Origin of the sequence: secondary endosymbiont of Heteropsylla cubana, assembly GCF_000287355.1 — a bacterium.
Classification (GTDB): domain Bacteria; phylum Pseudomonadota; class Gammaproteobacteria; order Enterobacterales; family Enterobacteriaceae.
This window is the reverse complement of sequence record NC_018420.1, coordinates 922,740-1,038,082: the sequence shown is the minus strand read 5'-3', so window position 1 is coordinate 1,038,082 and position 115,343 is coordinate 922,740. Positions and strand designations below refer to the sequence as shown.

Sequence of the window (115,343 nt, the reverse complement as noted above, 5' to 3'; positions counted from 1 at the left end):
TTGTAAAATCATTTGTTTGAGTTGCATCCGTAGAATAGACTCTTTGATAAAAGAGTGGATTCCAATAATAAGAACACCACCGTTAGCTTGATGCATTAGGTCCAGTTGTAATTTAATAGTATTAGGGTAGCAACTTACATCAAACAGATGTTTAAATTTTATACAGGATTGCCATAAGCAAGTTTCGCGAGCAGCAAAGTTATCCTCTAGTTGTTTTGCAAGGTGTTGATGTATACTTAAATCAATTACAGCATAGAGACTTTCTATAGATTTCTTGGGCGTAAGTGAAATATTTTTAACTATTTCGGTTGTCATCTCGCAGTAATGTTTTTTCTCTTTTTCCATTAGAATCGTAAAGCGAATAGGCGCGTATGGATGATACAAGTATGACAATTTATTCATAAGACGAACCTATATGGCTATTAAAGGAGAGGCTAAAGTTACATCAGGAGCGTCAAATACTTCTATGAACTTGGTTATACCTGGTAGTAAATAATTTGATTGTAATTTTTTGCCATAAAGAGAAATAGCTTTTGTTTCATATAATGCTCATTATACAAGAAAACATTGATTTTATAACACAAGAATGCTTATTGTATGGTTTGTAGCATTATTTAATTATTTTTTTTAACAAATTGGCTTGTAACTTGACATAAAGTTTTATAAAGATTTAATTGTTCACAGAAACATTAATATATAAAATATAGGTTTTTAACCTTTACGAATTTATAGAAAATATTTTTTAATATTATCGTTTCTGGCGTGTTGAGGTATATTGTTAATAACCTAATTTCTTTAGAAATTTTACTGTAATTGTAACCTTAAAATTGTTTTTTTTGATCTTTAAATTCAAAAAAAATAACAGTATTATAAATATATAACAACTTACAAGTATAATGCTTATGAAATAGTGTTTTTAATCGAATTTTTGATCTTTCTTGTTTCTTAGATTTTCTATACAGTAAAATTGTTGAAGATTTATTATATACATTTATAGTAATATTGTACGTTAATGTTTTTTATATAAAATAAAAAATTAAAATAATATATAGGTTTGTCTTGTGAATATAATGTTTCATAAAAAATAAATGTTCATCAGATATCTTATTTAAGTAGTTAAATGATTAATATACTTTTAATATTTTTTAAGTTTAGAATTTTTTATTCTAAATTATAGAGTTAGAAAAAAACTTTAAATAAAGCATGAATCTAAATTAATTGAATTTATGAGTGGCATAATGTGAATATAAATTATTAAAGATATATTTATACTTTAAAATAATAGATTTATTTTTGATTTATATAAAGTTTATTATTTCGAATCTTTTTTATTATTAATAGGTTTTTGATTTAAGTTGCTTAATTAATATGAATCTAATTTCTTCTTCATACTAATTTCTTAAGATGTACATAGAATATCATAAGATTTTTCAAGCATAAAGATAGCTTTTTTCTTTAATTATTACATATATCTTTTTTTATTGTCTTATTAAAAGATTTAAAGATACGGTAGTCACCATACTATTTCTTTTACCTATATTTTAATAATTTTGAATTTATTAGAGTAAATAAAAAGTTATATCTAATTATAGTTAAAACTTTAAAAGTTTTATCATTTTTTTTTTAAATTTAGTGTTAATCATATTGATGTAGTATTCTTTTATTTTTTAGAAAATCTTTTTCTTATGCGTTAGGAGCACAGAATACTAATATTAGTAAGAATCGATGTTTAATATTGATTTAAGATATTTTTTTATCTATTAATCGTCGATTAATTTTAATATAGGAGTGGCATTTACATTAAATTAAAAATACAAGTAACGGTTTTTATTAAATATAAAAAAATGTTTATTGTTAAAACAAAAATTATTACAGGATCTGTATTTAAATAGTAAAATTTATAAACTAGGTGTTTTATATATTTTCATAATATAAAGATGGTTTATTTATCTTTTTTATTAAAACAAAGATTAATTAAGAAATGTATTATAGATAAATTTTTTTTGTTTATTTAGAGTATTGATTCTAATGAAATTGTAAATTAATCAGCGTTATTTGACGAGTATCGCAGGAAGGTAAAACTATTTAATAAGTTTATATGAAAAATTCAATATCCTGTAAATTAATATGCTTAAAATCCATAAAGTTATAAAAATGTTTAAGTGAAATAAGGATTTGATAGTCTTATATAATGTGATAAAAATCAATTTTCTTCAATGATTAGTTAAAAACTCAAAATTAGACGACAAGTTTTTAATTTCTAAAGAAGTAATGGATCTGATAAATAAACAAAAGACTCTTAATTAGAATTTTTAGTAAAAAAAATTACGTTTTCATTAAATATCATTAACTATTATAATGTTATATTAACTAATATTAATATATAAAATAAATATAATAGAGAAAAGTTTAGGCGGTCGAGTGCCGCCTAGGCGATTTATTTACTGAGAGCTAGCTTGAATAAAATCAATTGCTGCCTGTACGGTAGTAATTTTTTCAGCTGCTTCGTCGGGAATTTCGGTGTCGAACTCCTCTTCCAGCGCCATAACCAGTTCAACAGTGTCAAGAGAATCAGCGCCGAGGTCGTCAACAAACGAAGCATTGTTAACAACTTCTTCTTTTTTTACACCTAATTGCTCAGCGATGATTGCCTTAACGCGTTCTTCGATAGTGCTCATACTCTTAAATTTCCTGTCAAAACTCGCTTACGCGATGGTTTTCATAGTGTATAAATTTGGATCGAAAGGGAACTTACTTCCGGTTAGTTAAACCACATTTTTCTATTTTGAGGTTTTTACTAAAAACAATGTAAATGATTGTTTTCGCTGTTCAGAGCATGTACATTCCACCATTGACATGTATTGTTTCGCCAGTGATATATCCTGCCTCTTCAGAGGATAGAAAAGCGACAGCATAAGCGATTTCTTTTGAGTAACCAAAACGGTTTGCTGGAATCTGTGACAAGATGTCGGCGCGGTACTCATCTGTCAATGTTTGAGTCATCTCGGTTGATATAAATCCAGGCGCTATTACATTTACTGTAATACATCGAGAAGCAACTTCTCGGGCTAGCGATTTACTAAATCCAACTATACCTGCTTTTGCAGCAGCATAATTTACTTGCCCGGCATTACCACTAGCACCAATAACAGAACCTATAGTAATAATTCTACCATATCGTTTTTTAATCATCGCCCTCATTACTGCTTTTGACATATAGAATAGAGAAGTCAAATTAGTATTAAGAATAGAATGCCACTCATCTTTTGTCATTCGCATAAGTAGATTATCGCTTCTAATACCTGCATTATTAACCAATATATCTGTATCGCCAAATTCTGCAAGCATTTTTTTAAAAAAAATATCAATTGCAATATCATTAGATATATCTAAATGCATTCCTGTGCCACTTTTTCCTAAATAGCTATTAATAGTAGTAATACCTGACTGACTAGTAGCTGTTCCAATTACTGTTGCTCCTCGCGAAGCTAGAGTTTCTGCGATTGCGCGTCCGATCCCGCGACTAGCCCCGGTTACTAATGCTATTTTACCTTTTAAGCTCATTTGTGCCTCAAATTTATCGTTTTATTGCTATAGCCAGTGAGGTGGGGTCATTGACCGCTGCACTCAGAATATTCATGTCACTTCGTCTTATAAGTCCAGTCAACACCTTCCCTGGTCCGATTTCTAACAACATTTCTACACCTTGGCTAACTAGATACTGGATACTTTCTGTCCAGCGTACTGGATTATATAATTGACGTACTAGAGCTTGACGGATAGCAGTTGGTTCGTTTTCTATTCGCACATCCACATTATTGATGACCGAGATTTTAGGCGTGAGAAATGTAACTTCTTTTAGTATTTTGGCTAATTTTTGTGCAGCGGGTTTCATTAATATACAATGAGATGGCACGCTAACTGATAGAGGAAGTACATATTTTGCTCCCGCTTTCTTGCAAACTAAACTAGCACGTTCTACTGCTTTTTTATGACCTCCGATAACCACCTGACCTGGTGAATTGAAATTAACCGGTGACACTACCTGTCCTTGAGCTGCTTCTTTGCAAGCAGAAGAAACAATATCGCTATTTAGACCGATAATAGCCGCCATGGAACCTATACCGGTTGGTACAGCGGTTTGCATTAATTTACCCCTAATTCCGACGAGGGTAATTGCCTCCTTAAATTCTAGACAACCAGAGCAGACTAGAGCTGAATATTCTCCAAGACTGTGTCCAGACATTATCGATGGAGGCTGTCCTCCTTGTTGTTGCCAAAGTCTCCAGATAGCGACTGATGAAGTTAATAATGCTTGCTGAGTTATCCAGGTTTTATTGAGCTCTTCCGAGGGTCCTTTCTGTATTCGCTTCCATAAATCATACTTAATGATATCAGAGGCTTCCGAAAATGTTGCTTTAATTATTTTGTGATGTGTTGCCAATTCTGTCAACATACCTACTTCTTGAGAACCTTGCCCTGGAAACACCATACCGAAAATCTTCATATTTTTTCTTTTTTATTAAAATCGTAAGAGTGCTGAACCCCATGTAAATCCTCCACCAAATGCTTCTAGTAGAATTAGATGTCCAGGTTTAATTCGTTGATCCCGGATTCCTATATCTAGCGCGAGGGGAATGGACGCGGCAGATGTATTACCGTGTCGATCGAGAGTGATAATTATTTTTTTCATGCTAATCCCTAGGCGTTTTGCTATAGCAGTAATAATTCGTAGATTAGCTTGGTGGGGTACTAGCCAATCAATTTCATCTTGTTTGATTTGGTTGGCTAACAGAGTTTCTTTGACGACTAAGGCAAGTTCAGTAACGGCTATTTTAAATACTTCACTACCCGACATAGTCAAATAAGCAGATTTAGATGGATTAAGACGGTCATGATAAGGAAGTGTCAGTAAGTCACCATAGCGTCCATTAGCATGAAGGTGGGTGGAAATGATGCCTGGTTCAGAAGAAGGACCTAGTACTACTGCACCAGCACCATCGCCAAAGAGAATGAGCGTTTCGCGATCTTTGGGGTTTAAAGTATGACTTAAAATATCAGATCCTATTACTAGCAAATATTTAACAGAACCGTTTTTAATATAATTATCAGCTATGCTTAGCGCATAAATAAAACCGGCACATGCTGCCGCTAAGTCAAAGGCGATACAGTCACGAATACCAAGATCGCGTTGAATTTGGCATGCGGAACTTGGAAAAGCATGATTTGATGATGTTGTGGCTGCGATAATCATTCCAACTTTTTCTGCAGGAATACCTGCCATAGTTAATGCTTTTTCAGCAGCGTTGTATCCCATTGAAGAGACAGTTTCATCAATTCTAGCAATACGGCGTTCACGAATACCAGCGCGTGTGAGAATCCACTCATCCGATGTATCTACCATTTTTTCTAAATCGGCATTAGATCGGATGTCTTCTGGAAGATAGCTTCCAGTACCGAGAATTTTTGTAAACATAAATACTTAATCACTCTTTGGGTAGTACCTCATCTAAGCGTGCAGCTATCCGTTGTGAAATCTGATGTTCCACTGTTTGTATTGCTTTTTCTATAGCAGAAGTGAACGCATGTTGGTTAGCTGCACCATGACTTTTAATAACGACACCATGTAAACCAATTAGGCAAGCGCCATTATATTGATCAGGATGCAGTTGATCAAATTGATGAACAAGATAACGTTGTATCCATTGCATACTTAATTGGGTTAGGAAACTTTGTTTTTTGTTATCTCTAGAGGGTTTAATGCATGATGCAAATACTCTTATTATTCCTTCCATTGTCTTTAATGTAACGTTGCCAACAAAACCGTCAACAACTAAGACATCGGTTTTTCCTGTTAATAATTCATTAGGTTCTAGATATCCTATATAATTAACGACAGGAGTATTTCGTAAGAATGCTGATGCATGTTGAATGGGACTAAGGCCCTTATTTTCTTCTACACCGATATTCAATAAGGCCACGCGCGGGTATGGGATTTTCATGAGATGTTCGGATATAACCGAACCCATAATTGCAAATTGCACTAGTGATGCGCTGTCGCAGGAAATATTAGCTCCGACATCTAATAGGAGTGTTTTTCCTTGTTTTTTGTTAGGTAAGGTTACCATTAATGCAGGTCGTCTAATACCATTAATATGTTTAAGTATAATATTTGCTAGTCCAATTAGAACACCAGTATTTCCGGCACTGATGCATGCTTGGGCTTGACCTTCTTTAAGAAGCTCTAGTGAAATACGCATAGAAGTTCCGCGACTTGTTCTGATAGCGCTAGAAGGCTTAGCATCGTTAGCAATTACCGATTCAGCAGCAATAACAGTTATCCGTTTACGTAATATGGAATTAGTTTTTTTTAGTAGTAGATGTATTTTGGTGGGATTTCCAACAAGTAATAGTTCAAGTTTAGGATATAAAAGTAGAGCCTTCAAAGCTGAAGGCACTGTTACCTTAGGTCCGTAATCGCCGCCCATAACATCTAGAGAAAGAATTAAACGTCTCAATGTATTTATTGTTTTAAAAAAAAATTATTAGGAAACTACTTTTTTGCCACAGTAAAAACCATCATTTGTGATATGGTGGCGTAGATGCGTTTCTCCAGATACTTTATCTATTGACAAAGTAGAAGTAGTTAAAGTATCGTGAGATCGACGCATGCCTCGTTTAGAGCGAGTAGGTTTCTTTTTTTGCACAGCCATTGCCTTGTTCCTTAATCACAGTATGGTGATGCTAGATGTTTTCTACCAAAGGAGAGAATTATAGTTTTTAAAGATGGACTTCTCTGAAAACAATTTAGGAATTAATCATCTCAATGAAGTAGGTTAACGCAATAAACATATAAATATTATTATATTTATATGTTATCATGTTAATAGCATGTTTTTTCTTAATATTGTAAAGTCTTTTACAGTATATATATTAGAGATTTTAAATAAAATGTCGCTATTAAGTAGATTTTTTTTGATAAGTTGTTTTTTTATAGTTTAAAATCTCATTTATTTCCGAAAGCTTTATAAAGCTTAAGGATATTAAACTGAAAAATATTTTGTGCTTGTTTTATAGTAAAAAATAAGCTTGTAATAACTATTTTTTTACTTTTGTATTGTGTTGATTTAAGTATTGACGAAAAAATATCACTAAAATTTAAAAAAAGTTAATGATGTGCATGATTAGTGCAATAAAAGTTGGCTTTAGTGTTATAGTGTAAATTATTACAGGTAATCACTTACTAGATAATCCCATTATTTTATACTTTCCGCTCTTATATATAAAGTGTATATTATATTTTCATATGCAAAAATATGCTTTTTCGTATTTTAATAAAAAATCAGTTTTATGAATTAATAATTAAACTATATTTTTTAACTTAAACAAGTTACTATTATGCATAATTGCATTATTATAATTAAATGAATTAATAAATAAGTTAGATGTTTGTATAAAATCTTTTTAATATATTGTTTAAAAAATTTATATGTTAATTTTTTTTAAGGGTGGAAGAAATAACCAAAAAAATATTTTTTTGATAAAATATTCGGTGATATGTTCAGTTATTAAAAGGTCAGTAATATTGTTTTATCTTTTTTAATTTATATAAAAAATTATTGACCTATCAAGTAAAACCTACTTATTAATTGATAATTAGTTTATTAAATGCACTGTGTTTATATGAACTTTATATTTCTTGCGTTAAAGGTAAATTTTTAGAGTTGTAGTTGCATCACGGAAAAAGTATTTATTTAAAATATATAATTTACGTAATAATTTTTTAGTTTAATGTTAACTATGTCAAGATATTAAGATTGCTAATACGCCAAATAGTATAGAAACTTAACTTTATTGAGATAATCATAGGTAAAGCTAAATTTAGTTTTTATGATTAACAGTTGTAAAATATATTAAGATTTAGGCGTAAGACTACATTACAAAACAGTATAAAAAAAACAACTATTGTTGCTTCTGATTAGTATATTGTAGAGCAGGAATGAGGGGGATATCTTCTTCTTTACAAGGGTGATACAAAGTTTTCTATTGAAAATGATAATTAACTTTAAAAAAAATTATATATTCAATAACAATTAGCTATCATTAATTTAAACAATAAACATTACTATCTTCGTTCTTTAATTTAAATTTATCATCTTTTTTAGATAATAACTGAATGTTGTGATTAAAATATATTTGTTAATATATTGATTTAATTTAGTATCTATTTTAGATAAAACAGTATAGTAACAGGTGTTATTAATTAATTTATTTTAATATGGTTTAATGATCTTTTTTGTCATAGCAAAATACTTATTGTTCTTTTCTGTGAAAAGTATTTTATCAACGTAGATCATCATCTATAAGAGTTATCTGATGTTATATTTAGTTTCTTTAAAACTTTACACGTCGATAATATTTGTTGTCGTAAATTTAATCGAACACTTTTAAAATATTCTACATAATAAAAAAAGACTTATAAATATAATTTATTTGCGCAATAAGTTTTTTTGTTTAACCTTCCGATTCGGGTTTTTTTGATGGATAGAGCGTTGTTTGAATTTTAAGGTAGCATATTTAAAAAATCTATCATGAAATACATGACATTGACTAAGTCATATTTTACAAATATTTTCAATTATTATTGTAGTAATAGAGATTTATCAACTTACATGACTGCAGTCTGTATTATGCTAGTACAGTGTGAAGAAGTTAAGTTGATTGTTTATAACTTTTTCATTAGTTTATTATTTTAATTTAAATGTTTAATTTTAAAAAAAATTGTTTGTTTAGAAAAAAAATCTAATGGATAAATTTTTATTTTTTTTAGATTGATGTTTTTATCAATTTAAGATAAATGCCTAACTAAAGGTTTGAAAAAGAATAAATAAGCTTATTGTAACAAAATAGCAGGTGTGATAATTCTAAGTGAAATTTTAAATTCTGAAAATAATAGGTCTATGTTCTACAACACTCATATTCGGTGATTTTTTTAATAAATTATTGTTCGAAGATGAAATTATCTAGACATGCATTTAAACAAAAATTATTGCTATAATATTCAAAAACATCATTATCTCATAACTTATGAGATCTTAAATATTTTAAGAATATTGTTCTACAAATCTACTTTTTAAAAATTTATTTATTAAATAAATATTTTATATCCTTTAGATAGCCAATTCTGAAGTATACATGACTCAGAAAACTATATTACAGATTTATATAAAAGATAATGAATTAGAATGATTAATTTTTTTGTAGAAAGGATATTTTTTATTAAAGATTAAAATTTAATTCTGCTCTTGTTTTTGTAGTTTTTTAATATATTTATTGAAGCTTGTGTATATAAAGAAAAAAAATAATATTTTATATTACATCTATTTACATCTAATCCTTAACAGGATTAAATGTAAAGAAAATACAAGAATTGTGTCCAGATGACAGTGGTGTCATCGAAACAAATAAGAAAAATAATAATGATGCTTTCCATACTGTGACTAAACTTTTCAGTATGAGTAAAGAGGTTTACTAAAAGTGTTATAGGATATACACTGCTTTTTTCTTACAAATAACGCATATTTAAAATTTTATTACTTAAATAATATGTTTCCGAATAACATACAATCAAAAATCATTGGTTTTTATTCTTTTAGAGTTAAAACGCTAAATTTTTTAAAATTTTTTTCTATAGCGTGGATAGTATTTTGGTAGAATGCCGGTATCATTGAAATATAATTATATTTATACTAATATAAAGTCTCATGTAATTTTTTTATTATTATTGTTTAAACTTTTTAGTATTGAGATTGATGTTTATTAGCATACTTTATGCGCATTTCTCAAAATTAAAATAAATGATCTAAATCAACACAAGATAATAAACAATTGGGTTATTAGTCAGTTTAGGCGATTTTATCTTCGTTGGTTTAATCTTGATTTAGCTTTTTTTAACAAAAATCATTCTCGTGATTTTAAATATTGTTGATTGTTAGTAAAGTGTTTTATTTGCTTTATGTTATTCTGTTTTCAAACTAAAAAGACAAATGTGCTAATTGAACTAAAAAATCGAAAAAGCAGATCTAGTATCATGGAATAACGTAGTAAAGATAAAGATGCTTAAATTATTTTTTTATATCATTGATAAAGTTAAATAAATCTGTTTTATTTTTAATAGTCTTAAATTTGCTATCGAATAAAGATTCGAAGAAATTGTTTTTTCTAATGACTATTTACTGAGTTTAGATTTGACTAAAAGTTTTAATGCACATTATGATATCTTAAATTTTGACATTATAATTAAGATGAAGCCAAGATACTATAAACTATGTTGAGATATCGATATTAATTAGCAATTAACATCTATGAAATGTTAGTAGTAAATGTTTATTTTGGATAAAGATAAACTCTGTTATCTACAAAAAAAAAGTAATCTAAATAGGGACTATTTGTATCTATAATATTGCTGAACGAACATTCGCGATGCTAAAAGTCGTATTTTTATGGATTCGGATAATGTGCTAGGTAAATAATGATTACTGAATAACAAAGTTAACGTCATCTGGAAGATTAGTTGAAAAAAAAGAGAACTATTAGTTTTTTTGAGTTTTTTTAATCGAGTATGTTGATTAAATAAATAAACTTATAGTGGTGAGTTTATAATACTGAATTTTTACAAAAAAAATTAACATGGATTAAAATAAAGTTAAAGATACTATCTTCTCTCCATTTAGTAAGAAGATAATATCGTTATTTATGAATAAGCTTATATCTTTGACTGATAGAGCTTAAACTCCTGAAAATAATCGATGGCAGAAAATCGGAGTTTTCTATTTTTAAGGTTTCTATTATAGTTTTAATTGAGAACTTTAAGAGAGAATCACAGAAATTAAACAATGAACAATGGAAAGTATTTATGTGCATTCATGAGACAATAAGGCTAATGTTTTTAATTGGATTTATATTATTTTCAAGATTACTTCTTTCTAGTGAACCACTTTTATAGATTTTTTTTAATGATAGGATGATGGTTTAAACGGTTAAAAATATTGATCGTATTTTTTACTGCACAAGTTAATTAGTTAGGTTATGTTTAGTTGATTTAATGTTTGTGTTATTGTTCAGATTTCGTTATTAACGGTAGGATTATGGTGAGAAATAAATGGTTAATGAGCTACCTTTTTTAAAGAGTTGTATAAAAATGACTCTTATTAAGCTATGTTTATGATGAGACAATGTGTCTAAAATACTATTTCTTAAACTCGATTTAATATCCATTTCAAAAATTTTTTCTTAATTACTGAAAACAGCATTTAAATAAGATATTATCTTAATATCATCATGCTCTTAATTCAAGCTAAATGAAGGAATAGTGAAAAATTTAAAGACAATTCATCTTTTTTTTGTATGTATTCATGCTTTGATTTACTACCAAAGTCGAAAATATAAAATTCTTTAACTCAATTATTAATTAATTGGAACTAATTATTTGATTATAATGATTCCGATCGACAATATATAAAAAATAGGCATGAAGCAATTTGATGCTATTAAATAACTTAAAAGAAACACTAACAATTTAAAATAGATAGATTCTTATGTCTGTACAATATTAAAATTGCACTGTATTTATAAAACACCTTCTTTATCGAATTTTCTGTTAGAAAAAGCATAACTATTTTGGAGTTAAAAGAATATAAAAGTATTTTAATGATTCCAAATAAAAAAAATTTATTAGAATATTAATTTTTATAAACTATAAACAGGTAAGACAATTATAGCTAGTTAGATTGAGATGTTTATGTGAATTTATATTTATACTGTTTTAAGTATTACATGTTGATTAAAGGTTAACTTTAAGTGTCTTTTCTAATCAACTATAATTGTTGGATGTTATCTTACTATTTAATAATTGCATTTTTTTGATTCGTTAATTTATAACGACAAGCGAGTCTGTTTATTAACTTTAACTAACTTTATTTGTAAACTTGGATTTGTCTTATTTAGCATTTAGAAAATTAATTTTTATTAAATTTCTTTTAATATTATAGATAAATTAACATAATTTGTTATATTTAATTACTCTTGCTAAAAACAAAATTAATGAAGGAAAACAAACTCTACTTATAAAAAGCTTTTTTTTTGCACTTAGATCTAGTTTATATTATATACTCTGCACTAGGAGAGTGCTAGTGATTTTGTGTTTTTTCTATAATTTTTTAATTTTCATTAATACCGTACTTGATTTAATAAATCAGAAATTGTTTAAAGCAATTGCTTTATGATGAGATCGATGATCATAAAGATGATATAGTTATTAACTACTTACTTATTGCATAATGATTTTTATAACTGATTTTTAGTTTGTTAAGTGTACTAAAAAAACAAAGAATATTAATTTATTATTATACCGACAAATAAAAATATATTTTATCTAAAAATATTTTATATATAAACAGTTTAAGAGTTATTTGTTTTGACGTTGCATGATGACAGTAAAAATAAATCGAAAAAATATCTTATGTGTAAATAACGATGATAGCTCGTCAATGCTTTAAGTAAGATTCATCTCTAGTTTAATTTTTTTAACCCAGTTAGTAATACGATCTGTTGTTAGTTCTGGTTGACGATCTTCATCAATAGCCAGACCAACAAAATGATGGTTATCAAAAAGTCCTTTAGACTCCTCGAAATGATAGCCGGTTGTTGGCCAATAACCTACCATTTTAGCACCCTTGGGTTCAATTATTTTCCATAGAATCCCCAATGCATCACAAAAATATTCTGCGTAATCTTCTTGATCTCCACAACCAAATAGTCCAACAATCTTTCCTTTAAAATCCATCTTTTCTAAAGTAGGAAAAAACTCGTCCCAATCACACTGGGCTTCTCCATAATACCAAGTTGGGATTCCGAACAGAAGAGAATCGTAGCGTTCTAAGTCTTCTTCAGTACTTTTAGCTATATCAAAAATATCAGTGTTTTCATAACCAAGTTGTTTTCGAATTATTTGAGCAATATTTTCAGTATTTCCCGTATCACTACCAAAAAAAATACCTACAGTTTTCATACAATAAAAACCTCATAAATATTAAAATATATTTAACTTAATTTCACAAAATTAGTATAATAATGCTTTAAGCAGGTACTGTTTAAACAGTGTTGTATTTCTTTTGTTTGATATTTACATCTTTATTGTTGACTAAAAATTTTATAGTTAAGTTATTTAATAAACGATCATTTAAGGAGCTTATAATTATTGTAAATTTTTTCAATCTCTAAAAACTAATATGTTTATAACTTAATTAAATAACAACTGAATGGAAAAATATATAACTAATTATATTCGTTTATCATTTCGTTTATCATATTAATTAAATAGCTTGTTTTATCCGTTCATTCGTGTTTTTCTGAATTAGGTAGAAATTATGTTTTCATTTTAGTGGAGATAAAGTTATATAGATTGCAATGCATTAAAAATACATTTTAATATGAAGATAGAGAGTAATCACTTATAACTTGCAAATTAATTAACACCATAATTAGATTTATTATCTGCATATTTTTATTAAAATTATCATAATGATAATAATTAGATACAATATACTACATTTAACTTGGATGTATTATTTAATTTATTGGATATTTCAATTTTAAATTCCAACGAAATCGTTTTTTCATTTGATCATTTCAAAGATTACAAGTGTTTTAATATAAGTATTTTTATTTATAATTTAACGTCAAATAATTTTACATTTTCACAGTAATTTGAAGGTTAAATTTAAAGTATGTACTAATGCTTTAGTTATTTTTTCATAATGTTGTTTCTATTTCAATAATTATTTCTTGAGTAAGAGTTTTAAAGCTATATAGATATATTTTATACATTTAAATGCTAAAAAGTTGATGTATAACAATATATCTTGACAAGATGGTTATTAATTAATAAACTTTAAGAAGTTAAATTAATCTTTATTTATAATTTCTTACAACATATGCAAATAAAGTTTCGGTATATATTTTCCTCTACAATTTACAGATAACATGTAGATTTTATTGTTTTTTTTTGATAAAGCTTAATTAAGCTACTTATTTTTTTTGATTGAGACAGAAAAAAAAGATTTTAAAAAAAATTAAAACAGAGATTTATATAATTAGATAATATTGTTGTTATAGTTATTAACTAAATGAAACAAAGCGAAAAAGATTTTACCAACAATTCAGTCATAATTATATAGTGTTAACGCAAGTTAACATGCAGTTTCTAACTAGCATGAAGTGTTTAGGTAATTATTTTTTTACGCTGCTTATTTTAGTTGTTATTATATTAATAAATAGCACCAAACTTAGATATATTAAAAACAATTTAACCATTCAAAAACATTTATTATGCTGATAGTTATTTCGAATTCCTTCAATGATTATTGATAAATAAACTTAATTGGGCTTCTAAAGAAATTTAAGAACTCAAGGTTGATAAAAATAATTATTAAGCATCTTTTCTTAATTAAGAATCACTAGTATTTTATCATAAATAAAAACTCATTAATTAAAGCAGGGTGTTTATGAGTTGATGTGATTAACTCTACTAAAATTATTAAGTAGATTTAATTAAAATTTTCTATTGTATTCTAGCTCTAGATATTATCTTCCCTGTTTTGTTGAGATTAATAGATCATATTTTTTTGTTTAATAATTTAATTATTAATTATTAGATTAATCTCAGAAAGTTGGTTAATATACGTGATTTATTTTATCAACATTGCTTCATGCGGTTATCGGAAATTTAAAATCCATTACTTATTTTGCTCTTAGGACATAGTTTTTATTAGATATTTGAATTACTGGAAAGTGATTATTTTACAAAGAATTATAATCTAAAACAGAAAACATAAATTACTACAGAACAAGCTCAGTATGATTATGTGTAAATATAAATATAGTGTTCACTACATGTCATTGTCTATGAATTTATAATAATATTTTGTGTAGCTACTATCATTTTTAGCTAATGAATTTAAGTTTCTATTGTTTTAACAAGAAAATGACTGTCTTTATTAAATTAACGAGAGAAGCGTATAATTATGTGTTTCATTGGTTTTGTCATTTAGATTGATACCTATATTTAAATAGTGAAGCATACACATAATATTTTTAGGTCTGCTACCTTGTTTTTTTTATTGAATGCAAGTACATACTTCATGAGTATATTTTTAAGACCTAATATTTTTTAAGATTCAGGCATTTAAGTAGAACAATTTATTTTTCTATTTTTTTTGTAACTTTATGAAAAATATATTTTTTTTTAAATGAGCGTAGTATTTATATTAAAAAATTACGCATAATCTAAAACTTTTAGAGAAAAGAAATCCATGTAACCTAATCATTTAGGAAAATATATTCTTCAGAGTTAAAAATATAGAGTTTTGAAATATCTATCCTAGTAATTAATTTATTAGGATAGATTATAAAAGCTATATTTTCATATTGTGATTTTAATATAAGGCAAGATTCAATGTCGAAAAACGCAGAATTAACTGCTAATATGAATACAAATATTGGCAGGAAGTCGTGATGTCAAGTTCTTATAACTCTTCAAGCATCAAAGTACTTAAGGGGCTAGATGCAGTACGTAAACGTCCAGGGATGTATATTGGCGATACTGATGATGGAACTGGTCTTCATCATATGGTTTTTGAGATTGTAGATAATGCAATTGATGAAGCTCTCGTTGGTTACTGTAAAGAGATCGTGGTACAGATACATAAAGATAATTCTGTTTCTGTTAAAGACGATGGTCGAGGAATTCCGACCGGGATTCATGAGGAAGAAGGTATATCTGCGGCTGAAGTTATCATGACTGTACTACATGCAGGAGGGAAGTTTGATGACAACTCGTATAAAGTCTCTGGAGGGTTGCATGGTGTTGGGGTATCAGTGGTAAATGCCTTATCAGAAAAACTTGATCTTGTAATAAAGCGTGAAGGTAAAATACATCAACAAACTTATCATTTTGGTGTTCCACAATCACCGCTAACAGTTGTCGGAAAAACTGACCAAGTTGGCACTACTCTGCGTTTTTGGCCAAGCTATGCTATCTTTACTAATAACATTGAATTTCAATATGAAATTTTAGCAAAACGTTTACGTGAACTATCTTTCTTAAACTCTGGGGTGTCTATCCGTCTATATGATAGACGATATGATAAAGAAGATCATTTTCAATATAAAGGTGGAATAAAGGCTTTTGTAGAGTATTTAAATATCAACAAAAAACCGATTCATCCAAATATTTTTTATTTTTTTTCTTCAGATGCACCTGTGAGTGTAGAAGTTGCTTTACAATGGAACGACGGTTTTCAGGAAAATATTTACTGTTTTACAAATAATATCCCTCAACGCGATGGTGGCTCTCATTTAGCTGGTTTTCGTGCTGCTATGACTCGTACGATGAATTCCTATATGGATAAAGAAGGGTATAGTAAGAAAGCTAAGGTTAGCACAACCGGAGATGATGCACGGGAAGGACTGATAGCCGTTGTTTCTGTTAAACTCTCCGATCCGAAGTTTTCATCTCAAACGAAAGATAAATTGGTTTCTTCTGAAGTTAAATCGGTAGTAGAGTCGATGATGAATGAAAGACTACTAGAATTTCTTCTAGAAAATCCTAATGATGCTAAAATCGTAGTAGGTAAAATCATCAATGCCGCCAGAGTACGTGAAGCTGCTCGCAAAGCTCGTGAAATTACGCGTCGTAAAGGAGCGTTAGACTTAGCTGGTTTACCCGGTAAACTAGCAGATTGTCAGGAACGCGATCCCACGAGATCGGAGCTTTATTTGGTAGAAGGCGATTCCGCTGGAGGTTCAGCTAAGCAAGGTCGTAATCGTAAAAATCAGGCAATATTGCCATTAAAAGGAAAAATTCTTAATGTTGAAAAAGCACGTTTTGACAGAATGCTTGCTTCTCAAGAACTCGCTACGTTAATTACAGCTCTCGGTTGTGGTATTGGGAGTCAAGAATATAACCCAGATAAGCTTCGATATCATAATATTATTATTATGACAGATGCTGATATCGATGGTGCGCATATACGTACTCTTCTCTTAACTTTTTTTTATCGTCAAATGCCTGAAATTGTTGAACGTGGACATGTGTTTATTGCTCAACCACCACTTTATAAAGTTAAGAAGGGTACACAGGAGCAATATATAAAAAACGATGAGGCTATGGAGCAATATCAGATCAAGGTAGCAACAGAAGGGGCTACACTTTACCTTAACAAACATACTCCTGCGTTATCTGGAAAGCTCTTCGAAAATCTGTTGACTGAGTATTATTCAATACAAAAGATGATAAGTTGCATGAATCTTCGTTTTCCTGCATCTCTCCTTAACCAGTTAATTTACCACCCAATTTTAACTAAGAGTCAGCTTAGTCAGGAAGAGGAGGTTAGAACTTGGATAGCTTCTCTGGTAACGTTACTAAATCGTAATGAAAAGCAAGGAAATAATTATACCTATAAAGTAAATAAAAATAGTCAATATCAAATTTTTGAGCCGATACTGACAGTTCTTGCGCACGGTATTCATACAGATTATTTATTAGATTATAGTTTTTTTCATAAACAAGAATATTGCAAGTTAACAAGATTGGGAAAAAAGTTAATTAACTTTATTAAAGTAAATGCTTATATTGAACGGTATGGTTCTCGTCATATAATCGCTAATTTTGAGCAAGCAATAGAATGGTTAGAAAAAGAATCGCGTCATGGCCTTACTATTCAACGATATAAGGGTCTCGGTGAAATGAATCCAGAACAACTGTGGAAAACTACTATGGACCCCAATAGTCGTCATATGTTACGTGTAACTGTAAAAGATGCTATTGCAGCTGATCAACTATTTACTACACTGATGGGAGATGCAGTAGAGCCGCGTCGTATGTTTATCGTAGAAAATGCATTAAAAGCTGCAAATCTTGACATTTAAATACTTTTTTCATTTTAATGAATATTAAAAGAGACCTTCTCGGTAATATTGAAGCTTAAGTAGTTGATGTTTAAATAATACAACTATAGTTATAAATGGTTTATTTAAAGACTCTGTTCTTAGATAATACATCGAACAAAAGAAATTAGATCTTCCTCTCAACAAGATAAAATATAAATATGTTTAAGATTATATACAAAACGCTTCTTTTCAATTAAAAAATATTTTTTTTTGAAACAACGTAAGTATTTTAGAAATAAATAATATCTAGAATAGATTATTCCAGTCTTAAAAAAGATAAGATTTACTATTGAATTAGTGAATGAGAAAACTATTACTGCACATATAGAACATTTTCTAGCTAGACTATCTCAAAGATACCACTGATAGCAAGAGTTTCTCTGTTATTTAAGTTGGGCTTACTAAGAAAAATCGTTGACTCCCCGTCTGAAATTATGATCGAGTTTTTTTTTGGTTAAGAACCGGTCGATTGATGTATAAAATACATAATTGCTTTATTTTTTTTATTTGATGGATATTTTTAATTAGATCGATTTTATCACTATAATGAAGATGACAATCTTAGCATGATGGGAGGTGTTTTTCTAAAAAAGTCAATAGTTATTAACTGCATCAGTATTTTTTCATTTTCTATAAAATTTTTCTATAAAATTATAACTTAACTTACTTGTGTTTCAATTTTATTTTTCCATATGATTTCAAGAAGGATACTGTAAATAATATAACCATTTAAAATTTTAATTCATCAGGTTTTTTTTAAAAAAAATCCTAATTTTTATAGATAGCGAAAAATATAATACCTTGTATTTTGTAGAGAAAAGTCTATTCTTTTACGTGATTATAGTTAGATTTGTTATTCCTATGGATAAAATCAGATTATGGTCTTAATTAATCTAAAAAAAATAATTTATTATTATACTGGTAATGGTGTTGCGATAGTGTCGTTTCTTAAAATAATTAATGAGATTATTACTTTTATTAAAAAATAGTGAAGTAATATAGTGATGTAAATTTTAAGTATAATTGATAGATTAATTTTAAAATATTGCGGGTATTGGTATAAATGCCACTTTTCAAGTATATCATTTAATCGAAGATCTCATAATAGCGGAATCTTATGATTTCTAAAAATTAGGTCATCTTTTAGTCAATCTACTAATCAGTCTACTCAGAAACGGTTATTGGGATATTGCCCGAAAATAGCAATTTATCTAAAATATTCTACGATATATCATATTGTATCGGTTATGTTATAACATAACCTAACTTGTTGTTCGACTAGAAGAGATAAAGAATATTATCGATATTAAAAAAAACTATAGAGAACATAAAGTGTGTCAAGCAAATACCAGAATTGGTTCAGAATAATTTTAATGTTAAATTGTTATGATGCAAACGCATTAAAGTTTATGGCTCTAAGAGGAAAAAGTATGACATATGCAATAAAAATATAATTATAAAAGAAAATGTGTAGATTTTTTTATTTACACCTCGAAATAAGTATACGCGTGCGAATGATCTTAAAAAAACATTAATATTTTGCTGTATTTAAGCTATACTATGTAAAACTAATTTTATATGGCGTAATGCATTTGTAAAACATTAAATTTAATAATAATTAACACTATTGTTGTTTAACAACACTTTCGATAACCACGATGGGGGTATATTCTTAGTTAGAATCTAATAGGTTCTAATTATTTATACTTTATTAGGAGACTAAGTGATTGGTTTGATGAAAAAATTACATCTAGTAAAATTCGTTAGTATTTTATTTATTATATTGCTTTCTGCTTGTAATATGCACCTGAATGACAAATTCCATAGAGCTGGAAAAGAATTTTACTTAAACAGCCCTCCACTTTATAAGCTTAATAGCTTGCCAAATATAACGTTTCCAAAAGAGAATGATGATTACAAAATTCCGCCTGTACCTCTAAAAGGAGATGTAGGCAAAGATTTAGATATTCGTCCTCCGCATCACAGTAGTCGTTAGTGTTCTTAGGTAATTTATTTTTGTAAAATTAGAACAATATTATTGTTAATACATTCTGTAATAAAAATAATAGTTGTGATTAATAATGATTTTATGAAGATATTGCTAGATACTAGTCATCGTGATGATGAAACGTATAGTGATAGCGAGGAGATAAGAGTAGCTTTTTAAAAGCTAAAAACTGTTAGGCTATTTAATTACTATTATGTTTTTCTCAATTAACTCATTTTATAGAAAATCTACTATAATTAGAAGATCTGTAAGTTAAAGCTTTTTTCATAAAAAAAGATATTTTAATATAAACGAGTATTATTAACATAACATATATATAATGGAAGCGATGATGTTAAAATTGAAAGTTCTTTCTAATAAAGAAGAGCTATTATTTTTTTATAAGTTAAGTTAATGTTTATCAAAAAAACATTTTCGATTGTTTTATCACGAGAATAGTGTTTGTTAGTTTCGAATAATATTCATGAATATTGTGATTATGATTTAAAAAATATCGAGGAATACACAATAGTTTTATGTCATCCGCTTGATTACTGATAAATTAATTTATTAAAGGTTGTCATTCTATTTGAGATATTGATTATCAAACACTGATCTTTAATGATGATTCTAATCTAAAAAAAGATCACTTTATTTAAATTTCATTAAGTTGTTTTTTTTGAAGATTCGATTTATGTGGAGTTTATCTGAAGATTAAACTATCTTTTTATTGAGGTTTTAATTTTTAAGAGGTTTAAAAGATTGTTGTTGATAATAATTTTTTAGAATCTTCTTTTTAAGAATTGTGAATTAAGCAAATTACACACAAAATGACAAGATAGTTATCTACTTATAGGACAACTTAGTAGCATCAATGCATTTGTGCAATCACACAACACAAGAAGTCATTATTTAATAATAAATTGTTATTTTGTACATTAGATTTACATCTAATAAATTAAATCAGTTGATCATGTCGTTTGGAGATTTTACTGAGCCACATATTTAACACAGAACAACTTTTTAAGGTATATCATTAAAACTTAATAGTAATTAAAAGTTTTTTTTATAAGTAGAATGTCTTTAATTTAAATATTTTATTACTTGCAGTTATATAGTATGTTTAAAATTTAAATATTATATTACATTAATATATTTTTGTAATTTATGTGTTGACGATTTTCTATAATATGGTTAATATCATAACTCTTTTTATTCCTCTGTAGTTCAGTTAGGTAGAACGGCGGACTGTTAATCCGTATGTCACTGGTTCGAGTCCAGTCAGGGGAGCCAAGTATATCGTTCAGAATTTTTCACATATTTTTAAAAAAAATTTATATAAAATGTGTGGTAGTAAATTATAAAAATATTTGAAAAAGGTTTAACCAATTTGTTTATCTAAAAAAATAGCCGATTTACTGTCTCACAGATCAAGAATCTATTATAGTATAAACATACTTACTGTGATTAAAATATTTAAATTTAAAAATTTTTCATTTATTTATTAAATGATATATTTTTTTTAAAATGTTCTTTTAAATTTTTGACAGATTCTTTTATTGACATTTTAATTAATTTAGTTAATTTTTTACCTTACCTAAAAATAAGTAGATAAAGTTAGCAAAGACAATTTTTTTAATTTTACGTTACATACTTATAAGTTATAGTATCTATACTTTATAACAATAAAGCTGCGTTTTTTATTTTTTCATAAAAAATATTTGTTAATAGTGTAAATAATTAAATATTTTTCTATCAACAACCTATTTTATGTAATTTTTTTTATTTTTTAGGGTTTAAATTTAAATATACTTATAGCATTTTTTTTGTATTAATTGGCAATTTTATAGCTAGAGCGTTGAAATATTTTTCTCCATAAATATAAGGGGGGGGTATCTAATTTATCATTATTAACAAATCCAATTATTTAAGTATTCTTTTATTATGGATTATTTTTATGATTTAAAATAGTAGATAACTTGCAATTAAAATATATTCTAGAATGTTCTTAACGAAAAATCAATTATCTTAAGGATGATGTTAATCAGGATTAAGTCGCTTAATGAAATTAGGTGGTTAAATCCAAAGAATTGCTCTATAGATAGATGTTAATTTGTTTATACGCTATAATAGTTAACAGTATTTGTGACCTCATCACCATTAAAAAAAAGAGATAGCGCATCTTTATTTTATTTTAACAATCAGCAAATTTGCTTTGATGATGATCATTTTTTAATGATATTTCAATATTTCGATTTTTATAAAATATTAAACTTTAAAATAATTCTTTTTTTTTGATTAAGAATTATTATAAAATGTTGTTTTTGTTATTTAATTGTTCATTAACATACTTCTTTAAGTAGACTAACTTAATAGTTGGCTATCTTTTCTATAATGTGATTATAGATAATATATAAGATATTAAAAAGCGTATTAAATTGATTCAATTACTTACTATATAGAAGCTTTATTGTTTAATAATGCTTATAACTAAGCTTTTTTAAATTAAAAACATATTATAAGTATTACTTAATGCGCCGTTTAGTGGTTAAAAGTCAAGTATAATTTTCATACTATGATAAAATTTATGATATAAGTAAAAGTAATTGTTATGTTAATAGACACTAATTCTAAAGAGTAGAAACCTTAAAAGCTGATCTTAATTAAATTTTTCAAATTGAATCCATTTTCATTGAAAAAGATAACTTTTCTAGAAAATTCTTTTCTTTCAGTTTAGCAAAAGATGGAGTCAGGTTTTATAGCAATTGCTTGAATTGCGAGAGCATCTAAAGTTTAAGTGATTCAAAATTCACTATTAGTGAGTGTCATAAAATTAACATTAGAAATGATTTAATAGGACAATTTCCTTTAAAAATATCCACAACATTTGGTTTAAATAAAGATAAATTTGATAATCGGGTAGTTATTAACCATTTCATATAAGCGGTACATTTTATTTTATTAAATTCAACTATTATCGAATAATTATTTTTTTGATAAAATACTCTATAATCATTTCTTAAATATTTTATAAAATTAATACAATTAGAAAAAAATAAGAGCAGTTGATTATCTAATTTTAATACATATTAATTTTTAAGGTACAGTAAGAGAATATCTTCTTTATGTTTATGAAAGTGCAGTCTTTCATTATCTATTAGACTGGAGTTTATGAAATATGAGGGACAAGCTACGTGTAGCTATTAACTGTATCATGACAAAAACTATTTTAGGATTTATTATTGTTACATTAACTTTAAATGGATTTGGATATTATCTAAGAGATAATAACTGCAATTATGCAGCTATGGTAAATGGAAAGAAAATCAGTTACACACAATTAGAACAAGCGGTTCAGCAGACATGTCACCATCAGAGAGAATTGAGTAATGCTCGGTTATTTCATTTAAGAGATAATGAAAGCGATATACGAAAGAAAGTACTTACATGTTTGATTGATGAAATTCTTTTAGAAGAATATGCAGATAAGCTTAGATTGACCATTAGTGATGATAGAATAAAAAAGGTTATTGTCGAGATTCCATCTTTCCTTACAGAAAGGAAGTTTGATAATAGTAAATTTCAATTGATATTAAAAAATCTTGGGTTATCCCCGAAGCAATATGCTGATTTAATACGTAAAAAACTACTTACACAACAAGTGATAGAAAATATTAGTAATAGTAACTTTTTGTTGCCAGAAGAAATTAATAGACTACTAACAATACCATTACAAATTCGAGAAGCGCGTTTGGCGACATTTCATGTCGATTCTTTATCTGAGCAACAAACTGTAAGCAATAATGAAATTGAAATAAAATATCATGCGAATAAAAAAAACTATTTTTTACCAGAAGCTTTTAAAGTGATTTATATTCCCATCGATTTTAAATCGATAAAGAAAAAAATTACTGTTGATGAACGCGAACTTCAAGTTTGGTATGATGAAAATTATAAGCAATTTATCATACCTTCGCGTAAACGCTATAGTATTATTCAGACTAATAATGAAAACGATGCTTATCTTTGTCTAAAACAACTGAAACAAGGTGCCAATTTTTCTGATTTAGCTAAAATTTATTCTACTGATCTTGTGTCTTCGAAAAATGGTGGAGATATTGGTTGGATTAGTCATGATAATCACAATTATGAAGAGATTAACCAGATTCCCTTAAGTAAAAAAGGGCAAATGTCGAGTGTAGTTAAATCGTCGGTAGGTTTTTTAATTATTCGTTTAGATGATATGGAATCTGAGACAATTTATCCACTAAGGTTGGTATATAACCAAGTGGTCGAAAGAGTAAAAAAAGAGAAAGCTATTCATATTTACAATGAATTAAAAAAAATAGTCAACGATACAGGTCGTAACGGTAATGATCTACTGATATTTAAAAAAATTTCTCCTAGTCTTGAAATCAACAAGACCGACTGGTTTGGTTATAATAATGTTCCAGACATACTTGATTATGACGAAGTAAAAGAGTTTATTTTTCAAAAAACAATTCTTGGAGCTACATCAGAATTTATTACGATAAACGAAAATCTTTCATTTTTTATTCGTATTATTGATTATCGGCCTAAATGTCTTCAGACTTTGGAGCGTGCACGTATAAAGGTAGAGCAAGATGTTAAGCGAGAAAAAAGTCTTATTCAAGCGCGTTTAAAAGCTGAAAAAACACTGCTTTCTCTCCAGAATTCTGAAGAAAAAACAGTGCTGAAAGCAAATGGAATTACTTTTAGCGCAGGTCAGCAATTCGACTTCATTAATTACGATAATCAATTAGTAAAAGCGGTTTTTAGTTTACCAATTCCGGTTAATGGAAAAAGTACTTACTGTATTACTCGTAATTCTGAAGGAGATTACGTCATAGTTGCATTAGATAAAGTTATATTACGTAAATTAGACGAAAATCAAAAAAAATATTTTATGGAAGATTTAAATAAGAAAATAATTCATGCATCTTTTAATGCAATTTTAGAAAGTTTGCGATCAGAAGCAAAAATTACGATAGGTTATTCTCTTATAGAGGAAAATGAAAAGTATGAAGCATTGTTACAATAACAGCAATTAAGGTATTAGAAAAGTTTTAAATGCATTTAAACTTATGTCATTTTTAACTGAAGATGAGATGTCTTGTTTTACCTTAATTTTTATAAAATATTATTTTTCTCTTAAGAATGTACTTAAATTTTTTTATTTACTTAGTAGATGATAAATCCGATAAATTTATAAAATTCAATTTTTAAAAGAGAATCTGAAATTTCATTGTTAATTTATGTCAACAACTAATCATGTTAGAATTTTAAAATTTTTCTTATAATAACGATATAAAAACAATTTTAATATATTCTTATTATTTACAACAATATATTGGTAATGTTAGATTTATGTAGTACAATAATTTTTATTATATTAAAATTTTTTTCAAGTTATTGATTATGCAATCGTTATAATTAAATTGTTGTATTAATTTTATTATAAAAGTTAATTTTATTAACTTACTATATTATCAGCAATAGTCGTTATATCGTAAGATTATAGATAAGTAATACAAAGAAATACTTAAAAAATAATAAATTTAATTTTTTTATATATAAAATATGTAATTTCTGTGTCTTATTTAAGATATTGGTTAATAGATTACCTCTATTTTGTTAATTTAAAACTAGATAAAGAAAATATTATTATTTTTGTAATATTTAGATAAAACTCAATGTAAGTTTTATAATAAAATATATTTTCTTACGACTTTGTAATATTTTTCTTTTCTTTATTTTTAGAAGAAACATTTATTTTATAAAGTAATATAAAATTATTTTTATTAAAAATTGAGCTTTAAAGTTAAAAAAACCAAAAATTCAATATTCTTATATTTATCTGATAAATTAATGAAGATTAAAAATTTTCAACAATCGGATAAAAAGTCATAAATATAGCACTTCTAAGTAAACTAGTATAGTTCAATTAACGTATAAACGTAGAAGCAAAAAGAATAATGGATTTTTTTATTTAAGTGATTTCCTCTAGAGAGAGGATGAATACTAATGTTTAATATAGTTTTAAAGATAAAAGTTACATAAAATATATTATTTTCTATAAAATCTACCGTTTGTAGGTGATTGAAATGGTTATGAATATTTTCGACTATAAAAGGATAAAGAGTTAAACTTTTAAGATGAAGCGTATAATTTTAGTTAAATTATTTTTTTTGATAAAATATCATTTAAATTTAATCAATACTAAAATCAACTATATAAATCAAGAGTTGTATATGTTAATATTTTTATAGATATACCTTATTGTTTTAAATCTTTATTTTTATATATGTTATAAACGCAAATTTGCTTAAAATATATTAATTAATATCAAAAGAATTAAAATAATTTATTTAAAATAAAATTATTAAGAATATTTTATTTAATTTATTTTTTTATAAAAACAAATTCAATAATAAGAATTTACTAATTTTATCAATATTTTATCATAGGTTTATATTCTAAAAAACTCAGTTTCTTTTTTTAAAGAAAACGCTTCTTTCTAAGAGGTGAGATAAATTAGATTACAAAGAAACAATAACATGAATAGTTATCTGCTACCATGATACTCGTAGTATAATTTTTAATTTTTCAGAATTTGATAAGTAGTAAGGTATTAAAAACCGTGCATTTTTAAAATTAAACGATGGTGAATATTTGTTAATTGAAAATATTGTGTGATCTCTGGAAGGAGGTTGTTTAAATAGAACCGTTTGTTGAGTTCGATTCAGTATTTTTCAATACAAATTATAAGCAATATATTTTTCTGATGTTAATAGCTATGTAATTAATTCTTTTTAATGTCATTAAAGAGAGTCCTATTGATGTTATACGAGATGTTCGAACTTTATTTTTATCTAATTCTAATTTTCTGAAGTTTATTACTTTTTAGGACAATGGTTTAATGATCGTTTATATACGCATTGTCGAGCAACGTTTTTTTTATAATTCAATCATCATTTTTATAATGATTTATGTCGATATAATTTAAATAGTAAACTCAATGCTCTTTTTTTTGAGATCATAAAAAGATTTATTTTTTAAAGTGGAAGATTTATAAATGTTTAAAAAAGGCCGGGAAAGCAATATTTTTTTCAGGCATTACCAAAAAACGTTATCTTATTCCGAACCAAGTTTAGTATGATACTGTTGATTCAACCTATGTTTCATTTTTTAAATACTGCAAAATTTATAACGTATCATTCTAAAAATTTAATTTAATAGAAAAAATTTAACCAGTTTTATCAGTATTTTAGTTCGTGAAAATCGAATATCAGTGTTAATCGTAAATTACGATACTGTATTAACTCTGCAATGGTATCACAAGTCGATATTGCATCATATAATGGGATATTGAAGTATTCGTAAAAATCTTTTTTTTCAAAATCAACATCAATGAGTTACTAATTTTTTCATCTTTAAATTAAAAGGTCCATATATTATAATAGACTCATTGTAAATAAAGGATTAATAAATGACTAACTATTTAATATCCTCTTCTATCTTGTCTGCAAATTTTGCTCAATTAGGTGAAGATACTAAGCAAGTAATAGCTGCTGGGGCAGATACAGTGCATTTTGATGTAATGGACAATCATTATGTTCCGAATCTAACTATGGGACCAATGATTTTAAAAGCACTTCGCGATTATGGTATCACAGTTCCTATTGACGTGCACTTGATGGTAAAACCAGTTGATGCTCTTATTAAGAGTTTTGCTGATGCTGGTGCATCATATATTACATTTCATCCAGAAGCAACACAGCACGTTGATCGTTCTCTTCAGTTAATTAAGCAGCTTGGGTGTAAAAGTGGGCTTGCCTTAAATCCTACTACTCAACTAAATTATCTTGATTATGTAATGGATAAAATTGATATCGTTTTGATCATGTCAGTTAATCCTGGGTTTGGTGGTCAGTCTTTTCTAGATTCAACCTTTAAAAAATTAAATCAGGCGCGTCGAAGAATCAATAATAGTGGTAAAAATATTAGGCTTGGAGTAGATGGAGGAGTGACAGTTGATAATATCGCTGATATCGCTACTGCTGGTGCTGATATGTTTGTTTCTGGTTCTGCTATTTTCGGTCATTCAAATTACTGGTCTGTTCTCCACGCAATGCGTCAAGCACTTACTGTAATAAGTGGTTACGGGTAAAGAAAGCTTGTGTTATCTAACACTCTAGACAATATTTAAACTAAATAGCTTATAACTAAAAAGTATAAATATTGCATTCGGTTTAATTAAAGCAGAAAAGCTGTTATTTTTAATGTAAAGTTATAAAATTAACTTATAATAATGTTATCAATTATAGCTATATGGGTATTATAAATAACCTTTTACCTAAAAATGTCTTTTGTAAGGTTTGTTTATTACATTTTTATTCGACAAAAATTATTACTTTTTTAATGAAAACAAGGTATTAATATTAAAATTAAGATTGATAAATTTACGTAATTAGTAATACTAATCATAAAATTATTAAATGTATCACGCTATAAATTATCTATATTTGTATAAATAAAAAATGTATAAATAAGATTAAATTTTTTCTAATTAAGAGCACTGTTGAAGAATTACAATATTACCGTCGTGTTCTAAAAAAAAGTATTTATTTTCAAGTTTAGTTAGCTTTAACAGAGTTTTTTGCTTTAGTTTCATGTAAAGAAATCTTTAATAACTTACTCTAACTTTCTTTCTACTCAAAGAAAAAAAATAAAAACAGTGTTAATTATTATTAATATATAGTTTTATAGATAAGTTGTGTATTTTTTATTAAAAGTAAAGTTAAGAAATTAGATCTTAAAATTAAGTTATAAAAATTTGTCTGTATACCATTATAACATATATAAATTTATTTTATTCAGTTATTATAATCAAATGTTTAATATTGTTATTGTAATGATAAATTTTTAACAAAATAATGTGGCTAAGAGTAAAAAATGGTATTTTAATGTGATCGTGTAGCGATTTTTTTTGAATTTTACTAGTTTTGTGCGTTAAGTTGTTTAGGTTTATATGAGAAAATATTTAACCAAAATTTAATTGTTGTTATTATAGAGAGATTAATAATAAAAAAAACATGATCACTTGGAGAGATGTGCTTTCAGGAGAAAAAAGTTTACCTTATTTTAAAAAGATAATGATGCTTCTCGATAGAGAACGAGCCAATGGAATAACTATTTATCCTCCTGCTAAAGATATATTTAATGCTTTTTATTTTACTGAATTAAATAAAGTAAAAGTGGTAATTCTTGGGCAGGATCCTTATCATGGATTTAATCAAGCCCACGGCCTTGCTTTTTCAGTGAAACCAGGATTACCAATTCCTCTATCACTAAGAAATATTTATAAAGAGCTATCAAGCGATATACCTAGCTTTATTCTGCCGAATCATGGTTGTCTTCAAAGTTGGGCAGAACAGGGTGTTATGTTGCTCAATTCTGTATTAACAGTGCAAGCTGGTAAAGCACATTCTCATGCTAATTTAGGTTGGGATGTTTTTACTGATAAGGTAATTCAAGTAATTAACGAAAAAAAGTCCGGTATTGTTTTTTTATTTTGGGGTTATCATGCAAAAAAAAAAGTATGATGATTAATCAAAAACATCATTATGTTCTTAAAGCTTCTCACCCCTCACCTTTATCTGTTTATCATAGTTTTTTTGGGTGCCGTCATTTTTCTAAGACTAATATGTTGTTAGAAAATCAAGGCAAAACGCCTATTATTTGGACGCCAAAAGTGTCAAGTGTCTACTCTCCCATAAACCTAAAAAAAATTAAACCTGAAATTTAGATCGTTTTATATAAATAAAATGATATTATTTTTTTTAAGTATAGTAATTTATAGAAAAATTGACATTAAAAATCTACATTTATTATTATTTATAATAAATTTGTATTTTGTTACGATGTGGCATAATAATTAAAAAATTTTCTAAACGCATAGTAGTTTTGTTTAAATATAAGCCAATACTTTCAAAGTAATTGTTTATTACCATCAACTAAATTATGTAGATATAAATTTAATGATTTTATTCCTATTGATGTCATTGTTATATTATAATTGTCTATAACTGTGTTATTCAATTAGGTTAATCTTATTATTACTTATAAAAGAACCATAATTAAAAGACGAACCGTTTTTAGATAATTTTTATTATCTGCAATTTTTTAATTGCTTGCAGCTCCACTTAAATAGATAAGAGTTTTATTAGTTTTTATCTAATAAAATCAAAATAATTTAATACTGTTTATTATTTTGAAAGATTTCTATGACAGTAGAGTCTAGATTAAATATTAGACGATAACAATGCTCTTATTTTGGGGTGATCTTAATTTATTAGAATAAAAAATAGTTTAACGTTACTTGTATACATAGTATATTAATGGTTTTTTATCTATTTAAAACATTTATTTTGTTTGCTATAGAGTGGATACGAAAATATATCACTACACTATCTGTTAGATAGAGATTCTTAGCAGAATTCTTGTTTTTTTATCAAAAATAGATCAGATATAAACTTTATTAGTTATATTGACATTAATATATATATTTTATTAAATATAGTGATTATATTTTATAAATATATTTTTATTCATTACATGATAGTGATATAATTGCATCTTATACAAAGATGATGAATCTAGATTTCTTTAAAAGTTTTTTCGAGTAATGAAATAATTCATTTTAATCTTAAATTAAAAGTTCAATTGTTAAAAACAAAGATAGTCTTTGACTAGATTATTTTTTTTGAATGTTAACTTAAATAACAGTATAAATCATTTAACAAGTGTTAATATATTATAAATGTTAAGAAGTGTTTAAATTTTTAATAATATATTTTATTAGAGTACATGGTAGTTACTTTTATAATTATAATATCAAGAATTTTTTTATAATAAGGAAAGATTGATGTCAGATAAAAATGTCAATCAAAAAAATATCGTTAATAATATTAAACAGACTCTACAAGTTTATTTTTTATAAAAACACATCAATATTTTTTCTATTATTGAATTTTTATAGATAAATTTTTAGGGAGAAACAGTTTTGTTTTTCTAATTTTTATAAATTATTTTAAAATGAATGCAGGAATAAGTCTGTTGTGTCTTTTTTTTGTCGCATCTACCACCAGTAGAACTTGATTCCTATTACAACATAATAAAAATGTTTATTTTTTTGAAGTAGGTTATGAAAATAGTATTTCTTCATATTTTTTAAAATCTTGTTTTATAAAGTATGTAGTTTTTTTAGAAAAGACGAAAAAACCTTTTTATATCTAAGTTAGTAATTTTTTTATTTAATTAATTAAGTTTAAATTTTTGTTCTTACGATCTCTTTTACTAGTTTAGTTCTACCATATAGAACAATAAAAAATATAAGACATGAATATTTTAACATCTTTTTAATTATACATTTTTTACATAAATACGTATTAACTTGCACATCAAAGATGTCATATTCGACTAATAGTAAAAAATTATTCAAGCGAAACCAACCACTACTAAATTTAAGTATTAAACCAGTGAAGATTCATTTTAATTTTATATTATTTATATATAGACAATGAATAATATTTATTTTTTCAATTAACCTTTTTATTTTACTGGTCATATCATCCTCTAAGATAAATATTTTATAAAAACAGAAGAATTCACAAAAAATATTAAAGTTAACTTGAGTGTTAAATTGCATACAACTAGAAATATTTTTAATATAATGAAATTAGATAGTATAAGTATATTATTTAATCTGACACGGGTTGCTTATTTCATGTGATTTTTTTTAAAAAATAGCAGATAGAACAGTCATGTATTTGTTTAAGTTGTTTTTAACAAATTATTCTGATATTCATGAAAAATGATGCGTCAGTTATGACGAAGATGAAATTTATAAAACTAGTTAATATAATCATCTATTAAAAACAAGATAGTGATTTAGATGAAGGAATTGATATTGAACAAGAAAGTTACTTTCTAATTAAAAATAACATATATTTTATTATAGTATTAAATTTATAAATATATCTATTTTAATTATTTAATTATTTAAGTTCTTTAAATGATTTTGATTCAAAGAATATTTAATTTTTATTTATAAAAAAAAGAGTAAGCTCTTGTTGTTAATGAGTGCATTTAATTTCTTGTCGAAGAATAGTGTTAGTTGAAGTTTTTTACTATCTTATTAAGTCTTATTTATTATTTTATCTAAAATTTTTAAAAGTCGTTTGTTTTTGGAAAAATATTTTTAATATAAATTATTTTGTTGTGGTATTCTGGTGATGCAACTAGGTTGTTTATTTTGGTTTAAATATAAAAAAGATCTAATCTTGTCAGATCTAGGTATTGTAAGAATAGTTATAAACTGTTTTTTTATGTGTTTTTTTATTTTAAGAAATTATAGATATTTTTGTAAGAATCTTATTTAGATGATTTTTTTATTTCAGATAAGTTACAACTAAATAATAAAATTAACAGAAAAAATATTTCAGTTGTTTTTTTTTAACTATCTAGTCATTTCTTGTTTAAGTAGTTCACATTATTCATGACTCTTTTAATTCATATTAACATCATAAGTAATAAAACAATTTTTATAAAAAATTTTATTAATTTAAGTATTGATACAATCTTTAATATGATTAATATCAAAATATTATATATGTTGTATTGCATAAGTAATCTTGTTGTAAAAAAAAGTAGTTTTAAATTGTCATAAAACAGCATTAAAAAATTACTACTAAGACTATTCGTATAAATAGAAAAAATTTATCTCAGTATCTATATAAACAAACAAATAACCTTGTAGTGACAGGTTATAATAAAATATTTGCATATCTTCATTGAGGCATGAACAATGACAGTACTTTCCGGTAAACAGATTATACTTGGAGTGGGAGGTGGCATAGCTGCCTATAAAGCTCCAGAAATCGTTCGACGTTTACGCGAAAAGGGTGCTAGAGTGCATGTGGTTATGACGGAAGTGGCAAAGAGGTTTATTACCCCTCTAAGCTTGGAAGCAGTTTTGGATCATTCGGTAATAGATAATATATTAGATCCATTTGCTAATAACGCAATGATGCATATTAAATTAGCAAAGTGGGCAGATCTTGTGTTATTAGCGCCGGCAACTGCGGATCTATTAGCTCGATTAGCAGCGGGATTAGCTAACGATCTACTTAGCACGCTGTGTTTAGCGACAACGGCTCCTGTGGTAGCAGCACCATCTATGAATCAACAAATGTATTTGGCAGCAGCTACACAAGCTAATCTGACTACACTTTTGAATAGGGGTATGCTTTTCTGGGGTCCAGATAGCGGAAAACAGGTCTGCGGTGATTTTGGTCTTGGTCGGATGCCAGACCCACTAACTCTTTTAGATAATTTAGAGCAACACTTTATTCAACAAAAATCTCTTAGTCACTTAAATATCATGTTAACCGCAGGTCCAACGCAGGAATCATTAGATCCTGTACGTTTTTTTACCAATAAGAGCTCGGGGAAAATGGGGTTTGCTATTGCTCGTGCTGCTGCTAATAAGGGTGCAAAAGTTACATTAATTTCAGGTCCAGTTGTTTTATTGACACCTATTGGTGTTGTTCGTATAGATGTAAATACTGCTCTTGAAATGCAGGCTACTGTGATGCGTATGATATCAGAGCAGCATATTTTTATTGGTTGTGCAGCAGTTGCTGATTATCGTCCTAGTATTGCTTCACCGAAAAAAATTAAAAAACAAGGAGATAAGCTGATTATTACTTTGATTAAAAATCCTGACATTATAGCAGATGTTGGTGCATTAACGGAAGCTCGTCCTTATGTTGTCGGATTTGCTGCCGAAACAGAAAACATAGAAGCATACGCACGACAAAAGCGTATTAATAAAAATATAGATTTAATTTGTGCAAACAATGTTTCCTTTTCTAATCAAGGATTTAATAACGAGAATAACTCCTTACATCTATTTTGGGAAGACGGGGAATTGCAATTACCTATGAGCAACAAATTAGTGCTTGCTGAACAACTAATTGATGAGGTTGTTAACCGTTATGATGAAAAAAATCGACGTTAAGATTTTAGATACTCGCATTGGCGATCTTTTTCCCCTTCCTGCTTATAGTACAAGCGGGTCTGCTGCTCTTGATATACGTGCTTGTATTGATAAGCCAGTGGTATTAAAGGGAGGGGGGCAAGCCTTAATTTCTAGTGGGTTAGCTATTCATATTGATGATGTTAATTTAGCAGGTATAATTTTACCGCGTTCTGGGTTGGGTTATAGGCATGGTATTGTTTTAGGTAATTTAATTGGATTAATTGATTCTGACTACCAAGGTCCTCTAATCGTACCAATTTGGAATCGTAGTCAAGATATATTCACTATCCAACCTGGAGAGAGAATAGCGCAAATAGCCTTTATACCCATTGTTCAAGTAACATTTAATTTAGTGTTATCTTTCGATAGCAGCGAAAGGGGTATAGGGGGTTTGGGGCACTCCGGGAGACAATAATTGGTTAGGATTTAGACTCACTAAATTCCTTAAAATAAATTAACACAATTACTCCACGTAATGAGGATGATACCCTATATTTCACTATCATTGATACTGATGAGAGTTAGGGACTAATTTAATATGATAGAAAAAGAGAAGACGAAACGCAACCGCTGTGAGGAGATTTTGCAGGCATTAGTGAAGATGCTTAAATCAAGCAATGGTAGTCAGCGAATTACTACCGCAAAATTAGCAGCAAATGTCGGCGTTTCTGAGTCTGCTCTTTACTGTCATTTTCCTAATAAAAGTAGGATGTTTGATATTCTAATTGAGTTTATTGAAGAAAGCTTAATTACAAGAATTAACCTTATTCTTCAAGATGAAAAAGACACCCAGCATCGCTTACGTCGAATACTTTTATTACTTCTTGCCTTTGCAGAGCGTAATCCCGATCTTACTCGAATTATGGTGGTCATGCGCTTATGTTTGAACAAGAAGATAGACTTCAAAATCGGATTAATCATCTTTTTGAGCGTATTGAAGTACAATTACGTCAAGTATTCCGCGAGCAGAAACTACGTAAAAGTAGAACTCTAAATTTAGATGAGTCATTACTTGCTAGTCAGTTTTTAGTTTTTTTTTAAAGGAATGTTATTACGTTTTGTAAGGAGTGAGTTTAAATATCGTCCTACTCATGAATTTAAACTACGTTGGTCGCTTTTTTAGCGCAAATATATTAAGCGCTTGTAATTTATTAGGCAGTTTTTAGTACTTTTTTATATGTCAAAAACACTCATCATTTAATGATGATCTAATCATGTTTGTTTTTATAAAAAAAAGAAATTTATATTATTTCTAATATTTTTTTGATTTACACATCGCTTAAACTATCTTTGATTTAAACATGGTTTCCTAAATATATTTTTTTTAATTAATAATTCTCGTTTTTAATATATTGGTTTTCATAAAACTGCATGTAAAAATTTTAAATTTCTTAGAAACTTTAATCTTTAAAGTGGAGATGTTTGCTACAGTGAAGGGTCTAATTGATTATTTTTATATTAAAAAAATATAAATATAATTTGTAAAAACAAGCATTATATCTCTATTTAATTGTTTCTTTAATTATTTAGATTTATTAAAAAATAATAAGATTATCGGTGTAATTTACATTTTAGTAAAAATGAAAAAGTGAACTTAGTTTATTAAAATTTAAGGTTGAATTTAAACTTTTTTAAAAAACTGATTTTTAAAACAACCTGACATTGCTTTAAATATATGAGAAATTAATTCTATATAGTTAAACTTATACATTTATTTTATTGAAAAATGTTCAATCATGTCAAGACATAATTGATGAGTAGATAAAATCGTTTTATTTTTGCTTCGCGATATCGAAGAAAAATCTTGATAAGATGGATCAATAACGTTATTAACGTAAATAAAAATATCAATAGTTAAGATATTAGAGAAGGTGATTGGAAGGGGTAATTTTTATAAAAAAAAATATTAGCATTTAATTGTTAAAAATACAGTTGATTTAAAATCTTAATAAAAATAAGAGAGATACTCTGCATGACTATGATATAAATAGATTAATTCTTAAATTAAGAGTAAAAGTTTTTTTAAAGTACATATTATTTTATTAGAAATATCAAATGGAGTTCTTTTTTTTAAAGATAGTCTTATAGACTAATACTCATCATTATTTCGTTGAATTTTTTATTCGTCGATAAAGATATTTATCGTAATTTTAATAACCTTATTCATTAAATTACTAAGTAGTCGAAGATAAATAAGAAAGTTTTAATATTAAGAATTTATAAAGCAATATCTTTATAATACAATGTCTTAGATTTTAGAGAAAAAACGCAACAATCATGAACAGTCGAATAAAACGTTAACAGGACACTTTTAATATTGATGTCCTGTTTTCATGTTTAGCGCAACAATAGGTAAATATCTGCCTCTCCCCGTATAATGTTTAGTACCATGACTGAAGGTTTAGTTTCTAATACTTTTCGTAGTTGCTTGACGTTTTGTATCCGTTCGCGATTTAGACTGATTATAAAATCACCTTTTTGAAGACCCATTGCGGAAGCAGAAGACTCTTTTACAACCTCTTCTACCTGAACACCCTTTTTACCATTTTTTAGTTGACCATTGCTGAGGGAAGCGCCTTGTAGCGCAGGGATGAGGATTTCTTCACTGCTTGTAACAGATGCGCTGTCATCTAGAATTACTGAGAGCGTGTGTGCTTTTCCATTGCGCAAAAGACCAACTTTGACGGTTTTACCCGGTATTGTAGTTCCGACTTTGACTCGTAATTCAGCGAGACTCTGAATAGGTTTACCTTCTACTGCAACAATTATATCACCAGCTTTGATACCCGCTTTAAAAGCAGCTGAATTTAACAAAACTTCACTCACAAAAGCACCACGTTGAGCATCAACATTAAAGGCTTTTGCAAGATCAGCAGTTAGCTCAGTACCTTTTATACCTAATTGACCACGTTTAACTTCTCCATATTCAATTAATTGTTGGCTTAAATTTTTAAAAATATTACTTGGAATAGCAAAACCAATTCCTATATTACCACCTCCTGGTGCTAAAATAGCGGTATTAATACCAATTAACTCTCCGTTAAGATTCACAAGGGCCCCACCAGAGTTTCCTCGGTTAATAGATGCATCCGTTTGAATAAAGTTTTCTAGACCCTCTAGATTAAGGCCGCTGCGACCAAGCGCTGAAATAATACCAGATGTAGCGGTCTGTCCAAGACCAAAGGGGTTTCCAACCGCAACTGCAAAATCACCGACTTTAAGAGTATCGGAATCCGCGATGGTTATTTCACTTAGATTTTTTGGCGAAGGTAATTGTAATAACGCTAGATCAGTTTTTTCATCATGTCCAAGTAGTTTAGCATGAAATTCACGCCCGTCATTTAGTTGTATTTTAATTTTATCTGCACCGTGAACCACGTGATTATTAGTGATTATATAACCTTTTTTAGCATTAATAATAACCCCTGACCCTAAACCTTCAAATGGGCGAGAATCATTGTGATTTCCTGGAGCGTCAGGCCAAAAAAAGTATTTGAATTCTTTTGGTAGAGCCAGACGTCTAACAGGTCGAGAGCCTTCAACGTGCACGCTAACTACTGCTGGAAGTACTTTTGTAAGCATTGGCGCTAGACTAGGAATAGACTGCCCAGTCATTTCAGCGGGTAATGCAGCCTGTAATGCAGAAAAAGGCATTAGGCTTAGCCCTATGAGGAGCGTCAGTATGCTGAAGAGTGGTGTTTTTTTCATTATAATTTTAAACTCGCTATTTTTTATATCAGATATATTAATTAAGTCGACTGATTATGGTAATAATAGATCATTATTATTACACTGATTAGTGTGAAACTTTTTAAGTTCTAAGAGGTTTTATATACATAAAATTTACCGCGCGGAGGATTACTACATCTCATCTCTAAAGTGTTATTAGGGATTCTTATATAGAATTATTTTCTTTTCATGAATAATTTTTATTATGATTATGGTTGTAATTATTTTTATATATCTATTCAGAGAAAATTTCTTAGCATTTTATTTTTTTCCTGATTAAAGATTAAGTAATTAACTTGTCATAATAGTATGGATAAAATAAATATATTAAGTTTTTAATGCATATACTTTATTATTAAGAAATAAATCAACGATATTGAATGCGACAAGCTAATCTTTTTTTCGTATTTAATTGCTTTTTTAATGCAGTTTACCTTGCGTTGCCTGGCTTATAGCAGGATGTTATCGTATTTTTTTTAATAGTTTCTTAAGAATTTTTATTATTATAGTGTACATAATACAGGTTATAACTTAACAATAGGTGAATATTTTTTATATACCAATTAATAATTGTTTATGTTCTTTTTTTTGATAGTAAGCCAGATATATTTGGTAGATATTTAATCGGATTAAAAAAAGTACATACACATCTTCAAGACCTTCGAAAAAAAATGATTAATTTTCTGTATTATTAATGTTTTTAAGAAATTTAATAGTTGTATATGTGACATATAAAATTATCAAACGAATTTGTTTAATTTTTTTTTGTTTAGACCAAATTAAAAAGTGTTTTTATTTAACATAGCATGATGAGAGTTGATTGATCGATGTAAATTTCTTGATCTTAAACTTCGTTTAATTGTTAAGAGTAGTTTTTAGATAAAAGTGTTTTGTGTTTTATTAACTTTAATTAGGTATGATCGCCTAACATGTTAATATCTGACTAACTTTATCAACACATAATTATGTGTATGTCTGTTTTATTTAAGACAAAATTGATTATTTTTTTCATAAATATATTTAAAACTAATTAGTAATATTAATATTAAAGTGAAATTATTTATATTAACAATTAAAAAGTTTTTAACTATTATTTTAGAACTTGCTAGATTATAAAAGTTAGTAATATTTTAATTTTTAAAGTTGTATTTCCCTTGGAAGTTTTATTATTAGATGACCTGATTTAATCAACAGTTTTGTAATTAGCAAAGAGACATTATTAAATATGCTATTTTTAGCAAGACATCCTATTTGTCTTGATAGACCATTAAACTTTATAGTTTTGTTGTGATAGAGCTAAAAATAATCGCCAGAGATCGTATTTAATAATGTTGAACTATAAATTATATACATAGTATATTCAGATATATAAAACACTAGATCAGTTTTTTCGTTGTATCATTAGATTCTGTTCTAGTTTATGGTTCGTCATATTCATAACAAGTTCATTAACAATATTTTTACTAGAAAATCCAATTAATGCATATGTTCACTTCATGATGACTCCTTGCTTCTATTAAGGTTTTTTCTCCAAAGATACATATAGTTATCAGTATAAATTTTTTATTATTTATGATTTTACCTAGAGAAGTTATTTATATATAAAATCTTAGCTCCTTTTTTTTTCCTTTGGTTTATGTATTTTTTTTGAAGATCAGAAAAATGTTTATTTAAATCTTTTGTTAATAAAATTTTATTTGTAAACTATTAATATAAAATGATTTTTATAAAAAACAGTGATATCAAAAAATTTTGATGATAAGAAAGCATTTTTATAATTTTAAAAATTACAGTTCATTAATATTAGTACAGAATTATTACTAATATGATGAAGAGTAAGTGGGGAACCTGTGCATCAAGTATCTTGTAATTATTTTAACAATTTTAAGTTGAGTCAACATTTACTAAATACTTTTTTCAAAAAAAAGCACACTTTATAGAAGATAAGGTTGTTCTTTTTCTTAAAAGAAATATTAAATAATTTTTTATGGGTTAATTTTGAATTTTTAGCTATAGTGAACAACTCGAAAAAATAGTTTATTTATAATAGTTTTCTTTAAAAATAAATATTTATCAATCGTTCTTTATCCTAAAACTACACACAATATAATTGTGGGAGTTCGCAATGATTCCAGATATCTCTGTTGCGCTTGCTTGGTTGAAAGTTAATTCTCAAACTCTTAATGGGATTTGTCGAGGCGTAGAGCGAGAAGCTTTACGCATTAATGTTAATGGGAGATTGGCAAAAACCTCTCATCCTAAAATATTAGGTTCGTCATTAACTCATAAATGGATTACTACTGATTTTGCCGAATCGTTATTAGAGTTTATTACACCGATTGACAATAATATCGATTCTATGCTAACCACGCTACGTGATATCCATCGTTATGTTTCTCGTCGTCTGGGTAATGAGCGCCTCTGGCCAATGAGTATGCCTTGTTGTATTGACAACCCTCGACTTATTAAAATTGCTCAATATGGTAATTCTAATATAGGAAAGATGAAAACTTTGTATCGTAAGGGATTAAAAAATCGTTATAGCGAATTAATGCAAGTTATAGCTGGTGTACATTATAACTTCTCTTTTCCTATTAAATTCTGGCAATCTTATAAAGATATTCGAGATGATACAAGTGGTAAAGAGGTTATCTCAGCTGGTTATCTACAATTAATCCGGAATTATTATCGGTTTGGTTGGATTATCCCTTATCTTTTTGGTGCTTCACCGGGTATGTCTACATCGTTTTTTATAGGTAAAGCAATCGATCTACCCTTTAAAAAAAAAGGATCAGAGTTTGTTTATTTACCTTATGCAACTTCGCTTCGTTTGAGCGATTTAGGGTATATTAACCAGACTCAAAGTCAGTTAAACATTACTTTTAATCATCTAGAAGAATATATCCGTGGTTTGAAGGAAGCCCTCAACACACCCTCTATCAAATACGATCGTTTTGTAGGTAAACAAGATGGTCATTACCTACAATTAAACAATAATGTGTTGCAAATCGAAAATGAACTCTATGCACCAATACGTCCAAAACGCGCAATGAAAGATAATGAATCGTTATGTGAAGCGCTCATACGCGGTGGTATTGAATACGTTGAAGTCCGTGCTCTTGATGTCAACCCTTTTTCTCCAGTTGGGGTAGACGAAGAACAGATATTGTTTTTAGACCTATTTCTCATTTGGTGTACTTTGGCTACATCGCCAGAAATAAGAAAAGAAGAATTAATTTTAATGCGGAGTAATTGGGATCGAGTTGTTTTAGAAGGGCGTAGACCTGGACTGATGTTACGCGTTAACTCTGGCGGTAAAGAAGAATCATTGAAGACTCTAGGTAAATTATTACTTATCGATCTTATGCGATTAGCAGAAATCCTCGATAAGAATAATGGAAATACTAACTACAAGAAGGTTGGAAATAACCTCATAGATAGATTTGATAATCCTTCATTTACACTTTCTGGTCGTTTTTTAGAACAATTAAAAGAGCATGGTTTTGAGAATTTAGGGTTAATTTTGTCTAATCATTATCACCGGACGTTGTGTGATGAATCTCTAGAGTTGTTAAATCAGAGTAAACTTGATACAGAATCTTTGAATTCTTGGCACAAGCAGCGTGATCTAGAACGAAAAGATTATTTAATTTTTGACGAGTTTTTGGAATCATATAATAATAAACAAAAAAATTAGGATTAATGAGAAATGTTTTTGTATTTTTTGAATAGATAGGAATATTAACTTTATTAAAAAAATAGAAAATGTTTTTTTTAGATAGTCTATTAAATAATAAAGATAATAATAATATATAGTGAAAGATTATATGTTTTATCTTTGAATGTTTATTATTATCCTTGATAATTCATTTTATTTTATTGAAATTATTAAGGTTGTAATGGATTCTGTTACTAACAAGTCGTAAAAAATACATTATAAACCTTTAATTCTGTATAGGTATAAAATATTGGAATAATATTCTATTCATATTTAGTGGTAACAATTCTATCTAATTTTTAGCTTTCCTTGATCTTAGCGGTAAAATGATAATAAAAGTGTAGGTCTTGAAAAGATCGGATCTACTGTCTGTGCACATAGTTCATATAAGTTTTTAGATATCAATATATTGAGAAAACCTCTTTTTAAAAAGAATAATAAAAAGAGAGTAATATTCTCTAATTTCTGATATTATAGAGTGTATATTATTGAAAGAAACTTTGAAGTTTATTCTTTTTTTTCCTTATTTTTTTTGATGCTACAATTAATAAATAATTTATTTAAAAAATAAATAATTTATTCTCAATATGATTTTTTTAAAAAAAAAGGGTACTTTAATAAAATAATTAAATTAAAGAATCATATATTTTTTATACAAGATATATATAAAATATTAAAATGCAAAATATATAAATATAAATATAAAAAGTTAATTTAAACATGACATAAATTATATAAAATAAATGATTTTGTAGTACAGGGTTTAGTGTTGAAGTCAAAGAAGTAAAGTTGCTAGGTAATTTATACTTTAATATTTTTAATAGTTATTCCGTCTATTCGGTTGTACAGGAATAGAAGGTTGTATTTCACTTAAAAACAGTGTTAAAATTATAAGTTAATGAAACTAGTTTTCTATCTATAATAAAAGCAATATGGAGAAAAGCTTCTCTAATATGCTTAGATGCGTTATTAAACGAAAATTTAAGAAATAAATATCAATCGCTTTAATAACAAATAAGTTTATCAACTATTTATAGTATAATTTGCCTGCATTATAGGTTTTTGTTTATCATATGATAAAATTTATACAATCAATCGGAGAAAAGCTTCTCTTAAAGTATTACTACTAAATAGTAAACAAAAACAAATACATTACTTTCTTAAAAAGACTAGACATCATGCATATAAACTCGTATTGTGTAAAGTACATAGGACACATTAGCGCTCGTAGCTCAGTTGGATAGAGCGCTGCTCTCCGAAGGCAGAGGTCTCAGGTTCAAATCCTGTCGAGCGCATGATGAGATTTTTTAATCACAGAATATTAGTTTTTACATATCATATATTATAAAGTGAATAACAATGGTGATTGTAGCTCAGTCGGTAGAGCCCTGGATTGTGATTCCAGTTGTCGTGGGTTCGAGCCCCATCAATCACCCCAACTATATTTTATAAAATGATATCTTAAAAAATCTAATTTTTTATTATATTATGTATAATATATTGAGAAATGTAAGGTAATATTTTTATCAAAAAACTATAAGTTTTTATAACATTTATTTGAATAAAGCTCATGTAAATATATCAATCCTAATTAGCAATAAATCTATTGTTGTTCGGCGAGTAGCGCAGCTTGGTAGCGCAACTGGTTTGGGACCAGTTGGTCGGAGGTTCAAATCCTCTCTCGCCGACCATTTGTAGAAATAGTGATTATGCAATCCTTAATAAATCTTTAATGCTTTTATTACATTAATAACAAAAATTTACGTCTTACTTACTTCCTGAAAATAAGCTAGTTTTTTAATGCACATGTTTCTTTTTATCTTAAGTAATTAAGATAATTACATCAATATGTCTAACAGTTATCATTTCATTTAAAGTACAGGAGAAATCTAGTAATAAAATTCAGATTACCTTCCTATATTAAAAATTGGATATAATGTGATTATAGCTCAGTCTGATAGACATCTAACTGTTATTCTCTCCACACCCTCTTTGTTCACTAATAGCGTTAATTTTAATGCCTAATTAGATTTAATGGATCTGAAATTATTCTTGAAGATCTAATAGTTTAGATAAGGTAAGCGTTTTTATAACTGGTTCTAGAATTATTAAAGATAAGTTTATATAAACAACACTTATGCATTGTTTTTTTACTGTAATGCAGTTTGTTCAAAATGTTTTACTTAATATCAACTGCGCTATTGTGTTTTTATGAAAATTCATTGAAAAAAAATTAAATCTTATTATTCACGATGTATACATGTGAAATGTAATCTTACCCAAAATAGGTAAAATTGTTATATCAATTTATAATTATTTTTCTAATTATTTATTAATATAATATAGATTAATCGTTAACAATACTGTAACGAAGTTTATAAAAACTCCTAAAACAATATTAAAAGATCCTTGTTTTTATAAAATTGATTTAGATAAATATTACAAATATAATTTATTTCTTTAAAATCATAGTTATATAGGAATGTTGAATTAGAAGATCAACTATGTTTTCTTCATTTTCATTAATGATGCTTTAACTATTGTTTAATTTAGAATTTTATCTTAAAGACTATCGCAGTCTAGGTAACTATGATACGTAAATTGTTGAAAATGTATTTTAATGATAAGGTAGTAAATAAAATTAAGTTGTTCCTAACGTTGCATAAAATTTGATAGGTTTAAAATTAATCAAGCTACATCACTATCATATTGAACACTTCTTATCTTTGCAATTAACTTCCTATCAGGAAGTGCTTTTTTTATCATAAAGGGTTCTCAGTGGTTTGAAGTATATCATGCTAAATAGGTAGATAGAACGCCATTTAGCCTTATCAGTGGTAAATGAATGTTAAACGATAAAGTTCTCCCCACCTGGAAAAATTTCCACCGTCTTTGGCCAATGGTGTCACCTTTTAAACCCGGTCTGATCGTTGCAGCAATTTTCTTGATAATTAACGCTGCTAGCGATACTTTGATGTTATCATTGATAAAACCGTTATTAGATGATGGCTTTGGAAAAGCTAAAAGTAATATTCTTGTTTGGATGCCACTCATTATAACTAGTTTAATGGTATTGCGTGGCATTAGTGGATTTATCTCTAATTATTGTGTTTCCTGGGTTTCCGGTAAAGTAGTAATGAATATGCGTCGTAGACTCTTCAATCATATGATGGATATGCCGGTATCATTTTTTGATCAACAATCTACTGGTACTTTACTGTCACGTATTACCTACGATTCTGAACAGGTAGCTTCATCCTCCTCTAGTGCTTTAATTAGTGTTATTCGAGAAGGTGCATTAATCCTTGGGTTATTTGCAATGATGTTTTATTATAGCTGGCAATTATCCCTAATTTTAGTAGTAATAACTCCTATTGTTTCACTTGCTATCCGTCAGGTATCAAAACGTTTTCGTCAGATTAGTAAAAAAATACAGAATACAATGGGTCAGGTTACCACTAGTGCTGAGCAGATGCTTAAAGGACATAAAGAAGTATTAATTTTCGGTGGGCAAAAAGTAGAAAATGAGCGTTTTAATAGCGTGAGCAATCGTATTCGGCAACAAGGGGTAAAAATGGTTGCTACCTCATCGGTTTCTGATCCGTTAATTCAATTTATTGCGTCGCTTGCATTGGGCTTTATCTTGTATGCTGCTAGCTTTCCGTTAGTTATGGAAACATTAACTGCTGGGACAATTACCGTAGTATTTTCATCAATGATTGCTTTAATGCGCCCACTAAAATCTTTAACTAATGTAAATGCTCAATTTCAGCGAGGTATGGCTGCTTGTCAAACTCTATTTTCCATTCTTGATATGGAAACTGAGAAAGATGAGGGAGTAGTGGAAGTTAAACGAGTTAAAGGCCATATCTTATTCAAGGACGTTACTTTTTACTATCCAGGTAAAAAAACACCTTCACTTTATAATATTAATCTAAATATCCCTGCAGGGCATACTGTAGCTTTAGTGGGTCGCTCCGGATCAGGAAAATCCACGATTGCAAATCTATTAACACGGTTTTATGATATTCAGCATGGACATATCCTGCTTGATGGTGCTGATTTAAGATCTTATAAACTTTCTTCACTCAGAAATCAAGTTGGGGTAGTATCTCAAAATCTTCATTTATTTAATGACACTGTCGCTAACAATATAGCCTATGCGCGTAAAACAATTTATTCTCGAGACCAGATCGAAAAAGCAGCTAGTATGGCGTATGCTATGGATTTTATTAATAAACTAGATCAGGGTTTAGATACCTTTATTGGTGAAAATGGAGTTTTGTTATCCGCGGGTCAACGTCAGCGAATCGCTATTGCTCGAGCTCTATTACGAGATTGTCCAATTCTTATTCTAGATGAGGCTACTTCAGCATTAGATAGTGAATCTGAGCGAGAGATTCAAAAAGCGCTAGATGCTCTTCAAGAAAACAGGACTTCTCTGATTATTGCTCATCGCTTATCTACTATCGAAAAAGCTGATCAAATCCTTGTGGTTGTGGAGGGAAAAATCGTTGAGCGAGGTAGTCATCAGGAGTTAATATCTTGCCAAGGTGTTTACGCACGGCTTTATCAACTACAATTCAGTTAATTTTAAATTTTATTTGGTCTAAGTCTTTTTTTCTATATTGGTTACTATTGCCGTTCTCTTGCTTATATGGATTAATTACAGCTTGTATTCGTTTTAGTTATCGTTGTGGATGGCGCAAAGTATATCGTTTTCCCATTCCTATTGTAGTGATAGGCAATTTAACTTTAGGTGGTAATGGCAAGACTCCGTTAGTTCTGTGGTTAGTAGTTCAACTTCAAAAACAAGGTTGGCGAGTTGGAATTGTTTCACGTGGTTACGGTGGACGAGCAAATTATTATCCTATTTTATTAGATTCTACTACAACTAGCAAAGAGTGCGGAGATGAACCTCTTCTTCTCTGGCAACGGACTGGTTTACCTATTGCAGTTGCACCACGACGTATCGAGGCGGTAGCGGCGTTATTGCGCACGCAGTCGCTTGATGTAGTGGTCAGTGATGACGGATTACAGCATTATGCTCTTGGTCGAGATATTGAATGGGTGGTTATTGATGGAAAGCATCGTTTTTATAACGGTTGGTGGTTACCCGCTGGCCCTCTACGTGAAAGAGCTACTCGTTTAAAAACAGTGCAAGCTATCATTGTTAATGGCGGAGATGTTTATCCTGGAGAAGTATCCATGCATCTTGTGGGTGAAACGGTTGTAAATCTACTCAGTGGTGAACGACGTTCTCTTAGTAGTTTCTCGTCAATAGTAGCGATTGCTGGAATTGCTCATCCAACACGATTCTTTCATACCTTGCATTTAGGTGGTGTTACGCCATTAAGAGAAGTAGCATTTTCTGATCATCAAGTATATCGACAGCATATGATTGATGTTTTAGTTAAGCCGGAGGAAGATCTAATAATGACAGAAAAAGATGCAGTCAAGTGTCAAGCATTTTCTCGAGCTAACTGGTGGTACTTGCCAGTTGATGTACATTTTCCTCAAGATGTTGAAAAATCATTGCTTAGTCCAATTTTGCAAGCGATTTATCTCTATCAGAGTAAGAAAGACAAGAGTAAAAAAGCTTAAGTGAAGTGTTTCTTAACCTTAATAGTTAGATTATAATAGGAGAAATAATTCTATTTTTAATAAAATTTGTCTATTGTGAATAATTTTAAACAATTTTATTGTTATTTATTTCACTATAATAAAGATTTTATCTGATTTTCTATGGTATAATTGTACTAAATGTGATCTTGTTTGTAACAAAAAAAAGAATAAACTTAAAAGTGTTATATAATCAACAATTCTTGCTATGAAATCCCTTCTTTTCGATTTATGTTTTTTATAATAACAAAAAAAAGTAAAGTAATACATATAATAGTTTTTTTTGAAAAAATGCAAAGATTTAATTTATTCAGTTTAATAACACTTAAATAAATAGAATTTTACATCGTAATTTAATCTTTATTTAACCATGTAATTAGTTTAAGTTGATTTTCTCATAATTAGAGAGAATTATTGTTGGTTTTTCAACAAACAATATTTTATCTTATGTAATTTTAATTTTTTTATTATTGTATTAGTGTTTTGTGCTAGATATTTTAGGGGGTGTGCTAACACACAGATATCTAATTTGTTAATAAGTGGAATTTTTTATATCGTTCGAGATTCTAAAATTAAAAAATAATAAATATTTTAGATATTTGATAGAAAAGTTCGTTAAATTTAAAATTTTTTTTGAATAAATTATTAAAATTTAAACAATGATAACAAGCATTGTTGGTTATCAAGTTGACTAAAATAATTATATTCTTAGTGATAAGAAATTGTTTAAATTTTTATTTATTATATAGAAATATAGGGATATAGTTAGGAGTATAGTTTTGAAAATTTATTGCTAATTGTCTAATAAAAATAGAGTAAATTATTTTTTTTAAAATTATACAATAAAATGTTGTTTTTTTTCACTAAAAACATAATAAAATTTCTGACATTTTTCATCTGAAAAATAAATATTGAAATAAGTCTCTGTCTATCAGAATAGTAACTGCTTAAGAAAGCAACAAGGTTTTTTCTAAAGATTCAAAAACCTATATTGTCTATTTTAAATTTAATAGCTTTATGTTGTCTAAATGTTTCTTAATTCATGATTAAAGTATGGTTTGTATAATAAAAAGTTTAGGAGATAATTTTTTGTTCAAAACAGATAAGAATATTTCTATACTTCAGAAGATAAATATGAATCAGTTAGAAGCAGCAGAGACAATCGATTAGATTTGCATTTTATTAGGTTGTTTTTTTTGATATATAGAGCGTAATTCTTAGTACTGTTCTCGACTGATGAGAACTATTCCTCTGTTAAGGATATATATTGTTTTTTTTAAAAAAAGCGAGAAAAATTAGAACTACATATAGAAAATGATTTTTAATATTGTATATATACCCAGATATGGAAAGCAATTTTACGTTATTATACTTAGACACGTAGGTTTTTTTTAAAGCGGCTGCTGGTGTTATTACACATTGTGATTTATCGAGGTAATAAGATGCAAGTTTCTCTTGAGAGCATGGAAGGGCTAAAACGCCGCGTGAACATTACCATTGCTTCCAATATACTCGAAGAAGCTGTGAGTAGTAAACTTCTCAATATCGCCAAAACAATCCGGATTAACGGATTTCGTGTAGGAAAAGCTCCTTTATATCTTGTCGTAAAGCGACATGAGGTTTCTGTTCGTAAAGAAGTCCTTGAAGAGTTGATGAAGAGTAACTTTCTTAAATCTATTAATCGTTGGAAAATTAACCCTATAGGTGATACAAAATATATTCCTAGTGAATATAAGACGGGTAAAGATTTTAGTTATTCGGTAGAGTTTGAAGTGTATCCAGAAATCACATTGAAGGGATTAGATGCTATCGAAATAAAAAAACCTATTGTAAAATTGAAAGACCTTGATATTGAGACTATGTTAGATACGCTAAAAAAACAACAATTCATATGGAAAGAAATAACTGGTCCTGCTGGCATAGAAAATCGTGTTACTATTGATATTAAGAGTAAGATTAACGAAACAAAATTAAAGGGGTCTCAATCTACAGATTTAGTTCTTGTGTTTGGTCAAAATCGTATGCTGGATGATTTTGAAAAAAATATCATTGGTCATAATGTAGGTGATACTTTCGATGTTACCATGACTTTACCAAAAGTTTCTCAATTACAAAATTTTAATAAAGAAAGTATTCATTTTTCTGTTACTTTGAAAAAAGTTGAACAAAAAGTCTTCTCTGAATGGAATGAAGCTTTAATTAAACGTTTTGGCATTGTCAGTGGTTCTTTTGTAGATCTTCGATCTAAAATACGTAAACATATGGAGCGCGAACTAAAAAATGCTTTAAAAAACTATATGAAGAAGCAAGTAATTAACGCCTTATTAACTACTAATGAATTTCCTGTACCACTAGCACTAGTTAACTCTGAAATAGATATTTTGCGCTCTCAAGCAGAAAATCGTTATTCTAGTAATAAAAAACATCCTATTAAATTATCACGTGATTTATTTGAGAAAAAGGCACTGCGTCGCGTTAAAGTTTGTTTTCTTTTAAGTGAAATAGTTCAAAAGTATCAAATAAAAATAGATGAAACTTTGATTATTAACCTAATTGAAGAAATTGCTGAGGATTATGAACATCCGAAAAAAGTTATAGAGTATTACTATAAAAATAAAGAGTTAATGAATAATATTCGCAATTTAGCGCTTGAACAACAAGCAATCGAAGCTTTGTTTTCTAATGTTCGTTTTATTGAAAAGAAAATGAATTTTTACGAATTAATGCAGGATTCGAATGAAGAATAGATATTATTAATATTTCGTGGTTAATACTATTAAATTAAATTGGTAACTTATTTTATATAAGTTTTATGATTTTATTTTATATATAAAAATTAAATTTTAGATAAAAATACAATATGACGAAAACTGATATATGTTCTTTTTTAAAATTCTTTACTATGCAACAAAGAATGATTTTAGTTTTAATAAATTAGATAAAATTTATTAATTTAGCAGTTATTGCAATAATAGTACATTAAAATTCACTTATATTTATAACAAATAAATATATAAAAATTTTTATATAAGTGTAAATTAACTGTTAATTACAAAATATCTTTAAGTTGTTTCTTAACTCAATATTCCTGTTGATATGTTAAACTGTAATACTATGTTTCTTAAAAGATTTTATTTGAGCGGTGCTATATTTCTTGGGAAGAGAGATTAGAAATTTTTTATTAATGAACTATAAACATCTAAGGTTCCTAAAACAGTTGTAAGCTAATTCTTTTATAATTTTTTAGTGATATTAAAATAGAAAACGTTACTTCTTATATTGTTTTCAATTATATATACATATGCTTTATATATTTTATAATTAACATATTTTATTTATTCTTTTTTTAAAAAGATTTACTCTTTTATGTGTGTAAATTTATAATTAGCCTGCTTATCGTCAAAATTTGATAGTTATAATTTATAATCTAAAGTAAATCATATTACTATATTAGATTTTATCTCTCCAAGATGTTATTGGCTGATATAAGAATGGTGATAACTATGATCATATCTTCTTTAAATTAAATATAACTATGTTAACTTTTATATTTTAATAAATGTTAAGAAGCTTAACTAACTCTAAATTAATAAAGATAATTCAAAAAAAATGTATAATCTGCAAATATTATTAACAATGCTGAAAAATGTTGTCATCATCTAATAAGAATTAATTGATGTTTATTACTATTATTAATAATTAAATTGTAATATTTTGAATATCAAAATTTTTATCAAGTTAATTTATTAAACATTAAAAATAATAATATATAATAAGTTTTATTAACGATTTTGAGTGGGTAAAATAAGTATATTTTCTAATTTTATTCAATAAACAAACAAATTGTTTATGAAACATATAACCAAAATAGTAAATAAAATAGTCTAATTTTTATTTTCAATAGTATATACGTATTTAGATAGCACTTAATTCTTTTGCAACTCATGTAATTTATATAAAATTTTTTATTAAAAATATGTATGTTTGTGTGATAAAATCAGCGTCGGTAATGTTTTTGTAGAGCATGAACTTTATAAAGATATCGTCGAGATTCTGACGAGGGATGGTGTGTGGTGAGTGTTTGATAAACCTGATCTGGTAGCATGCCGTTGATAATCTGCAATGCTTCAGTTTGATCGTGTGAAAAGACTCGTAATACGCTTCCAGCGCCACTATTATAAGCAGTTATCACAGCATAATGTCGTGATTTTGGATTTGTAATACCACTAAGATAAGTGTTTTGAAGTATAGCTAAATAAGCAGTACCTGTATCTATATTGTTTTGTGGATCCAATAAGTAACTTCGGCTTGGTTCTCCCCATTGTCCTTTCATTTTAAAAACATCTCGACCAGCACTTTGTTTCATGATTTGCATGAGACCTAAAGCCTCTGTTTGACTCACAGCATAAGGATTGAAACTTGATTCTGCCTGGATAATTGCTAAGATAAGGGATTGATCTATGCCATACTTTCTTGAGGATTTTTTTACCATAGATAAGTATTCGTTAGCACGTTTATCCACGTGGTTTGGAATTAGTTTTATAGTTACGGACCAAATTTTTTGTGGATTAGTTATGCAGATTTCTAGGCGGGTCTGTAGTAAATGATTAGCAAAATTAGCTGCTTGCGACACAAATCGGATGGGATGATTATCCTGATCTACTACCTGACCATAAAGAAAAGGTTCATTGCTTATAGGAATGTCACTTGCATCTGCATATAGTGTCATAATCCCTGTATTTTTGCTCATTAATATTGTACTAATAATCGCTTGACGCAAGCGTGCAATAGGATTTTCAGTATTTATAGTTTCAATATTAATAACGCCAAGATCAAAATTAATATGGATTCGAGTTTGATAATGATCGGTATATTTTATATAGTCTCTAGGTTTAGCAATTAGCACTTTCTTTATTCCCCACATTGTTTCAATATTATTAGCAAATTGCCCTACAAAAATATTAAAACCATCAATATCTTTGATATGATGTTGATGTTTTTTATTGTAATTATTAGCAGAGCAAGACGTTAATAATGGAAAAATGATGAGTAAGAGTAAGTTTTTCTTCATCTGAATTAATTATATTAGATATAGAAGATTTTAGAATAACGAGTGTCAAAGACGTTATTATGTCTCGTGTGGCTCATCTTCATATGTATATAGTTTTTTATCTTGAAATAGAAATTTGATCATTTCTTGTTCTAGCGTTTTACGATCAAGAATATTTATCATGCTGAGTTTTTTTTGATTTATAATCATTGTTTGTTTTATTTTCCATTGTTCCCAGGCATCATTAGAAATATGATCGTAAATCAATTTACCTATTTTCCCAGGGTAAACTTGAAAGTGTTGCCCTTCTGCTTGACGTTTTAGAAACATACAATAAATTACTCTACTCATTAGTATTCCTAGTTTATTATTTCTAATAAGTTATTTTTTTTAGATATAGTTAGTTGAGTTAGTAATCCTTTTACTGGCGCTGCTAATCCTACTTTAGGTGGTTGATTTAGGTTATACCAAAGTCCATTCTTTTTATGTATACACCTTTGATTATTAAAAAATTTATACCATATTGGTACAATATTTAACTGAAAATGACTAAATTTATGTCGAAATGGTACCATTTTTTTAAAATGTTCATTTATAGGTAAATCATGTTCGTCAAACCAGCATAATAGTTCCTTAAATTCATAAAATTGGGGAAAAGAAAATAATCCTCCCCAAATACTTCTTAGTGGACGTTGTTCGAGCCATATATGGTTATTTGTATCTTGTAACAGTAAAAATAAAGCGGTTTTTTCTGGTAAGGTCTTTTTTGGTTTTTTACCTGGATAGTCTATCCAATTATGATTACTATAAGCCTGACAACCTATGCTTAGTGGGCATTGTTCACATTTTGGGTTAGAGCGTGTGCATAAGGTTGCACCTAAATCCATCATAGCCTGATTGAATTGCGCAACTTTTTTTTTGGGGTAACTTGTTTGCTATGCCACCATAGACGTTGTTGTATTTCTTTTTTTCCTGGCCAGCCAGCTATGGCGTAATATCGAGCGAGAACTCGCTTGACATTGCCGTCAAGAATAGGGTAGTGTTTATCAAATGCTAACGATAATATTGCGCCTGCTGTAGAAAGACCAATACCAGGTAGAGAAAAGAGGGTATCAAAGTCTTCTGGAAATTTACCTTCATGTTGTTCATAAATAAATTTTGCTGTTTTATGTAAATTATGTGCTCGAACGTAATAACCCAAACCTGTCCATAAATATAAAACCTCATCGAGCGAAGCTTCTGCAAGCTCACGAACCGTAGGAAATCTACTTATAAAACGTTGGAAATAGGGAACAACAGTCTTAACCTGCGTTTGTTGTAACATAATTTCTGATAACCAAACCTTATATGGGGTTTTTCTATTTGCCAAGGTAGTGTTTTTCTTCCGGATTGTTGATACCAATGCAGAATAAATTTTGTAAATAGTATTATTTTTTTCATAAATAACATTGTTACCCATAAATTTTATTGTAAAGTACGCTTTATTGTTAGGGATATAGTGTAAACTGAAATCATTACCACTCCTTTTAAGTCTAGGATTTTATAAATTAAGTTATAATTTTATAACTATAACTTAATATATTTTATATCATATTATATAAGTAATTATAAACTTAATAACTTATTTAATAATTTCATAGATTATGATATTTTGTATCATTGATCATAATTAATTCGCTTTTAGTTTAATTAAATTAATCGTGATGAACATACAGATACTCTTTTGGGTATTTAATCATGTATTTAGACAATCTGATGAAAATATGAGAAGGATAAGGAGATGTTCTTTTGATGGTTTATTTTTTTTATATCATGTAATTTTTAATTAATTAATAACTAAATTATTTATTTTTATATATATTTTGAAATACAGCGTAATTTTATTATCCAGAAATCATCAATTCTTTGATTGATATTTAAAATATATATAAGTAACTTGTATTTTACAAGATGTATTTTTTTATGAACACAATAGTTGTATAATTTAACATTGTTTATTAGTGGAAATATACTGTCTATTAAAACAGTAATTCTTATAAAAAAATTATTACTCAATTATCTATTAATTTTAATATATTAGACAAACTGCACCATTATATGGTGATTTTTGCTAATTAAAGGTTACAAAAATAAGAAAATTTTATATATTGCGATAATTTTATTCGAATTTTATTCAAGAAAAGAATTTTTCTTATATTGTGATTTTATATGCGTTATTTAAGAATTTAATTATTTATAAGGTTTTTTTAGATTTATAGTCTATAAAAGATAATAAATAAATCAATAATTTATTTATTGAGAAATTAGTGTATCTTATAAAAGATATATTTTAAAAATTAGTCATTAAGCTAGATTTATTATTAAAGTGTTATACAAAACATTTATTAAAATATTTTAATTTGTATTAAATTCTTCAATTTATTAACTAGACATCAAGCATTGATTTTATTTTTCATAAAACTGTTCACACGTTTATATTAGATCGGTCAGTAATCTTTAATTACTTTTATAAAGTAAATGATTTTCTTTAATGCTTTAATAATAGTTTCGTCAGTAAAAATACTATGATTATAGACAAATTCTAGCCAATACACATACAAAATATATTATAATATTTTAATTATTATACTTGCTATAAATTTAATGTAATTAATAGATATATTTTTATTAAATACAATTGTTAAATATACAATTACGAAATGAATATAAAATTTAGATTAAATTGTAATTTATGTACTTAATTTAATTTCAATTCAGCTGTTTTAAGAAACAAAAAAATAAATTTCACTACGCTTAAATATACAATAATGATTGTTATCTAGAGTCATAGATTCTATGTATTGTGATAAATAATTAGAAAGAAATTAAATATAAAAAGACAAATGTTCAAAGAGATTGCTTTTTTATGAGCAATAAATTTTAAAAAAAAGCAATTTTTACCTGGTTATTAACGTAAATATAACAATAGAGATTTATTGAAAGGATTTTATAAATATACATTAATGAATGTACTGACATACGTAGGGTAGAAATAATGTGTGTTTTTATAAATTTAAGATGAAAAAAGATTAAATTACCTTTTCTTTCTATCTAATTAATTTATTAAAAGTTGTTCATAAAAAATATACATTTTTAAAATAGACTTCCAAAAAAAAATACTGATAACTGATTGTACAACCCATTTTGGAGATAGTTTATACGACAGATCAGATCGAATAATTTCATTTTTAAATTTTAATTTAAAGCGACTGACTTTTTGAGGTAAATAAGTTATTATTTGTATTTTTTCGATCGTCAAGATTTACTTGAGGAGATGCTTGTAGTTGTATAAGATTTGAATAATGGTATTCTCAAAAGTATTAATCAGTCGTGATAAAGGTGGTGAGGCTATTGTTTTAAAGATTTTGGTTCTCCAATTTGTATAGTTTCCAATCCGTCCATTTCGATATATTGATGGCAACAGGGTGAAGTGCGTTTGCAGACTCCTTCTTATACGTCTAGAAAGAAATCCTCTTATACTAGTTGGCATTAAATATAATGATAGATTAGATCAAGCGTTAATCCGTGGTTGTTTAGATCATAGTACAGCAGAGGAAGCGCTTGTTTTTCTTTGATATAGAAGGATTAGTTGTAGAATAATGTATGACTGCTAATCTGTTTTAATAAATCGTAAATGATGTTTTTTACACCAGCACTTTATTGTAAAAGTATTTTTTTTGGTGTGATGCGTTGTCATGCAGTGTCATTGTTGCTTAGATTAGGTTATAACTTAAAAGAAATTAGTGTTAGTCCAAAAATTCTTGAGATAGCAAAAGAAAAAATACTTATCACTAATGTTTATTACCAATAGTTCCTATTAAAGTAAAACAGATAAAGTATATTATTCTAATTCTGATAAAACTTTATCTATGATATTAGTATACAATAAAATATATAGACTTAATGTAGACTTTCTATTGCCATAAGATATATATTAACTAATAGAAACACTTTATTAAGAATATAAATTTTTTTAAGTATAACGATGCTATCAGTTTGACAACGTCAGAGATATTGTATTAAACCTAAAATGTATTAATAAACCATCGTGGTTATCAAGAAAACTTCTTAAGTTTACTGTTATGATAAGAACAAAAAATCGTAAAAGAGAAATCAAAAATTATACATAACATATATGCAACATATATTCACTGAATTATAAAAAGCAAATAAAAGAAATCTATGGTGTAGGTAATAATTCTTAATTTAATATTTTTATTTTAAAGAAACCTCACAAGCAATCTTTTCATGTATGTAAATTAAGTTAAATAGTAAACTTTGTAATAGAAATTATTTTGTATTTATAAGTAGAGTATTTTATTATGGTTATTTTTCCCGTAAATATTTACGGAAATAATTGGGGACGATCAAATATTTTTAGTATATAGCTTTTAAAAAAAAGAATAATTATTTCATCTGTATTTTATTATAAATATAATAATCTAATTCAACTCGGTTTATGTTAATATTAAAAGCCATAGTTTAATGTTTTTATTAATCAGTATTTTTTTAACTATGTGTTAATATAATTAATTATTAAAATGATATTGATTAAAACTAATCTTTCAATAGGTAGTACTAACAACTCTATTGTAGATGTTTTCTTTAATTATGTACCGATCACCTTGGGGCTTTATATTTTTAATACTTTTATTAAATATCTGTTTTTACATATCTTCAATTCTGATTGTTTTTAATTGTATAGACATGCAACTTTAATATGAGAAAGTCGTTAATTTAATATAGAACTTGTTTTTTTTTATTTAGAAAATATAAAAATGTTATTAAGAAAACTTCTCTAAATTAAAAAAATTAATATAAGATTTATAAACGTACAAATTAAAATCAAACAACTCTTTACATTGCTGAGTGAAAACTAAGTATGGTGATACTTGAAAGCTTAAGTGGTAAATTTGGATGTTGATAATATTTTATGTGTTTACCAATACATTTTATACGTCGATATGTCTTTATTTTTTAAAGATATTGATTTAAAGTAACTTCATTACTAAATAATTTCTTATTTTCATTTATTTTAAAGCTTCTAATCATGGCAAAATATTTTACCTAAACAAGCAAGTGCAATAAATATTTTATCATCTAAAATACCTAATGTAAAAAAACAAAATTACTACTAATGAATTTAATTTAAATCAGAGGTGAAATTAAGATTGCTTTCTAATTTCCTGCGAAAAAGAAAATTAGAAAAAAATTAAAATTAATATAAATGATCAGTATAAATCAGATTTATAGCTTCGTCGTTGAACACAAAAAAGTTTAATAATATTATCAAATATCAACATAAGCAAGACTATGATAGAAGTGTGTTTAAATAAGATAGAACCTAACTATAAATCGTATAAAATATGATCAATGAGGTTGTTTATTATAGTTGTTTTATGTAAGAAACACGACTAAAGTTAAGATTTTTTATTCTAAATAAAGTTTATACAAAACGGTTAAGAAACATTTCTATAATCATGACTAGGATAAAAATGCGTTTTATTCTAAAATATGAAAAATAAATACAAGTTATTACTCCAATATACTAAAGTAATGAATACTATATATGAATGAGAATTTAAAAGAAGTAATTTCTTTCCTCATAAATTCATTTATCAAGATGAAAAATAACATTCAAATAGAATATTTTATTATCACTGTAGATTTAAATTAATAAATAAAGCATATAGTGGTTGATTGTTGGATAATTACGATAGTGTTTATTAAAAAACGTAATATTGTTAAGGGTTTTGTTCTGAAAAAATCAAACGTTAATTACAATAGTTGTTGTAACATTAAATTATGTTTTTATAAAATAAAATGATGAATTTTAATTGGAGAATGATTTGTTTTTTTTATTTTAATAAAAACTTTATGTTTAATATTTAAATATTGGTTATACATATATAACTCGTGCCAAATTTAAAGAAGATTTTTTGACAAAAGAAAAAAATAAGATATAATTAATAAAAATTTAAACTACTTGATAGTAGAAAATAATTTTAAGGGTTACATTGTGGCTAATATAAAATCAGCTAAGAAGCGTGCTATTCAATCCGAAAAATTTCGCCAACACAATTCAAGTCGGCGTTCTATGATGCGGACATTTGTTAAAAAAGTTTATGCAGCTATAGCCACTGGTGATAAAGAAGCTGCAATGGCTGCATTTTTTATAATGCAACCAATTGTTGATCGTCAATCAAGTAAAGGTTTAATTCATAAAAATAAAGCGGCACGTTATAAATCAAATTTAATTGCTCAAATTAATTCTATGCAATAATTAGAAAAGATAAGAACTTAATATTTTTTTTAAAAAAATATTCGTTATTTTTACGGGTATAGTATTTTATTTATTAGATTCAACATTATTTAGACATGAATAATTGATTTATTTGTCTTTTCCTACAGAAAAGATTTGAAGTGTTTTATTGTCATATCTATTTTTAAGTTAGTATACAATAAGTTTAGAAATGTTGTTCCTAGTCACTCCTCAAGATTTTAGACGCTATAAATTTCATTATACCGTTTAACTATAGACAATGTCTATTACATAAGCAATATCATTTAAAATTTTCGACATAAACCACTCGTCAGAGTAATAAAATTATCGTTAGAGTTTATTTTTTTTTTAGATAAATAGCTTATTTACTAATAAAGACTCTCATGAGATAGTCATTTTTTTTCTATATAATTTTATTGTAATGTGTAAACACATTAATATCATCTTTAACATTTATCGTTCTTGATATTTTTATTGATATGAGTTAATGGTTAGGTATCCATTTTATGATAAATCATTATTTTAAAATAACAAAAATATAGATATAAACAGAACAAGAGTAATTTTAATAAAACTTGACTAATATGAATTTTTTAATTTTATTGTGAATTAAAGATATTATATTAAATTTTTCTTTGATTTAAGATATTTTTTTAGATTATTTATATATTCATAACTCAATAAAATTTATCACTGAATAAAATTGATAGGAATAAAGAAAAGATATTACAATAATATTATTATAAAAAATACAGAATGTGTTGCTAAGCATCAAATAGAAAAATACTTTTATATATATCAATTAACACTAAATTATTAAAATCATTAGATACAATGTAAATTGTATAATTGCTCAATAAAGAATATTGAAAGAAAATTAAAACAAAACAACTAATGATATTGATTCCTACTATCAGTGTGATTTTGTGATCAACAAGTAAAATAGACAAACTGTACATTATTTTAAGAAGATTTTCATAAAATATCTAGTTAACTAGATATTCTAGATTTAAGTAATTTAAAGCGAATAACAACTAAAATCTCTATTTTTTTGTTTAAAAAAATATATTAAGATAATATGTGAGTCTACTTGAATAGTGTAAAAACCTACCGGTTTCTCTTTTTTTATCAACCAATATCTCGTAATAACTATTTTCTTGCATTATTATCTTTTATATCCATTGCTGTGCTAAAAAGTAAGAAAGTTACTCACTTGCATTGTGCAGATTTTGTCACTATCTTGTCCTCAAACTTTACAAAAGACCTCATAATAGTCATGTATTTCATGATAAGTTACTATTAAGCCTCAGTGTGAGCTTAAGTAGTTAAGGGGGTCACTTTTAGATAGGGTATACTTTCGTGATGAACCAGAGGTTGCTCGTAACAAAGCGCGATGGACGTAAAGAAAGCATTAACCTTAATAAAATCCACCGAGTGATCCACTGGGCAACTGAGGGATTAAAAAATGTTCTCGTTTCTCAAGTGGAAGTGCGATCTCATATTCAGTTCTACGATGGTATTAAAACCGCAGATATTCATAAAACTATTATTAAAGCTGCTGCGGATTTAATTTCATGTGAGTCGCCAGATTATCAGTATGTAGCCGCTCGGTTAGCTGTTTTTTATTTACGTAAAAAAGCTTATGGCCAGTTTAATCCACCAAAACTCTACGACCATGTGTCGCTTCTTGTTGCAATGGGGAAATATGATAAACATTTGTTAATAGACTATAGTGCTGAAGAATTAGAGGAAATGGATGGATTTATTGATCATTGGCGTGATATGAATTTTTCTTATGCTGCCGTTAAACAATTAGAAGGAAAATATCTTGCACAAAATAGGGTTACTGGAGAAATTTATGAAAGTGCTCAGTTTTTATATATACTAGTTGCAGCATGTTTGTTTTCTAGTTATCCGTCTACAACCCGATTAGATTATATAAAACGTTTTTATGATGCGGTTTCAACCTTTAAGATATCCTTGCCAACACCTATTATGTCTGGTGTACGTACACCTACTCGTCAGTTCAGCTCTTGCGTTCTCATCGAATGTAGTGATAGTCTTAATTCTATTAACGCTACTGCGAGTGCAATTGTAAAATATGTATCCCAACGCGCAGGAATAGGAATTAATGCTGGTCGTATACGTGCTTTAGGGAGCCCAATTCGCGGTGGGGAAGCGCTCCATACTGGTTGCATTCCCTTCTACAAATATTTTCAAAGTGCAGTAAAATCTTGTTCTCAAGGTGGAGTGCGTGGTGGTGCCGCCACTTTATTTTATCCCATTTGGCATTTAGAAATTGAAAGTCTTTTAGTTCTTAAAAACAATCGTGGTGTAGAAGCTAATCGAGTGCGTCATATAGATTATGGAGTTCAGCTGAATAAATTGATGTATCAACGCTTACTTCAAGGAAAGTATATCACATTATTTAGTCCATCTGACGTGCCTGGGTTATACGATGCTTTCTTTGCAGACCAGTGTGAATTTGAGCGACTGTACACTTTATACGAACAAGATTCTTGTATTCGTCAACATCAAATTAAAGCAGTAGAACTATTTTCATTAATGATGCAGGAAAGGGCTTCTACTGGTCGTATCTATGTACAAAACGTTGATCATTGTAACACTCATAGTCCATTTGATCCCTTAGTAGCACCGATTCGGCAGTCTAATTTATGCTTAGAAATCGCATTACCCACCAAGCCTCTAGAAGATGTAAATGATGATAACGGTGAAATCGCTCTTTGCACTTTGTCTGCTTTTAATCTTGGAGCTATCGATAGTCTTGAAGAGTTAAAAGAGTTAGCTACATTGACGGTACGTGCTCTTGATGCACTTCTTGATTATCAGGATTACCCTGTTCCTGCTGCGAAGAGGGGTGCTATGGGGCGTCGTACCCTTGGTATCGGTGTAATCAATTTTGCGTACTATTTAGCTGAGAATGGAGTGAGATACTCTGACGGTAGCGCCAATAATTTAACTCATCGCACATTTGAAGCTATTCAATATTATCTTTTAAAAGCATCTAATGATTTAGCGCGTGAGCGTGGTGCTTGTCCATGGTTTAATGAAACAACTTATGCTCAGGGTCTGCTTCCAGTTGATACATACAAAAAAGACATCGACTGTATTGTGAGTGAACCATTACATTATGATTGGGAAGCGCTTCGTGTGGATATTAAGCAGTATGGTTTACGTAATTCTACTCTTTCGGCAGTAATGCCTTCAGAAACGTCTTCACAGATTTCCAATGCTACAAATGGTATTGAACCTCCACGTGGTTTAGTTAGCGTTAAAGCGTCAAAGGACGGTATTTTACGTCAGGTAGTGCCAGCATCTATTTCTCTTAAAAAATCTTATGAATTTTTATGGGAGATGCCAAATAATGATGGATATCTGCATTTGGTCGGTGTGATGCAGAAATTCATAGATCAGGCGATTTCTGCTAATACTAATTATGATCCATCCCGATTTCCAACCGATAAGGTACCAATGAAGCAGCTATTAAGAGATTTGCTTACCGCATATAAAGTGGGAATAAAAACCCTATATTATCAAAATACGAGAGACCGTGCAGAAGACAAGCAGCTAATTCAAAAAGATGATTGCGAAAGTGGTGCTTGCAAGATTTAATGTTAATATAATACAGAAAAATAAAAATACCTTTCGTATATAACGGGAGCTAATATGGTCTATACAACCTTTTCAGAAGTTAAAAATAATCAACTCTTAGAACCAATGTTTTTCGGGCAGTCAGTAAATGTTTCTCGATTTGATCAGCAAAAATACGATATATTTGAAAAGTTAATTGAAACACAATTATCATTTTTCTGGCGCCCTGAAGAAGTTGATGTATCGCGGGATCGAATAGATTATCACGCTCTCTTAGAACACGAAAAACATATTTTTATTAGCAATCTCAAATATCAAACGTTATTAGATTCTATACAAGGTCGTAGTCCAAATGTTGCATTATTACCTTTAACGTCTATACCAGAATTAGAAATTTGGATAGAAACGTGGGCTTTTTCTGAAACTATACATTCGCGTTCTTATACACATATCATTCGTAATATTGTTAATAATCCATCGATAATTTTCGATGATATTGTTACTAATAAAGAAATATTAAAACGTGCGAAGGATATTTCTAGCTATTATGATGAACTAATTCAGTTAACAAGTTATTACCACCTTCTTGGTGAAGGAGATCATGTTATTAACGGCAAGCACGTCTTAGTTACCTTAGATGCACTTAAAAAAAAGCTTTATCTTTGTCTGATGAGCGTGAACGCCTTAGAAGCAATTCGATTCTACGTCAGCTTTGCTTGTTCTTTCGCTTTTGCTGAAAGAGAGTTGATGGAAGGTAATGCAAAAATTATTAGACTGATAGCTCGAGATGAATCTTTACATTTAACTGGAACGCAACATATCCTTAACTTAATGCAATCCGGTGCAGATGACCCTAAAATGGCTGAAATTGCCAGACAATGTCAAAAAGAAAGCTATAATTTATTTTTGCTAGCAGCAAAACAGGAAAAAGAATGGGCTAAATACTTATTTCAAGATGGTTCTATGGTTGGATTAAATGAAGAGATATTATGTCAGTATGTGGAATATATAACAAATATTCGAATGCAGGCAGTAGGTTTAGAGTTACCATTTTCTACATGTTCGAATCCTATTCCTTGGATTAATTCCTGGCTTGTGTCAGATAATGTTCAAGTAGCTCCACAAGAAGTAGAAGTTAGTTCCTATCTTGTTGGTCAGATTGATTCTACAGTTCATAGTGAAGATTTGAGCGAGTTTCAATTGTAATACATTTTCTTGTATTCAATATTTTTTTACATTTGTAGTTACGTAACGCTTCCATCAGAGTTTTTAGTAAAATCAGAAACTCCGAGGAAGCACTAGCCTGCTTGATGTATCTGTAAATTTTCTATGTTTTTACTAACTATCGTATTGATTGATTACTTGCTACTAGATTATATTAACTCTAAAGTTAAATAATACGAGTTCAAAACTTGTGACAAATTAGGATAGGCTGAGTTTTTTGTATTTCAAAAAAAATGTCAATAACTTGTGAGTTTATATATTGGATTTAACTGATTATAAAAACATACTTATTAGAGAAATTTCTTAGGATTCAACAAAATCAAAATATCATTTTATTTTTATCGCGATGTAATATACCTTTTTATAAAAACTTTTAAATTGAAAACTATTTATCATTACATAAATATGTATCGTTTTTTAAATGGCTTTGTTATTATTTAATAATACTTTTTATTAAAAATTTTATCATATTTACAATTTTCGGTCTCTGAAAAATCATAATTTTGACAACTTAGACATTATTTTATAAGTTTTTTTTAAAATAAAAAAAATTACTTTTGAAGTTTCTTATTTTAAATGATAAACATCAATAAATAGGGAGTGTTTTTTTAATGTATTTTTTAATAGTTTATTATGGCTGATAAAATTAAAATTTATATTTGTTTTTAAAGAAAAACACTATTTCTATTCACTGATATATAAATCACGATGCTATCGTATGTTAGAAACGTTATTGATAACACTATCGAGATTTTGATAGTTTTGATTTATTGAAGTTGAGCAAATCGTGGTTTTGTATTTACGTATAAATATTACAGTAAGTGTCAATGCTGATTAATTTATGGTATGTGAATTAGTACATAGTTTGTCTTATACATTTACTCATCTACTGCTTTTTTCTAAAAAATAAATCTTTATAAGAATTATTGATCAACGATATTAATTAAAAATTTTTATAAGTTGTACAATTTTTTTTGTTATTTGCAATATAAATTATTTTTATTGCTGATATTAGATCATTATAAAGTAATCCAAATAATACTGATAAATTCAAAAATTTTGAGGTTGAAAAACATGTAATGATGAATAAAATAGTTAAGATAAAATATATTTTATTTACTAAAGTATACTTAAGTGTTTTAATATTATATACAGTTTTTGTAATTTTTATTACATTATTTAATATAATACACTCAAAATATAATTTATATAAAAATGATTTTGATAACAAGTACAAAATTACTTACTAATTAATAATGCACTAAAATTAAAAAAAATCATTATAAAGTGTTTTTTTATACATAAAATAATAAATAATATTATTTTATGTATATAATTTAAACTGATTGAGTGATATAAATAAAAAATGTCGAACCGTGGTTTCTATAAATTAGGAAATTACGACTAAGTAATTGAAATAAAAAATATTAAAATATGCAATAATAGTTTATTGTTTATACGTTTAACATTAAAATCACGATTAATTTTATTGAATAAATGTATTTCTCATCCAAAAGAATAGATAAAAAGAAAGTTATCACACTAATTATACTGGTAGATTTTTTATAGAATGATTAGTTAACCTTGTAGTACCTTCTATTTTTTTTACAGCATATAGCGAGATTCCAAAAATTTCATATTAATACTCTTATCAAGAATTTTAGATAAAATTAGCTTAAATTTTATTTAAAAATTTAATTTTTTTAAAAAATCCTGCGAATGATAATGCTTATTATTTAAAAAAATGGTTTTGTAAACAAACTAAACAGTACCTCATCAGAAAAAATTTTCTTCAGATTTTTTTTCGTTGATTTTATTGTTTACTATGTTAAAAAAAATTGTTTGACAGCAATAACCTCTATTACGCATATATAAAATATTTAAAAAAATTAAAATATGTACTTTATAAAATATGACTTTTATTAGTGGATGAAGTATTCATGCACGTACAAATATAGCTTGTTTAATAAGTGTGTTTTTTTATTACAATTTTTATGGGTTACGGAGAGTATTTTTAATTTATCTAGATAAGATTCTATAATCTTTTGATTAAAACGTGTTTTTCGATATTGCAACCACTTTAAGTGTTCATCTTGATTCAAGGTGGATGGAAAATTACGAGCACGATATCGAAACAACAATGGCTGAAGTCGCGGATCTGTAAAAAACTTCTCCAGCGATCTAATATGCTCTGGCGGAGTAGAAAGAATTAACTCCATTGAGGTACGTTCGCTTCTGCTAAAAAATGCGTCATATAGCTGGGCATCTACATCTTCGCTAGATGTAAAATGTTTAGTTTCATTAAATAACATTATTATTTTTTCTTTTAATCCTGATTGTTTTCGCAGCCAAATTAAATTATTTATACAGTGTTTAATTTTAATTCCAAGACGTTCAGCATCTAGTGTTCGAAGGGTGTGAGCAGGTGCTAATGCTGGACATTTATTCAAATAAATTATCTGTAAAGGGACTGCGTTAGTATCATGATTCATAGTGTCATTATACTTAGTATATAAGCGAGAACGAAGTATATCGTTATCCAAATTAGCTAGAATCTGTACATCACCACTAAGATCACATACAATAATTGCGTTTGGATTTGCAGGATGCCAGGCAAGCGGTGCAACTAAAGCTATATTTGAACGTATTAGTCCAAATATAGCTGAAATATAAATTAGTGGTTTCATAGCACTAATATCAATAAGTAATTTTAATTGCTGCTTACGGCGATATTGATAAAAGTAGTCAAATAATTTTGGTTGCATTTGACGTATTAGTTTAGCTATTGCTAAAGTAGCATAAACATCGCTCATAGCATCATGCGCATGATAATGCTTAATTCCATTAGCTAAAGTTAAATCTTCAAGTCTAAAACTAGGTTGACCTTTATCATTGCTAGGCCATTTTATTCCTTCTGGACGCAAAGCATAGCAAGCTCGAACTATATTAAGTATATCCCAGCGAGAATTACCTTTTTGCCAACTCCAACTATAAGGATCATAAAAATTACGATAAAATAAATGTCGACTAAACTCATCATCGAAACTAATATTATTATAACCTAATATGCAGGTGTTTGGCGTATTAAACAATTGATGAATACGGCGAGCAAATGCTGATTCGATAACACCATCACGTAGAGTTTGTTGTGGAGTAATCCCATGAATTAAAACTGCTTCCGGATCTGGTAAATAATCATTGGCTGGAGAGCATAAAAAAACTTGTGGTTTACTAAGAATTCTCAAGTCTTTATTTACGCGTAGACTTGCAAATTGCGCTGGTCTATCAAGAGCAGGATTTTTTCCAAAAGTTTCATAATCGTGCACCAGATAAGTCGGTTCGTTCAACATGTAATCCATTTTATATATTTCTAGATTATCGAATATAATAAAAATTATTTTTTTATTTAACTATACGAAAAACCTGAAAAAGCTAATAGGCTTATTAATTTGTTTTTGTTTATTTTAAATAAAAATATAGTGAAAGTACCTTATAATTCAGTTTTATGTGTTTATTCCATTTTTATAGATGGATATATCATGGATATAAATTATTGGATTGATTAAATATATAGTGATTTAGGATGAGATATCGCTTATAAGCGATATAAACAGTAGTTAGAGTATAAATTATTTATAGGCGAATAAGTTAAAGTTCTTATCTAAGTTAGATTCTCTTAATAAAGAGAAAAATTTATGAAAAAATACGATTTTTTATCGTATTTAAATAGTAGATATATTTGTTTTTTTAAATTTTATTTAATTTACTTATGCATTAGGTGATAAATGTGTGTATGTAATTTAAAGATTTTTATCAAATAGATATTTTTTTCAATAAAAACTTTTTCCTTAAATTTTATTTTAAAAATGTACTAGGTAAAATTTTATGATAAAACTCGTTAAGGTATATTTTTAAAAAAACCATAATAACATATTTTTTATTGTAAGAGGAATGATTTTAAGTAATGAAGTCAATGTTTTTCAATTTCGGTAAACTATTGGGCGTGGATCTGTTCATCTGGCGAACATGGATTAGCAAGAATTAGACCTATAGAAACCGCATCTATTTTAGATATAGTATTTTAAACCAATATAAATTACTTCTATTTTTAATATTTTATTAAAAACATCGATGATAAGTATCATGAATAAGATATATGATTGGAGATTGTTAATTTAAAATCCAGTCTAGATAATCTTGTTAAGTAAGAATCGTTTGCTTTCGAAAGATACCGAATTTTATGAATCATCCCTTTTACTTGCAATTGAGCGTTTTCAATAAAGAGAAAAAATTATACATTATACTTTAATTGAGTAGGTTGTCATCGAGATTGTGTTAAGGTTTTCGATGTTTCCATAAAATCCTTTTTATCATGATTTGTTTATATAACTCCACGTGTAATAACATGAATTAATGCTGCAGTTTCTTACTGCGGTTTTTAGTGATTGCTTATTTTTTTTAGAACTGTTATAACAAAATACAAATTATATTTTTTTCAGAAAGTATATCATTGATTTTAAAATAATTTTTAAAATTTTTTGTCTTGTTCTCGAATGGAGAACGATGCTTTTTAAGCACAGCTAGAGTAGCAAATTATTTATTTGGAATAAAATTACATAGCGTACCACCATACAAATCAAGAAGACGAATATTTAATTTCTTGTAAAATTTAATAAAAAATTAAAGTAAGCAGCTTATTGGTGTTATCGAAATCTAGATGTATATTAACAGTCAAAATAATTACCCTTAAAGTTAGTTAGCGCTATTTATAAAGTATAATAATCGGATTGCGGTAAAGTTATTCGAATCATTGGAATCTAAGTTTTTAAATCAACACTATTATTGTATTCGACATAATTTTTTTCTTTTCCTTAAAAATTAGTATTGATAAAAGTTTTTCTATTTAACCACTTTTCAGTCAACTTAAGAGCACCCCGAATCTAGATTTTTCAAGTATCTCTAAAAGGGCCTATTAAGGAAGATTATGTGCGATACTATTATCATCTAATAGTGTTGGTGTTGATGTCCATCCATTGACCTCACAATATAGTTTGTTAAAACTCAATATAATATCATGTTCTTAACTTATTTTCAATCTATTTGAGGTCTTATGTAAAATTTATAGTGTAGTCATTCTTTATGTTATTATTTTTTTTGAGATATTATGTTTGTATGTTTGTATGTTTGTATTACTACTGAGTAGTGATTTTCATAATCAGATGTCGCCGGTTTTCGGATCAGTGTATTTCCTTTTTTTTATTAAGTTTAGCAAATAAGTCTTTATAAGTAAGCTTTTTTTCTAAAATGTAAAATCGAAAGAAAAGATTCATGATAAGAAAGATGTGGGATAGAGAAAATTTAAAAAACATCCTATACCTACTATGGTTTTACCATAGATAATGCAGGCATGTTCAACCAGATTCTTATTTCTTATAAAGAATGTGTTTATATTTTTAATATTTTTAAAAAATTGCATTTTTAATTAAAAGAATGCATTGCTTGATTTAGGTTCTTAAATAAAAATATTAGATATTAATTAATATGTTAGATTATATAATTTTATTTGGTATGTTATTAATGTTTTATATTAATACGTTGAATTGTCATAAACATCTAAATTTAATTGTTATCCGATAAAATAAATCTGATAAACGTGGTTTGTTTTACTTGATCACTGTTAATAATTAATTTTCTCTAATTTGTAGAGAAAAACTTTTTATCTTTTATGACTTAAGTTTTTTCATGTCGATCACGTTAAGTGATATTTATTAAATAAATATAACTGATAAAAAAAAGAAGCAACGCTGTTTATTTACGAATATATTGTAATAGAAGTTAACATCTTAAGTGTTTATAGTTTTGTTTTTTTACGATATTTTATTGATATTTATACATTAAAATTAAGATAAATGTAGCAACAATATTATTATTACTTCATAAAGATAAAGTAGATAATTTTATGGTTTTTTTTTGAATCTACTATGCCTTTTTTTCAATATTAGCTTCTAGTTTTTATAATACTATAATTATTCCATTTTTTTTACTTTCCACTTCTACTTCATTGAAAAATCTATAGCTCTTTAGTTTAAAAGTTAACTTGATTTTTATCATACAGTAAAATATTTTATATTTCAATAAAAATTATTTTTTTTTGATTTATTGATTAGCAATTAATTGTTGACATCTTGATTTTACGTATATCACAATAAACAATATCTATTTTGCTATTAAATATAGAAAATTAAAAATTTATATTTAAGAGAACAAAGCACTGCTAATGTGCGTAGATAGATATCTAATCTTTTTTTTTGCTTAAACATACCAAAAATATGCAAATTTTTTTATTTTAATGTGTGTTGTGAGTGTAATGTGTAACATATATTTATACATAGTATACTACTGTGCAATAGCAAGCGAACATTTGAGTATATCGAATAATACCAATTATTGTTTTAATGCTGTATTCGTTATCCATTTTTTAAATTTTTTTCCAAGAGTTTTATGACACAAAGCATATTCTACGAATGCTTTCATATAACCTAACTTGTTTCCGCAATCATGTCTAAGTCCGATTAAATGATAACCTTCTACATTTTCTTTGCATATTAGCATTGCAATAGCATCGGTTAATTGGATTTCATTACCAGATCTTGGTGGTGTTGTTTTCAAGATTTCCCAAATATGCGCAGAAAGGACGTAGCGGCCCACTACTGATAAATTTGATGGGGTTTCTTCTCGAGACGGTTTTTCAATAATACCCAATATTTTTACGCTTTCTCCTGGGTTGATAGTGTTACCTTGCCAATCAATCACCCCATAGTTACTAACATCTTTAACGGGTTTAACTAGAATTTGACTACATCCGGTATCTTCAAATCGTTTTAACATTGCTGATAGATTTTCTGTCTTTAGATTTGAGGCATATTCATTGATAATCACATCAGGTAAAATAATTGCAACTGGTTCGTTTCCGACAAGAGGTTGCGCGCACAATATTGCATGACCTAATCCCTTGGTTAACCCTTGACGAATGTGCATAATTGTAACATGTGGAGGACAAATTGCTTGAATTTCTTCTAGAAGTTGACGCTTGACACGTTTTTCTAACATAGTTTCTAGCTCAAAGCTAGTATCAAAATGATTTTCAATGGAGTTTTTAGATGAGTGTGTTACTAAAATAATTTCATTAAGGTTAGATGCAACACATTCATTAACTACATATTGAATGAGGGGCTTGTCTACCAAGGGTAGCATTTCTTTTGGAATAGCTTTTGTCGCTGGTAACATGCGGGTCCCTAATCCAGCTACTGGAATTACTGCTTTTTTTACTTTGTTTTTAGTGGGATACATGCATTGCCTTTCTTTTATCAAAAATATTTATTGACGTATGTGTGTTGATAAACAGTAATATATAGTTTCAACTGTTATCAATAAATCAAGGTTGTATAGAGTAACGTTATTTCAATGTTACGTGAGAGAATATAAAAAAAGATAATTTTTATTATACACAGTTCTCAACTGGTTTCTATTCTGAATCAAACATCTTTATAAGTTTAGCACCATCTATAATAGATAGAAAACATCTCAATGCATCAAGCCACTGACTAGTGTTTGTAGGTATACCTAAATCATTCTTACTAAATAAAAATGCATATTATTAAGATGTTTTTTTTGGGGAATTTACCTAACTTTCTTTATTTTATAGATATAACTTTTAATCTTGCCATACAAAACAACTAATTGGGGATAATGTTTTAAAAAAAACATAAAAAAAATTAAGAAAAAAATAATTTTAAAATATGAGAGAATCTATTTTTCGCTAGAATATGATTCTAATCAAAACCATGCATTAGCTTGTTTACAATTTTCCTATTGTTATAGAAACAAAACAATCCATGATATATCTTAGCATTTTGCTAAGTAGATTTATGTTTAGAAGCATTTAAGTTAAATTTACAATTTTGTATTACTAGCTTTTTATCATAGTGCTGGTTCTCTTTCCTTCTTCATAAAGGAAGATTTAGTTGTTCTATGTTATGAAAATTTTAACTATAAATATACTATTGTGAATAGTAGGTTAATAGTAAGCAATTTTTTAGGCGTGGTGATTTTGATTAAAATCAAAAATCGTATAAACATTCATGATATATAAAGCAATGATATTTCTTTTGAAAATAATAAAAAAATAAGTCATTTTATTTTTGTATGTTTGTTGATGCTAATAGATATGAATTTAGTATGCCACGTAAAATTTTTATCTATATTTAAAGCAACTTGCACTTACGTGACGAATAAGGTGGCACACCTATTATCATGATTCGATAAATCGGTATAGATGATGTTATAAGGATGCTTATTTTCATCTAAATAAAGGTTATGTTTTTATTTATCAAATCAGATTTTTAATAAAAATTACGATAATCTGATTTGATGTAGACCGGTATATCTATTTAATAATATGATAAATTTTATTTAACTACTCTTAATGTTGGGTGTTTAGTAGTGAGAGCTGATTGATGGAGTTTATCTTTAAGATTAGTAGATTGAACATTATCTAATTTATTGCATTCGAATAATGACAAACGCTTACTTGTGTCTGATGTTGCTTTCATGTTAAGATTTGCATTGGTTATTTGATTGTAGGCTAGTTTAGAATCAAACATAGTTCCTATACCATTTTCTCGCGCATAGATGGCCAGTATTGCTGCCGTTGGTATTGATATAGGGTGTAGAACACGATTAAATCGTGCGTTAAAATGTATCTCTTTATTACCTAAATTTAAGTTGCTGATAGCACATGGTGCAATATTTAATATAATTTTTCCGTCATGAGCAAATCCCACCGGAACAACAACCTCAGGAAATGTAACATTTACGACTAAATGCGGTGTAAGTTGATTGTCAGTTAACCATTCATAGAATGCTCGAAGCAGATATGGTCGTTGTGGTAAACATTGAGTGATATTCATCTAAATTAACCTCTCTTACGTAGGACATCTCTATTGTGTAGTTTAAATCAATAATACTGAGAAGAAATCTTGCTTCAGGATTACGTATTATATGCGCTTAATCCTCTTAAAATCTATACCACTTCTCTTAATATCTAACTGTGCCAACGTTAAAACAACTAAGTTAGATAGCAATGCAGTAAACATTTTAAAAAGTTTTTTATAAAAATAAGATGATCGATTAATAGTTAGCACAATAGATTAATAATCTAGAATTATAAATATTCATATAGATGTTTTTTTTATTTTCACTTCTATAGGTTATGTTTTTGCATCTTAGTGAATGTCAATTAGTAGATCATCATACACTTAGTTTTACTAAGAGACTCCTAATCTGTTTACATAGTTAGTAAACCTTGAAATTATTTATCTAGATATCTAGAAATCATTAATCTTAATCCAGGATTATTTCCTTAATTTTATCCTTAAATAATTAATTACATAAATGCGTTGCTTACTCCATCAATACATGTGAAATTTTGTAGCTTAAAATTTGTATATAATGAGTTTGAATATATCAGATTTATTATATTTGAGTTATTATGTAAAAATATTAGAGGTTTTTTTATATAACAGCGGGTTAGGGTCAATACTTTTATGTGAAAAAACTTATAAGTATAAACAGATAAATATCATCGTTTTTAGTAATTTGATTTTTAATTGTTGTCATTTAGCGATCATGATCGGAGTGTATTTCATCATAATTAAAACTTCTATTTTTTAATGTTATATTTAAATAATAATTATTATATATTTTTTTTGATAAAATAGTTTATTTTTTCTTTCAGATTTTATTGTTCACTTTAACACATACATGGTTGAGCATCTTTGTCTTATCTCAAAATAAATTTAAGAGATATTCATTTGTTTTATAGCACAAAAGTAGCATTAGTATATTTGTAAGCTTATGTAAGAGTATAGATATATCAGTTTTACTCTTAGAGCACACATTTCTAATATATTTTTAATATTCAATATATTAATTTGATTAAGGGGTAGAGAGTAGATTGTATATGTGTAAATATACCTCATCATAAATCATATGAAATGTTATGCTGTGTTTTTTTTTGATTAGTATGTCGCTTACGTTGCATCCCTTTTAAGGTTACTTTATATACTATATATATTTTGATGAGATTTTTTATTTTTATTTGTATGAATGATATGATGTTTATTTTCAATAAAATAGAGTTTTCTTGTTTTTTTTAATTAAAATTGTTTTCTTTGATTGCTGATTAGAAAGACAATAAAGTTTTCTATAGTTTAAAGTTCGATTTAGATTAAATATAAAATTAAATTACAACACTGTAATATTTATATTTAATAAGAGGATTTTTTTGCAAAGGAGAGTTTATATTTTTCATCATATTATTATATGATAAATACCATATTTATATAAAGTTATATTTCTTATATGTAAAAACTTGTTTTTTATAGATTTTTGTTCATGAAATTGTTTTATAGTAAATATCCATCCGTTTTTAATAAAATAGATCAAGAAAAATTAAACAAAAAATTAACTAAGCACTTTGATCTGAAAAAGTGTTTCAATATCATAATATTTTATACAATAAATTTATTATAGAAATTAAGGTCTTTATCCGTTGTTTGTCTAGCCTTGGAATAATTGGAATGTAGCGTGGATAAAATGTTTGTTACATAATAGTTCTGTTTATAAGATAGTATTTACTATTGCAGGATTTCGACCTGCAATAGATTAAATAATTATTTAAAAATAGTTTAGAATGGAATATCGTCATCAAAATCTATTGTTGTTTCATTGTTTAATATTGAACTGTTTTGTGCTACATGTCGTCCTGATGTTACATTACCGTCAGAAAGTTGTGAGTTATTTCCTTGTAGTTGCTGATTGTGATTCCATCCATTTTCTTTACCGCTACTAGTGAGAGTAGAACTCTGACGATTACCCAGCATATGCATCGTACCATTCATATTAACTACAACTTCAGTTGTATAGCGATCTTGGCCACTTTGATCTTGCCATTTTCGTGTTTGAAGTGAACCCTCAATATATACTTGAGAGCCTTTTCTCAGGTATTCACCGGCTATTTCAGCTAGTTTTCCAAAAAAAACTATTCGATGCCATTCTGTTTTTTCTCTCGATTCACCAGTCTGCTTATCACGCCAAGTTTCTGACGTAGCCAGCGTAATGTTCGCTACCGCCCCACCATTAGGCATATAGCGAATTTCTGGATCGTGGCCTAAGTTTCCAATTAAAATCACTTTATTTACGCCTCTACTAGCCATTAAAGGGGCTCTCCATAACGATGAATAGTTAAATTAATTTATATAATTTTATCATTTTCGAGGAGAAAATAACATGTTAGAGTTTAAGTTCTTTATCAATATTGTATATAAATATTTTTAAAGATCTAATTAAAGTAGGAGTGGTTTACATACTTTAACCTAATTTATGTAACTAATAATTATTTATTAATAATATTAATAGTATTTAATATGAATACTTGTTTATAAGTTAGTTTCTTATACAAACTGTTTCTTTGAGCATATAAAGATATTATATCTTACATTAACATTGTTTATAAAAAAATATAAAATAAATTATTTAATAACAAAAAAATATATCAAAATATCCATTACATAATCAAAACTTGGTATCGAGGTGTAAGTAAAATTAAGCTTCTGAAATTAAATAAACTCGTTAATAAGTAGTTATTGATACAGCTAAAATTTATTAAACTACACTATAAACTTGATACTGTCGTAATTTTTTTTTCTTTCATTTGGTTTCAATTTTAGTCAATGTTACTTCACTTTGGGTACAGAAAAGTCCTGATGGTTGTTATGATGTTTTGGTAACCGAACCTTTGTAACCGTTGTTTATTTGTAACGGTATAACTAAAGTTTGTTCTGGAGAATTCGCGAATTTCGGTACGAACTGCCATCGTTTTAAGACAAGAATACTTATCATGGACAGATATATCAGCTTTACCCAATACTGAATTTTTACTTTAATGGGGGTTAGATATAAGTTGTTTTGGATTTGGATTGCAACATCGAAGTTTTATCCGTTATAGTTCATCAGGACACCCCCCTTCGGATGTGGCAATTGTGGTTTATCGTTTGGTGATAATAGATGATCATCGTAAGCGTACAGTAATGTTAGTTAGCTACTTCGACCTTTTTTTTATTGAATCGATTACATTTAGCTTTATAACAACAAGTGTTTTATTTACTGTATTTTTGGAATACTACTAACATAACTAAAATCGACTATGGTTGTAAACTCCGTTAGGTTCAGAAAAATCTTCTCTTTATAAAGCTAGGGGTTGCTATCAAGCATTCTTATCACAGTATTTCGGTGCATACCGCATTGAAGACGTAGGGGGGGGCAAAATTTCGTTGTGTATTAGTATATAACCGGGCACTTTTCCTGTATTTATTTATTTTCCAGATCAGATAATGCTTAATTTATCACCAAAATATTTTTTTTACGATGAAGGGAAAAACATACAATCTTAGCTTATTAAAGGTAGTTTATATAACCTGACAGGTTTCGAAGAAGATCGAAAGCAGATAAAAAGTTAGACAATTCAACTAACGATCAAGTTGAAAATATAATAATAGTGGACCTATTGTGTAATGATATAGGGTGCTTAGTGAAACTTGGAGTTGTCCGTGTTCTGGTTTTATTTAAAATAAAGATATTTATTGTGATGCACCATACAGTCAATACTATTGGTACTTTTTTAAAAGAAGAGTACAACTTATTTGATTTATTATGCGTTTATTTTTCCGGTTATTCTATTTCTGGGATACCTAAAGTGAGATCTATATAAATAATTGAGCAGTTAGAACCCTAAATGTTAGAATCTTTGGTGTAGTAGTATTGGTTATATTAATCTGTTTGACGGTATAGATACTAACATCACTATTCGATTTCTACTAGTTATAAATTAACATATTTGTTGTTTTATCGGTGAAGAAATAATCTCAAATAATAATAAAGAAAAAAAGTATCAGGAGATATGAGTGAAATCGGCTTTTACCCCGATACGCTTAAAGCAATTAAAGATATAAACATTATATGTAATAACAAGCAAGCTAGGTCACAGACCATAAAAGGTTCTTAGAAATACAAAAAATTTTTACTTCATTAAAAGTATTTATATTGTGTGAAATTTCTATTTTTTAATATGCTTGAAATTTAAGAAAAATTTTTCTGTATGTAGCATATTTTTTTAAGAAATACAGATTGTTAGCAATTAACATTAATAAGATACATAGCTTTTTATAGATAGTTTTTATGAATAAAAAAATTCATTAAATTTCTCATTAATACAAGCATAGTGACAGTTATCCACGCAATGTTCGATTGTGAAAAAAGGTGTTATTGTTGTTCTTGTATTTATATCTTATTCATGTTCTATTATATAAAATTAGTTTTATTTTATATAAAGAATTAAGAATTGTTCAATAGTTACTCGATTTTTTAAGTTAGATAATAATTTAGATATCTTTATAAAAAATCTCATTGAACTTAAAAATATATATATTTAAAAATCTGTTAAGAATTCATTGCTGTTAATTTAATTAAAATGCTGATCTATTTTCTTAGAAAATAAATCATTTTTTATCTATTAGTTCATTTCGGGAATCATACACTGTAGAAAAAATAATTATTATTATAAAATATTGTATCTATGTTGTAATTAACTTGATTTATCAGTATTTGATAAATTTTATCTCAATCATATTAATACTAAATTAAAATAGCATATATCAAAATAGTTTTAATTTAGTACAATATCTGAGTTAGAATAAATACACTTTATTTTATACTACTATTTTTTATTAGGATAATTTTATTTTTTTAAATAATTAACGTATATTGACATGTTTAAAAACAAATTTTCATGAGTCTGCGATTGCAGCATCGCTTATATTTTATGTTGTAAATAATATTTTTTAGAAATTTTTATATTTTAATATAAAACTAACGATTTTTTTTGAAAGCATTTAGAACAAAATCTAAAAATATGTTCGGTCATTAAAAAAACTGTATAATAAGGTTATTATATTTTAAATATTAAAAAAGTTAATTATATTTTAAATATGTATTTTTTATCTATGGTCACAGAAATAGATGATGTATTAAATATGTTACTAACAAATCAAAATTTTTAAGAGCGGTTATAAGTGGAATATTTTAGTTTCTTAAATCTAATTTTCAGGAAAGTATAGGTGTTGAATTTCATTTTTGTTAATAAGTAAGAATTTTCTCAAAAAAAATAAAATCATGTAAAAATTATGTATAAGTCTTAAAATCTCTTTTTTAAATAAATGTTTTCTATTCGTATTAAAATTTGAATTTATATTGATTTTTTTAATTTTTTTATTCCGGAATTTTATGATAAACAATGTTGTTTCTGTTAAGTTTGATAAACAAGGATACGCAATACGGAGGATTCATACTTTTAGACGTCGTCAAGGTCGACTCACAAAAAGGCAAAAATATGCGTTAGTTAATCTTTTTCCAGTAATTGGAACACCCTATCAGATTTATCCGCTTAATTTACAAAAACTATTTGACCGCATAGCGCCTATTATACTTGAGATCGGTTTTGGGATGGGAAGCTCATTAGTGGAGATGGCTGCAGCATATCCAGAGTACAACTTTATTGGTGTTGAAGTATACTTACCGGGTGTCGGTTCTTGCCTTGCTAGTACTAAAGAAAGAAATATTTATAACTTACGTCTCATATGTCACGATGCAGTAGAAGTATTAGAAGATATGATTCCTTCCGGGTCTTTATCATTAGTACAGATATTTTTTCCAGATCCTTGGCATAAGGCTAGGCATAATAAACGTCGTATCATACAACCTTCATTTATTGATCTTATTGGCAATAAACTTGCCTTAGGGGGTATTGTTCATATAGCAACTGATTGTAAATCTTATGCTGAACATATATTAAAAGTAATTTCCTGTTTTTCTTTTTTTCGAAATTTATCAGTTACAGGTGATTATGTACCTCGACCTATAACTCGATTTCCCACTAAATTTGAACAACGTGCTCATCATTTAGGTTATGATGTCAGGGATTTAATGTTTGAAAAATATTTATAATCTCATTAAGAATAAGTATATAAATTATTAATGAGATATTTATTTTACGACTGGCTATTTATATTTAATTTTAGATTAAATTAGTAAAAAATTGATTAATAAGAATATGTTATTTTATTTTTTTTATTTTTAAAGATAAAATAGACGTTAAAATTATGACTTTATTATGAGTGTTTAACTACTCGCAATTTTTATTTATATCATCATACATATCTTTAATATAATTTATCATGATTATGATAACGTTATTATAGATCTATTGTTTTATAATAGATTTTGTAGCAGAGGATATCTATATACAAAATATAAATATTTTAATGTTTTGTATTAGACTTACAATCGCACTGTGCATCAAAACTAACCCCACTTATCTCTCGACTGTCATCTCCCATTAAATAAAGATAAATAGGCATAATATCTTTAGGTAAAAGTGTTTTTGGGTTATCTTTCGGATAAGCAGCGGTACGCATTTTAGTCCGGGTGGCTCCTGGATTAATGCAATTAACACGGAGGATTGATGCTGGATATTCTTCTGATATGATTTGCATCATACCTTCTGTTGCAAATTTAGAGACTGAATAGGACCCCCAATTTGCACGACCTTTCCTTCCAACGCTGGAAGTGCTAAAAATGAGCGAACTTCCCCTTTTTTTTAATAAGAGAGGCAATAATGCTTGCGTGAGCATAAAAGTACCATTAACATTTACCGAGATAACTTCACACCAGCGTGTAGGATTTTGCTGTATCATTGGTGCAATGTCTCCTAGAATGGCTGCATTGTTTAGCAATCCGTCTAGACGTGAAATTTTATAAGATAGATGTAAAGCTGCAGATTTATAAGATTCAGGATCAGGAGACAGTAAGTCAATTACAAGCACATAAGCTTCAGGGTTACCCGCTTCGGCGATATTTTTTTTTACCGCGTTAAGTTTATTTAACGTTCGTCCAACTAAGATTACTGATGCGCCATATTTTGAATAGGTAATAGCTGCTTCACGACCGATACCATCACCCGCTCCTGTTATGAGGATTATTTTATTTTTTAATAAATCACGTTTTGCTTGGTAAAACAATCTATACCTCTTAATGTCGACTATACTAATTTATAAAGTTTATGTGAATATTATTAATTATATGTAAATTGTTTACTTTGTAATACATGATATTTATTTAATTTTATGTTAACTTTAATTTTTAGATATTTCAATGCAATATATTACATAGTTTGAATTGGTTCTGTTTTTAACAAAATTATTAAATAGCGCATCTTTAAGCATATTTGTAGAAAAGTTAGAAGTGTTATATAAAATTAGTTTTATATTTACAAATAAAATTTAATAACAAGATTTTTTCTAATTCTATTAGTGATTTTTTACAGACATTTCAATTAAAACAGTTTTTATTAACTGTAAACAGTTAAATGATAAAAGACTTTTTTTATTATAAACTTTATGGTTTTAAAATTAATAAGCTAGTTTTTAGTGTTTATTTTTATTAAAAAACGTTAATACAACTAATATTAAGTTGTTATTTCATTTGAGTGAAAGAGTTCTATACTTATCTATTTAAGTGGTCATGGTGGGGTGGGAAAATTAAATAAGACTACGGTATCTTTCATAAGTTTTTAAGTGAGCATAATTTGTGAAAATATATAAATTTTATATGTATGACTTAACTGATAACAGATCAGTTAGTATATATGATTTTTAATCTTTAAGTGCTACAAAAGCAGAATTTATACTTTTATATCTTAACGGCAACCTATTAAATAGGTGATCTGTATATAGTTTCTACTAAAGATCGGCAGTTTTGTTTTATTCATCAAGAGATATAACTTTAATACGATATAAGTTAGTACTTGAATTGTATGACAAAAAATTTAAGCAATTTATTATAAAGATGAATAATTTAGTTCAATATGAAATATTGTTTATTTATTAAGCTGATTGATGATACAGGTATATTTCGAAATATTTAGAATATTTTAGCATTTTTTTTAATGTTAACTCCATTTATTGTTTTAAGTTTTTTATATCTAGGATTTAAGACTAATCATTGATTATAAATTTACCAATATAAAATTCTCTAGAATTTTACCTTTATAAAAACATACTTGTGTTTATGTTGATTTTTTTTAGAAAAGCGACTAAGTTCTTAGGGTAGGATAATTAAATAGATATAAGTTTAATAATGCTAAAAAGTATGAAAAATAACATCTCAAGTAAATAAGATAGTATTAATATCCGATCAAAGTTGATATTTTTAACGTGTCATATTTATTCGAATTATGTTTTTTTTATATAATTTATAAGACGCTTTCTTTTGCGTGATTGTCTTGGTGTTAATATATTTCGCTTTCCTGCAAAAGGATTAGCGGTTTCCTTAAACTGAAGGCGAATTGGCGTTCCTATAATATTTAAGGAACGACGAAAATGGTTTATTAGATAACGTTTATAGTTATCTGGGAGCTCGTTAACTTTTGTTCCGTGGATTACTAAAATCAGGGGATTATAGCCACCAGTATGAGCATATTTTAACTTTACACGTCGACCTTGCACTAGTGGTGGTTGATATGAATTTAATCCAGTATGCATAATGCGCGTTAATAGTGCAGTACTGATTCGCTTGTTAGCGCACCGATAAGCTTCATTAACTGAGTTAAACAGATTCCCTATACCGATATTATATAGACTGGAGATAAAATGGATTTGAACGAAATTTATAAAAGAAAAACAACGATCTAATTCTTCTTTTATTTTTTTTCGTGTATCGCTAGACAATCCATCTGATTTGTTAACTGCGATAACTAACGCACGTCCACTATTAAGTACAAAGCTTAGAAGCGACACATCTTGATCAGAAATATCATCACGCGCGTTGATCACTAGTAATACAACATTAGCATCTTGAATAGCTTTTAGCGTTTTTATAATCGAAAATTTTTCTATTCTTTCTTTAACTTTAGAGTTCTTTCGAACTCCAGCGGTATCTATCAGAATGTATGCTTTTTTGTTGTATATTACGGGAATATATATATTGTCACGAGTCGTACCAGGCATATCGTATACTATAACGCGATCTATTCCAAGAATACAGTTGATAAGCGTAGATTTTCCTACGTTAGGACGTCCAACGATTGCAAGTTTAAGTGGGGGAAGTTTTAAAGAATAAATATTGTTTTTTTTTTCTAAGGAAAGCGTTTGATTTGTATTTTTTAGAAATGTATAAGATCTATCTTCAAGATTAATTTTTGGTTTAGATAATTCATACTGCTTCCAGTATGAAAAAATCTTGTTTAATAAAATAGTAATTCCAGAACCATGAGACGCAGAAATAGAAACTATTTGTTTTATTCCAAGAGCATAAAAATCTCCTGATGCAATCTCTGGATTCATTCCATCAGTTTTATTAACTACCACCAGAGTAGTTTTTTTTTGTTGACGTAAATGGTGGGCTATATTTATATCGTCTTTCATTAGCCCAGCGCGTCCATCTACTATAAACAATACAATATCAGCTTCTGTAATAGCTAATAGTGATTGAGTGTTAATAAGGTTTTCTAATTTATCGCAGTTGTCATTAATACCGGCAGTGTCAATGATATTAAATTGATTATCTTCAAATTTTACAATACCATATTTTCGATCACGTGTCAATCCTGGAAAGTTTGCTACTAGTGCATCACGTGTTCGTGTTAGTCGATTAAACAAAGTAGATTTTCCTACGTTTTGGCGTCCTACTATTGCAACAGTAGGTATCATAATTATAACCTCATTATATAAAAACATTAAAACCAGATAAAATTCATAAAAAATTATTTATAAAAAAACAGTAGTAAGATAATCGTTGTTAAGTAGACTCTACTTTTACAGAATTCATATTCTGTAAAGTTTTTAATAAGTTTAACTATTTTAGTTTTACGATAAATTGAACTATTTTTAACTTAAAACAAGCTGTTTATATAGATATATATGTTTATTTCCAATAAAGGCTTTAAACTAAAAATAGTTTTTATCTGTTTGTATGTCAAAAGTTTTATTTTTAGAGTTTTTTATTTTTACTGATATGTTAATAATTTGCTATAATAATTAAGTTATATCAATAAATATTATTTTTTTTTAAATATATGGTAAAATAATGCGTATGTTTATTCATTAGCGAATTTTTATAGCATAAAATATGTTAGATACTGTTAATTGACTTATTTTTATATATTTAAATAATTTATTTACTACATGCTTACAAAGCTTAATATTCATGTTTCTCTCTTCGAGACAATAAAACACCTACAAATGTATATATATCATGATAATTACGATTATGTACAGTACTTGTACTACACTTTACAATTCTTAAAAAATACTATCTAGTCATATTAGTTGCTTCATTTCTATAGTTGTTGCTCTTTATATGTGATTACATGTGTTTTTTACTAAAATATATTTTTGTTTTAATTATGTGTTGTTTTTTTATATTCGTCTTTTTAAAGATAATCTAAAAATCTATCCGATTTTAAATATATCTCACTAGAGATTTAAAATCTTTAAGAACAATTCTTAATCTGAGAGATGTGACCAAAAAAAAATATCGGAATAGAGTGATGTATAAGTAGTTAAATTAATTAGTGCCAATTGGGATTTAATTTTTTTTTTGAGATCTAAAACATGTTTATAATATAAATTATTAATTGATTAGACTTTTCTTAAAAAGATATTTTAAAAAAAAATTTACAATATTAGGAATGATTGGTGCTTGTTAGTGTTAATGTTATTCATTTGTTTATTTACTGTATTGCTGTTAATATAACAATTTTATTTAATATATATATTTAATATTATTACATATTTTAATTATTAGAATTTATTTATTTTATTCGAAAAATAATTAAATTCTACAGAAAAAGTGTTATTACAGAGCATTATGAGTCAACATTTACAAATATATTTAAAAAATACTTACATACTTCCTGCTCAATTACAAATGTACGAAAATACGGACTAAAATACAATTATAACTAAGAAAGTCTTAGTCTATACAAGATATTGTATGGGCATCAATTTTTTTGCATACTTAATCACAGTATTAATGTATGAATTATTTTTTTTTGATTTAATTACATTAAATCAAAATAATTATAAATAAGATGAAATCAAATTTTTAATATATAAAATCTATTAATTAAAAATAAAAAAAACAATTAATTGTTTAAATTATTTTAATATAATTATATTTTTATGTTTTTTATTATAATGTACTTTATATCATGTAATTATATTTTACATGAATGAATTGTCTAGTTAAAACATGGTGAACTTAATGACTAAGCGAGGATAATAGCTATTTTATTTCGAAGTGAATTGCTCTTATTATATTAATATTGATTAATAAGTTTTGTTGTGAAGATTTTATTTGTTTTTTTTTCTCTCTTTTATAAAAATTTTATCTTTAACTTTCTTAATTAACAAAATAAATTATTTAATAGATATTGTTGAATAATTTCTCTTAAGTTTTTTTTGTTAAAAAAATATTCGATGAGAAACATGAGTTAAAGATTAGTTTTTTTAATTTTTAAATTCTTAGTAAAAACTAATATAGGGTGTATTAATTATATTAACATTTAAGATGTTACGCGATAATAAATGTTAGTTGAACTTTTAATCTTATGGTGAAGTTATTTAGTAAATAAGTTTATAAATGATTTTTAAAAAACGATTATAGTTTAATCATCCAGAATAGCATGAAACAATTACAACAAAATGCCTTATTTGAAAATTGATCCCGTAAGTGTAGATTGTTAATCAAAAATTATTTTTTTATATTCAAAAATATTTTAGATAAACGATAGGATATACTTATAAATCCTCTTTCCTTATATCAAAAACAGTTGGAATGTCGTTGATATTATTTTAAATAAGGGAGAATTCTTACAAAGACATCTAAAATATACGTTATTATCTTATATAATGCTTTATTTTATAATAATTAATGATTAATACCAAGTTATTTTTAACAGAGAAACTAATGCTTTTAAATTACATCAATAAAAATTGAAATAAAATTTAGATAAAAAAGATTTTTTATATCCAAACCTATTGTTTTTTTAAAAATGAATATATTGAATTAGTAATTCATCTACATGAGATAGATTTTTAATACGATAAAAATCATTTATTCTTAAATGGAATCTGTAAAATCTTTTATCAGAAAGAATTATAAGATATAAAATTTGATAATTATTTATTATTTTACTGCAGCGAAATATTTACTATTTTTTTTTAAAATAAAGCATTTTTTAAAACTTTTTATATTACGTTAAAGATATGAATGCATTCATACTACTTGTGGATTTCTTAAGAAAATTTACGAAGATATTATTTTTTTTTAAACTCAATAAGTTTTTTTTTGCGCCATATAACAATTAATGAACTTATTAACCCTATTGTTAACAAACTTAACGGAAGCAACATTAAACATAGCATCAATTCTTCTTCATAAAACTGAAAAACAGTTGTTTTACCAATTAAAAATCCAATGAGTGTTAAGATAAACACCCAAAGAAAAGCACTAATCCAATTAAAATATTGAAATCGCGCATTACTTGGACTCGATAATCCGGCAATAGTTGGCAGTAAAGTTCGGACGAAAGCAATAAAGCGTCCGATAAGTAAAGCCGATAATCCGTGTCGATAGAATATCCGATTTGCTTTTTGATGGTAGTGTTCTGGTAAATGAGCAAGCCAATTATTTACAATTCGATTGTTCTCTAATAATTTTCCTTGCAGATAACTTATCCAACTACCCAGGCTTGCAGCGATCGTAAGCAGTAATAAAACTAAGGTGAAATTTAGCGTCCCTTTAGCAATCAATACACCTAGAAATATAAGTAAACTATCACCAGGAAGGAATGCTGCAGGTAAAAAACCATTTTCTAAAAACAGAATAACAAAGACTAAAATGTAAATAGCCCAAGCCACATTTGGATTAGAGAGTGTTTCAAAATCTTGTTGCCAGAGTGCTTGTAACAATTCTTTTAAAATATCCATTTTATCTACTCAAGCAGTAATGGTATATTATAGTGTTACTTACAGGGAATTAAAAGTAATAATAGAGAATACTACTATCAATATTTTAGCATAGCAGATTTTTAGTTGAAAAGCGTAAATTTTAACACTTTTATTTTTGAAGCTTTTTTAGTTAAATATGCTAAGGTAAATAGATAATTAGATGAATAATAATGATTAATAAACATTACGAAAATTAAGTTACATTGTCTTTTTTTATAAAGACTTCTCTGCTGAGAATCTTTTCATTTAATAAACATTAAATTTATTGCGACCATGCAATTTACAAGCAAATGCTCTATATTTTAAGATCATTTTATCTATAAACAATAAAGTCACATGAGAGTTTAGAAGGAACTCAAATATATTTTATATCATATAATCTATTAAAGATTTAGTACATTATTTAGCTTAAGAGTATATTTCACAAGAAAACGAAAATTTACAGTTGATCTATTAAAAACTTAAGAAGTGTTTTTAAACCAAACTGTTTTTTTTTAAATGAGATTAGAAATTATATATTATAAAATGTTGCTTTTAGAGTTACGACACTGTTTCTTGTTTTTTTTTACAATATCGTTATAGACAGATATATTGATTCTTAATAAGACTTTAAATTTAAATAGTTTTTAAGCAGTAATTATTCGAAAAAAATAAATTTTATTATTTTTATACTGTTATATTAATCTCAATATTCATTGAGAACCGCTTTATTTTTTAAAGAAAAAAGTTTAAATAAGTATTATATTAATAGTTATAAAATAATATAAGTAATTTAATTATTTTAATAATTAATATACAGTTAACCGCTATATTTATAATCAATGTGGTAGTTAATATTGAGTACATCTTTACTACGTTGTTAGAACGTATTAAGAATAAAATGTTAATGGTAATATAGCTAAGAGAAAAAAAATCAATAGAAACAATCTTACGCGTTATTTTCTTATCTAGTCGTATTTAGGGTGCTAAATATATTTTTCATATTTTATAACATTAAAAGGTTGTATTATTTATATATGAAATAAACAAAACTTTTAAAATTAGTATTAATAGTCAATATATATAAGTTTTCATGTTAATTTAAATTTTTATTGACTGCTATTAAGTATTTTTATTTGCTATTAAGCAATTTTATTTGATTCAGATTAATAACAAAAAAAATAAATCTATCTCATTTTTAATAGACAGAATAAATACTTTATTAGTGAATAGGTCGGTTAATAGGAGCTATTTTCAATCTCACATAATAACAGTTAATTTATTAAGCTAATCCTGAAAAAATATTTTTAATTAGTATTAAAAACTGAAATGTTTTATCTTTGAACGTTAAAGACGTCATCTTAAATGTTACATTTAAATAAGGGGGCATAAACAGTAAAAATCTAATTCGGGTAACTGACAAAGATATTATTTAAGAATAACAATATAACAATCAAGACATAAATCCGTTGTTAAAAGTTAGAATATTGGCTAGTATAATCATACTCAATAATATTTTTCAAAGATCTTCTATTTGATAAATATCTGTAGAATCTAATATTTTAGATGAATAGTTTTTCAACTTAATCAAATAGCAAGTTGTAAGAGTTTAACTTAAAACTTAAATTTTAAAATTAATTAGATTTATCGTACAGTATTTGTTAATATTCTAGTTGAAATGTTTATGATTTCACAAAAAAAATAACGCTGATTTTTCTTAAAAAATAATAAAATATATTCATTTAAGAAAAAGTTTTTTTATTGAGCTCTTATATTTATTTTTAGATTTTAATAAGCATTTACATGTTTTAAAAAAAACCGGCTTTTTATAGCCGGATATTTGTTTTATACAGTATCCTATTAGTTTAATATATTAAACTTTATTATAAAGTTCTAAAATGTTTTTTTCCAGTTTAGAAATCATAACGCTCAGTAACTGAATTTCTTGATGACTAATACCATGGAGAATTTCATCTCGAGTGCTATCGATAACATGGTTTACTTCTTTGATAACAGGTTTAGCAGATTCGGTTAGTTTTATTCGCTTTGCTCTGCGGTCGTTTGCACAAATATGCCGAGTGATTAGCCCTTTTTCTTCAAGCTGATCTAGCGTACGAACTAACGAAGGCTGTTCGATACCTATTGCTTTTGCCAATTGAATCTGAGATTGCTCCGGTGGCAATTGACAAATATTGTGCAAAGTAATCCAATGTGTTTGTGTAAGTTCTAAAGGTTTTAAGCGGTGATCAATTAAAGCACGCCATACTCGAACAAGTCGTGCTAAATCTGATCCTAATGGCGATTTCAATTCTCTCCCCTTATAATTTAGCAAATTAAATTTGTTCTTTAAAGTTTTTTATCCCAATTAGTAAATGAATAAACTACAAATATATTCATTATTACTTAAACATTAACTGGGTATGATATAATCACTATACTCTTTCTTTAAAAATTCATATATCCTCATATTTTGTTGTTTACAAAATACTTTATTTTGTAGAATGTGCTAGCAATGAAGATGTTTATTTCTTAACTCTTCCCTGTTATGTTAAAAACATTAGTATAATAGCAATGTATTCTCTTTACAGAAACCAACGTAGATAGATATTAATCTAAAAACCCGAACAATTATTAATAATAACATATTATTCTTGTGTACATAATATATTATTAATTAAAGATAAAGTAAAAAATTAATCGATTTGTATGAAAAGATAGAAAAATATTATATAGCTTTTTATAGATAAAAAGACTGTATTTATAACTAATTTTTAATTATATAAAAACATTATAAATTTAATGCAAATTTGTAACTTTAATAAAAATTGTTTGAAAAGTTAACGCTAAAAACTTAAATTAAGGATGTGTAATTTTTTATAAGTATCTTAATCTTGTGGAATAGATTGTTATTATTAACATTTTAGTTATTCATAATGTTAAATATTTTTTTATTGTATAGCGCAAATAGTTATTTTAGTATACTAAATATTAATACTACTAAAATGGTAAGTGTTTTATATGTTATAACTATAACAGGTTAATTTTGTTTTTTTCAATTACCTTATACCGCTTATAAATAAGTTCATATTTTTAACATTTAGTTGATTATTTATTAATAATATTAAGTTCATTTAAACACTTAGAATTTGATGAAAGATGATTATATCAGTAAGGATTAGAATTTAAAAAAGAAAAGAAAGTCAGCTATGATCACTTTTAAGCAATTAAAGTAACAACCTTTCGGAGTTGTATTCTTGTATAAAACAAGATTCTCACTTTTTAAATATAATCAATAATGATTTAAATGAACTTAAAATTGTGGCGTTATTAAAAATAATAAAAATTATTTAAACGTTACCAACTCAATTTAATTTAAAAAGAGCAAAATAATTGCAAAAATATGAGAGTAAGAACATGTTTCTTTAAAAATTTTATAAGGATCTAAAAAGTTTATAAATGAATATAAAGGTTTATTATGCAGAAAAACGAAAGACCTCAAAAAGTTTTAGCTCGCGCTGGATATGGATCTCGTCGGACTATAGAAGGTCTAATTGAACAAGGTCGAGTTAGCGTTAACAGAAAGATTGTCACCCTTGGAGATAGACTAAATGTTACCAGGACAATATTAATTCGCATCGATAAACGTTTGATTACCATAAGACCTATGAAAGAAAATCTATGTCGAGTATTAATTTATCATAAACCAGCAGGTGAAATATGTACTAGGTATGATCTAAAAAATAGAAAAACTGTGTTTAATTGTCTACCTCCTCTCCAGAATGCAAAATGGATAGCGATTGGACGTCTAGATATAAACACTTCTGGACTCTTTTTATTTACCACAAATGGAGAGTTAGCTCATCGATTAATGCATCCAAGTTACGCAATTGAGCGTGAATATGTTGTACGTGTGTTTGGCGAAATAAACGAAAATAAAAAACGTCAGTTAACGTGTGGTGTAAAATTAAATGATGGTCTAGCAGCTTTTTTAACTTTAACACCTCAAGGAGGTGATGGATTAAATCGATGGTATAATGTTGTTTTAACAGAAGGTCGAAACCGTGAAGTTAGAAGACTTTGGGAAGCCGTTGGGATGCAAGTCAGTAGGCTTATTCGTGTGCGTTATGGCAATATTATTCTTCCAAAAGGATTATCGCCAGGTTCATGGATTGAATTACCTCTTGCATACATTAATGATTTACGAAAAAAAGTAAATTTACCTCTTCAGGAGAGTGAATGATCTAAAAAAACGTAGATTCAATTGTATTAGTTTAAATGAAAATAGGGTCATTTTAGTATAAAAAATATATAATGACAATATTATGTAATAATAAATTAAAGTTATTTCGTGTGAAAAGAATAATTCTTTTTCAGAATAAAAGTAATTGTTGTTAAAATTTATAATTTCTGTATCATGAAAATAATTTTTTTAGTATGTTATATACATAATATGTTAACTATTTAAGATATTATATACATTTGATTTTTAATATTTTTAAATACGATTAAAATCATTAAAAATTTTATAATTATATAATAAAATTATTTAATTTAAGAAATTTTTATTAACTTTTAATATGTTTTTCGATTTTTTAGCTAAATATTTTTATTATATTCTGTTAAATATCAGTAAATGTAAATTAGATCAAGAGCATCTAAATAACAATAAATGATTTATATCTTATTTCACTTTCGATTATATAAAGTTTAGATAGGTATTTTTTTTACTATGAAAAAGAACATTTTTCTTGTCATGTCTATTGATCGTTTTTCTATGCATAAATCTATAATCCTGTTACTTTAATTACTTAGTAAAGATATACTTTATTATAAGTAAGAGTGGTCTTTATGTGTTTTATTGCTTTTTAATGAGCAAAATATTTTCAATATCATTAAAAATTTTATGCATATTAAGAGAATAATCTATTTGAAATTGAATAAAATAAATATGGAACTTACTACCAGTATACTAATAAATAGTATATGTGAGTGGTGTAGTTCTATAAGGATATTGATTTTTCGTTTACAAAAAAAAGACTACTTATTAAGTTGTTTTAAACATATCTACTTAAAATATTTTTATAAAAATAGTTAAATAATTATTTTATTATAATCAATCTAATTAACTTTTATAAAATTAAATTAGATTGATAATTTTTATTATGTTTTTTTTAAAAAATTTTCTAAACGCTGATCTAATAACGCTATACTAGACCTTATCTTAAAACTTATTCTTATATAAGAATTTGAGGATAGTTTGAAAAAAATATTAATCACTTTTATTTCGAGCTTTAGATAGCTGATCTCGAATTGTAGATAAATGTTTGTGAGCTTGAGTGATACGCATTTCGTCACTCATCGATTTGTATGTTGCTCTCCATTCTATATCTTCTTTAGGTAATTCAAAGAGAAATCGACTTGGTGTTTGTTTTACAATTTTCCCATAATGACATCGTTCCCGGCATAGAGTAAAAGTTAATTCTTTTTGTGCACGAGTAATACCGACATAAGTAAGGCGCCTTTCCTCTTCAATGTTATTATCAGAAATACTATTGTGATGTGGTAATAAACCCTCTTCCATTCCGACTAAAAAAACATACGGAAACTCAAGTCCTTTAGACGCATGCAAAGTCATTAATTTAACCTGATCGCGTTCCTCATCGCAATCATTGTTATTTTCCATAATATCACGTAAAGTAAATTGAGTGATAATTTGATCTAATGTCATTGCTTCCTGTAATTCAGATCCAGTTAGCATTTCAGTGACCCAAGTACATAGTTGGTTGACATTTTTAATTCGTATGTCCGCTGATTGCGATGTTGTAGATACTTCATAAAGCCAATTTTTATAGTCAATGTCTATAATAAGTTCATGCAGCGCTTCTATTGGTCTAATCTCAGCTTGTTTGGCTATTTTTTGCAACCATATAGTAAAGTTTTTTAAAAATTTAAGGTTGATGCCCTTTAATTTTTGTTCAAGACCAATATCAAAACTAGCAGAAAAGAGACTTTTATTGCGTTGTGTTGCCCAATTTCCTAATTTAGCTAATGTTGCGGTGCCTATCTCTCGTCTAGGTGTATTGACTATTCTCAAAAAGGCGCTATTGTCATTAGGATTAATTAGCACACGAAGATAAGCAAGAAGATCCTTGATCTCTGGTCGTGAAAAAAATGATGTTCCACCACTAATACGATAAGGAATATAATTTTTAATTAAAATCTTTTCAAATAATCGAGATTGATGGTTGCTGCGATATAAAATAGCATAATCTTGATAACGAGTTTTTTTAATAAAGTGATGAGTAATTACTTTTTTTATAACTTTTTCTGCCTCATCTTCTTCATTACTTGCATCGATGACTTTTAAAATGTCGCCATAGTTTGATAAAGAGAAAAGACGTTTTTTTAAAAAATGGGGATTATTAGAAATAAGAATGTTGGCAGCGTTTAAGATTCGCTTAGTGGAACGATAATTTTGCTCTAATTTAATCACTTGAAGTGTTTGAAAATCTTGTTGTAATAATTCTAGATTTTTTGGACGAGCGCCTCTCCAGGAATAAATGGATTGATCGTCATCACCAACTACAGTAAAACAACCCTTAGATCCTACTAATAGCTTTATTAGTTCATATTGACTAGGATTTGTATCTTGATACTCATCTATTAGCAAATAGTTAATTTTTTCTTCCCATCGTTTACGAACTTCTTTATTTCGTTTTAATAGCTGTATTGGGCGTAAAATTAAATCATCGAAATCAAGGATATTACAAGATCTAAGATAATTTTGATAAAGAGCATAACAATGAGCAAACAATTTTTCATGTTGAGAAATCGCTGAGTTGTTTGCTTGTTCAGGCGATAATAGATCGTTTTTCCAATTAGAAATAGACAACATAAGTGATTGAATCAATTCTTTGTTTCCCTTAAACCACTGCTCGGAAAGACTGTTTAAAAGAGATTTTTGATCTTGTGCATCAAAAAGAGAAAATTTAGAATTTATTCCTAAGGTTTGATATTCCTTTTTTATAATAGTAAGTCCTAGCATGTGAAATGTAGAGACAGTTAGTTTGCGTGTTTTTAGAGAACCGAGCTCTTTAGCTAATCGTAATTTCATTTCATTAGAGGCTTTATTGGTAAAAGTTAGTGCCGCTATGTGTTGAGCTTCATATCCGCATTTTCGGATTAGATAACTAATTTTATTAATAATAACCTTAGTTTTTCCAGATCCGGCACCAGCTAATATTAGGCAGGGTCTATTTACGCATTTGATAGCTTCTTGTTGGCTTAAATTAAGGCACATATGTAAATTCCAGCTAAAAATAGTTATAAAAATAGTATAATAAATAATTATTATAAAAAAATATTTTGTTAACAAACATTATTGTTAAGTAAAATTTTTTATAACTTTCTAGGGGGGTAAAGTAAAACTACTATTATCAATTATAAATGTTTTATGATTAAAACTAATGAATAGTTTATGTAAAATAAATAAATTTTAAAAAAATGTAATTTAAAGTAGATGATAATAAGTAATCTATTCAAAAAAAATAAAATTTTTATGGAATAGAACTATAAAATAAGTTACATCGTATTCAATTTGATTAAATAAATTTCTTATGATTATAAACTTAACTAAAAAAATCTTTAAATAGATTAATATTTGTATAACAGTTTATTTAAATACGTTGGAGTTTAGTTATTAACTATGATGAGCATTATGAAATCAAGTTAATTTAATAAAGTGTCTTAGAGGGTAGTTATTTGATTAAAAAATAAAGATACATAGCGTTTATTAAACGCCATATAAATATATTAATTAGTTAATAAGATAATATTTAATATAAGCTAAGCTTTAATCATGGTGTGATCCTAATTTGGTTTATTTATATTATTAGATAACGATTATTCAAAAAATTGACTGATTTTAGCTTTTAAAATATCGATAGCAATTCGATTTTTACCCCCACGAGGGACGATAATGTCGGCATACTGTTTTGATGGTTCAATAAACTGTAAAAACATAGGGCGAACCGTCCTCTTGTATTGCTCTATCACAGAATCCATTGAACGACCACGTTCATTAACGTCTCGCTTTATACGTCGCATTAAGCAAATATCTAACGGTGTATCAACAAATATTGAGAAATGCATTTCTTGGCGAAGACGTAAATCGGTAAGCAACAAAATGCCTTCTATAATAATAACTTTTTTTGGTCGAAGCTGATAGGTTTCAGGACGACGAGTATGTTCCACATAGCTATAAACCGGCATTTGAATTGGTAAACCGGACTTCAGCATTTGAATATGTTGAAAAAGTAAACTATGGTCCATGGCACTCGGGTGATCATAATTAGTCTTGATCCGTTCAGTGATAGTCATTTCGCTTTGATCTTTATAATAGCTATCTTCTGGGATAATACCAATATGCTCATCGCCAACTTGATCATATAATTCTCGATACAACGTACTAGCAATAAGACTTTTTCCTGAAGCAGATGCGCCGGCAATAGCTATAATAACGCACTGGTGAGGCTTGTCACTCATACAATCAAAGGCCTAATAATATCCTAAGTATGCCTCTACGATGAAGCTGTAATTTAGGAAGCAATTATAGGGAGGTCAGGATAATTACAAGCTAGTATTAACGGGTTTAGGATAGATCAACGTAGTATTATTGAGCAATTATTATGCTTTTTTTACTACCCAGTAGCTTTTTTTATAAGTTGCATTTATAAGTGAATACATATATTCATAATCTAATCGTCACTTCAAGAGCTAGGAGCTCATATAAAAATTAAAATAAGAACTTAGTCTATTTATAACATATATTTTAAGTAATTCTATGTTTTTAATCATAAAACTAGATTAGCAGGAAAATATTATATAATTATATAAACTAAAAAAACACTTAAACGAGGTTGTAATTTTTTTAGTTAATTTAGATACATATTTTAGTATATCTTATTATATAGCACATATTTAGTATTTTTTTATATTTAAGATAATTTTGTAAGAAATATTATCTAATTTAGAAAATTAAATTAAAATTACTACTAAATAATTATTGTATAAAACAGTTTGTTTTCCATGAAAATGATCTATCCATATTAGGATTATACATCGTGGCGTTATATGGGTAGATTTTAAAATTTTATATCAAAATATATGATAGATTATACCGTAGAAGTTTGTAGTATAAATTGAGATATAAGTAAAGACTATGTAATCAATAATGCGATCTAAACTAACGTTTTATTTGTATTGATTACACGTAACTTTATTAATCGAAATACATCATATTAGGTGGAATATATAAAATATATAAATATTATTGAGAATAAAAAATTTTTTCTTTATATCAATTATCCATCTGATATTAATAAGAACAATGCTCAATTTTTCAAAATCAATGACAATATAGAGAAAAAAATACTTGTTATTTATTGTCAGAATTTAATGAATAATATCATAATTATGATAAAATTTATTAATAATTATATTATTATATATATGAATATATTTTATTATATAAAAATATTTTAAGGAAGACAATTTATTGTCTCTTGAACAATAAAATGCATTCTTCCTTATTTTAATCTCACTATTTTCAATAAAATTTAGGATTTTATGGAAATCAATGCTCGAGATGTAAAACTCCTATTTTATTGCTTTATATATTTAAAACCCATAATGTTTAAGCATAGAATCTATTCGTGGCTCACGTCCTCGAAAACGAGAAAACAACACCATTGGATCTTCAGATCCACCTTGAGAAAGAAATATGTCGAGAAATGCTTTTCCAGTATTTCGATTAAAAATACCTTCTTCCAAGAACCGTGACCAAATATCTGCAGATAGAACTTCGGCCCATAGATAACTGTAATATCCAGCGGCATATCCACCTGAAAAAATATGGGTAAAAGTATTGGGAAATCTCCCCCATGTTACTGTTGGAAAAATTCCTACCTGTGTTTTTACTTGTTCCCACAATTCAAACAAACGTACATTTTGGCCAGATTGGTATTCAGAATGTAGGCGGAAGTCTAATAGCGCACATTCAAGTTGACGAAGAAGAAAAAACGCTGTTTGATAGTGTTTTGCTGCAAGCAATTTATTTAATATATTTTTAGGTATAGGTTCTTCTGTTTCATAATGGCTGGAAATCAATGTTAGAGCTTCAGGTTGCCAGCAATAATTTTCCATAAATTGACTAGGTAACTCTACAGCATCCCAAGGAACGCCGTTAATACCGGATACCCCAGGGGTTTCAATACAAGTTAGTATGTGATGCAATACGTGACCAAATTCATGAAAAAGTGTAATAATTTCCTTATGGGTAAATAAGGTCGGGTTGCCACTTATCGGGCGGTTGAAATTACAAGTAAGATAGGCGACCGGTTTCTGAAGTTCTCCATTTCCTTTGCGAATCATACTAACACATTCGTCCATCCAAGCACCACCACGCTTATTATTTCGGGTATATAAATCCAAATAAAAACTACCACGAATTTCATTTAGATGATCATATACATCGAAAAAGGTAACATGGGGATCCCAGATGTCTACATTAATACGCTTTTTAACGGTAATACCGTAGATGCGATTGACAATCTCAAACAACCCGTTAATGACTTTAGTTTGAGGAAAGTAAGGGCGAAGTTGTTCATCATTTATTGAAAATAAGTATTGTTTTTGTTTTTCGCTATAATAAGGAACATCCCATGGGTTTAAGGTGTCAAGATCAAAGTTAGTTTTTATAAAAGTTTTCAATTGTTCTAACTCTTCTTTTCCCTTAGGCTTTACTCGACTAGCTAAATCATTTAAAAAGCATAGTACTTGTTTTGGATCTTTCGCCATTTTATTTACTAAAGATTTTTCAGCATAATTTTTAAATCCTAATAATTGAGCTAATTCATGACGCATATTCAGAATATCAGACATAATAGGACCATTATCCCATTTTCCTCCATTAGGACCACAGTCAGAAGCTAGGGTGTTATAAGCGCGATAACACTCTTCACGCAGATTGGCGTTATCGCAATAAGTGATAACCGGTAAATAGCTTGGAATGTCGAGTGTTAATAACCAACCTTCTAATTTGTGAGTATCTGCTTGAGCGCGTGCAATCGATAAAGCACTTTCAGGTATGCCAGCTAGCGTTTTTTTGTTTGTTATGAGTTTACTCCAACCCATCGTAGCATCTAATACATTATTGCTATAGATTGAACTAAGTTCAGATAATCGAGAAACAATTTCTCCATAACGTTGTTTTTGTATTGTAGGTAGATCAATGCCCGATAATAAAAAATCTCGCAAGGTATTATCTATGGATTTTTTTTGCGATATCGTCAGCGTTATGTAGTGATAACTATTACGCAATTGGCGATAAGCTTGGTACAACTCATAATGTTGTCCTATCCAAGTGCTATATTCAGATAATAAAAATAGGCTTTCTTTGTAGGATTCACGCAATTCTCTGCTATGTTTAACCGAATTTAAATGAGAGATAGTTGACCAAATCCGATGAAAATTATTATCTATATCCGCTAATGGCTGGCAGAGACTGTTCCAGGTAAAAGAACCCGGTTGTGCTATAACACTTGTAACATTATCCTGGCAATTTTTTAAAGACGTTTTCACTGCTGGGACGACGTGCTCCGGACGAATGCTAGAAAAGGGAGGTAAGAGAAAAGATGTTAGTAATGGATTACTCATAGCGGAGTCCTAGGGTAGGGTGGAAATAACCAGGTTAAGATAAGAAGCAATAACAGAAAAATAAATGATAATATATCCTTAACATAGGTTTTTAAAATGTAAAGATTTTCTTTATAAATAAGATTTTTTTATAAATTATAGCCTTGAGACGAGCAAATCCTAATGTTTCTTTCACAATCTGATCCCTCTTTTTATAAAAATGTTAATAAATTGCAATTAATTATAGTTGTTTTATTTAATACAATTAAAAATAATTACAAAGATTATTACTAAGAAAATTAGCAGTGAGTAACTGTTTCACAAATATAAAAATTAAATATTTTACAGTTGGTTCGTGTTTTTTTTCTAATATAGCTATTAATGAATATTTAGACGATCTAGAGAGTTTTTTTGGGGGGGGGTAGGTTAATTTTATATTCTCTTTTATTAAAAATTTTAGTAAAAGTTTAGATGACTCAATATAAAAATAAGGAAATAGTATCAAAGAAAATTAGAAGTATTTTATTTAGTAAAATTATCTTTTTATTAACGGAATAAGATGAAAAATCTTTTACGATTAGAAATAAAAGAAACAAATTTTATTGTTTTATAAAACTAAAAAAAATCAATTTAATACATGTAGTATTTATATTAGTATGTAATTACTGTAACTTTTACAAGACAGTTTTTTCGTTGTTAATGTATTGACTAAAAACTAGATAAGCAATGATTTGATAACAAGAATACTCAAAAGTCTATTTGAGAATCTCAAAAAAAATAAAAGCTATATCTATCATATTACTCTTAAGATATATATAAACGAATTTGGTTTTTTATAATATGTAAAACAAGTGTTTAAGATTTAACTAAGACTTAAATTAACAAAAAATAATATACTAAAAACTAAGTAATCCATTTCTTATTTAACTATTATTAACAATAATTTTATTAGAGAAGAAAAAAATGGTTGTTACAGTTATTTTATAAAATAAATCTAGTTTTAGATTAAATGTTATAATCTATTTAAGATGTTATGTCTTTTTATTTAAAGTAAAAAAAACAGTGTGGTATTGTTGAAAATACTATTTAATTAGTTGAATCTATTAAAATAAATCAAATAAGTCGTATTTTCTCTACATCAAGTTTATCACTAATTCCGAATGAAATGCACGTTCTTTTTAGGTGAGGTAAATAAAATTTATATGGAATTGTTTGTATTTATATGATGTAAACCTTGCATATAAGGCTGTAATACTTTTGGTATTGTTATGCGACCGTCGGGAAGCTGATGATTTTCTAATATAGCTATAAGTGTACGCCCAACTGCTAAACCGGAACCATTTAGAGTATGTAATAATTGTAGTTTTTTATTTATCCGATTACGATAGCGGGTTTTCATTCGTCGTGCTTGAAAAGACCCCATATTAGAACATGAAGAGACTTCACGATAAGTATTTTGAGTAGGCAACCATACTTCTAAATCATAGGTTTTACAAGAAGCAAAACCCATATCACTAGTACATAATAACACTTTTCGATATGGAAGATCCAGTAGTTGAAGTATTTTTTTTGCATGACTAGTCATCTCTTCTAACGTTTGCATTGACTGTTCTGGCTGCACTAACTGTACCATTTCTACTTTATCAAATTGATGCATTCGAATAAGACCTCTACTATCACGCCCGTAAGAACCAGCTTCTGTTCGGAAACATGGTGTATGAGCAGTAATTTTAAGCGGTAATTGATCTTCTTCGAAAATTTTATCTCGCATTAAATTAGTCAATGGAACTTCTGCTGTTGGAATAAGAGTATAAGTGATATTTTTTTTGCTTTCATTAAGAGATGTAGTGTGGAATAGATCTTTGGAGAATTTTGGTAACTGTCCTGTACAGTATAGGGATGTCTGATTAACAAGATAAGGTACATAATATTCCACATAACCATGCTCTTGAGTATGCAGGTCTAACATAAATTGGGTTAAGGCTCGGTGTAATTGAGCTACTTGACCACGCATTACTATAAATCGTGCACCAGTAAGCTTAATAGCTGCAGAAAAATCAAAGCCACCTGTAAGATTTCCAAGTTCCACGTGGTCACGAATAGGAAAATCGTATTTTCGGGGTTTTCCCCAACGAGAAATCTCTCTGTTGTCATTTTCATTAATTCCTTCCGGTACATCGTCGTCAGGGATATTAGGTAGAGAAAGTACATACTCTTGAATTTGTTGTTGTAGAGCTTTTAATTCAGTTTTAGTAGACTGTAATTGATTAGCTAATCGATTAAGATCTACTCGTAGTAACTCAACATCTTCTCCTCGGGATTTTGCATGAGCGATTACTCTAGAGCGAGTATTACGTTCAGCTTGAAGCTTCTCGGTTTTTATCTGCAGTATTTTACGCAGTTGTTCTTTTTCCTGTAATCTTTTTACATCTAATGTAAATTTTCGACGTGCTAATTTTCTAGCAACTACGTCCATTTTATTGCGAAGTAGATTGGGATCAAGCATACTATTCCCCTCCCTATGATTATCTATGTATTTTGAGTAACCTAAACTCTTTTTTAAAAAAGAGTAAGGTTATATATTTTATGGATTTTTTAACAACTTTGTCATAATATTATAATGATCGGTAGTGTTTTATTGACTTCACTTTATTGCATTAAGTGATATTTTTCTCCTACTAGTTAGATAGTATGTATTTTAATTTAGTTAGTAACTAGTGTATTACTCATTAATACTTAACTAATTAATTTACCTATGTTACCAAGTAACAGTTAGATAAGATCTTATTGTATACTCATACTTAATCGGTAACAGTTATCATTAACATGATTTTTTGCTTATATTTAATATCAGTGCTTTTAAGATTTGATACAGCATATTCATTCTCAGCAATAACTGCTTCGTATAATAGACTATTTGTTTACTATTATTTTTTTATAATTAATTTTACAATTTTATATTGTAACAACTATTTTTAGATTATTGATATAAATAGATTATTTAAATTTAACTAGTAAAATTTTCACGTAATCGAAATATGAGAGTATTAGTAATAACACGTTTATTGTATTTTTTACATCGTGTTATTAGAGACTACTCTATGAATAGATTAATAAATTCAAGGAAATAGTGGATATAAAAAATTTCTTAAAAAAATGTTATTTTATAGATTCTAAATTAGTTTAATTAGAGCGGTAATATTGTGTTAATTAATATAATATAGAGCTAACAGGAAAATAAATTGGATATCTTCTTTTAGTTTTTTTATTAAACAAGTTAAAAATTAAAATTATTAGTGAAAATTTATACTAATAAAACTTTTTTTACACAAGGTTTATCATATTATTCACGGTATGATTTCTATTTATATCTTATGGAAGTAACTTATTTGTGGCGTTTCTTGATTAAAATATATTGTTTTTTATGTTTCACATATACGATATTTCTATTTGTCCCAACTAATCATTTAGCATAACTATGTTAATAAATTACGACTAGCTTTATTGTGTTTATAGTTTCTTATTTTTTTTTGATTTAAATTGTCTGCTCTTACTTGTTTTTAATACCAATTAATTTGATTAGGTTTAAAAAATTTTACTAAGATTAAAATAGAATAAAGTATATTGCAGTCTTCTGTGGAAGCGGATTGCATTATAGAAATATTATTTCTTTAGTGTAATTAAATAAACTAGTTTACATATTTTTAATAAATATGTTTTAAGCTTTATTCATTAGACAAACTTCTAATGTTTATGAAAAATTTAAGTATACATTTAACATTATTAGCTATTTTTTTTAAACTTCTATTTAAAAATAATCGAGTTTTTTTGAACATCGGATTTGTGTTGTCTTCTTTAAATACTTAAGTTTGATATGAATGGAGCAGTTGTCTCTTCACTATTCTAATAAGTTATAGTCATTAAAATCATAAAATTAATTATAACCTCTAGTGTTTTATTAAATACTTTTAACGGAGTGTAGTATTTTACCAAAAATGATTATGATGAAGTTGTTGTTTTCAGGATTTCAATAGTAATTTATTTATTAACAACAAATATATCTTTGATGAGTTAGTTTGCTCGATGAAGTTTACAATTTATATTATTATTTACTTACTCATAACTAGAGTTATATAGAATAGTTTTCTATAAAAAACTTAATGACGCTGATCGTCTAAAATTACCCCTTTTGGTGGTACGAATTGAAATTGACTATTATCTATGTAACGAATTTGCTGACTATGAAGTTGATAAGAGATATGCTGATTGTTAGTTTCTATGGTATCGAAATAGTCAACAATACCATTGTTTCTTACATTAATAGTGATTTTTTTTAATTTATTGCTATTTTTTTTTGGTATTAATACAAAATTATCACCTTTTTTATCCACATTGTACTGATCCCAATCAAATGTATTGTTACAAGTTATTAAAATAAAAGGTGTTTTTTCGATTATATCCTTGATCGAATAAGCAGTGACCTGTTCAAAAAAAGAATTATAATACCATAGTGTATTGCCGTCACAGACCAAAATGCTATCATTCGGTTTTATCATCTTGCAACTAAACAGATTAGGTCGTTTTATCCATAATTTTCCTTCTCCTTCTTGAATTAAGGTTCCTTTAGCGTTCATCACTCGTTGAATAAAGATGGCATGAAAATTATTTAAATGATTCAGGCGATTTTTGAGTACATCTGCATGATCAGCTAATGCAGTAGGTGCTACAATGGCGCTAAACAGACAAACGGTGATAAGCCTTTTGTTCATTTTGCATTCCTTAAAACAATCTGTAATAGCTTGAAGTAACATTTTAAGCTATAAAAAATAAAATAAATCTTACCATAAACTATAAAAAATGGAATATATATTCTATAAGGCTATTTTAATTTATATATTATTTTATTCTTAATCTGACTTAAGAAGTATATTTCTTTAAAACAAAATTCATATTATAATTTTTTATTTAATTAGCTAATGAATAATTATTTCATGAGTTTTTACTTACAGAATTAGATTATTATTAGTAATAATATTGAAATTAATATTATATTTAAATAATATAATTTTATCGACTAAAACATTACTCAATATCTATTTAAAAAATATACTAATTAATATCATCATGGATGGTTTTGATCTTGAATATGCGTTAATTATAAACTCATCGTCACTTTTTTATTGTCTTAAACATTTTCTTTAATTTCATAGAAACCCCTAAGATCATTGTATTTATAATTGAGTTGTTGAAATGATAGGTACCTAATATACTGATTTATAAATTATTGATTTTATATTTCTTAAATATACTCAAGAGGGCCAGTGGGGAGGTGGTTTACCGATTGTCAGTTGAATGTGTCCAAATTTTTTAAAAGAGTTGTCTTTTTGAAGATGAGTCATTTTTTCGTCTTTAATTAATGAGTGAAGTGGATAACTTAAATATTCTATGAGAATAGAATAGAATTAACAGAAATTTATAAAAATTTACATGATAATTTTTTAAAAAAAATGACTTTATCAAAAAAAACAAGAAATAGAAACTTATTTCTAAATTTTAGTGGGGTAATTAAGCTTGCTTGGATTATTTTTTTAAGGATAAAAATCACGATGGATCGTGCCATTTTTTTTAGATTTGTTATTCTATTTAGTAATAAAATTTCTTAGTAAGTTTACTATATACATTTAAATATTATTAAAAATATGAATTTATATATTGAAATTAAACAATTATTTTTTCAGCAACATGAAATGAATATAGATTTATCTAAAAAATACATATTTTAATTATTACACATATTCTCCAGAAGTGCTTGTAAAAGGCTATCAATATAGTCTAGTCGTGTGTTGCTGTTTTCTAAGTTACATATAAATTTTAATCGTGTTGGTCCGTCTAATCGATAAGTTTTTGGCTCACGTGTTAGAAGAGAAAGAATATAATTAGGATCGACGCGATTATTTCGACTGAATTCAATAAATCCTCCTGTATTATTACTTTCAATGCGCCGGATTCCAAGATTGTTCGCCTGTAACCGCAAACAGCCTATTGAAAGTAGATGTTGTGCTGGTTTGGGTAATAAACCAAAACGTTCAATTAGCTCCACTCTCACATCTTCAATGGTAGATTGCTTAGTAGCGCTAGCAATGCGCTTATATAATAACAGACGTGTATTTACGTCAGGAATATATTCTTCTGGGAGTAATGCTGGAATTCGAAGTTCCATTTCGGTTGTCTGTTGAGTAAAATCTCCTAAAGAGGGTTCACGGCCAGATTTTAGTGCATTTACTGCATTTTCAAGAAGATCCATATACAAAGAAAAACCAATTGTTTCAATTTGACCACTTTGGCCTTCTCCTAATAGCTCACCTGCCCCTCGAATTTCTAGATCATGAGTCGCTAATGAAAATCCATCTCCTAGATCTTCTAGTGCAGAAATTGCTTCTAAACGTTTACGAGCGTCTTGACTTAGTGCTTGTAAAGGAGGAGTTAAGAGGTAAGCATAAGCTTGATGATGAGAACGCCCAACTCGACCCCGTAATTGATGTAATTGAGCCAATCCAAAGTGATCAGCTCTTTCGATAATAATAGTATTAGCATTAACAATATCAATGCCGGTTTCAATAATAGTGGTACATACTAATAGATTAAAACGTTGATGATGAAAATCATTTATCACCCGCTCTAATTCACGTTCATTTAATTGGCCATGAGCAATAGAAATATGCGCTTCTGGAATAAGTACTTTTAAACGTAGAGCTGCTTTCTCAATTTTTTCCACATCATTGTAAAGATAATAAGCTTGTCCACCACGCAGAATTTCGCGGAGAATAGCTTTACGTACCACGAGGTCATCATATTCCTGAACAAATGTTTTTACTGCTAGTCGCCGTGCTGGAGGGGTTGCGATAATAGAAAGATCACGCATACCGCTTATAGCCATACTTAAAGTACGTGGAATGGGAGTAGCGGTGAGGGTGAGAATATCAACATCGGTACGCATAGATTTAATACGTTCTTTTTGACGAACTCCAAAACGATGCTCTTCGTCGATAACTAGTAAACCTAAATCGTTCCATTTGATATTTTTTTGTAAGAGCTTATGAGTTCCTATTAAAATATCTATTTGACCTTTAGCGGTATGTTCCAGAACTTGCATTTGATTTCGGGCGTTGCGAAAGCGAGAAATCATCTCAATCCGCGCAGGCCAATTAGCAAATCGCTCACGAAAATTATCAAAATGCTGCTGTGCTAATAAAGTAGTTGGAACGAGAACAGCTACTTGTTTTTTATTTTCTATTGCTAAAAAAGCAGCACGCATTGCTACTTCTGTTTTGCCAAATCCAACATCGCCACAAACTAGGCGGTCCATAGCTAATGGTTGGGTCATATCGTTTATAACTGCGTTAATTGCTTGCAATTGATCTGTAGTAGGGTTGAAAGGAAATTCATCACAAAATAATTGATATCTATGTTGATTTTTGAAAAACGCAAAACCGTGTTTTACAGCACGTTTGGCATAAATATCTAACAGATCCGCAGCTACGTCTCGTACTCGATCTGCTACTTTTTGCCGTGCTCGAGTCCATGTATCTCCACCAAGTTTATATAACGGTGCGTGTTCATCAGGACCACCTCTATATCGGCTAATAAGGTGTAGAGAGGAAACTGGAACATAAAGTTTGTCATTCCCGGCATAAACAAGAATAACATATTCGGCTTTAATTCCTCCTGCTTCTAGGGTAGTCATGCCACCATATCTACCCACTCCGTGTTCTAAATGAACCAGTGGTTGCCCTTTATGTAATTTAGCCAAATCACCTATTAACGTATCGGTGTTAATCGAATATCTATTACTCTGATAAGTAAGATGGGTCACTTGTTCGCCTAAAAGATCATTTTCGCAGATTAGAGCCCTAGCATGTAGAGTATCAATAAATCCGTATTTACTATCCCCAATAATAAGATAAATGCCAGGTATGGTAGCTTCATCAAGCTTCTTAATTAGTGTCGGCAAGAGTTTAATTTTAGCTAGCTTTAACTCTAAGCTTTCTTTTTGGGTTTCGGTTTGCACAGAAAAAATTATAGAACCTTTAAATTCTCGACAAAACTGGCTCAATTTTTTCATAGAAACTGTGTTTTCTTCTACTATCGATACATCTGGAAGTGGTTGGTAATCCATGTTGTAGTGGTTTGCTTTTTTAGGGAGCATTTTTATACTAAATTGCACTTGTGTCCAATGTTTAAGTTCAGAAAATTAGGATATCTGTCTTCAACCAAAGTGCTTTAGGTTGCAACAATGATTGATAGGGGGGGGAGTTAAAGGGCGTTGTGTAGAACTATTCTTTCACATTGCCCCAAAACTGATATACGCTACTTTCAAGATCACTGATATTAACTACCAAGGTAGTTTCCGGAAGATTAAGTATAGAGCTACTAGACGTTTATTAAAAAATGTTTACCAATGTTCTATGTCTGTTGAAGAGTCTCCTTGTTTACTTCTTAATAAGTATAAGCTGAGTCGAGAAGTATATTAAATCGATGGCTCTATTGCATATGAAAAAATCTGTGGTGACTTTAATATTTGAGAAATTCATCTGTCGGTGGCAAATTAAAAGAATTGACTCCCTGAAATATCCTTTGAGTAGCAAGATTGCAAATATACGGGTTGTTTATTCTGTCTTTTAAAAATTCAATCTGCTCAAATGCTACATTTTTAAAAAAATAAATCTACTAATGAGTCGCAGATAGCGAGTTCACATTTTTTTCAAAATCTGAAAATTATTTCGATAGCCCACCTTATTGATTTTGTATGAACTGTTTTTTTTTAAATAGATTTTGTCTTCAGTTATTAGCTAATACATAACGATATAAAAAGTATTTGGATAAAAATTCTCACATTAAGGTTTTTACAAAAAGAATAACAAGACCCCTTACTAGCAAAGGGGATTTGATAAATAGTAGCTATCCTATCAGAAATAATATCTTGGTGGGGAGAAAAGCCTAATATAAGGAAAGGATTTTCAACCGGAAGGATTAATATTCGATAACGACTAAATTGTAAAATCTTATGACGCAGTTATAACTTTGTTTATCTGGATTAATAAGAAGAACTAGTTTGGAATAATAATCGACGATGTATAAGATTTACAGAGTAGTAAAAATCTGATCAAGAATCATTTTTTTAGCAGCTTGATTTAGTAGGTATAACAACCATACGTGATGATAGTGCTATACTAATAAATCTTTTTTTTATTTTCATGAGAATACCATAGGTGATGGCTTACCTATAGAATACTATGGCGACGAAAATAATCCCTTAAAAATCTATCTTTTTTTGCAAAATTCTAACTTACTAAAAATACTTTTGAAATTTCATGCGACACTTTATTATCTTTTATTAATGTTTATTGCAACCACGTTAAGATGGAAAATTAATGTATCAACCTGTTGTCTTATATATTGGGATGCGTTACGTTCTTGGAAGAGGAGCAGATCGCTTTTTTCGAGTGATATCGTGGTTTTCTACGATAGCTATTACTTTTGGTGTGATGGCGATAATTACTGTATTATCGGTAATGAACGGTTTCGAGCATGAATTGGAAAGTAAGATTCTTGATTTTATACCTCATGCGTTATTAACTACCTCTTATGGACATATAGATTCTCACTATATACCCGACGTAATTAAAGACACGTTTTTAGGCATTACACCGATAACTGTTGGTGATATAGTAATACAAAGCACTCGTGGTCTCTCAATTGGAGTGATGCTTGGAGTAAATCCAAAAGATCCCGAGCCGTTAGCCTCTTATGTTGTAGAGGGATGCTTGAATAACCTTATACCTGGGCAATACAGGGTAATTTTAGGAAATGAGCTTGCGGCTATACTTGGAGTTAAATGTTGTGATAAGGTAAGATTGATATTTCCTGGTGCTAACCAATTTACAGCAATAGGAAGAATCCCAAATCAAAGACTGTTTACAGTAATTGGGATTTTCTCCGCTAAAAGTGAAGTAGATTGCTATCAACTCCTTGTTAATCAAAGTGATGCATCACGCCTTATGGGTTATCCTTCCGGGTATATTAGTGGTTGGAGGTTGTGGTTAGAGAAGCCCTTATCGGTAGATAAAATAAATACCCAATTACTTCCAGGTGGTTTAGTTTGGAAAGATTGGCGTGAACGTAAAGGTGCATTATTTCAAGCAATGCGATTAGAAAAAAACATAATGAGTTTATTATTAAGCCTCATCGTAGGAGTGGCAGCGTTTAATATTCTTACCTCAGTAGGACTTTTTGTTATAGAAAAAAAATCTGAAATAGCGATTTTGCAGACTCAAGGGCTTACTCGTAGACAGGTGATGTTAATTTTTATTATTCAAGGAAGTATAACAGGTATTATCGGTGCATTTTTAGGGACTACTATTGGAATATTAGTTGCTACTCATATAAACCGACTGATACTAATCTTTGAAGTATTAATTGATGGACGTGCACTACCAGTTGTTATTGAACCTTTACAGGTAATAACGATCATGCTATCAGCTATGCTATTAGCAATTATTGCCACTATCTATCCCTCTTGGTACGCTGCAACTATTTATCCTGCTGAGGCTTTACGTTATGTGTGATATTCCTTTATTACAGTGCATTCAACTTCAAAAGTGTTATCAAGAAGGTGGTCTTTACACCAATGTGTTACGTAACGTCAATTTCAAACTGGAGTTTGGAAAAATGATGGCAATTGTGGGTAGTTCCGGTTCTGGAAAAAGCACGTTGTTACATATTTTGGGGGGGTTAGATAAACCAACAAGTGGAAAGGTAATTTTTGAAGGGCAAGTATTGCATACGCTTTCATCATCTACGCGTGCAGTGTTGCGTAATCGTAGGATGGGATTTATTTATCAATTTCATCATTTATTGGCAGACTTTACTGCATTAGAAAATGTGGCAATGCCGCTACTCATTGGTGGGATCTGCTCTATAGAAGCTCGAGAGAGAGCTTGGAAAATATTAGCTACCCTAGGTTTAGAGAAACATAGTTATAATCAACCTGCAGAACTATCTGGAGGTGAACGACAGCGGGTAGCGATCGCACGTGCGCTGGTAAATCGTCCAGCGTTAGTATTGGCTGATGAACCTACCGGAAATCTTGATTATAGGAATGCTAATAATATTTTTGATCTTCTTTCTAAGCTGAATGTAGACCACGGAACTGCTTTCCTAATTGTAACCCATGATCTATATTTAGCAAAGCGATTAGACTATCAATTAGAAATGCGAGACGGAGTCTTGTTAAGAAAATAGGATGAACATCCCTCTCTCGTTGCGGATTGCAATCCGTTTCTGCTACGGACAGCAGAAGGGATTTATGTTATCATTGGTTTCAGTTATCTCAGTTATGGGTATCGGTCTTGGTGTATGTGTTCTTATTGTTGGTTTAAGCGCTATGAATGGATTTAATCGAGAATTAAATAATCGAATATTATCAATTATTCCACACGGTCAAATTGAACCAATAAATCCACCATTTTTTGATTGGAAAGAAGCTTTAAAGCGAATTAAACAGTTACCTGGAATCCTTGGTGTTTCTCCTTATCTAAATTTTAGTGCGTTAGTTGAGTATAATAATAAATTTCAAGCTGTTGAAATAAAAGGAATTCAACCCGAAATAGAAATAAAGTTAAATAGTTTTCATTGCTATTCTCAGGAAAATGCTTGGACTCACTTTCATAGCGGTCAACAAAAGATTATTTTAGGGGGTGGGGTCGCTAATACGTTAAAAGTTAAGGCTGGTGACTGGGTTACGATCATCACTCCAAATAATAATTCGACAAGAAGTCTCGTACTACCTCAACATATCCAATTACAAGTCAGCGGGATTTTATCTATAAAAAGCCATTTAGATCAAAATATCGCAATAATCCCTCTAGAAGATGCTCAACATTACTTGCATCGTTATAATGATGTGGGTGGACTTGCTATAAAGGTAATAGATGTGTTTAATGCCGAAAAAATTGTACATGATGCAGGAGCAGTCATCCATAATACTGTAAAAATTCGTAGCTGGATCAGTACCCATGGCTATATATCTCGTGATATTCAAATAATACGTATAATTATATATATAGCAATGCTATTAGTGATAGGGGTTGCTTGTTTTAATATTGTTTCAATATTAGTTATGTCGGTAAATGATAAAAGAAATGATATAGCTATCTTACGTTCCCTTGGTGCTAAGGATGGTTTAATCACTAGTATTTTTATTTGGTATGGATTACTTGCTTCTTTAATCGGCAGTTTTTTCGGTGCGATATTCGGTGTGTTAACGGCTCTTAATTTAACAAAACTTGTTGAATTATTTGAATTATTTCTTGGTCAACAGTTATTGTCGAGTAATATTTACTTTATTGATTTTTTGCCTACGGAATTACATTGGGTAGATGTCAGTGTCGTCCTTATAACGGTAATCTTATTAACTTTATTAGCAAGTTGGTATCCGGCACGGCGTGCAAGTTGCATTGATCCTGTTAAAATATTAATCGGTCAGTTTTATTCTGATAAAAAATAGATGTAACATATAAATGTTTTAATAAATTGAATTTTTTAAGATAATATCTGATTAATGTCAGCTTTTTAATTAAAAGTGAATAAACTAATTAATTTAACTTTTTATAATGAATTGTTACTAAATGAGGTAATCATTTGTAGTTAGCTCAATATTAAAAATAAATAAGTTTATTAGTGTTTATGCTATTAAGTAATAAAAATATTTATTTTTAATTTTTTCATAATATTATTTTATTTTTAAGGTAATAAAACGATAAACCTCTTAATAAATAGCTAATTACCTAATATTTAATACTAGTAATAAAATTTCTATTAGATATAGCATCTGATTTTTTTTTAAATTATAGTAATATTTCTCTGATCTATTGTTATCTGATGGATTGGTTATTAAAATACTTAGAATTATTAACTAAATCTAATAAAACGTTATAGTTAAAATCTAATAGATTAAAAATCTTTAATTAAGGGTTGGTTTTTTTTATTTGATGTGTTTATTTACTAAATAATATTCTTGTTGTTGTCAACGTAACATTTACGTTTTTAAATAGAGCAAATTCGTGATTTTTTTAAAAAAAAATAATATTAACTATTAATTACACGATTTTTAGTTTTTATGGGATAGAATTTCCCTAAACATAGTTGATGTAAGTTTTATTTAATTTTTCTCACAAAACTGAACGAGTTAGAGTGAGTTTGTTTAGATTACTTAGTTCATAAGAAAGAAGTAACGCTATGATGTTTATGGAACTTGTTTCTATACACATTAATTAAAGTAATGCTATTTAAATTCATGTATCTGTTCTAAAAAACCGACTTATATCAACATTGTTATTAGTGTAAAGTGTATTTGCTTGGTTATATGTCAACGAATTCTATAATTAAACACTATTATTAATTGCTTTTAAATATCTCGGTATATTTTCTTTAAATTTTTTCTGAAACAACCGGAGATATTTTTTATATTTTGAACATATTTAAATTTTCTCACTCATATTCTTAACTTGTTTGGTTTATTTGATTTATACTTTCAAGATTTTTATTATATTTGTTCATTTTTATTGCGTAGAAAGCTTCTTTATTCTACAGGTATGTTAGATTTATACTTATATTTTATTGTTCTTGAAATGATTATTTATCATATAATATTTAAATCGAGGTCTATGGCCTAAACAATTATTTCTCATCATGTTGAATATTTTTATTCATGTTTCAGTAGTAAAGGTTAATATTTTAATAGTTATAGAAATTTATAGTATATGTTAATTTATCAATTACTGTTTGGAATTCAAGCATAAAGGTAAAGTATAACATAATAAAATGTTACTCTATGTGAGATCACTATTTTAAGTAATATTTATAATTAAATACAACACTTTTATCTTTAGAGTTTTTCTAGTGACAGTGATCATGCATTAAAACATATTGTTAATATATCTAGCAGTTTTATTATTTAGATAATGATCAGAGTTAACTTTAAAATGTACTGTGTTTTAGTGATTAATTGTAATTTAGTAAAATTTTTCATAATGGTTTATTCGTTTATTAGAGATATTAATGTAATATACAGTGTAGCTTTTTCTTGACTGGAGATGATGCATAGAAGTATAAACCGAAAAAATATATTTCTTATACAAGATAGATTGTATAATAATTACTTGAGCATACTTTTTTTAAAATAAATTTTCTATAATTAATTTATAATTATTGTTACAAGTTTAAATAACAAGACTTAACGTCACGTTACATGCGTTTATTTTAAAATAATAATTGAAAATTATAAAATTTTTCTATAGTTTTTAAAAGATCTAAGTCTGTATTAAAATAAATAATATTGTTAACTTTATAATATTATTAATGAGGTTAAAAAAAATAATTTATATACTAAAAAATATAAACTATCAACAAAAGATTAAAATTCTGTAGAATTTATATTCTAATGTAATCTCCTTAAGATTTAGAAAAAATCGTATTTTAAATTCCTAATTTAATCAATAATTAAAATTATAATATCAATCTTGTAAATATGCAGAAACTTGTTAAAAATTCACTTAAAACCCAGAATTTTTAAAAATATAAATTACATACTACATAAAAATAAGCAACCAAAAGCATATATTTATATATAAAATATGTTTTCATAGGAAAAAAAATAACTTATTAAACTATTTTAATAACTTTGTTTAGTTGACTTATGGCAATTCCCTCCCAATAGTCGATAGACTAAACTTTAGAGATTAATACTGATTCTAACAAGGTTTACTATGATGCAACAACAGAAAGAAAAGTATCGACATGATTATCGTGCTACTGACTATACTATTACTAATATTCATCTTGATTTTGATCTTAATGCCGATATTACTACGGTTACCGCAATCAGTACTGTTGTTCTTCAAGGAAAAGCCGGCACACCTTTAGTGCTTAACGGTAAAGATTTACGTCTTATAAACCTTCAGATAGATGGTAAAGAACCTACTCGTTATCGCTTAGAAGAAGATATTCTAATTATTGAGGAATTACCAAACACTTTTACTTTGACAGTAAAAACGCTGATTTATCCGAAAAATAATACTGCACTTGATGGACTGTATCTCTCTAAAAAAACCATTTGCACTCAATGTGAAGCAGAAGGTTTCCGCCATATTACTTTTTACTTAGATCGCCCAGATGTCTTGGCTCGCTTTACCACCCGCATCTTAGCAGATAAGAAACAGTATCCTTATTTGCTTTCCAATGGAAATCTTGTTAATTTCGGGGATACTGGTGAGGGGAAACATTGGGTGGTATGGGAAGATCCTTTTCCCAAACCCTCTTATCTATTTGCACTAGTTGCGGGAAATTTTGATGTGCTACAAGATAAATTTATTACCTGTTCTGGGCGAGAAGTGAAATTAGAAATATTTGTTGATTGCGGCAATTTAGAACGCGCGGATTGGGCTATGGCTTCCCTTAAACGTGCAATGCGGTGGGATGAAACTCGTTTTGGTTTTGAGTATGATTTAGATATCTATATGATAGTCGCAGTCGATTTTTTCAACATGGGGGCAATGGAAAATAAAGGGCTTAACATTTTTAATGCTAAGTATGTACTGGCTAGAATGGATACAGCAACTGATATAGATTATCTAAATATTGAACGGGTTATCGGTCATGAATATTTTCACAATTGGACTGGAAATCGTATTACTTGTCGTGATTGGTTTCAGCTTAGTCTAAAAGAGGGGTTAACGGTTTTTCGAGATCAGGAATTTAGTTCAGATATTGGGTCACGTGTTGTAAATCGAATCAATAACGTTCGTATCATGCGAAGTGAACAATTTGCTGAAGATGCTAGCCCGATGGCGCATCCTATTCGTCCAGATAAAGTAATTGAAATAAACAATTTTTATACTTTAACCGTATATGAAAAGGGTGCAGAGGTTATTCGGATGCTTCATACTTTACTTGGAGAAGAAAAATTTCAAGCAGGTATGCGTTACTATGTGTCACGTCATGATGGAAATGCTGTTACATGTGAAGATTTTCTGGTGTCTATGGAGGAAGCCGTAAAGATTGATTTAACGTTATTTCGTCGTTGGTATAGTCAGTCAGGAACACCATTATTAACTGTGCGAGATGATTATAATAATACACTCAACCAGTATACACTTTATGTCACACAAAAAACGTTACCTACCCTAGATCAACCAGAAAAAAAATCATTGCATATTCCATTAGATATTGAATTATACGATGTTCATGGAGCAGTCATTCCTCTTCAATATAATGGTGTGATGCTCAATAAAATATTAAATATAAATGAAAGTATACAGAGTTTTACCTTTGATCGAGTACCTTCACGTCCTATTCCTTCCCTATTAAGGAATTTCTCAGCACCGGTAAGGGTAGACTACCCTTATAGGGATAAAGAACTAATTACACTGATGCTTTTTTCTACTAATGATTTTTCTCGGTGGGATGCAACACAAAGCTTACTATCTATTTATGTTCGTTTAAATGTAACACTCTATCAAACAGGAAATTCACTAAATCTACCATTACATATTGTTGACGCCTTCCGTAAGATTTTATCTAATCCTGGATTAGATCCAGCATTGGTGGCAGAAATTATTATGCTACCAACTGAAAATGAAATGGCTAGTTGGTTTGATTGTGTGGATCCAATTGCTATTCATCATGTACGTAATGTACTAACAATTTGGATTGCAAATGAATTAAGAGATGAGTTTTTAACAGTTTACCGATCCAATCCTAGAGGTATATATCGGATCGAACATCGTGATATCGGGTTGCGCGCATTACGTAACTGTTGTTTGTATTATCTAGCTTTTGGGGATGAAAAGCTTGCAGTGCATCTTATTACAGAACAATATCATCAGGCAGATAATATGACAGATACGCTAGCAGCAATAGTAGCGGCAACAGCGGCACAACTACCTTGTCAAAATCAGCTACTAACTCAGTTTGATGATCGTTGGTATCAGGATGGTTTGGTTATGGATAAGTGGTTTAAAGTACAAGCTACTAGTCCAGCGCCGGATGTCCTGTATAAGGTGAAAACTTTACTTAATCATCGTTCTTTTAATCTTAAAAACCCAAACAGAGTTCGGGCTCTCATAGGAGCATTTTCTTCTAATAATCCAGCTGCATTTCATGAAGTTAACGGTAATGGATATGCGTTTTTAGTAGAGATTTTAACTGACTTAAATATTTATAATCCACAGTTATCTTCGATAATGGTTGAACCGCTCATAAGAGTAAAACGTTATAACTTAGAACGACAGAAATTGATGTATTCAGCTTTAGAAGATTTAAAAAATCTAGAAAATTTATCTGGTGATTTATTTGAAAAAGTAAGCAAAGCGCTCACCAAAGTATAAATTTTGTTGGGCATATAGCTCAGACGATTCTTCTTATAAAGACGATTTACGTTTCGTGTTGTTTGCCTTCTCTAACATAAGAGAAGTATATCTTGCGGGTACTTTTCAATAGTAGTAAATACTAGCATCTTAACATAACGAAGTTAATAAAGTATAAATTCAATGTTGTGGAAATATGTTGAGATACATTATTATAGGTATCTTTTTTTTACATATGAGAACATCTATTACGCAGACAAACAGTAGTAACCATGTGTATAAATACATATTAATTATTAATAAGAATTAAATTATTATTCATTATGTTTAATTAGATAATTTTATAACTTGCACTGGTATCGTATTTATCTTTACATCGGATTAAAGTTTTAAAAATTACTTCATGTAATGTTTTAACTCAGAATATAGAATATTTTTTAGTTATTAGGTTCTTACAAATTTCTCGCTGTTTTGAGAAGTTATTTTATTAAAATAAAGCGAAAATGTTAATATCATAGTAAGGTGTTAGTTTTTAAATAAAATTGAAGCATGATTTAATTTTATTGATTAATATTTTGTATTTAAATCAGTGGTTTATATTAAATATGGTGATTGTTGATAGTATGTTTGTTTTTTTATGAATCTTATTTATAAAAGCTAATAGG

The 115,343-nt window shown here is 27.8% G+C and carries 48 protein-coding genes, 4 tRNA genes and 4 pseudogenes (1 of these 56 only partly in view); 29 read left to right on the top strand and 27 right to left on the bottom strand.

What is annotated here, in order from left to right; all coding sequences use genetic code 11:
• The 8 genes from A35E_RS03165 to fldA all read right to left on the bottom strand — a co-directional run.
• Positions 1-402, bottom strand: the 5' portion of a protein-coding gene (locus A35E_RS03165; protein WP_014889159.1) for an HPF/RaiA family ribosome-associated protein. The gene continues 240 nt to the left of window position 1, outside the view; the window shows 402 of its 642 coding nt (coding positions 1-402); its start codon is at positions 400-402; its stop codon lies beyond the left edge, outside the window.
• A gap of 2,039 nt (positions 403-2,441) precedes the next feature.
• Positions 2,442-2,678: an acyl carrier protein gene (gene acpP, locus A35E_RS02730; protein WP_014889158.1), complete on the bottom strand. Its 237-nt coding sequence runs from the start codon at positions 2,676-2,678 to the stop codon at positions 2,442-2,444.
• A 151-nt stretch (positions 2,679-2,829) separates the two neighbouring features.
• Complete coding sequence (gene fabG, locus A35E_RS02725; RefSeq protein ID WP_014889157.1) at positions 2,830-3,564, bottom strand: 3-oxoacyl-ACP reductase FabG; 735 nt, start codon at positions 3,562-3,564, stop codon at positions 2,830-2,832.
• Positions 3,565-3,577: 13 nt separating this feature from the next.
• The gene (gene fabD / locus A35E_RS02720) at positions 3,578-4,507 is read right to left on the bottom strand and encodes an ACP S-malonyltransferase (RefSeq protein WP_014889156.1); all 930 of its coding nucleotides are present in this window, start codon (positions 4,505-4,507) and stop codon (positions 3,578-3,580) included.
• A 15-nt stretch (positions 4,508-4,522) separates the two neighbouring features.
• The gene (locus A35E_RS02715; RefSeq protein ID WP_014889155.1) at positions 4,523-5,476 is read right to left on the bottom strand and encodes a beta-ketoacyl-ACP synthase III; all 954 of its coding nucleotides are present in this window, start codon (positions 5,474-5,476) and stop codon (positions 4,523-4,525) included.
• 10 nt (positions 5,477-5,486) lie between these two features.
• Positions 5,487-6,518, bottom strand: a complete 1,032-nt coding sequence (gene plsX, locus A35E_RS02710; protein WP_071818290.1) for a phosphate acyltransferase PlsX — start codon at positions 6,516-6,518, stop codon at positions 5,487-5,489.
• Positions 6,519-6,545: 27 nt separating this feature from the next.
• The gene (gene rpmF / locus A35E_RS02705; RefSeq protein ID WP_014889153.1) at positions 6,546-6,713 is read right to left on the bottom strand and encodes a 50S ribosomal protein L32; all 168 of its coding nucleotides are present in this window, start codon (positions 6,711-6,713) and stop codon (positions 6,546-6,548) included.
• A gap of 5,840 nt (positions 6,714-12,553) precedes the next feature.
• On the bottom strand, positions 12,554-13,069 hold the full coding sequence (fldA, locus tag A35E_RS02700; protein ID WP_014889152.1) for a flavodoxin FldA: 516 nt from the start codon (positions 13,067-13,069) through the stop codon (positions 12,554-12,556).
• A 2,504-nt stretch (positions 13,070-15,573) separates the two neighbouring features.
• Here fldA and gyrB point away from each other — a divergent pair.
• The 9 genes and pseudogenes from gyrB to slmA all read left to right on the top strand — a co-directional run bounded on the left by gyrB (position 15,574) and on the right by slmA (position 35,244).
• Complete coding sequence (gene gyrB / locus A35E_RS02695; RefSeq protein WP_014889151.1) at positions 15,574-17,988, top strand: DNA topoisomerase (ATP-hydrolyzing) subunit B; 2,415 nt, start codon at positions 15,574-15,576, stop codon at positions 17,986-17,988.
• 1,744 nt (positions 17,989-19,732) lie between these two features.
• Complete coding sequence (bamC, locus tag A35E_RS03280; RefSeq protein ID WP_014889150.1) at positions 19,733-20,005, top strand: outer membrane protein assembly factor BamC; 273 nt, start codon at positions 19,733-19,735, stop codon at positions 20,003-20,005.
• A 1,207-nt stretch (positions 20,006-21,212) separates the two neighbouring features.
• Positions 21,213-21,289: transfer RNA gene (locus A35E_RS02685), tRNA-Asn, on the top strand.
• Between the two features lie 1,885 nt (positions 21,290-23,174).
• Entirely contained in the window at positions 23,175-25,058 is a 1,884-nt protein-coding gene (gene ppiD, locus A35E_RS02680) for a peptidylprolyl isomerase (protein WP_014889149.1), read from the top strand.
• A 2,448-nt stretch (positions 25,059-27,506) separates the two neighbouring features.
• A complete protein-coding gene (gene rpe, locus A35E_RS02675) occupies positions 27,507-28,187 on the top strand; it encodes a ribulose-phosphate 3-epimerase (RefSeq protein ID WP_014889148.1) in 681 nt (226 codons plus the stop codon).
• Positions 28,188-29,112: 925 nt separating this feature from the next.
• A pseudogene (gene ung / locus A35E_RS02670) lies at positions 29,113-29,825 on the top strand (uracil-DNA glycosylase).
• A 3,060-nt stretch (positions 29,826-32,885) separates the two neighbouring features.
• Complete coding sequence (coaBC, locus tag A35E_RS02665) at positions 32,886-34,100, top strand: bifunctional phosphopantothenoylcysteine decarboxylase/phosphopantothenate--cysteine ligase CoaBC (protein ID WP_014889145.1); 1,215 nt, start codon at positions 32,886-32,888, stop codon at positions 34,098-34,100.
• Positions 34,078-34,536, top strand: a complete 459-nt coding sequence (gene dut, locus A35E_RS02660; protein WP_014889144.1) for a dUTP diphosphatase — start codon at positions 34,078-34,080, stop codon at positions 34,534-34,536. Before coaBC ends, dut begins: the two co-directional genes overlap by 23 nt.
• Positions 34,537-34,659: 123 nt before the next feature.
• Positions 34,660-35,244, top strand: a pseudogene (gene slmA / locus A35E_RS02655) (nucleoid occlusion factor SlmA).
• Between the two features lie 1,214 nt (positions 35,245-36,458).
• Here slmA and degQ read toward each other — a convergent pair.
• Positions 36,459-37,829 carry a serine endoprotease DegQ gene (gene degQ / locus A35E_RS02650; RefSeq protein ID WP_014889142.1) on the bottom strand — a complete coding sequence of 457 codons (1,371 nt, stop codon included), beginning with the start codon at positions 37,827-37,829 and terminating at the stop codon, positions 36,459-36,461.
• Between the two features lie 2,146 nt (positions 37,830-39,975).
• On the opposite strand from degQ, the gene gshA reads away from it, so the two are divergent.
• From gshA to tig, 7 genes are all read left to right on the top strand, one after another.
• Positions 39,976-41,547, top strand: a complete 1,572-nt coding sequence (gene gshA, locus A35E_RS02645) for a glutamate--cysteine ligase (protein WP_014889141.1) — start codon at positions 39,976-39,978, stop codon at positions 41,545-41,547.
• 1,242 nt (positions 41,548-42,789) lie between these two features.
• Positions 42,790-42,863, top strand: a tRNA-Arg gene (locus A35E_RS02640).
• 67 nt (positions 42,864-42,930) lie between these two features.
• Positions 42,931-43,006, top strand: a tRNA-His gene (locus tag A35E_RS02635).
• 176 nt (positions 43,007-43,182) lie between these two features.
• Positions 43,183-43,259 (top strand) — tRNA-Pro (locus A35E_RS02630).
• Positions 43,260-44,413: 1,154 nt separating this feature from the next.
• A complete protein-coding gene (gene msbA / locus A35E_RS02625; RefSeq protein WP_014889140.1) occupies positions 44,414-46,159 on the top strand; it encodes a lipid A ABC transporter ATP-binding protein/permease MsbA in 1,746 nt (581 codons plus the stop codon).
• Positions 46,159-47,172, top strand: coding sequence for a tetraacyldisaccharide 4'-kinase (lpxK, locus tag A35E_RS02620; RefSeq protein WP_044105225.1), 1,014 nt, complete (start codon positions 46,159-46,161; stop codon positions 47,170-47,172). The genes msbA and lpxK overlap by 1 nt, the downstream gene beginning before the upstream one ends.
• 1,424 nt (positions 47,173-48,596) lie before the next feature.
• Complete coding sequence (tig, locus tag A35E_RS02615; protein WP_230197094.1) at positions 48,597-49,937, top strand: trigger factor; 1,341 nt, start codon at positions 48,597-48,599, stop codon at positions 49,935-49,937.
• 1,250 nt (positions 49,938-51,187) lie between these two features.
• Here tig and mltC read toward each other — a convergent pair.
• The 3 genes and pseudogenes from mltC to mutY form a co-directional block, all read right to left on the bottom strand.
• Complete coding sequence (gene mltC, locus A35E_RS02610) at positions 51,188-52,261, bottom strand: membrane-bound lytic murein transglycosylase MltC (protein WP_014889137.1); 1,074 nt, start codon at positions 52,259-52,261, stop codon at positions 51,188-51,190.
• Positions 52,262-52,318: 57 nt separating this feature from the next.
• Positions 52,319-52,591, bottom strand: coding sequence for an oxidative damage protection protein (locus A35E_RS02605; RefSeq protein ID WP_014889136.1), 273 nt, complete (start codon positions 52,589-52,591; stop codon positions 52,319-52,321).
• 8 nt (positions 52,592-52,599) lie between these two features.
• A pseudogene (mutY, locus tag A35E_RS02600) lies at positions 52,600-53,680 on the bottom strand (A/G-specific adenine glycosylase).
• A 2,024-nt stretch (positions 53,681-55,704) separates the two neighbouring features.
• Here mutY and A35E_RS03250 point away from each other — a divergent pair.
• The 5 genes from A35E_RS03250 to nrdB all read left to right on the top strand — a co-directional run bounded on the left by A35E_RS03250 (position 55,705) and on the right by nrdB (position 63,380).
• Positions 55,705-55,854, top strand: a complete 150-nt coding sequence (locus tag A35E_RS03250) for a hypothetical protein (RefSeq protein WP_160142538.1) — start codon at positions 55,705-55,707, stop codon at positions 55,852-55,854.
• Between the two features lie 59 nt (positions 55,855-55,913).
• The gene (locus A35E_RS03245; RefSeq protein WP_014889133.1) at positions 55,914-56,090 is read left to right on the top strand and encodes a hypothetical protein; all 177 of its coding nucleotides are present in this window, start codon (positions 55,914-55,916) and stop codon (positions 56,088-56,090) included.
• A gap of 2,208 nt (positions 56,091-58,298) precedes the next feature.
• On the top strand, positions 58,299-58,562 hold the full coding sequence (rpsT, locus tag A35E_RS02595) for a 30S ribosomal protein S20 (RefSeq protein ID WP_014889132.1): 264 nt from the start codon (positions 58,299-58,301) through the stop codon (positions 58,560-58,562).
• 1,362 nt (positions 58,563-59,924) lie between these two features.
• Positions 59,925-62,195 carry a class 1a ribonucleoside-diphosphate reductase subunit alpha gene (nrdA, locus tag A35E_RS02590; protein WP_044105143.1) on the top strand — a complete coding sequence of 757 codons (2,271 nt, stop codon included), beginning with the start codon at positions 59,925-59,927 and terminating at the stop codon, positions 62,193-62,195.
• 54 nt (positions 62,196-62,249) lie between these two features.
• On the top strand, positions 62,250-63,380 hold the full coding sequence (gene nrdB, locus A35E_RS02585; protein WP_014889130.1) for a class Ia ribonucleoside-diphosphate reductase subunit beta: 1,131 nt from the start codon (positions 62,250-62,252) through the stop codon (positions 63,378-63,380).
• 1,940 nt (positions 63,381-65,320) lie between these two features.
• On the opposite strand, the gene sbcB is transcribed toward nrdB, so the two are convergent.
• The 5 genes from sbcB to A35E_RS03300 all read right to left on the bottom strand — a co-directional run bounded on the left by sbcB (position 65,321) and on the right by A35E_RS03300 (position 75,359).
• Positions 65,321-66,757 (bottom strand): exodeoxyribonuclease I, encoded by a 1,437-nt coding sequence (gene sbcB, locus A35E_RS02580; protein ID WP_014889129.1) that lies wholly within the window; start codon positions 66,755-66,757, stop codon positions 65,321-65,323.
• A 3,085-nt stretch (positions 66,758-69,842) separates the two neighbouring features.
• Positions 69,843-70,748: a UTP--glucose-1-phosphate uridylyltransferase GalU gene (gene galU, locus A35E_RS02575; RefSeq protein ID WP_014889128.1), complete on the bottom strand. Its 906-nt coding sequence runs from the start codon at positions 70,746-70,748 to the stop codon at positions 69,843-69,845.
• Positions 70,749-71,866: 1,118 nt separating this feature from the next.
• On the bottom strand, positions 71,867-72,367 hold the full coding sequence (locus A35E_RS02570; protein ID WP_014889127.1) for a ClpXP protease specificity-enhancing factor: 501 nt from the start codon (positions 72,365-72,367) through the stop codon (positions 71,867-71,869).
• A 1,779-nt stretch (positions 72,368-74,146) separates the two neighbouring features.
• Positions 74,147-74,674, bottom strand: coding sequence for a single-stranded DNA-binding protein (locus A35E_RS02565; protein WP_014889126.1), 528 nt, complete (start codon positions 74,672-74,674; stop codon positions 74,147-74,149).
• Between the two features lie 556 nt (positions 74,675-75,230).
• Entirely contained in the window at positions 75,231-75,359 is a 129-nt protein-coding gene (locus tag A35E_RS03300) for a hypothetical protein (RefSeq protein WP_268257768.1), read from the bottom strand.
• Positions 75,360-75,436: 77 nt separating this feature from the next.
• Here A35E_RS03300 and A35E_RS03240 point away from each other — a divergent pair, with 77 nt between their 5' ends.
• The 3 genes from A35E_RS03240 to trmB all read left to right on the top strand — a co-directional run bounded on the left by A35E_RS03240 (position 75,437) and on the right by trmB (position 78,518).
• Complete coding sequence (locus A35E_RS03240; protein ID WP_160142537.1) at positions 75,437-75,646, top strand: hypothetical protein; 210 nt, start codon at positions 75,437-75,439, stop codon at positions 75,644-75,646.
• A 368-nt stretch (positions 75,647-76,014) separates the two neighbouring features.
• The gene (locus A35E_RS03360; protein ID WP_071818289.1) at positions 76,015-76,227 is read left to right on the top strand and encodes a chorismate-binding protein; all 213 of its coding nucleotides are present in this window, start codon (positions 76,015-76,017) and stop codon (positions 76,225-76,227) included.
• A 1,571-nt stretch (positions 76,228-77,798) separates the two neighbouring features.
• Positions 77,799-78,518 carry a tRNA (guanosine(46)-N7)-methyltransferase TrmB gene (gene trmB / locus A35E_RS02560; RefSeq protein ID WP_014889124.1) on the top strand — a complete coding sequence of 240 codons (720 nt, stop codon included), beginning with the start codon at positions 77,799-77,801 and terminating at the stop codon, positions 78,516-78,518.
• A gap of 314 nt (positions 78,519-78,832) precedes the next feature.
• Here trmB and A35E_RS02555 read toward each other — a convergent pair whose 3' ends face one another.
• The 4 genes from A35E_RS02555 to slyA form a co-directional block, all read right to left on the bottom strand.
• Entirely contained in the window at positions 78,833-79,591 is a 759-nt protein-coding gene (locus tag A35E_RS02555) for a YciK family oxidoreductase (RefSeq protein WP_014889123.1), read from the bottom strand.
• 1,212 nt (positions 79,592-80,803) lie between these two features.
• Positions 80,804-82,279 (bottom strand): ribosome biogenesis GTPase Der, encoded by a 1,476-nt coding sequence (gene der, locus A35E_RS02550; RefSeq protein ID WP_014889122.1) that lies wholly within the window; start codon positions 82,277-82,279, stop codon positions 80,804-80,806.
• A 2,610-nt stretch (positions 82,280-84,889) separates the two neighbouring features.
• A complete protein-coding gene (locus A35E_RS02545; protein ID WP_014889121.1) occupies positions 84,890-85,561 on the bottom strand; it encodes a DedA family protein in 672 nt (223 codons plus the stop codon).
• Between the two features lie 1,873 nt (positions 85,562-87,434).
• Positions 87,435-87,869 carry a transcriptional regulator SlyA gene (gene slyA / locus A35E_RS02540; protein ID WP_014889120.1) on the bottom strand — a complete coding sequence of 145 codons (435 nt, stop codon included), beginning with the start codon at positions 87,867-87,869 and terminating at the stop codon, positions 87,435-87,437.
• 1,167 nt (positions 87,870-89,036) lie between these two features.
• On the opposite strand from slyA, the gene rluB reads away from it, so the two are divergent.
• The gene (gene rluB / locus A35E_RS02535) at positions 89,037-89,801 is read left to right on the top strand and encodes a 23S rRNA pseudouridine(2605) synthase RluB (RefSeq protein ID WP_014889119.1); all 765 of its coding nucleotides are present in this window, start codon (positions 89,037-89,039) and stop codon (positions 89,799-89,801) included.
• A gap of 1,029 nt (positions 89,802-90,830) precedes the next feature.
• Here rluB and rep read toward each other — a convergent pair.
• The 6 genes and pseudogenes from rep to mfd form a co-directional block, all read right to left on the bottom strand.
• A complete protein-coding gene (gene rep / locus A35E_RS02530; protein WP_014889118.1) occupies positions 90,831-92,861 on the bottom strand; it encodes a DNA helicase Rep in 2,031 nt (676 codons plus the stop codon).
• 602 nt (positions 92,862-93,463) lie between these two features.
• Positions 93,464-94,105, bottom strand: a complete 642-nt coding sequence (udk, locus tag A35E_RS02525; protein WP_014889117.1) for a uridine kinase — start codon at positions 94,103-94,105, stop codon at positions 93,464-93,466.
• Between the two features lie 1,134 nt (positions 94,106-95,239).
• Entirely contained in the window at positions 95,240-97,276 is a 2,037-nt protein-coding gene (gene prlC / locus A35E_RS02520; RefSeq protein WP_014889116.1) for an oligopeptidase A, read from the bottom strand.
• A gap of 1,177 nt (positions 97,277-98,453) precedes the next feature.
• Positions 98,454-99,761, bottom strand: a complete 1,308-nt coding sequence (gene serS, locus A35E_RS02515) for a serine--tRNA ligase (protein WP_014889115.1) — start codon at positions 99,759-99,761, stop codon at positions 98,454-98,456.
• 1,651 nt (positions 99,762-101,412) lie between these two features.
• On the bottom strand, positions 101,413-102,024 hold the full coding sequence (lolA, locus tag A35E_RS02510) for an outer membrane lipoprotein chaperone LolA (RefSeq protein WP_014889114.1): 612 nt from the start codon (positions 102,022-102,024) through the stop codon (positions 101,413-101,415).
• A 1,010-nt stretch (positions 102,025-103,034) separates the two neighbouring features.
• Positions 103,035-105,669 (bottom strand): annotated as a pseudogene (mfd, locus tag A35E_RS02505) (transcription-repair coupling factor); the annotation flags it as partial.
• A 1,017-nt stretch (positions 105,670-106,686) separates the two neighbouring features.
• On the opposite strand from mfd, the gene lolC reads away from it, so the two are divergent.
• The 4 genes from lolC (at position 106,687) to pepN (ending at position 114,699) form a co-directional block, all read left to right on the top strand.
• Positions 106,687-107,880 carry a lipoprotein-releasing ABC transporter permease subunit LolC gene (gene lolC / locus A35E_RS02500; RefSeq protein ID WP_014889112.1) on the top strand — a complete coding sequence of 398 codons (1,194 nt, stop codon included), beginning with the start codon at positions 106,687-106,689 and terminating at the stop codon, positions 107,878-107,880.
• Positions 107,873-108,556: a lipoprotein-releasing ABC transporter ATP-binding protein LolD gene (gene lolD / locus A35E_RS02495; RefSeq protein ID WP_014889111.1), complete on the top strand. Its 684-nt coding sequence runs from the start codon at positions 107,873-107,875 to the stop codon at positions 108,554-108,556. Before lolC ends, lolD begins: the two co-directional genes overlap by 8 nt.
• Position 108,557: 1 nt before the next feature.
• Positions 108,558-109,820: a lipoprotein-releasing ABC transporter permease subunit LolE gene (gene lolE / locus A35E_RS02490; protein ID WP_014889110.1), complete on the top strand. Its 1,263-nt coding sequence runs from the start codon at positions 108,558-108,560 to the stop codon at positions 109,818-109,820.
• A gap of 2,260 nt (positions 109,821-112,080) precedes the next feature.
• On the top strand, positions 112,081-114,699 hold the full coding sequence (gene pepN, locus A35E_RS02485) for an aminopeptidase N (RefSeq protein ID WP_014889109.1): 2,619 nt from the start codon (positions 112,081-112,083) through the stop codon (positions 114,697-114,699).
• Positions 114,700-115,343: the final 644 nt, after the last annotated feature.

What these genes read in the sequence shown, in the direction of transcription:
- lolE (WP_014889110.1), top strand. Translation starts at nt 108,558, where the DNA reads ATGAACATCCCTCTCTCGTTGCGGATTGCAATCCGTTTCTGCTACGGA.
- lolA (WP_014889114.1), bottom strand. Translation starts at nt 102,024, where the DNA reads ATGAACAAAAGGCTTATCACCGTTTGTCTGTTTAGCGCCATTGTAGCA.
- trmB (WP_014889124.1), top strand. Translation starts at nt 77,799, where the DNA reads ATGATAAACAATGTTGTTTCTGTTAAGTTTGATAAACAAGGATACGCA.
- pepN (WP_014889109.1), top strand. Translation starts at nt 112,081, where the DNA reads ATGATGCAACAACAGAAAGAAAAGTATCGACATGATTATCGTGCTACT.
- ppiD (WP_014889149.1), top strand. Translation starts at nt 23,175, where the DNA reads ATGAGGGACAAGCTACGTGTAGCTATTAACTGTATCATGACAAAAACT.
- A35E_RS02545 (WP_014889121.1), bottom strand. Translation starts at nt 85,561, where the DNA reads ATGGATATTTTAAAAGAATTGTTACAAGCACTCTGGCAACAAGATTTT.
- fldA (WP_014889152.1), bottom strand. Translation starts at nt 13,069, where the DNA reads ATGAAAACTGTAGGTATTTTTTTTGGTAGTGATACGGGAAATACTGAA.
- gshA (WP_014889141.1), top strand. Translation starts at nt 39,976, where the DNA reads ATGATTCCAGATATCTCTGTTGCGCTTGCTTGGTTGAAAGTTAATTCT.
- der (WP_014889122.1), bottom strand. Translation starts at nt 82,279, where the DNA reads ATGATACCTACTGTTGCAATAGTAGGACGCCAAAACGTAGGAAAATCT.
- nrdA (WP_044105143.1), top strand. Translation starts at nt 59,925, where the DNA reads ATGAACCAGAGGTTGCTCGTAACAAAGCGCGATGGACGTAAAGAAAGC.
- A35E_RS02570 (WP_014889127.1), bottom strand. Translation starts at nt 72,367, where the DNA reads ATGAATATCACTCAATGTTTACCACAACGACCATATCTGCTTCGAGCA.
- rpmF (WP_014889153.1), bottom strand. Translation starts at nt 6,713, where the DNA reads ATGGCTGTGCAAAAAAAGAAACCTACTCGCTCTAAACGAGGCATGCGT.
- A35E_RS02565 (WP_014889126.1), bottom strand. Translation starts at nt 74,674, where the DNA reads ATGGCTAGTAGAGGCGTAAATAAAGTGATTTTAATTGGAAACTTAGGC.
- A35E_RS02605 (WP_014889136.1), bottom strand. Translation starts at nt 52,591, where the DNA reads ATGAGTAGAGTAATTTATTGTATGTTTCTAAAACGTCAAGCAGAAGGG.
- A35E_RS02715 (WP_014889155.1), bottom strand. Translation starts at nt 5,476, where the DNA reads ATGTTTACAAAAATTCTCGGTACTGGAAGCTATCTTCCAGAAGACATC.
- mltC (WP_014889137.1), bottom strand. Translation starts at nt 52,261, where the DNA reads ATGAAGAAAAACTTACTCTTACTCATCATTTTTCCATTATTAACGTCT.
- sbcB (WP_014889129.1), bottom strand. Translation starts at nt 66,757, where the DNA reads ATGGATTACATGTTGAACGAACCGACTTATCTGGTGCACGATTATGAA.
- rep (WP_014889118.1), bottom strand. Translation starts at nt 92,861, where the DNA reads ATGTGCCTTAATTTAAGCCAACAAGAAGCTATCAAATGCGTAAATAGA.
- lolD (WP_014889111.1), top strand. Translation starts at nt 107,873, where the DNA reads ATGTGTGATATTCCTTTATTACAGTGCATTCAACTTCAAAAGTGTTAT.
- lolC (WP_014889112.1), top strand. Translation starts at nt 106,687, where the DNA reads ATGTATCAACCTGTTGTCTTATATATTGGGATGCGTTACGTTCTTGGA.
- serS (WP_014889115.1), bottom strand. Translation starts at nt 99,761, where the DNA reads ATGCTTGATCCCAATCTACTTCGCAATAAAATGGACGTAGTTGCTAGA.
- gyrB (WP_014889151.1), top strand. Translation starts at nt 15,574, where the DNA reads ATGTCAAGTTCTTATAACTCTTCAAGCATCAAAGTACTTAAGGGGCTA.
- rluB (WP_014889119.1), top strand. Translation starts at nt 89,037, where the DNA reads ATGCAGAAAAACGAAAGACCTCAAAAAGTTTTAGCTCGCGCTGGATAT.
- msbA (WP_014889140.1), top strand. Translation starts at nt 44,414, where the DNA reads ATGTTAAACGATAAAGTTCTCCCCACCTGGAAAAATTTCCACCGTCTT.
- coaBC (WP_014889145.1), top strand. Translation starts at nt 32,886, where the DNA reads ATGACAGTACTTTCCGGTAAACAGATTATACTTGGAGTGGGAGGTGGC.
- nrdB (WP_014889130.1), top strand. Translation starts at nt 62,250, where the DNA reads ATGGTCTATACAACCTTTTCAGAAGTTAAAAATAATCAACTCTTAGAA.
- acpP (WP_014889158.1), bottom strand. Translation starts at nt 2,678, where the DNA reads ATGAGCACTATCGAAGAACGCGTTAAGGCAATCATCGCTGAGCAATTA.
- fabG (WP_014889157.1), bottom strand. Translation starts at nt 3,564, where the DNA reads ATGAGCTTAAAAGGTAAAATAGCATTAGTAACCGGGGCTAGTCGCGGG.
- rpe (WP_014889148.1), top strand. Translation starts at nt 27,507, where the DNA reads ATGACTAACTATTTAATATCCTCTTCTATCTTGTCTGCAAATTTTGCT.
- fabD (WP_014889156.1), bottom strand. Translation starts at nt 4,507, where the DNA reads ATGAAGATTTTCGGTATGGTGTTTCCAGGGCAAGGTTCTCAAGAAGTA.
- degQ (WP_014889142.1), bottom strand. Translation starts at nt 37,829, where the DNA reads ATGAAAAAAACACCACTCTTCAGCATACTGACGCTCCTCATAGGGCTA.
- prlC (WP_014889116.1), bottom strand. Translation starts at nt 97,276, where the DNA reads ATGAGTAATCCATTACTAACATCTTTTCTCTTACCTCCCTTTTCTAGC.
- galU (WP_014889128.1), bottom strand. Translation starts at nt 70,748, where the DNA reads ATGTATCCCACTAAAAACAAAGTAAAAAAAGCAGTAATTCCAGTAGCT.
- udk (WP_014889117.1), bottom strand. Translation starts at nt 94,105, where the DNA reads ATGAGTGACAAGCCTCACCAGTGCGTTATTATAGCTATTGCCGGCGCA.
- dut (WP_014889144.1), top strand. Translation starts at nt 34,078, where the DNA reads ATGATGAAAAAAATCGACGTTAAGATTTTAGATACTCGCATTGGCGAT.
- A35E_RS03245 (WP_014889133.1), top strand. Translation starts at nt 55,914, where the DNA reads ATGATGTTTTTTACACCAGCACTTTATTGTAAAAGTATTTTTTTTGGT.
- A35E_RS03300 (WP_268257768.1), bottom strand. Translation starts at nt 75,359, where the DNA reads ATGATAAGTATTCTTGTCTTAAAACGATGGCAGTTCGTACCGAAATTC.